At 67.7% G+C, this 114,570-nt stretch carries 101 protein-coding genes and 1 tRNA gene (1 of these 102 only partly in view); 35 read left to right on the forward strand and 67 right to left on the reverse strand.

The window, feature by feature from the left end; genetic code table 11:
- On the reverse strand, window positions 1-213 hold a 213-nt coding region (locus AHIS1636_RS02170), incomplete at its 3' end, for an ATP-binding cassette domain-containing protein (RefSeq protein WP_264794182.1).
- Window positions 214-375: 162 nt separating this feature from the next.
- Between AHIS1636_RS02170 and AHIS1636_RS02175 the strand changes: the two genes are divergently transcribed.
- Genes AHIS1636_RS02175 through ypfJ form a run of 4 tightly spaced genes read left to right on the forward strand, consistent with a single transcriptional unit; the run spans window position 376 to window position 3,345 of the window.
- The gene (locus AHIS1636_RS02175; RefSeq protein WP_264794183.1) at window positions 376-1,071 is read left to right on the forward strand and encodes a biotin transporter BioY; all 696 of its coding nucleotides are present in this window, start codon (window positions 376-378) and stop codon (window positions 1,069-1,071) included.
- 2 nt (window positions 1,072-1,073) lie between these two features.
- Entirely contained in the window at window positions 1,074-1,784 is a 711-nt protein-coding gene (locus tag AHIS1636_RS02180) for an energy-coupling factor ABC transporter ATP-binding protein (protein WP_264794184.1), read from the forward strand.
- A complete protein-coding gene (locus tag AHIS1636_RS02185) occupies window positions 1,785-2,411 on the forward strand; it encodes an energy-coupling factor transporter transmembrane component T family protein (RefSeq protein ID WP_264794185.1) in 627 nt (208 codons plus the stop codon).
- 34 nt (window positions 2,412-2,445) lie between these two features.
- The gene (gene ypfJ, locus AHIS1636_RS02190) at window positions 2,446-3,345 is read left to right on the forward strand and encodes a KPN_02809 family neutral zinc metallopeptidase (RefSeq protein ID WP_264794186.1); all 900 of its coding nucleotides are present in this window, start codon (window positions 2,446-2,448) and stop codon (window positions 3,343-3,345) included.
- Here the strand turns inward: ypfJ and AHIS1636_RS02195 are convergent.
- The 7 genes from AHIS1636_RS02195 to AHIS1636_RS02225 form a co-directional block, all read right to left on the reverse strand.
- Entirely contained in the window at window positions 3,342-4,082 is a 741-nt protein-coding gene (locus tag AHIS1636_RS02195) for a Pr6Pr family membrane protein (RefSeq protein WP_264794187.1), read from the reverse strand. The two genes, ypfJ and AHIS1636_RS02195, sit on opposite strands and share 4 nt — an antisense overlap.
- Before the next feature lie 124 nt (window positions 4,083-4,206).
- Complete coding sequence (locus tag AHIS1636_RS02200) at window positions 4,207-4,536, reverse strand: metal-sulfur cluster assembly factor (RefSeq protein WP_262104433.1); 330 nt, start codon at window positions 4,534-4,536, stop codon at window positions 4,207-4,209.
- Window positions 4,537-4,538: 2 nt separating this feature from the next.
- Window positions 4,539-5,303, reverse strand: coding sequence for a Fe-S cluster assembly ATPase SufC (gene sufC, locus AHIS1636_RS02205; protein WP_264794188.1), 765 nt, complete (start codon window positions 5,301-5,303; stop codon window positions 4,539-4,541).
- 68 nt (window positions 5,304-5,371) lie between these two features.
- Window positions 5,372-5,731 (reverse strand): non-heme iron oxygenase ferredoxin subunit, encoded by a 360-nt coding sequence (locus AHIS1636_RS02210; protein WP_264794189.1) that lies wholly within the window; start codon window positions 5,729-5,731, stop codon window positions 5,372-5,374.
- Entirely contained in the window at window positions 5,731-7,014 is a 1,284-nt protein-coding gene (gene sufD, locus AHIS1636_RS02215) for a Fe-S cluster assembly protein SufD (RefSeq protein ID WP_264794190.1), read from the reverse strand. The genes AHIS1636_RS02210 and sufD overlap by 1 nt, the downstream gene beginning before the upstream one ends.
- The gene (gene sufB, locus AHIS1636_RS02220) at window positions 7,014-8,498 is read right to left on the reverse strand and encodes a Fe-S cluster assembly protein SufB (protein WP_264794191.1); all 1,485 of its coding nucleotides are present in this window, start codon (window positions 8,496-8,498) and stop codon (window positions 7,014-7,016) included. The genes sufD and sufB overlap by 1 nt, the downstream gene beginning before the upstream one ends.
- Complete coding sequence (locus AHIS1636_RS02225; RefSeq protein ID WP_264794192.1) at window positions 8,498-9,277, reverse strand: helix-turn-helix transcriptional regulator; 780 nt, start codon at window positions 9,275-9,277, stop codon at window positions 8,498-8,500. Before AHIS1636_RS02225 ends, sufB begins: the two co-directional genes overlap by 1 nt.
- 103 nt (window positions 9,278-9,380) lie before the next feature.
- Here AHIS1636_RS02225 and AHIS1636_RS02230 point away from each other — a divergent pair, with 103 nt between their 5' ends.
- The 3 genes from AHIS1636_RS02230 to AHIS1636_RS02240 are packed head-to-tail and all read left to right on the forward strand — an operon-like array spanning window position 9,381 to window position 12,041.
- Complete coding sequence (locus tag AHIS1636_RS02230; protein ID WP_264794193.1) at window positions 9,381-10,337, forward strand: ABC transporter ATP-binding protein; 957 nt, start codon at window positions 9,381-9,383, stop codon at window positions 10,335-10,337.
- Window positions 10,334-11,077 (forward strand): ABC transporter permease, encoded by a 744-nt coding sequence (locus AHIS1636_RS02235; RefSeq protein WP_264794194.1) that lies wholly within the window; start codon window positions 10,334-10,336, stop codon window positions 11,075-11,077. The genes AHIS1636_RS02230 and AHIS1636_RS02235 overlap by 4 nt, the downstream gene beginning before the upstream one ends.
- A 4-nt stretch (window positions 11,078-11,081) precedes the next feature.
- Window positions 11,082-12,041 (forward strand): COX15/CtaA family protein, encoded by a 960-nt coding sequence (locus AHIS1636_RS02240; RefSeq protein ID WP_264794195.1) that lies wholly within the window; start codon window positions 11,082-11,084, stop codon window positions 12,039-12,041.
- A gap of 52 nt (window positions 12,042-12,093) precedes the next feature.
- Here AHIS1636_RS02240 and AHIS1636_RS02245 read toward each other — a convergent pair whose 3' ends face one another.
- From AHIS1636_RS02245 to AHIS1636_RS02270, 6 genes are all read right to left on the reverse strand, one after another.
- Window positions 12,094-12,846 (reverse strand): SDR family oxidoreductase, encoded by a 753-nt coding sequence (locus tag AHIS1636_RS02245; RefSeq protein ID WP_264794196.1) that lies wholly within the window; start codon window positions 12,844-12,846, stop codon window positions 12,094-12,096.
- 19 nt (window positions 12,847-12,865) lie between these two features.
- Window positions 12,866-13,645: an SDR family NAD(P)-dependent oxidoreductase gene (locus tag AHIS1636_RS02250; protein ID WP_264794383.1), complete on the reverse strand. Its 780-nt coding sequence runs from the start codon at window positions 13,643-13,645 to the stop codon at window positions 12,866-12,868.
- A gap of 47 nt (window positions 13,646-13,692) precedes the next feature.
- Window positions 13,693-15,030 (reverse strand): MFS transporter, encoded by a 1,338-nt coding sequence (locus tag AHIS1636_RS02255; RefSeq protein ID WP_264794197.1) that lies wholly within the window; start codon window positions 15,028-15,030, stop codon window positions 13,693-13,695.
- 29 nt (window positions 15,031-15,059) lie between these two features.
- A complete protein-coding gene (locus AHIS1636_RS02260; protein ID WP_264794198.1) occupies window positions 15,060-15,947 on the reverse strand; it encodes a polysaccharide deacetylase family protein in 888 nt (295 codons plus the stop codon).
- A gap of 30 nt (window positions 15,948-15,977) precedes the next feature.
- Window positions 15,978-16,946, reverse strand: coding sequence for an asparaginase (locus tag AHIS1636_RS02265; protein ID WP_264794199.1), 969 nt, complete (start codon window positions 16,944-16,946; stop codon window positions 15,978-15,980).
- Window positions 16,947-17,121: 175 nt separating this feature from the next.
- The gene (locus AHIS1636_RS02270; RefSeq protein WP_264794200.1) at window positions 17,122-18,087 is read right to left on the reverse strand and encodes a heme o synthase; all 966 of its coding nucleotides are present in this window, start codon (window positions 18,085-18,087) and stop codon (window positions 17,122-17,124) included.
- Between the two features lie 291 nt (window positions 18,088-18,378).
- Here AHIS1636_RS02270 and tkt point away from each other — a divergent pair, with 291 nt between their 5' ends.
- From tkt to pgl, 6 genes are read left to right on the forward strand one after another with little or no spacing between them, the layout of a single operon-like run.
- The gene (gene tkt / locus AHIS1636_RS02275) at window positions 18,379-20,484 is read left to right on the forward strand and encodes a transketolase (protein WP_264794201.1); all 2,106 of its coding nucleotides are present in this window, start codon (window positions 18,379-18,381) and stop codon (window positions 20,482-20,484) included.
- Window positions 20,485-20,494: 10 nt separating this feature from the next.
- Window positions 20,495-21,610, forward strand: coding sequence for a transaldolase (gene tal / locus AHIS1636_RS02280; protein WP_264794202.1), 1,116 nt, complete (start codon window positions 20,495-20,497; stop codon window positions 21,608-21,610).
- 2 nt (window positions 21,611-21,612) lie between these two features.
- Window positions 21,613-23,235: a phosphoglucose isomerase-related protein gene (locus AHIS1636_RS02285; protein WP_264794203.1), complete on the forward strand. Its 1,623-nt coding sequence runs from the start codon at window positions 21,613-21,615 to the stop codon at window positions 23,233-23,235.
- Window positions 23,235-24,776 carry a glucose-6-phosphate dehydrogenase gene (zwf, locus tag AHIS1636_RS02290; protein WP_264794204.1) on the forward strand — a complete coding sequence of 514 codons (1,542 nt, stop codon included), beginning with the start codon at window positions 23,235-23,237 and terminating at the stop codon, window positions 24,774-24,776. The genes AHIS1636_RS02285 and zwf overlap by 1 nt, the downstream gene beginning before the upstream one ends.
- Window positions 24,773-25,714, forward strand: a complete 942-nt coding sequence (locus AHIS1636_RS02295; protein ID WP_264794205.1) for a glucose-6-phosphate dehydrogenase assembly protein OpcA — start codon at window positions 24,773-24,775, stop codon at window positions 25,712-25,714. The genes zwf and AHIS1636_RS02295 overlap by 4 nt, the downstream gene beginning before the upstream one ends.
- A complete protein-coding gene (gene pgl, locus AHIS1636_RS02300; RefSeq protein WP_264794206.1) occupies window positions 25,704-26,501 on the forward strand; it encodes a 6-phosphogluconolactonase in 798 nt (265 codons plus the stop codon). The genes AHIS1636_RS02295 and pgl overlap by 11 nt, the downstream gene beginning before the upstream one ends.
- A gap of 68 nt (window positions 26,502-26,569) precedes the next feature.
- Here pgl and AHIS1636_RS02305 read toward each other — a convergent pair whose 3' ends face one another.
- From AHIS1636_RS02305 to AHIS1636_RS02400, 20 genes are all read right to left on the reverse strand, one after another.
- Window positions 26,570-27,652: a LuxE/PaaK family acyltransferase gene (locus AHIS1636_RS02305; protein WP_264794207.1), complete on the reverse strand. Its 1,083-nt coding sequence runs from the start codon at window positions 27,650-27,652 to the stop codon at window positions 26,570-26,572.
- Window positions 27,653-27,737: 85 nt separating this feature from the next.
- Window positions 27,738-28,811, reverse strand: a complete 1,074-nt coding sequence (sbnB, locus tag AHIS1636_RS02310; protein WP_264794208.1) for a 2,3-diaminopropionate biosynthesis protein SbnB — start codon at window positions 28,809-28,811, stop codon at window positions 27,738-27,740.
- Complete coding sequence (locus AHIS1636_RS02315) at window positions 28,808-29,806, reverse strand: TauD/TfdA family dioxygenase (protein ID WP_264794209.1); 999 nt, start codon at window positions 29,804-29,806, stop codon at window positions 28,808-28,810. The genes sbnB and AHIS1636_RS02315 overlap by 4 nt, the downstream gene beginning before the upstream one ends.
- Complete coding sequence (locus tag AHIS1636_RS02320) at window positions 29,803-32,358, reverse strand: non-ribosomal peptide synthetase (protein ID WP_264794210.1); 2,556 nt, start codon at window positions 32,356-32,358, stop codon at window positions 29,803-29,805. The genes AHIS1636_RS02315 and AHIS1636_RS02320 overlap by 4 nt, the downstream gene beginning before the upstream one ends.
- A complete protein-coding gene (locus AHIS1636_RS02325) occupies window positions 32,355-35,474 on the reverse strand; it encodes a Pls/PosA family non-ribosomal peptide synthetase (protein WP_264794211.1) in 3,120 nt (1,039 codons plus the stop codon). The genes AHIS1636_RS02320 and AHIS1636_RS02325 overlap by 4 nt, the downstream gene beginning before the upstream one ends.
- Window positions 35,471-36,526: a 2,3-diaminopropionate biosynthesis protein SbnA gene (sbnA, locus tag AHIS1636_RS02330; RefSeq protein WP_264794212.1), complete on the reverse strand. Its 1,056-nt coding sequence runs from the start codon at window positions 36,524-36,526 to the stop codon at window positions 35,471-35,473. Before sbnA ends, AHIS1636_RS02325 begins: the two co-directional genes overlap by 4 nt.
- 389 nt (window positions 36,527-36,915) lie before the next feature.
- A complete protein-coding gene (locus AHIS1636_RS02335; protein ID WP_264794213.1) occupies window positions 36,916-37,284 on the reverse strand; it encodes an RNA polymerase-binding protein RbpA in 369 nt (122 codons plus the stop codon).
- An 88-nt stretch (window positions 37,285-37,372) separates the two neighbouring features.
- Window positions 37,373-37,624: a preprotein translocase subunit SecG gene (gene secG / locus AHIS1636_RS02340; RefSeq protein ID WP_262104404.1), complete on the reverse strand. Its 252-nt coding sequence runs from the start codon at window positions 37,622-37,624 to the stop codon at window positions 37,373-37,375.
- A 15-nt stretch (window positions 37,625-37,639) separates the two neighbouring features.
- The gene (tpiA, locus tag AHIS1636_RS02345) at window positions 37,640-38,455 is read right to left on the reverse strand and encodes a triose-phosphate isomerase (RefSeq protein WP_264794214.1); all 816 of its coding nucleotides are present in this window, start codon (window positions 38,453-38,455) and stop codon (window positions 37,640-37,642) included.
- Between the two features lie 88 nt (window positions 38,456-38,543).
- Complete coding sequence (locus AHIS1636_RS02350; RefSeq protein ID WP_264794215.1) at window positions 38,544-39,782, reverse strand: phosphoglycerate kinase; 1,239 nt, start codon at window positions 39,780-39,782, stop codon at window positions 38,544-38,546.
- 23 nt (window positions 39,783-39,805) lie between these two features.
- Window positions 39,806-40,816 carry a type I glyceraldehyde-3-phosphate dehydrogenase gene (gene gap, locus AHIS1636_RS02355; protein WP_264794216.1) on the reverse strand — a complete coding sequence of 337 codons (1,011 nt, stop codon included), beginning with the start codon at window positions 40,814-40,816 and terminating at the stop codon, window positions 39,806-39,808.
- A 184-nt stretch (window positions 40,817-41,000) separates the two neighbouring features.
- Complete coding sequence (locus AHIS1636_RS02360; RefSeq protein ID WP_264794217.1) at window positions 41,001-41,630, reverse strand: superoxide dismutase; 630 nt, start codon at window positions 41,628-41,630, stop codon at window positions 41,001-41,003.
- A gap of 145 nt (window positions 41,631-41,775) precedes the next feature.
- Window positions 41,776-42,756, reverse strand: a complete 981-nt coding sequence (gene whiA / locus AHIS1636_RS02365) for a DNA-binding protein WhiA (protein WP_262104399.1) — start codon at window positions 42,754-42,756, stop codon at window positions 41,776-41,778.
- Window positions 42,757-42,771: 15 nt separating this feature from the next.
- On the reverse strand, window positions 42,772-43,812 hold the full coding sequence (locus AHIS1636_RS02370; RefSeq protein ID WP_264794218.1) for a gluconeogenesis factor YvcK family protein: 1,041 nt from the start codon (window positions 43,810-43,812) through the stop codon (window positions 42,772-42,774).
- Window positions 43,812-44,711, reverse strand: a complete 900-nt coding sequence (rapZ, locus tag AHIS1636_RS02375; RefSeq protein ID WP_264794219.1) for an RNase adapter RapZ — start codon at window positions 44,709-44,711, stop codon at window positions 43,812-43,814. Before rapZ ends, AHIS1636_RS02370 begins: the two co-directional genes overlap by 1 nt.
- A gap of 85 nt (window positions 44,712-44,796) precedes the next feature.
- Window positions 44,797-46,863, reverse strand: a complete 2,067-nt coding sequence (gene uvrC, locus AHIS1636_RS02380) for an excinuclease ABC subunit UvrC (protein WP_264794220.1) — start codon at window positions 46,861-46,863, stop codon at window positions 44,797-44,799.
- Window positions 46,864-47,532: a lysophospholipid acyltransferase family protein gene (locus AHIS1636_RS02385; RefSeq protein ID WP_264794221.1), complete on the reverse strand. Its 669-nt coding sequence runs from the start codon at window positions 47,530-47,532 to the stop codon at window positions 46,864-46,866.
- Window positions 47,519-48,262, reverse strand: a complete 744-nt coding sequence (locus AHIS1636_RS02390) for an HAD hydrolase-like protein (protein WP_264794222.1) — start codon at window positions 48,260-48,262, stop codon at window positions 47,519-47,521. Before AHIS1636_RS02390 ends, AHIS1636_RS02385 begins: the two co-directional genes overlap by 14 nt.
- 33 nt (window positions 48,263-48,295) lie before the next feature.
- Window positions 48,296-51,193 (reverse strand): excinuclease ABC subunit UvrA, encoded by a 2,898-nt coding sequence (gene uvrA, locus AHIS1636_RS02395; RefSeq protein WP_264794223.1) that lies wholly within the window; start codon window positions 51,191-51,193, stop codon window positions 48,296-48,298.
- Between the two features lie 96 nt (window positions 51,194-51,289).
- Window positions 51,290-51,661, reverse strand: coding sequence for a GntR family transcriptional regulator (locus AHIS1636_RS02400; RefSeq protein ID WP_264794224.1), 372 nt, complete (start codon window positions 51,659-51,661; stop codon window positions 51,290-51,292).
- Between the two features lie 217 nt (window positions 51,662-51,878).
- On the opposite strand from AHIS1636_RS02400, the gene AHIS1636_RS02405 reads away from it, so the two are divergent.
- Window positions 51,879-52,517 carry an MBL fold metallo-hydrolase gene (locus AHIS1636_RS02405; RefSeq protein WP_264794225.1) on the forward strand — a complete coding sequence of 213 codons (639 nt, stop codon included), beginning with the start codon at window positions 51,879-51,881 and terminating at the stop codon, window positions 52,515-52,517.
- Between the two features lie 35 nt (window positions 52,518-52,552).
- On the opposite strand, the gene AHIS1636_RS02410 is transcribed toward AHIS1636_RS02405, so the two are convergent.
- Complete coding sequence (locus tag AHIS1636_RS02410; RefSeq protein WP_264794226.1) at window positions 52,553-53,329, reverse strand: trans-aconitate 2-methyltransferase; 777 nt, start codon at window positions 53,327-53,329, stop codon at window positions 52,553-52,555.
- Between the two features lie 110 nt (window positions 53,330-53,439).
- Here AHIS1636_RS02410 and AHIS1636_RS02415 point away from each other — a divergent pair, with 110 nt between their 5' ends.
- From AHIS1636_RS02415 to AHIS1636_RS02425, 3 genes are read left to right on the forward strand one after another with little or no spacing between them, the layout of a single operon-like run.
- A complete protein-coding gene (locus AHIS1636_RS02415; RefSeq protein ID WP_264794227.1) occupies window positions 53,440-55,980 on the forward strand; it encodes a DEAD/DEAH box helicase in 2,541 nt (846 codons plus the stop codon).
- 14 nt (window positions 55,981-55,994) lie between these two features.
- On the forward strand, window positions 55,995-56,492 hold the full coding sequence (locus AHIS1636_RS02420) for a GNAT family N-acetyltransferase (RefSeq protein ID WP_264794228.1): 498 nt from the start codon (window positions 55,995-55,997) through the stop codon (window positions 56,490-56,492).
- A complete protein-coding gene (locus AHIS1636_RS02425; RefSeq protein WP_264794229.1) occupies window positions 56,492-57,820 on the forward strand; it encodes an alpha/beta fold hydrolase in 1,329 nt (442 codons plus the stop codon). Before AHIS1636_RS02420 ends, AHIS1636_RS02425 begins: the two co-directional genes overlap by 1 nt.
- Window positions 57,821-57,964: 144 nt before the next feature.
- Here the strand turns inward: AHIS1636_RS02425 and AHIS1636_RS02430 are convergent, their stop codons facing one another.
- Together AHIS1636_RS02430 and uvrB are read right to left on the reverse strand one after the other, a co-directional pair.
- On the reverse strand, window positions 57,965-59,014 hold the full coding sequence (locus AHIS1636_RS02430) for a TerC family protein (RefSeq protein WP_264794230.1): 1,050 nt from the start codon (window positions 59,012-59,014) through the stop codon (window positions 57,965-57,967).
- Between the two features lie 196 nt (window positions 59,015-59,210).
- Complete coding sequence (gene uvrB / locus AHIS1636_RS02435) at window positions 59,211-61,337, reverse strand: excinuclease ABC subunit UvrB (RefSeq protein ID WP_264794231.1); 2,127 nt, start codon at window positions 61,335-61,337, stop codon at window positions 59,211-59,213.
- Between the two features lie 252 nt (window positions 61,338-61,589).
- Here uvrB and AHIS1636_RS02440 point away from each other — a divergent pair, with 252 nt between their 5' ends.
- Window positions 61,590-63,023 (forward strand): MFS transporter, encoded by a 1,434-nt coding sequence (locus AHIS1636_RS02440; protein ID WP_264794232.1) that lies wholly within the window; start codon window positions 61,590-61,592, stop codon window positions 63,021-63,023.
- A 32-nt stretch (window positions 63,024-63,055) separates the two neighbouring features.
- On the opposite strand, the gene coaE is transcribed toward AHIS1636_RS02440, so the two are convergent.
- Both coaE and AHIS1636_RS02450 read right to left on the reverse strand, forming a co-directional pair.
- Window positions 63,056-64,270: a dephospho-CoA kinase gene (gene coaE / locus AHIS1636_RS02445; protein ID WP_264794233.1), complete on the reverse strand. Its 1,215-nt coding sequence runs from the start codon at window positions 64,268-64,270 to the stop codon at window positions 63,056-63,058.
- A gap of 38 nt (window positions 64,271-64,308) precedes the next feature.
- Complete coding sequence (locus AHIS1636_RS02450; protein WP_264794234.1) at window positions 64,309-65,730, reverse strand: FAD-binding oxidoreductase; 1,422 nt, start codon at window positions 65,728-65,730, stop codon at window positions 64,309-64,311.
- A 211-nt stretch (window positions 65,731-65,941) separates the two neighbouring features.
- Here AHIS1636_RS02450 and AHIS1636_RS02455 point away from each other — a divergent pair, with 211 nt between their 5' ends.
- Both AHIS1636_RS02455 and AHIS1636_RS02460 read left to right on the forward strand, forming a co-directional pair.
- On the forward strand, window positions 65,942-66,622 hold the full coding sequence (locus tag AHIS1636_RS02455; RefSeq protein WP_373875772.1) for an IMPACT family protein: 681 nt from the start codon (window positions 65,942-65,944) through the stop codon (window positions 66,620-66,622).
- Complete coding sequence (locus AHIS1636_RS02460) at window positions 66,615-67,742, forward strand: class I SAM-dependent methyltransferase (protein WP_264794236.1); 1,128 nt, start codon at window positions 66,615-66,617, stop codon at window positions 67,740-67,742. Before AHIS1636_RS02455 ends, AHIS1636_RS02460 begins: the two co-directional genes overlap by 8 nt.
- A gap of 158 nt (window positions 67,743-67,900) precedes the next feature.
- On the opposite strand, the gene rpsA is transcribed toward AHIS1636_RS02460, so the two are convergent.
- The 3 genes from rpsA to polA all read right to left on the reverse strand — a co-directional run bounded on the left by rpsA (window position 67,901) and on the right by polA (window position 73,801).
- Window positions 67,901-69,376 (reverse strand): 30S ribosomal protein S1, encoded by a 1,476-nt coding sequence (gene rpsA, locus AHIS1636_RS02465; RefSeq protein WP_264794237.1) that lies wholly within the window; start codon window positions 69,374-69,376, stop codon window positions 67,901-67,903.
- 277 nt (window positions 69,377-69,653) lie between these two features.
- Window positions 69,654-70,964, reverse strand: a complete 1,311-nt coding sequence (locus AHIS1636_RS02470) for a GNAT family N-acetyltransferase (RefSeq protein WP_264794238.1) — start codon at window positions 70,962-70,964, stop codon at window positions 69,654-69,656.
- Between the two features lie 86 nt (window positions 70,965-71,050).
- The gene (polA, locus tag AHIS1636_RS02475; RefSeq protein WP_373875769.1) at window positions 71,051-73,801 is read right to left on the reverse strand and encodes a DNA polymerase I; all 2,751 of its coding nucleotides are present in this window, start codon (window positions 73,799-73,801) and stop codon (window positions 71,051-71,053) included.
- Window positions 73,802-73,819: 18 nt separating this feature from the next.
- Between polA and AHIS1636_RS02480 the strand changes: the two genes are divergently transcribed.
- Window positions 73,820-74,305, forward strand: a complete 486-nt coding sequence (locus tag AHIS1636_RS02480; RefSeq protein WP_264794239.1) for a hotdog fold thioesterase — start codon at window positions 73,820-73,822, stop codon at window positions 74,303-74,305.
- A 131-nt stretch (window positions 74,306-74,436) separates the two neighbouring features.
- Here the strand turns inward: AHIS1636_RS02480 and AHIS1636_RS02485 are convergent, their stop codons facing one another.
- From AHIS1636_RS02485 to ligD, 4 genes are all read right to left on the reverse strand, one after another.
- Window positions 74,437-76,005 carry an HNH endonuclease signature motif containing protein gene (locus AHIS1636_RS02485; RefSeq protein WP_264794240.1) on the reverse strand — a complete coding sequence of 523 codons (1,569 nt, stop codon included), beginning with the start codon at window positions 76,003-76,005 and terminating at the stop codon, window positions 74,437-74,439.
- A 48-nt stretch (window positions 76,006-76,053) separates the two neighbouring features.
- Window positions 76,054-76,701 carry a hypothetical protein gene (locus AHIS1636_RS02490; RefSeq protein WP_264794241.1) on the reverse strand — a complete coding sequence of 216 codons (648 nt, stop codon included), beginning with the start codon at window positions 76,699-76,701 and terminating at the stop codon, window positions 76,054-76,056.
- Between the two features lie 238 nt (window positions 76,702-76,939).
- Window positions 76,940-77,485, reverse strand: coding sequence for a dihydrofolate reductase family protein (locus tag AHIS1636_RS02495; protein WP_264794242.1), 546 nt, complete (start codon window positions 77,483-77,485; stop codon window positions 76,940-76,942).
- Between the two features lies 1 nt (window position 77,486).
- Window positions 77,487-78,509 (reverse strand): non-homologous end-joining DNA ligase, encoded by a 1,023-nt coding sequence (gene ligD / locus AHIS1636_RS02500; RefSeq protein ID WP_264794243.1) that lies wholly within the window; start codon window positions 78,507-78,509, stop codon window positions 77,487-77,489.
- Between the two features lie 60 nt (window positions 78,510-78,569).
- On the opposite strand from ligD, the gene AHIS1636_RS02505 reads away from it, so the two are divergent.
- Together AHIS1636_RS02505 and AHIS1636_RS02510 are read left to right on the forward strand one after the other, a co-directional pair.
- On the forward strand, window positions 78,570-79,232 hold the full coding sequence (locus AHIS1636_RS02505; RefSeq protein WP_264794244.1) for an alpha/beta hydrolase family protein: 663 nt from the start codon (window positions 78,570-78,572) through the stop codon (window positions 79,230-79,232).
- An 84-nt stretch (window positions 79,233-79,316) separates the two neighbouring features.
- On the forward strand, window positions 79,317-79,769 hold the full coding sequence (locus AHIS1636_RS02510) for an SRPBCC family protein (protein WP_264794245.1): 453 nt from the start codon (window positions 79,317-79,319) through the stop codon (window positions 79,767-79,769).
- Between the two features lie 42 nt (window positions 79,770-79,811).
- Here the strand turns inward: AHIS1636_RS02510 and AHIS1636_RS02515 are convergent, their stop codons facing one another.
- Complete coding sequence (locus AHIS1636_RS02515) at window positions 79,812-81,986, reverse strand: elongation factor G-like protein EF-G2 (protein ID WP_264794246.1); 2,175 nt, start codon at window positions 81,984-81,986, stop codon at window positions 79,812-79,814.
- Between the two features lie 136 nt (window positions 81,987-82,122).
- A complete protein-coding gene (locus tag AHIS1636_RS20360; RefSeq protein WP_275116359.1) occupies window positions 82,123-82,446 on the reverse strand; it encodes a response regulator transcription factor in 324 nt (107 codons plus the stop codon).
- Window positions 82,447-82,527: 81 nt separating this feature from the next.
- Between AHIS1636_RS20360 and AHIS1636_RS02525 the strand changes: the two genes are divergently transcribed.
- Both AHIS1636_RS02525 and AHIS1636_RS02530 read left to right on the forward strand, forming a co-directional pair.
- Window positions 82,528-82,866 (forward strand): ArsR/SmtB family transcription factor, encoded by a 339-nt coding sequence (locus AHIS1636_RS02525; RefSeq protein WP_264794247.1) that lies wholly within the window; start codon window positions 82,528-82,530, stop codon window positions 82,864-82,866.
- Between the two features lie 12 nt (window positions 82,867-82,878).
- Window positions 82,879-83,391 (forward strand): SRPBCC family protein, encoded by a 513-nt coding sequence (locus tag AHIS1636_RS02530; RefSeq protein ID WP_264794248.1) that lies wholly within the window; start codon window positions 82,879-82,881, stop codon window positions 83,389-83,391.
- On the opposite strand, the gene AHIS1636_RS02535 is transcribed toward AHIS1636_RS02530, so the two are convergent.
- On the reverse strand, window positions 83,388-85,394 hold the full coding sequence (locus tag AHIS1636_RS02535) for a vWA domain-containing protein (protein ID WP_264794249.1): 2,007 nt from the start codon (window positions 85,392-85,394) through the stop codon (window positions 83,388-83,390). The two genes, AHIS1636_RS02530 and AHIS1636_RS02535, sit on opposite strands and share 4 nt — an antisense overlap.
- A 25-nt stretch (window positions 85,395-85,419) precedes the next feature.
- The gene (locus tag AHIS1636_RS02540; RefSeq protein ID WP_264794250.1) at window positions 85,420-86,808 is read right to left on the reverse strand and encodes a magnesium chelatase ATPase subunit I; all 1,389 of its coding nucleotides are present in this window, start codon (window positions 86,806-86,808) and stop codon (window positions 85,420-85,422) included.
- 91 nt (window positions 86,809-86,899) lie between these two features.
- Here AHIS1636_RS02540 and AHIS1636_RS02545 point away from each other — a divergent pair, with 91 nt between their 5' ends.
- From AHIS1636_RS02545 to AHIS1636_RS02555, 3 genes are all read left to right on the forward strand, one after another.
- Window positions 86,900-87,601 (forward strand): MSMEG_4193 family putative phosphomutase, encoded by a 702-nt coding sequence (locus AHIS1636_RS02545; RefSeq protein ID WP_264794251.1) that lies wholly within the window; start codon window positions 86,900-86,902, stop codon window positions 87,599-87,601.
- Window positions 87,583-88,284 carry an SCO1664 family protein gene (locus AHIS1636_RS02550; protein ID WP_264794252.1) on the forward strand — a complete coding sequence of 234 codons (702 nt, stop codon included), beginning with the start codon at window positions 87,583-87,585 and terminating at the stop codon, window positions 88,282-88,284. The genes AHIS1636_RS02545 and AHIS1636_RS02550 overlap by 19 nt, the downstream gene beginning before the upstream one ends.
- A gap of 166 nt (window positions 88,285-88,450) precedes the next feature.
- Entirely contained in the window at window positions 88,451-88,612 is a 162-nt protein-coding gene (locus tag AHIS1636_RS02555) for a hypothetical protein (protein ID WP_264794253.1), read from the forward strand.
- 62 nt (window positions 88,613-88,674) lie between these two features.
- Here AHIS1636_RS02555 and AHIS1636_RS02560 read toward each other — a convergent pair whose 3' ends face one another.
- A complete protein-coding gene (locus AHIS1636_RS02560; RefSeq protein WP_264794254.1) occupies window positions 88,675-89,787 on the reverse strand; it encodes a hypothetical protein in 1,113 nt (370 codons plus the stop codon).
- A gap of 150 nt (window positions 89,788-89,937) precedes the next feature.
- Between AHIS1636_RS02560 and AHIS1636_RS02565 the strand changes: the two genes are divergently transcribed.
- A complete protein-coding gene (locus AHIS1636_RS02565; protein WP_264794255.1) occupies window positions 89,938-90,852 on the forward strand; it encodes a serine hydrolase in 915 nt (304 codons plus the stop codon).
- A 77-nt stretch (window positions 90,853-90,929) separates the two neighbouring features.
- Here the strand turns inward: AHIS1636_RS02565 and AHIS1636_RS02570 are convergent, their stop codons facing one another.
- Window positions 90,930-91,292, reverse strand: coding sequence for a hypothetical protein (locus AHIS1636_RS02570; protein ID WP_264794256.1), 363 nt, complete (start codon window positions 91,290-91,292; stop codon window positions 90,930-90,932).
- Window positions 91,293-91,527: 235 nt separating this feature from the next.
- On the opposite strand from AHIS1636_RS02570, the gene AHIS1636_RS02575 reads away from it, so the two are divergent.
- The 3 genes from AHIS1636_RS02575 (at window position 91,528) to AHIS1636_RS02585 (ending at window position 93,796) form a co-directional block, all read left to right on the forward strand.
- On the forward strand, window positions 91,528-92,244 hold the full coding sequence (locus tag AHIS1636_RS02575; RefSeq protein ID WP_264794257.1) for an AfsR/SARP family transcriptional regulator: 717 nt from the start codon (window positions 91,528-91,530) through the stop codon (window positions 92,242-92,244).
- On the forward strand, window positions 92,241-93,209 hold the full coding sequence (locus tag AHIS1636_RS02580; RefSeq protein ID WP_264794258.1) for a ketopantoate reductase family protein: 969 nt from the start codon (window positions 92,241-92,243) through the stop codon (window positions 93,207-93,209). Before AHIS1636_RS02575 ends, AHIS1636_RS02580 begins: the two co-directional genes overlap by 4 nt.
- A 134-nt stretch (window positions 93,210-93,343) precedes the next feature.
- Complete coding sequence (locus AHIS1636_RS02585; protein WP_264794259.1) at window positions 93,344-93,796, forward strand: DUF4189 domain-containing protein; 453 nt, start codon at window positions 93,344-93,346, stop codon at window positions 93,794-93,796.
- A 109-nt stretch (window positions 93,797-93,905) separates the two neighbouring features.
- On the opposite strand, the gene AHIS1636_RS02590 is transcribed toward AHIS1636_RS02585, so the two are convergent.
- Window positions 93,906-94,262 carry a hypothetical protein gene (locus AHIS1636_RS02590; RefSeq protein WP_264794260.1) on the reverse strand — a complete coding sequence of 119 codons (357 nt, stop codon included), beginning with the start codon at window positions 94,260-94,262 and terminating at the stop codon, window positions 93,906-93,908.
- 451 nt (window positions 94,263-94,713) lie between these two features.
- Here AHIS1636_RS02590 and AHIS1636_RS02595 point away from each other — a divergent pair, with 451 nt between their 5' ends.
- Complete coding sequence (locus AHIS1636_RS02595) at window positions 94,714-96,150, forward strand: amino acid permease (protein WP_264794261.1); 1,437 nt, start codon at window positions 94,714-94,716, stop codon at window positions 96,148-96,150.
- 67 nt (window positions 96,151-96,217) lie between these two features.
- Here AHIS1636_RS02595 and AHIS1636_RS02600 read toward each other — a convergent pair.
- Window positions 96,218-96,299, reverse strand: a tRNA-Leu gene (locus AHIS1636_RS02600).
- Between the two features lie 162 nt (window positions 96,300-96,461).
- On the opposite strand from AHIS1636_RS02600, the gene AHIS1636_RS02605 reads away from it, so the two are divergent.
- Window positions 96,462-97,055, forward strand: coding sequence for an ANTAR domain-containing response regulator (locus tag AHIS1636_RS02605; RefSeq protein ID WP_262104352.1), 594 nt, complete (start codon window positions 96,462-96,464; stop codon window positions 97,053-97,055).
- A gap of 109 nt (window positions 97,056-97,164) precedes the next feature.
- Here AHIS1636_RS02605 and pyk read toward each other — a convergent pair whose 3' ends face one another.
- The 11 genes from pyk to hisI form a co-directional block, all read right to left on the reverse strand.
- The gene (gene pyk / locus AHIS1636_RS02610; RefSeq protein ID WP_264794262.1) at window positions 97,165-98,667 is read right to left on the reverse strand and encodes a pyruvate kinase; all 1,503 of its coding nucleotides are present in this window, start codon (window positions 98,665-98,667) and stop codon (window positions 97,165-97,167) included.
- A gap of 39 nt (window positions 98,668-98,706) precedes the next feature.
- Window positions 98,707-100,176 carry a glutamate synthase subunit beta gene (locus AHIS1636_RS02615; protein ID WP_264794263.1) on the reverse strand — a complete coding sequence of 490 codons (1,470 nt, stop codon included), beginning with the start codon at window positions 100,174-100,176 and terminating at the stop codon, window positions 98,707-98,709.
- Window positions 100,169-104,797 carry a glutamate synthase large subunit gene (gene gltB / locus AHIS1636_RS02620; protein ID WP_264794264.1) on the reverse strand — a complete coding sequence of 1,543 codons (4,629 nt, stop codon included), beginning with the start codon at window positions 104,795-104,797 and terminating at the stop codon, window positions 100,169-100,171. The genes AHIS1636_RS02615 and gltB overlap by 8 nt, the downstream gene beginning before the upstream one ends.
- A 280-nt stretch (window positions 104,798-105,077) precedes the next feature.
- Complete coding sequence (lgt, locus tag AHIS1636_RS02625) at window positions 105,078-106,196, reverse strand: prolipoprotein diacylglyceryl transferase (RefSeq protein WP_264794265.1); 1,119 nt, start codon at window positions 106,194-106,196, stop codon at window positions 105,078-105,080.
- A gap of 45 nt (window positions 106,197-106,241) precedes the next feature.
- Complete coding sequence (trpA, locus tag AHIS1636_RS02630) at window positions 106,242-107,042, reverse strand: tryptophan synthase subunit alpha (protein WP_264794266.1); 801 nt, start codon at window positions 107,040-107,042, stop codon at window positions 106,242-106,244.
- Entirely contained in the window at window positions 107,039-108,364 is a 1,326-nt protein-coding gene (trpB, locus tag AHIS1636_RS02635) for a tryptophan synthase subunit beta (RefSeq protein WP_264794267.1), read from the reverse strand. Before trpB ends, trpA begins: the two co-directional genes overlap by 4 nt.
- An 85-nt stretch (window positions 108,365-108,449) precedes the next feature.
- On the reverse strand, window positions 108,450-109,274 hold the full coding sequence (gene trpC, locus AHIS1636_RS02640) for an indole-3-glycerol phosphate synthase TrpC (RefSeq protein WP_264794268.1): 825 nt from the start codon (window positions 109,272-109,274) through the stop codon (window positions 108,450-108,452).
- 2 nt (window positions 109,275-109,276) lie between these two features.
- Window positions 109,277-109,558, reverse strand: a complete 282-nt coding sequence (locus tag AHIS1636_RS02645) for an HGxxPAAW family protein (protein ID WP_264794269.1) — start codon at window positions 109,556-109,558, stop codon at window positions 109,277-109,279.
- A gap of 99 nt (window positions 109,559-109,657) precedes the next feature.
- A complete protein-coding gene (locus tag AHIS1636_RS02650) occupies window positions 109,658-110,275 on the reverse strand; it encodes a Trp biosynthesis-associated membrane protein (RefSeq protein ID WP_264794270.1) in 618 nt (205 codons plus the stop codon).
- Window positions 110,272-111,843, reverse strand: coding sequence for an anthranilate synthase component I (locus AHIS1636_RS02655; RefSeq protein WP_264794271.1), 1,572 nt, complete (start codon window positions 111,841-111,843; stop codon window positions 110,272-110,274). Before AHIS1636_RS02655 ends, AHIS1636_RS02650 begins: the two co-directional genes overlap by 4 nt.
- Complete coding sequence (gene hisI / locus AHIS1636_RS02660; RefSeq protein WP_264794272.1) at window positions 111,843-112,277, reverse strand: phosphoribosyl-AMP cyclohydrolase; 435 nt, start codon at window positions 112,275-112,277, stop codon at window positions 111,843-111,845. The genes AHIS1636_RS02655 and hisI overlap by 1 nt, the downstream gene beginning before the upstream one ends.
- Window positions 112,278-112,388: 111 nt before the next feature.
- On the opposite strand from hisI, the gene AHIS1636_RS02665 reads away from it, so the two are divergent.
- On the forward strand, window positions 112,389-113,033 hold the full coding sequence (locus AHIS1636_RS02665) for a TIGR03085 family metal-binding protein (protein ID WP_264794273.1): 645 nt from the start codon (window positions 112,389-112,391) through the stop codon (window positions 113,031-113,033).
- A gap of 62 nt (window positions 113,034-113,095) precedes the next feature.
- Here AHIS1636_RS02665 and hisF read toward each other — a convergent pair whose 3' ends face one another.
- Both hisF and hisG read right to left on the reverse strand, forming a co-directional pair.
- Window positions 113,096-113,866 (reverse strand): imidazole glycerol phosphate synthase subunit HisF, encoded by a 771-nt coding sequence (gene hisF, locus AHIS1636_RS02670; protein WP_264794274.1) that lies wholly within the window; start codon window positions 113,864-113,866, stop codon window positions 113,096-113,098.
- A 14-nt stretch (window positions 113,867-113,880) separates the two neighbouring features.
- A protein-coding gene (hisG, locus tag AHIS1636_RS02675; RefSeq protein WP_264794275.1) for an ATP phosphoribosyltransferase crosses the window boundary here: on the reverse strand, window positions 113,881-114,570 show its 3' portion. The gene runs 156 nt beyond the window's last position; only the last 690 of its 846 coding nucleotides appear in the window; its start codon lies off the right edge, out of view; the stop codon is at window positions 113,881-113,883.

Genomic DNA, 114,570 nt, shown 5'->3' on the forward strand with positions numbered 1-114,570 from the left:
CGGATCCTGCGGCAGGTAGCCGACTTCGCCGTTGCGGGTCACCTGGCCGGCGGCCGGAATGCCCTCGCCCGCCAGCACCCTCGTCAGGGTGGTCTTGCCGGCACCGTTGCGGCCGACCAGCCCGATCTTGTCCCCCTTGTCCACCCGGAAGGACACCGCCTCCATGAGCAAACGCGCTCCGGCTCGCAGCTCAAGTTCGCTGACGGTAATCACAGATGGGACCTCTCGATGGGGATGGGGGCCGGAATGGGCCCCATCCATTCTACGGGCCCCCTGGTCTTAGTCGGAAACCTACAAGACCCCGCGGGCCTGCAGGGGCTATTGTCTGTGTGAATCACCGGCCGTTTGTGCCGGATCGACAGAAGGAATCCCACCATGCCCGCTTCGGAAGACATCCGGCACTCCCCTTCGGCAGAGTCAGGACCGGCACGGCCCGGAACGGCGGCGCCGGATCCGGTGTCCATCCCGGCACCGCCCGCCGTCGGCAAGGGTCGCCGCTCCTGGACCGGCACCGACCTCGCGCTGATCGCCGTTTTCGCCGCCCTCACGGCCGCCTCGGTCGCCGTACCGCCCATCCCGGCCGGCAATATCCTCGGCGTGCCGATCACCCTGCAGACCATGATCGTGGCCCTGGCGGGCCTGGTCCTGGGCGCCTCGCGTGCCGCGGCGGCCGTCGGACTGTACGTCCTGCTCGGCCTGGTCGGGCTGCCCATCTTCGCCGGCTTCCAGGGCGGACTCGGCGTGCTGGCAGCGGGCTCGGCCGGCTACCTGCTGTCCTTCCCCTTCACCGCGGCCCTGGTCGGTTTCCTCGCCGGCATCATCCTCCGTCGAAGCTCCAAGGTTGGCACCGTGACCACGGTGCTGCTCTTCCTGGCCGCAACCGCCGGCACGCTGCTGACCCATGCCATGGGCGTGGCCGGCATGATGCTCAACGGCCAGCTGGCGCTGCCGGCGGCGCTCGTAGCCGACCTTCCCTTCATCCCCGGCGACCTCGCCAAGAACGCCGTGGCGGCCGCGATCGCCCTGAGCCTGCACAAGGCCTTCCCCGACCTGCTGCGCCGGAAGCGTTGAGCATGATCCGGTTCCGGAGCGTGCGGGTGCTGGGCGACAGGGCGGGCGAGACGCCGGCCGCGCCCATCCTGAGCGTGCCAGAACTGGAGCTGACGGAGGACCGGATCAGCGTGATCGGGGCCAACGGCTCCGGAAAGTCGACGCTGCTGAAGCTCATCAACGGGCTCGTGGTCCCGGACGAAGGAGCCGTGGACGTGGACGGCCTCGGCACCGCCTCGGACGGGGCCGCCGTCCGGCGCCGGGTGGCCTTCGTTTTCACGGACCCGCTGTCCCAGCTGGTCATGCCGACCCCGCTGGAAGACGCCGAGTTGTCCCTGCGCCGGAAGTACCGCAAACGGACCGAGCGGCGCGCTGCCGCCTTGTCGCTGCTCGAGGACTTCGGGCTTGCGCACTTGGCGGACCAGAGCATCTACCAGCTCTCCGGTGGAGAACGCCAGCTCGCGGCGTTGGCCAGCGTGCTCGCCGTCGACCCCGCTGTGCTCGTGCTGGATGAGCCCTCCACGCTGCTGGACCTGCGCAACACAATGCTGCTGCGCCGCCGGCTCGCCGCGCTGCCACAGCAGCTGGTCACCGCAACCCATGACCTGGAGCTTGCACAGGACAGCGTCCGCACCCTGGTGGTGGACCAAGGCCGGATCGTGTACGACGGCGAGCCGGCGGCCGCCGTGTCCTTCTACCGTGAGCTGAGCGCCCACGTCGCGGGGAGCGGCTGAATGCGCGGCCACGCCCATTTGGTCAGCGCCTACGTACCCGGCAGCAGCTGGCTCCACCGGGCACCGCTCGCGCTGAAGTTCGGACTCCTCGTGGCCGCAGGGGTGGCCGTGCTGGCCCTCCCCGGACCGAGGCCGCGCGCCGTGGTGCTTGCCGCCGTCGTTATGGTCCACCTGGCGGCGGGCCTGCCCGCCCGCCGGCTGGTGGCGCCGCTGCGCAGCATGTGGCTGTTCCTGCTGGTGGTGCTCGGGTACCGCTGGTGGGTTGACTCGCTCCCCGCAGCGCTGGGCGTCGCGGCCGGGCTCCTCGCGTGCATCTACGCCGCCAACCTGTTGACGTCCACCACGGAGGTCCAGCGGCTGCTGGACGGCCTGGTCGCGGCGGTCACGCCGCTGCGGCGTTTCGGTGCGGACCCCGAGCGCTTCGCGCTGACCATCGGGCTGATGCTGCGCAGCATCCCGTTCCTGCTCGGCTCCCTGCACGATGTCCGGGACGCGGCGCGGGCCCGGGGCCTCGGGACGTCGCCGCGGGCCATCGTGCAGCCGGTCCTGATCGGCGCCGTGGCGTACGCCCGGCAGACCGGCGACGCCCTGGCCGCGCGTGGGCTCGGCGAAAAGGCCATGGACTGACCCGCCGGACGGGACCGGACGCTATTGTTAGCGCATGAGTTTCAATCAGGGCTCGCGGCTTGACACGTCCCAGGTTTCGGACCGGCGCGGCGGCATGGGCGGGAAGATTGCCATCGGCGGCGGAGGGCTGATCCTGCTGATTGCCAGCCTGCTCGGCGTCCCGCCCGAGCTGCTGCAGAGCCTCACCGGCGCCGCCCCGACGTCGGAGCAGGTGGCCACCGACGGCCAGGAACTCAGGCAGGAATGCGAGACCGGGGCCGATGCGAATGCGCGGCGCGATTGCCGGGTTGTCGCCACGGTCAACAGCCTCAACCGCTATTGGGGCGAGGCGCTCCCCCGCTACAACCTGCAGTATCCGGTTCCCGCTGCCGTGCTGTTCGACGGACAGGTCAGCACCGGCTGCGGCAGCGCCACCAGCGCCGTCGGACCGTTCTACTGTCCGCGGGATTCCACCGCCTACTTCGATGTCGGCTTCTTCGACCAGCTCACGGACCAGCTCGGCGCCGCCGAGGGACCGCTGGCCGAGGAATACGTTGTGGCCCACGAGTTCGGGCACCACATCCAGAACCTGACCGGGGTTCTGGACTACTCGCAGCAGGACCCGCAGGGCCAGGGCTCCGGGGCCGTCCGCGTGGAGCTGCAGGCAGACTGCTACGCGGGAGTCTGGGCGGGCAACGCCACCGAGCAGATGGATCCGGCTACGGGCGAGCCGTTCATGCAGCCCCTGACCAGCCAGGACCTGAGCGACGCGCTCTCCGCGGCCTCTGCCGTCGGCGATGACCGGATCCAGTCGGCCAGCAGCGGGCAGGTCAACCCGCACACCTGGACCCACGGCTCCAGCGAGCAGCGCCAGGCATGGTTCTCGCAGGGCTACGAAAGCCGGGATCCGGGCGCCTGCGACACCTTCAACGCCGCCAATCTGGACCGGCCCTAGAGGTTGCGGTCCTCCACCTCTGCCCGCGCCTCATCGCCGAAGCCGGGCAGGTAGCCATCCGGCTCGCGGCCCATCGCGAGGTCGAGCGCCAGGAAGACGAATCCCGCGCCGAGCCAGAGCAGCAGGACCAGCACGCTGTTGACCAGGACCGGACCGATGCCTGCCAGGCCTACGTCGAGCAGCGGGTAGGGATACCAGGACGTGGCCGCGCCGCGGATCAGCGTACCGAGGAGCCATGCGGCGGGATACACGAGGGACCAGAGGACCCGCAGCGGCGTGATCCTGGGCCGCGGCCCGAAGATCAGCCAGCCGACAATGACCATGATGGGCACCGCGTAGTGCAGGAGCCGGTCCGCGAAGACCGCCGTGGGGTTCAGGGCGGCAAAGGCCGGCACGCCGCGGAAGGGCGTGAACTGGAGCAGGAGCAGCAGCGATGTCCCGGCCAGCGTGATAACGCGGACCGCGCGCCAGACGGGTCCCCCGGCGCGGGCGGGCTCCATGAGGAGGCTGAGCGAGACGATGAAGACGAGGGCGTTGAGGTGGAGGCTGGCCGACGCGAGGAAGTTCCACCAGGTGTGGGCCGGGGCCACCGCCTGCGCCGGCGATTCCCCGGTGGCCATGATCTGCAGGACCAGCCCGAGGACCGCCATCAGGGCCGTTGCGCCGTGGAACAGGCGCGCCGCGGTTTCCTCGTTGTAACGTCCGGCGGCCGGGCCGGCAAGGGTTGGTTCTGCCATGCCTCGATGCTAGCGCCAATTACGACGGCGGCGGGCGGCACGGGCGGTTAAAGCAGTGGTTGCCGGCCCCTGGCCGGGACCGGCAACCACAGCAGCCGCACAGGGCAGCTGGATGTTAGGGCAGCTAGATGTTGAAACCGAGGGCACGCATCTGGTCGCGGCCGTCGTCCGTGATTTTCTCCGGACCCCACGGCGGCATCCAGACCCAGTTCAGGCGCCATTCGTCGACGACGCCGTCAAGCGCCTTGCCGGTCTGCTCTTCGATGACGTCCGTCAGCGGGCAGGCCGCGGTGGTGAGCGTCATGTCGATCAGCAGCGCGCCATCCTCGGCGTACTTGAGGCCGTACAGAAGCCCGAGGTCAACGACATTGACGCCGAGTTCGGGGTCGATGACGTCCTTCAGGGCCTCTTCGACGTCCTCCAGCGAGGTGCGGGAAGCGTTGGTTTCGGTCATGATCAGGCCTTTGCAGCGGTAGGCAGGAAGCGGTCGTAGCCTTCCTCTTCCAGCCGGTCCGCGAGTTCGGGGCCGCCCTCTTCGGCGATCTTGCCGTCGACGAAGACGTGCACAAAGTCGGGCTTGATGTAGCGCAGGATCCGCGTGTAGTGGGTGATGAGCAGGGTGCCCAGGCCGCCGGCCTCGTGGACCCGGTTGTGGCCTTCGGAGACGACCTTGAGGGCGTCGACGTCGAGGCCGGAGTCGGTTTCGTCCATGATGGCGAACTTCGGCTTGAAGAGCTCGAGCTGCAGGATCTCGACGCGCTTCTTCTCGCCGCCGGAGAAGCCCTCGTTGACGTTGCGCTGGGCGAAGTCCGCGTCGATGCGCAGCTGGCTCATCGCTTCCTTGACGTCCTTGGTCCAGGTGCGCAGCTTCGGAGCCTCGCCGTCCAGGGCGGTCTTGGCGGTGCGCAGGAAGTTGGTCATCGTCACGCCGGGGACCTCGACCGGGTACTGCATGGCGAGGAAGAGGCCGGCACGGGCGCGCTCGTCCACGCTCATCTCCAGGACGTCCTCGCCGTCCAGGGTGATGGAGCCGGAGTCCACGGTGTAGCGGGGGTGGCCTGCGATGGTGGAAGCCAGCGTGGACTTGCCGGAGCCGTTCGGGCCCATGATCGCGTGGATCTCGCCGGTGTTGATGGTGAGGGAAACGCCCTTGAGGATTTCCTTCTTGCCCTGCTCAGTCTCGATGCTGACGTGGAGGTCCTTGATGTCCAGAGTCGACATATTCTCTGCTTTCTCCTGTGCGGTCGCCGTTATCGCCAGACGGCCGCTTCGTGAAGTTGTTGAAATTCTTAGTGCAAGTCCGGAGCGCCGGCTCCGTTGATGACGGTCGCGACGTCGACGTACACGTCGTCGCCGTCGACCGTCAGCGCAAACACCGGGACGGGGTCATACGCCGGCAGGCTCAGGGGCTGGCCGCTGCGCAGGTCGAACTGGGAACCGTGGCCCCAGCATTCGATCGTGCAGTCCTCGACGTCGCCTTCCGAGAGCGAGTAGTCCTCGTGCGAGCACGTGTCCCCCAGCGCATGGAGTTCGCCGTCGGAATCGCGCACGACCGCCACCGGATAATCGTCGATCAGGATGCGCAGCGCCTGCTTGACCTGCACTTCGGAAGCCTTGCAGACGAGCTTTCCCCGCGGTGTTTCCGCCATCAGAGGTTCCCTGCCGCCAGTTCCCGCTCGACGGCCTCGGTCAGCCGCTCCTCCAGCTCCGGAACCCGGATCTGCTGGATGATTTCGTTGAGGAAGCCGCGGACCACCAGGCGGCGGGCTTCATCCTCGGGGATGCCGCGGGCCATCAGGTAGAACAGGTGCTCGTCGTCGAACCGTCCGGTGGTGCTGGCATGGCCGGCACCCTCGATCAGGCCGGTCTCGATCTCCAGGTTCGGCACGGAGTCGGCGCGTGCGCCGTCCGTCAGGACCAGGTTGCGGTTGGCCTCGTAGCTGTCGGTGCCCTCGGCCTCCTTGCGGATCAGGACGTCGCCCACCCAGACGGTGTGCGCGGCCTCGCCCTGCAGCGCGCCCTTGTACAGCACGCGCGACTTGCAGTTCGGCACCGCGTGGTCGACGAACAGCCGCTGCTCCAGGTGCTGCCCAGCGTCGGCGAAGTAGAGGCCGAAGAGCTCGACGTCGCCGCCCGGCTGGCTGAACCGCGCCGACGGAGTCACGCGGACCAGGTCGCCGCCGAGGCTGACGGCCACGTGCTTGAACTTCGCATCGCGGCCGATCTTGGCCTGCTGCGACGAGGCGTGCACGGCGTCGTCGTTCCATTCCTGGACGGAGACCACGGTGAGCTCGGCGCCGTCGCGGACGTCGATCTCGACGTTCTGCGACACCGTTGTGGTGCCCTTGTGGTCGAGGACGACGACGGCCTTGGAGAAGCGCTCGGCGACGATCACCAGGTGCTGGGCCGAAGCCTCGGTGCCCGTGCCTTCAATCGCGACGACGACGCCGGTCTCCAGTTCCGTTTCGGCCGGAATGGTCAGCACGGTGGCCTCGGTGAAGGCCTCCCAGGCTGCCGCGGACACCCGGTCCTCGGGAATGCCGGCGCTGCCGATGCGGGCGTCGCTGCGGTCCACGGTCTCCACCTTCACGGCGGACGGGGCTTCACTGCCTTCCGGACCGGTGACGGTCACGGTCGGGGCGGCACCCGTGAGTGCCTCCGTGTGCAGGCCGCGGAGGCGCTTCAGCGGGGTGAACCGCCAATCCTCCTCGCGCCCGGTCAGCTGCGGGAAATCGGCCAGCTGGTAGGAGGTGCGGCGTCCGGCGCGGGAGCTGTCCGGAACGCCGACGCCGCCGCCGTGGCTGTGGCCCTTGGTGCTGGCACCGGCGAGCGGCCCCTGGCCGGCGTTGACCGGCGAGAGGTCCTCGCCTTCCTCGGAGAACCCGTCGATGGCCGGAGCACCGATGCGTGCTTTCTCAGTGGTCTCAGTCATTAACCTACGGATCCTTCCATCTGCAGTTCGATCAGGCGGTTGAGCTCGAGTGCGTATTCCATCGGCAGCTCGCGGGCGATGGGTTCGACGAACCCGCGCACGATCATGGCCATGGCCTCGTCCTCGGGCATGCCGCGGGACATCAGGTAGAAGAGCTGCTCTTCGCTGACGCGGGAAACCGTCGCCTCATGCCCCATGGTCACGTCGTCCTGCCGGACGTCGATGTAGGGGTAGGTGTCGGAGCGCGAGATCGTGTCCACCAGCAGGGCGTCGCACACCACGCTGTTCTTGGAGTTCTTCGCGTTCTCCCGGACCTGGACGAGGCCGCGGTACGCAGCCCGCCCGCCGCCGCGCGCCACCGACTTGGAAACGATGGAGCTGGAGGTGTTCGGGGCGATGTGGACCATCTTGGACCCGGTGTCCTGGTGCTGGCCTGCGCCTGCGAACGCGATGGAAAGGGTCTCGCCCTTGGCGTGCTCGCCGGTCAGGTACACGGCCGGGTACTTCATGGTGACCTTGGAGCCGATGTTGCCGTCGACCCACTCCATGGTCGCGCCTTCATGGGCGACGGCGCGCTTGGTCACCAGGTTGTAGACGTTGTTCGACCAGTTCTGGATCGTCGTGTAGCGGACGCGGGCGCCCTTCTTCACGACGATTTCGACGACGGCCGAGTGCAGCGAGTCCGAGGTGTAGATCGGCGCGGTGCAGCCTTCGATGTAATGGACGTACGAATCCTCGTCCGCGATGATGAGCGTGCGCTCGAACTGGCCCATGTTCTCCGTGTTGATGCGGAAGTAGGCCTGCAGCGGGATCTCGACGTGGACGCCCTTCGGGACGTACACGAAGGAGCCGCCGGACCACACGGCAGTGTTCAGGGAGGCGAACTTGTTGTCGCCCACCGGGATCACGGAGCCGAAGTATTCCTCGAAGATCTCCGGGTGTTCCTTGAGTGCGGTGTCGGTGTCCAGGAAGATGACGCCCTGGGCTTCCAGGTCCTCGCGGATCTGGTGGTAGACCACCTCTGACTCGTACTGGGCGGCGACGCCGGAAACGAGGCGGCTCCGCTCGGCCTCGGGGATGCCGAGCTTCTCGTAGGTGTTCCGGATGTCCTCGGGCAGGTCCTCCCACGAGGCGGCCTGCTTCTCCGTCGAGCGGACGAAGTACTTGATGTTGTCGAAGTCGATCCCGGAGAGGTCCGCACCCCACGTCGGCATGGGCTTGCGGTCGAAGTACTTCAGGCCCTTGAGGCGGAGATCCAGCATCCATTCCGGCTCGTTCTTCTTAGCCGAAATATCCCGGACGACTTCCTCGTTCAGGCCGCGGCGCGCGTTGGCGCCCGCATCGTTCTTATCCGCCCAACCGAACGCGTAGTTCCCGATGCCATGCAGCTCGGGGTTCTTCTCAAGGATCTCGGAAATGGTGGTGTCGGAGACATCGGTGTTGCCGACGGCATCCTTCACGCCCTGATCCACTTGGTCCGTCATTACGGCCTCTCCTGCAGATTGATGGATACTCTTCTGGTGCCTGGCGCCGGCTCGGAATTCCGAACCGCAGACCTTGTTCGCCCCACGGGAATGTGGGTCGTACAGACGTGGCCCCCGCTCGAGAGGGTGGACAGGCGGCGCACATCCACTCCGAGCAGTCGGGCAAAAACTTCGGTTTCGCTGTCGCAGAAAGCGGGGAACTCCGCCGCGAGCTGCTGGATCGGGCAGTGCCCCTGGCACAGCTGCACTGCCAGCATGGTGCTGTGCGGCGACTTCTGGCCAACCACGGTGGTCGAGCCGACGAAGCCGTCTTCGCTCAAGGCCTTGGCCAGCGCCTCGGCCTTCGCCTCGATCTCCGGCCCTGCCGCCTCGACGACGGGGCGGTAGCGTTGTTCCATGTCGGCGTAGCGCCGCCGGGCGAAGGCCGCCACGGCTTCCTCGCCGGCCGCCTCGGACAGCGCGTTGAGGGCGTCGCGGGCGATCACCAGGTAGTCATCGCCGAGCTTCGACTGGCCCTGCCGGCTGAGCACATAGCGGCGGGCGGGACGCCCTGCCCCGGTGGCCGAGTTGGTGACCAGCTTGATCTCGATCAGGCCGGCGCGTGAGAGCGCATCCAGGTGCCGCCGGACCGCCGCGGGCGTGAAGCCCAGGATCTCGCCCAGCTCAGCGGCGCTGACCGGGCCGTGCTCCAAAACGGCGTGCAGGACCTTGTCCCGCGTGCGCTCCTCGGTTTCCGCCGCCTGGGCGCGCGAAGAGGGAGGGTTGGTCATGGAATACACAACACAATCATGACTTAATCTCTTCCCGCCCTCCAGTAAGGCGCCCCTTAGCGCGGGCCGGAAAGGCCGCGGCGGGTGCCTCTACGTCGCGTAGAATGTTCTGGTGCCTCATTCCGATCCCTGCCTCGACATCCAGGGGCTCGTCAAAGATCTTGGGCCGGTCGCGGCGCTGGACGGCAAGATGGTCCGCGTAATCGACGGCGTGCACCTGCGCGCCTTCCCGGGCCAGGTTACCGCGCTGCTCGGTGCCAACGGGGCCGGCAAGACGACCACGCTCGAGTGTGCCCAGGGCCTGACCCGGCCCAACGGCGGCAGCGTCCGGCTCCTCGGCAAGGATCCTTTCGAAGCCGGAGCCGGCCTGCGCAGCCGCGTCGGAGTCATGCTGCAGGAAGGCGGCCTGCCCCAGGCCATCCGGCCCGTTCCGCTGCTGCGCCACGTGGCCGGCATGTACAGCAGGCCGCGCAGCGTCGACGACCTCGTCGAGCGGCTGGGCATCCACCACTTCTCCAACACCCCGATCCGCCGCCTCTCCGGCGGCCAAAAACAGCGGGTCGCCCTCGCCGCGGCGCTGGTCGGAGACCCCGAAGTCCTGTTCCTGGACGAGCCCAGCGCCGGCCTCGACCCGCAGTCCCGCGCAGTGGTCTTCGACCTGATCCAGGAGCTGCGTGCCGAGGGACTGGGCATCATCCTCACCACGCACCTTATGGACGACGCGCAGCGCCTGGCGGACTACGTCTTCATTATCGACGCCGGCAAGACAGTCGCCCACGGAACCGTCGCGGAACTGACGAAGGCCACGGACGAAAGCGCCGGCGTCGAACGCCTCCTGACGTTCGACGCCCGCCCCGGGCTGGACCTGGCCGAACTGCGGGCCCTGCCCCTCGAAGTGCACGAGGCCGTGCCCGGACGCTACACCGTGACCGGGGCACTGGCGCCGGAGCATCTGGTGCGGCTGGCGCAGTTCTGGGCCGCGCACGGCGTGATGCCGGCGGCGATCCACATGGCGCCGCGTTCACTGGAAGACGTCTTCCTCGACATTTCCGGAAAGGAGCTGCGGTGAACGCCCCCGCCCCGCTGCTGCGCCGTGTCCTGCTGCAGGGCCGCTACGAGACGGTGGCCATGCTGCGCAACGGCGAACAGCTGCTCATCGCGGTGATCCTGCCGCTGATGGCGCTGGTCGGCCTCTCCATCACACCCCTGCTCGACGAGTTCACCGACAGCCGGATCGACATGGCGGCGCCGGGCGTGCTGGCCCTGTGCGCCGTGTCTACCGGGCTCACCGGCCAGGGCATCGCCACCGGCTTCGACCGCCGCTACGGCGTCCTGCGCTTCCTGTCCACCACTCCCCTCGGCCAAAGCGGGCTGATCCTCGGCAAGGTCATCGCGGTCCTCACGGTGCTGGCCATCCAGACCGTGGTGATCTCCACCGTGGCGCTGCTGCTGGGCTGGCACCCGGCGCCGGCCGGCATCGCCCCCGCGCTCGTGCAGCTGGTGCTCGGCGCCGGCGCATTCACCTCCCTCGGCCTGCTGATTGCGGGCACGGTGCGGCCCGAAGCGACACTTGCCATCACCAACCTGCTGTGGGTGCTGCTGGCGGCCGCCGGCGGCATCCTGTTCCCGATCGCCAGCTGGCCGGACGTGTACGAGCCGGCGGCCCACCTGCTGCCTTCCACCGCCCTGGGCGACGCGCTGCGCAGCGCGCTCATGCAGGCCGAATTCAACCTCACCGCCTCAATTGTTCTGCTGGTTTGGACCGTCGTGGCCAGCCTGGCAGCCATCCGCTGGTTCAAATGGAGCTGACACTATGACCGGAACACCACACGCCCAGCGACGGGAGACCGGCGGACTGCCGCAGCGGCTTCCGCTGGAACCCAACAAGACCGTCCGGTCCCTGGCCGTGGCGTCGCTGGTCTCGGAAATCCTCATCGTGGTGACGGGCGGCGCCGTCCGGCTGACCTCCTCCGGCCTCGGCTGCCCGACCTGGCCCAAGTGCACCCCTGAGTCCCTGCATGCCACCGCGGAAATGGGCATCCACGGCGCCATCGAATTCGGCAACCGGCTGCTGACCTTCGTGCTAGTGGCAATCGCCTTCGCGATGCTGGTCTCGGTCTGGCGGATGGCAAAGCAGCGGAAGGACCTCTTCCGGCTGTCCATCGCGCTCCTGGCCGGCATTCCCGCGCAGGCCGTGATCGGCGGGATCACCGTCTGGACGCACCTGAACCCGTGGGTCGTCGGATGCCATTTCGTCGTCTCGATGTCCATGGTCACCCTGGCCACCCTGCTGGTCCACCGCGCGTGGCTGGACAACGAGCGCGCCTCCACCGTGGTGCAGCGGTTCACGACGTCGACCGTGCGCCAATTGCTGTGGGCCCTCGCCGTCCTGAGCGGGCTGGCGATCCTCCTCGGCGTCATGGTGACCGGATCCGGCCCCCATGCCGGGGACGCGATGGCCCCGCGCAACAATCTCCATCCGGACCTGATCACCCGCGTCCACGTCCTGCCCGTGTACCTGCTCGTCGCCACCACCGTGGTGCTGCTGGTGATGGCCTACCGCAACCCCCGCTTCGTCCCGCTGCGCCGCCCGCTGCTGCTTTTCGCCGCCGTGGTCGCGCTGCAGGCTGTCATCGGCTACTGGCAGCACTTCACCGGCCTCCCCATCCTGCTGGTGGGTCTGCACATGCTCGGGGCGTCGCTGCTCGCCGCCGCCTGCGCCCACGTCGTCTACGTAGGCGTCACCCGGCAGCCGGCGGCCCTCCGGCACTAACGAAACCGCCCGCCCCGCAGCGTCGCCCGGCGGCGGAGAGGTGCCGGCGGGGCTACGGCATCACGTCACCGCTGTTAGGCCCCAGGGTCTGCCCGGTGTACAGATCTCCACCGGGCGAAGACGCCAGCAGCAGGGCGGTGGGCGCCACCTCGCGTGCCTGTCCGAAGCGGCCGATGGGCAGCTCTGCCTGCTTGGACGCCTTCCACTCTTCAGAGAGTCCGTCGATCAGCGGAGTAAAGATCGGCCCCGGCGCTATCGCATTGACCAGGATCTTGTGCGCAGCCAGCTCCAGTGCCATGGCCTTGGTCATGCCGATCACTCCGGCTTTGGCAGCCACGTAGTGCGTCAAACCGACCCCGCCCTTGAGCCCCAGCTGGGACGCGATGTTGATGATCCTTCCGCCGCCGCGCTCCACCATGTGCGGCGCAGCCCAGCGCGCAGCAAGGAACACGCCCTTCAGGTCCACGGCGAGGGTCCTGTCGAACGTCGCTTCGCTCATTTCCAGCAGCGGCGTTTCGTCGAGGATGCCGGCGGCGCTGACCAGGATGTCGATGCCGCCGAACCGGTCGGCGACATCGTCCATCGCGTTCCTCACGGCCTCGCCGTCGGTGACGTCCACAGTGAGGGCCGCGGTACGGCCGGCGAAGGCACCGGCTTCCTCCGCGACCGCCGAGGCGTTCCGTTCGTCCCGGTCGAGCACCGCGACATCGGCGCCCTCCTGGGCGAAGAGCAGCGCGATGGCTGCACCGATTCCGCTGCCTCCGCCGGTAATGGCCGCGACCTTGCCTTCGAGCTGTCGTCCCATCGCAAGTCCTTTTCGAAATTCAGCTTGGCCAGCGGACGGTCAGTCCGCCGTCGACCGTGAGCTGCTGTCCGGTGACGTAGGCAGAGTCGTCGCTGGTCAGGAAGCGGATCGCGCGGGCGGCTTCGTCGACGTTGCCCACGCGGCCCCAGGGGATGATGTTGCCGGCGGCGTCGAGGCCGGCCCGCCCCAGCGAATTGACCGGATCCAGGGATTGCGGGCTCTCGATGAGGCCCGGGATGATGGCGTTGACCCGGATCCGCCGCGGTGCCAGCTCCACCGCCAGCGAACGGCACAGGCCGAGCAGCCCGGCCTTCGCCGCGGCGTAGTGGCTGTGCTCTTCCCAGCCATAGACGCCGCCGGCGATCGACGAGGTGGCCACCATCGCCCCGCCGCGGTCCATCCGCGCGCTGCAGGAGCGGAAGACGCGCAGTACGCCCGAGAGGTCGACGGACATCATGTCGTCCCAGGCCTGATCGGTCATCTCGGCCAGGGCCGCGCGGCGCAGGATACCGGCGGCGGCTACCGAGATGTCTAACCGCTCGAACTCATCGAGCGCGGCCTGCGCGAGGTGCTCCGTGTCCTCGAAACGGCGCACGTCCATGGGAACGGCCAGGCACTGGCCTCCGGCTTCCTCCACGGCGCGAACGGTATCGGTTGCGTCGTGGGGATCCGAAGGCAGGTATCCGATCACGCTGTGGGCACCGGCACGGGCGTAAGCTACGGCCAGTGCCCGGCCGATTCCGCTGCCGCCGCCGGAGATGACAGCGACCTTGCCCTCCAGTCCGTCGTCGCGGTCCAGGCGGCCGGCCCGCCCTTTGCCGTGGTCGCGGTTGGCGCCGCCGGAGGTCATGCGATCACCGTCGTCTTCTGATGGGCGTCGTGGATGGTGCGTGTCCCGGCCATGCACAGTGCGGAGATGAACAGCCCGCCCGTCCCGGTGATGATTGCCGCCCAGCCCGTCCCGACGCCCGCGGCGAGCAGGATGCTGAGCAGGCCGGAGCCGGCGATGCCGCCGACGGGTGCCATCACGTGGGCCACGTTGGTGCCCATGCCGCGCACGTGGGCGGGGAAGGACTCGCCCATGTAGAACAGGAGCGCCGCATAGGGGCCGGTGAGGAAGAAGAGCGTCAGCGCGTACAGGGGGATGATGACTGCCGGGATGCCCGGGCCCAGCAGCATGACCAGGCTGACGATGCCGCCCGCAAGCCAGCCGAGGACGACCGTGCGTTTCCGGGTGATTTTGTCCCCGAGCCAGCCGTGGAAGACGTAGCCAACGAACCCCACGGCATTGGCCAGGACCAGGATAACCAGCGCGTTGTCGAAGGAGACTCCCTTGGCGTCGACCAGGATGGTGGTGCCGAGGACCGAGAAGACCATGATGGAGATCCAGTTGAAGAACCAGGAGAGGGCCAGCAGGGTGGTGTGGCGGCGCAGCTGCGGGGTGAAGACATCCTTGACACCGGTGGCATGGTGCGCGGCCTCCTCGAGGTCGTGTTCGGCGGCGAGCCGGTGGGCGCCTTCGACGTCGCCGCCGGCGCGCCGGCGTTTGACTTCCTGCATGGCGGCGAAGGTGGGTGATTCCGGCAGCCGGAGGGCCAGCGCCACCACGACCAGGGACAGGACGGCGGCCACCACGAAGGTCCAGCGCCAGCCGATGAGCGGGAGCAGCAGGGCCGAAAGGCCTGCCGAAATCAGCGCGCCGACCGGCCAGCCGCCCTGTACGAGGGAGTACATCAGGCCGCGGCTCTTGGCCTCTTTGTAAATCTCGTTCAAATAGACCGCGTTGACGACTTCCTCTGACATTGAGAAACCGGTGAAGGAACGGATGATGACGAGGCTTACGGCCCCGACCGCAAGTCCGGTCAGGCCGGAAGCCAGTGCCCCGCCGAGCATGAGGACTATGAGGGCTTTCTTGCGGCCCATCCGGTCGAGAATCGTGCCCACGAGCAGGGAGACGATGAAGACGCCGATCGTGGCGAAGGTGTTGATCGCAGTGGATTGGGCGGTTGTCCAGCCGAAATCCTCGGCGATGACGGGCAGCAGGGTGCCGAAGAGCGTGTAGTCATAGACCGACGCCACCCAGGCAATGAAGCAGACAATCGAGACGTGGGTGATCGTCTTCTTGGTGATCTTGACGTTCCACGGCTCAACGGAGCGGCCGTGGGGGAGATTTGGCGTTGACATGGCTGTTGCTTTCGTTGGCGCCAGGACCTTCACGTGTCCTGGCGGGGGTGGCGCGCCGCGAAGTCCCGGGCGAGGTCTTCCATGACGGCGAACTCGACGCCGTCGTGCTGCTGGATGTGGTCGAACAGCCGTTCAAGCATGAGCAGGTTCTGCGGCTTGCCGGACACATCGGGATGGATAGTGATGGGAAAGACGGCGTAGTCCATCTCGCGGTGGACCCAGTCGAACTGGTCCTTCCAAAGCTGCTCGATGTCCCGGGGGCTGACGAAGCCGTGGCTGTTGGGACTGGACTTGATGAACATCATCGGCGGCAGGTCGTCGAGGTACCACGAGGCCGGGATCTCGATGAGGTCGGTCTCCCGGCCCCGGACCAGCGGCTTCATCCACTCCCGGGCGGACTCGGCGCCGTAGTCGATCTTGGTCCAGCTGTCGCCGACCCGCACGTAGTAGGGGGTGAAGTCGTCGTGCATGAGGGAATGGTCGTAGAGGAACCCGCGCTCAAGCAGGATCTCGTTGGTCACCGGAGAAAACTCCCACCAGGGAGCCACGTAGCCTACCGGCTTGCGTCCGGACCGCTGCTCGATGAGGCTAGTGCAGTAGTCAAGGACTTCGGTCTCCTGCTTCCTTGTCATTGCGATGGGGTTTTCGTGGCTGTACCCGTGCACCCCGATTTCGTGGCCGGCGGCCACGACGGCGTCGAACTGCTCCGGAAAGGATTCGACCGAGTGGCCCGGCCAGAACCAGGTCACCGGCATCTCCCTGCGCTGGGCGAGCTGAAGCAGGCGGGGCACGCCGACCTCACCGGCGAACAGGCCGCGGGAGATGTCCCCCGGGGAGTCCTCTCCGCCGTACGAGCCGAGCCAGCCGCCGACGGCGTCGACGTCGATGCCGACCGAGACGTAGATCTTCTTGGACATTGGTGTCTCCTCTACTGGCGGTGGATTTACTTAGAGGTAGGCGTCGAAGACTCCGGGGAATTCTTCCGGCGGCGTGCCTTGGGAGAGAAGGACGGCGGCGAGGATCCGTGCCTGGAAAGGGTTGAGGTCCAGTGAAGGGACGGCACCTGCCGCAACCAAATCGATGCCGCCGCCGTTGCCGTAGGTGGGGACCACCGGCCCCCATGTCGCCCGGGTGCTGAGCACGACAATGCAGCCGCGGTCTGTCGCCTGCTTGACAGCTTCGGCGAACCCCGGTCCCGCGTTGCCGACTCCGGTACCGGCCAGAACCACGGCGTGGCTCCCGAGCTGCACGGCGTGGTCCAGCAGGGCCGGTGTCGCGCCCGGGTATGCGGTGACGATTTCCACCCGGGTGTCATCAAACGCGGCAGTAAGCGGTGGCAGGGCCGGGCACCGGCGGGGCATCGCCGTGACCACGAGCCTTCCGCCTGCCATGTGGGCTACCTCGGTGCCGCCGCCGAACGGACTGTCCGCGGTGGTGTGGACCTTGCGGGCGCCGCGGGCGGAACGGACGGTTCCATTGAAACTGATGAGCGCTCCGGCCCCCCGCAAGTGCTCGTCGGCCGCCGCCCTCACCGCTTCCGCGACGTTGCGCGGGCCGTCCGTGTCCGGACTGTCTGCGGTGCGCTGCGCACCCGTGACGACAACGGGCTTCGCGGACGCGTGCAGCAGGTCGAGCAGGAAGGTCGTTTCCTCAAGAGTGTCGGTACCGTGGGTGACCACCACGCCATCGGTACCTGGGTCGGAAACGGCCTGCTCGACAGCCTCGGCTATCCTTCGCAGGTCGGCCAGGTCCAGCCTGTAGCTGCCTGTGGTCAGGACATCGCGTGCGCTAACCGTGACATCGCGGTGAGGGGCGGGAACCAGGGCCGACGACGTATCGGTAGCGACAGCTCCCCCTGAGCCGTGGCTGCGCGAGGCAATAGTGCCGCCGGTGCCCAACAGCTGGATGCGGGCCACCGTACGCCTCCTTTACGAGAGGGGCAGGTTCCTGGGCGCAGGCCGCCTCGGCATGCAGGCGGCACCGGTTCCCAAATATGACGCACATCATACCAAGAAAAGTAAGTGAGCTTCCTATTGCAGGCTGGAAACCGTTTCCGCCGCCGGCGCGAGGGGCCGGGACGGGGCCTTTCGGCTAGAAGCCGGCAAAGACCGGGCCGCCTACGAACGGGTCGACAGCCAGCGCGAGGAAGAGCACCGTCAGGTAGCTGATGGAGCCGTGGAAGACGCGCATGGCGCTCCTGTTGGTCTCCGCCGGGGTCTCGGTGCCGCGCTTGGCGAGGTTGTACAGCCGGTGGGACTCGTACACGAAATACCCGCCGCTGAGCAGGGCGGCGATGGTGTAGATCCAGCCCGCCCCGCCGACGGGCGCGAGCAGCAGGGAGCAGGCCAGCGTCGCCCAGGCGTAGAGGACCACCTGGACCGAGACCTGCCGCGCGCTGGCGATGGCCCCGAGCATCGGCACGTTGGCGGCGTTGTAGTCGTCGCTGTACTTCATCGACAGCGGCCAGTAATGCGGCGGCGTCCAGAGGAAGATCACCATGAACAGGATGATCGCCGGCCACGCGACGGTCTCGGTGACGGCCGCCCAGGCGATCAGCACCGGGAAACAGCCCGCGGCACCGCCCCACACGATGTTCTGCGCGGTGCGGCGCTTGAGGATCAGCGTGTAGATGACGACGTAGAAGAAGATGGCGCCCACGCCCAGCATGCCGGCGAGCGGGTTCGCCCCGAACCAGAGGATCAGGATGGACAGGATCCCCAGTGCCCAGGAAAAGACCAGCGCCTCGCGGGGCGTAACCTCGCCCGTGACCAGGGGCCGGTTTTCCGTCCGGTGCATGAGCTTGTCCATGTCCCGGTCGATGTAGCAGTTGAAGGACCCGGCCGACCCGGCCGCGAGGGCGCCGCCGATCATGGTGGCTGCAATGAGGCCAAGGCTCGGGAACCCGCCGGCAGCGAAGATCATGGTGGGCAGCGTGGTGACCAGCAGGAGTTCCATCACGCGCGGTTTGGTGAGCGCTACGTAGGCCTTGACTTTACGTCCGAAGCCGGTCTTGACGGGTGCGTCAGCTACCTGTTCCGGAGCGCTCAGGATCTTCAAGGAAAAACCACACAGTTCTGCTGGGATGAACGGGACTCAGTGCGGCCCTTGCCGGGCCTAGCACCGGCCCGGGCCCGTGAGGGCGCACCGGAGCCAAGGTGCCCCTCCATCATATCCTCTATGACCTGTAGAAATCTCCCCGAAGATGTGTGTCCCACTATTACCGGTCGCAGGCCTCCGCATCCTGCTTGCAGCGGGCCGCAAGGCGCTAAGGTGGACTTGTGCCTGCCGAGAGGCAGTTTCGGGGCCATTTAGCGCCTGTCAGACTCACGACGAGAGAGGGACCCCCCAGTGCCACATTCGGAAGAACTGTCCTGGACCGATCTGGACCAGCGCGCGGTGGACACGGTGCGTGTCCTGGCCGCCGACGCCGTCGAAAAGGTCGGGAACGGACATCCCGGCACGGCCATGAGCCTGGCGCCTGCCGCCTATCTCCTCTTCCAGAAGCTGATGCGCCATGACCCGTCGGATCCCCAGTGGGTCGGCCGCGACCGCTTCATCCTCTCCCCCGGCCATACGTCGCTGACCCTCTACATCCAGCTGTTCCTGTCGGGCTACGGGCTGGAGATCGAGGACCTTCGCCGGTTGCGCACGTGGGATTCCCTGACTCCCGGGCACCCGGAATACGGCCACACGCCCGGCGTCGAAATCACCACCGGTCCGCTGGGACAGGGTCTTGCCTCCGCCGTCGGTTTCGCCTACGCGCAGCGCCGCACCCGCGGCCTGTACGACCCGGAGGCCGAAGCGGGCGAGAGCCCGTTCGACCACACCATCTGGGTCATCGCGTCCGACGGCGACCTGCAGGAGGGCGTAACCGCCGAGGCCTCTTCGCTGGCCGGGCACCAGGAGCTGGGCAACCTGGTGGTGCTGTACGACGAGAACCACATCTCGATCGAAGACGACACTGACATCTCGTTCACCGAGGACGTCCTGCGGCGCTACGAGGCCTACGGCTGGCACACCCAGCGCGTGGACTGGACCCGCACGGGCGAGTACAAAGAGGATGTCGAGGAGCTGTTCAACGCGCTGAAGGCTGCCAAGGCGGAAACGTCGCGTCCGTCCATCATTTCGCTGCGGACCATCATCGGATGGCCCGCGCCGAAGAAGCAGAACACCGGCAAGATCCACGGTTCCGCGCTCGGCGCCGAAGAGGTGGCCGGCGTCAAGGAGGTCCTGGGGTTCGACCCGGAGCAGCGCTTCCATGTGGACGCGGACGTGCTGGAGCACGCCCGGCAGGTGGCCGCCCGCGGCAAGGAAGCCCGGGCCGAATGGGAGAATTCCTATGCCCGGTGGCGCGAATCCAACCCGGACGCCGCAGCGCTGCTGGACCGGGTCGAAAAGTTCGAACTGCCGCAGGACTGGGCGGAGTCGCTCCCTGTGTTCGGCACGGAGAAGGATGTCTCGACCCGGGCCGCGTCCGGAAAGGTCCTCAACGCCATCGGACCGGTGCTTCCGGAGCTGTGGGGCGGATCGGCGGACCTGGCCGAGTCCAACAACACCACGATCGAAAGCGCCCCCTCGTTCATTCCGGAGTCGAGGCAGACTGACGCCTGGTCCGGCAACCCCTACGGCCGAGTCCTGCACTTCGGCATCCGCGAGCACGCCGCCGCCGCAATCGTCAACGGCATTGTGCTCAGCTCGAAGACCCGCGCCTTCTCCGGCACGTTCCTGATCTTCAGCGACTACCAGCGGCCGGCCATCCGCCTCGGCGCCCTGATGGGCGTTCCGTCGATCTATGTCTGGACGCACGATTCGATCGGCCTCGGCGAGGACGGTCCGACCCACCAGCCGGTCGAGCAGCTGGCGAGCCTTCGCGCCATCCCGGGCCTCGACGTCGTCCGCCCCGCAGACGCCAACGAGGTGGCTGAGGCCTGGAAGGTGATGCTCGAGAACCACAAGAATCCTGCCGGCATCGTCCTGACGCGCCAGAACCTGCCGGTGTTCGACCGCGGCGACGGCGGTTTCGCCTCGGCGGACAATGTGGCGCGGGGCGCCTACGTCCTGGCCGAGGCCGAGAAGGACGGCCAGGCCGTCCAGCCGGACGTCATCCTGCTCGCAACGGGCTCCGAGGTGCAGCTCGCGGTGGAGGCCCGGGAAACACTGCAGGGCGAGGGAATCGCCGCCCGCGTCGTCTCGGTGCCGTGCCTCGAGTGGTTCGACCGACAGGATGCCGAGTACCGCGAATCCGTCCTGCCCCCGGCCGTCCGCGCCCGTGTCTCGGTCGAGGCCGGGGTAGCCCAGAGCTGGCACCGCCTCGTCGGCGACGCCGGCCGCTGCGTCAGCCTGGAGCATTTCGGTGCCTCGGCCGACTACAAGACGCTGTTCCGTGAGTTCGGAATCACGGCGGAGGCCGTCACCGCGGCCGCCCGTGATTCCATTGCCCAGGCAACTTCCTAAGGAGCCCCGCATGTCCAACAAGAACACCCAGGCCCTGTCCGACGCCGGAGTCTCGATCTGGCTTGACGACCTCTCCCGCGAGCTGATCACCACCGGCGAGCTCCGGAACCTGATCGCCGAGAAGAACGTCGTGGGCGTGACGACGAACCCGTCCATCTTCGCCGCCGCGCTCAAGAACGGTGAGTCCTACGCCGCGCAGGTCGCCGAGCTGGCCGAGGAACAGGTCGACGTCGACGCCGCGGTCTTCGCGATCACCACCGACGATGTCTCCGAGGCCTGCGACATCTTCTCGGGCCTCGCCAAGCAGACCGGCGGAGTGGACGGACGCGTGTCCATCGAAGTCGATCCCCGGCTGGCGAGGGATACCGCCGGAACCATCGACGAGGCGCGCAAGCTGCACGCCAAGGTCAACCGGAGCAACGTGTTCATCAAGATCCCGGCGACGGTGGAGGGGCTGGAAGCCATCACCACGACCCTGGCCGCGGGGATCAGCGTCAACGTCACGTTGATCTTCTCGCTTGAACGCTACCGCGAGGTCATCAACGCCTTCATGCTCGGGCTCGAGCAGGCCAAGGAGAACGGCCACAAGCTGGCCCACATCCACTCGGTCGCCTCCTTCTTCGTTTCCCGCGTGGACACGGAAATCGACAAGCGCCTGGAAGCCAACGGCAGCGACGAGGCCAAGGCCCTGATGGGCAAATCCGGCATCGCCAACGCGCGGCTCGCCTACCAGGTCTACGAAGAGCTCTTCTCCAGTGAGCGCTGGCAGCTGCTGGCTGAAGCCGGCGCCCGCCCGCAGCGGCCGCTGTGGGCGTCCACCGGCGTGAAGAACCCGGCCTACCCGGACACCATGTACGTCACGGAGCTGGTGGCCGAGGGAATCGTGAACACCATGCCGGACAAGACGCTCGAGGCCGTCGTCGACCACGGCGAGGTCAAGGGCAACACCATCGCGGGCACTTACGAGGAAGCGAACCGCGTGCTGGACGCCGTGGATGCGCAAGGCATCTCGTACAAGGAAGTCGTGGACCTCCTCGAAGAAGAAGGACTCGAGAAGTTCGTGGCCAGCTGGTCCGAGCTCCTCCAGACCGTCCGGACCGCGCTGGACGAGGCGGGGCAGGAGTAACCGTGGGGGCATTGTCGATCCAGGCCTCCGGCGCTGCCCGCGCGGCCATTGAGCAGCACGTTCCCGTCCTGGTGGAAGACAAGGTCGCCTCGCGGCTGGCCGCCAAGGACCACACACTCTGGGGCCGCGAGGCCGAGCAGGAAGCGGAAATCCGGCTTGGCTGGGTCGACGCCGCAGGGGTTTCGCGGCCGCTGGTCGACGAGATCCTGCGGCTGCGGGACGAACTGCGCGCCGAAGGTGTCAGCCGTATCGTCCTCGCCGGCATGGGCGGCTCGTCGCTCGCGCCGGAGGTCATCAGCAACACCGCCGGCGTGGAACTGACCGTGCTGGACAGTACGGACCCGCAGCAGGTGCGCGCCGCGCTGGCCGAGCGGCTGGCCGAAACAGCCCTGGTCGTCTCCTCCAAGTCCGGCTCGACCGTCGAGACGGACTCGCAGCGGCGCATTTTCGAGCAGGCCTTCACCGAGGCAGGACTCGATGCGGCGTCACGGATCATCGTCGTCACGGACCCTGGCTCGCCCATGGACGCCAGCGCCCGCGAGGCCGGGTACCGGGCGGTCTTCAACGCGGACCCGAACGTCGGCGGCCGGTACTCCGCGCTGACGGCCTTCGGCCTGGTGCCCACCGGGCTGGCCGGGGTGGACATCGAGACGCTGCTGGACGACGCCGAGGAAGCGGCCGAGATCCTGGCCGATGACGATCCGGACAACATCGCGCTGGCGCTCGGCGCCGTCCTCGGCGGAACCGATCCCCTGCGGGACAAGATCGTCCTGCTGGATGAGGCCTCCGGCATCGTCGGATTCGCGGACTGGGCGGAGCAGCTGATCGCCGAGTCCACCGGCAAGCTGGGCACGGGAGTGCTGCCCGTGGTCGTCGGCGAGTCCGCCCCGGAGGCCTCCTTCGACGCCCCGGACGTGCTGGTCATCCGCCTGGTTTCCGCCGAGGCCGAGGTGGACCTGGGCGGGAATGAGGCGGCCGTATCAGGAACGCTCGGCAGCCAGTTGCTGCTGTGGGAAGCGGCGACGGCGGTGGCCGGACGCCTGCTCGGCATCAATCCCTTCGACCAGCCGGACGTCGAGGCGGCCAAGAAGGCCGCCCGGGGGCTGCTGGACGCCCAGCCGAAGACTCCGGCACCGCTGGCCGTCGACCACGCGGTCGAGATCCGCGCGAACGGTGATTGGCTCGGCGGGGCCGAAACGGTGGAGGGTGCCGTCCGCGCCCTGCTGGCCACCCTGGACGCCAACGGCTACGTGAGCGTGCAGGCGTACCTGGACCGCTTCGGCCAGGCCGAACTGGAGAACCTGCGCCCCGAACTCGCAACTGCAGCCCGGCGGCCTGTCACCTTCGGCTGGGGACCCCGCTTCCTGCATTCGACCGGGCAGTTCCACAAGGGCGGGCCCGCCGTCGGTGTTTACCTGCAGATCACGGCGGACGCGGCCGAGGACCTCGCGATCCCCGAACGTCCGTTTACCTTCGGCGAACTGATCGCGGCACAGGCCGCCGGCGATGCGCAGGTCCTGGCCGACCACGGCCGGCCGGTGCTCCGCCTGCACCTGCGGGACCGCGAGGCCGGAACGGCACAGTTGCTGCAGGCGGTTTCGGCGCTCTCCGGCGGAAAGCGCTGATGGTCAATTCGGCAAACAACCGGCGCAACCCCCTGCGCGACCCCCGCGACCGGCGGCTGAACCGGATCGCGGGGCCGTCGTCGCTGGTGCTTTTCGGCGTTACCGGCGACCTCGCGCGCAAGAAGCTCATGCCGGCGGTGTACGACCTGGCCAACCGGGGCCTGCTCCCCCCGAGCTTCGCCCTGGTGGGATTCGGCCGCCGCGCCTGGAGCGACGAGGAATTCGCGGACCAGGTCCGGACCGCCGTCGAGCAGTACGCCCGGACACCGTTCCAGGCCGATGTCTGGGAACAACTGAGCGCCGGCATGCGGTTCGTCCAGGGTGAATTCGGCGACGACGAGGCCTTCGCACGGCTGAAGCAGGTCGTGGGCGAGCTCGACCAGACCCGCGGCACGCGCGGAAACCATGCGTTCTACCTGTCGATCCCGCCGAAGGATTTCGAGCAGGTCTGCGAGAAGCTCTCCGCCCACGGCCTGGCCCAGGGCGAAGCCGGCACTTGGCGGCGCGTCGTGATCGAAAAGCCCTTCGGGCATGACCTGCAGTCCGCGCGGGAACTCAACAGCATCGTCGAGTCGGTTTTCCCGGCGGACTCAGTGTTCCGGATCGACCACTATCTGGGCAAGGAGACGGTCCAGAACATCCTGGCACTGCGCTTCGCCAACCAGATGTTCGAACCGCTCTGGAACGCCAACTACGTCGACCATGTGCAGATCACCATGGCCGAGGACATCGGCATCGGCGGCCGGGCGGGGTATTACGACGGCGTGGGGGCCGCCCGCGACGTCATCCAGAACCATTTGCTCCAGCTGCTCGCGCTGACCGCCATGGAGGAGCCGATCTCCTTCAACGCGGAGGATCTGCGCGCCGAGAAGGAGAAGGTCCTGGCCGCGGTCAGGCTGCCCGACGACCTTTCGACGCACTCGGCCCGCGGCCAGTACACCGGCGGGTGGCAGGGCGGCGAGAAGGTCAAGGGCTATCTGGAGGAGGAGGGCTTCAACCCTGAGTCCACCACCGAGACCTTCGCCGCGCTGCGCCTGGACATCCACACCCGGCGCTGGGCCGGCGTCCCGTTCTACCTGCGGGCCGGCAAGCGCCTCGGCCGGCGGGTGACCGAAATCGCCGTCGTGCTTAAACGCGCTCCAAACCTGCTCTTCCGGGACCACAAGGACGAGGACTTCGGCCAGAATGCCGTGGTTATCCGCGTCCAGCCGGACGAGGGCGCGACCATCCGCTTCGGCTCCAAGGTGCCGGGCACCCAGATGGAGGTCCGCGACGTTTCGATGGACTTCGGCTACGGCCACGCCTTCACCGAGTCCAGCCCCGAAGCCTACGAGCGGCTGATCCTCGATGTGCTGCTGGGCGAGCCGCCGCTGTTCCCCCGCCACGAGGAAGTCGAGCTGTCCTGGAAGATCCTCGATCCGTTCGAGGAATACTGGACGCGCAGCGGCGACAAGCCCGAGCCCTACGCCCCGGGCAGCTGGGGCCCGGCGTCGGCAGATGCCCTGCTCGCCCGCGACGGACGTTCCTGGAGAAGGCCTTGATAGTCGATTTGCTGGACACCACCACTTCCAAGGTCTCGAAGGAGATCGTTTCGATGCGGGAGCAGGGCGGCGTGGTCACCCTGGGCCGGGTGCTGACGCTCGTGGTCCTCACCACGGCCGGCAACGAGGAAGTGGCAATTCAGGCGGCCAACACCGCCAGCCGCGAGCACCCCTGCCGCATCCTCGTGCTCGTGGACGCGGGCGCGGAGGAACCAACGAAGCTGGACGCGCAGATCCGGGTCGGCGGGGACGCCGGCGCCTCCGAGGTCGTGGTGCTCTACGGCTATGGCGAACTCGCGGGCGAAAGCGACTCCCTCGTCTCCGCGCTGCTGCTGCCGGACGCGCCCATCGTGGCCTGGTGGCCGCACGGCATGCCGGAGAACGCCTCGGCCACGTCGATCGGCCGCATCGCCCACCGACGGATTACCGACTCCGCCCACGAGCCGAAGCCAAAGCTCGCGCTCGAACAGCTGCGCCGGACCTACGCCGCGGGGGACACGGACCTGGCCTGGACGCGGCTGACCAACTGGCGCATCCAGCTGGCCGCGGTGCTCGACCAGGTCGAATACTCCCCCGTGACCTCCGTCGCCGTGGAGGGTGCCTCCGACTCCCCCAGCACCGTCCTGCTGGCCGCCTGGCTCACGCTGGCGCTCGATGCTCCCGTCACCATCGTCGAGGAGGCCGCGGGCACCGGAATCCGCGGCGTCCGGATCACCCGGGTGGACGGCGACATCCGGATCCTTCGGCCGGGCTTGAGCGTGGCCGAACTGATCCAGCCGAACCAGCCGGTCCAGCGCATCACCCTTCCGCGGCGTTCCATCGAGGAGTGCCTGGCCGAAGAACTGCGCCGCCTGGACCCGGACGAGGTTTTCGGCGAAGTACTGACCGAAGGATTGCCCCGCACCAACCTAAGGAGCGTACGCCGCAGTGAACGTTGAACCGGTCCTGCACATCCACCCAGACGCCGAGATCCTGGCCTCGGCCGTAGCCAGGCGGCTGATCGCGCGCCTGGCCCTGGCCCAGAACCAGCACGGCGAGGCCTCAGTCGTCCTGACGGGCGGATCGCTGGGCATCAACACCTTGCGGGCCATGGCCACGGATGCCTCACGCACCGAGGTGGACTGGCAACGGGTGGACTTCTGGTGGGGCGACGAGCGCTTCGTGGCCAAGGACAGCCCGGACCGCAACGAACTGCAGGCCCGGCAGGCCCTCCTCGACTCGCTGGACATTGACGAGGACCGCGTGCACGCATTCGGCTCCACCGATGATTTCGGAAGCCCGCACGAAGCGGCGGAGGCTTACGCCCAGGAACTGCGCCGGGCTGCGGGCCGGGACGCTGACGACGGCGGGGACGGCCTTCCGCTGCCGCGTTTCGACGTGCTGTTGCTGGGTGTGGGTCCGGACGGACACATCGCTTCGCTCTTCCCCGACATGGCCGGGATCCGGGAGCTGGACCGAGCGGCCATCGGCGTCGAGGACTCCCCCAAGCCTCCGCCGCAGCGGGTAAGCCTGACGCTCCCCGTGATCAACTCCGCCGAGGAGGTCTGGCTCGTCGTGGCCGGCGAGGACAAGGCCTGCGCGACAGGCCTCGCGCTGGCCGGCGCCAACGACGTGCAGGTCCCCGCGGCGGGAGCCCGCGGTCGGCAGGAGACACTTTGGCTGGTCGACCAGGCCGCCGCTGCCCGGCTGCCGGACGCTCTGCTAGCAACGGCCGAAACCTACTAACGCTGCGCCGCCTCCGGCCCGCAGGACACCGGGGAGGCCCGGCCCGACGGACCGGGCCTCCCCCGTGTTCAGGCCTGCACCAGTGCTGGCGAGCCCAGGTAGCGCTCGATGCTGACGGGGCAGTTGCCAAGCCCGCTGCCCGGCCCCCGGCGGCGGAAATTGATGACCTGGCCGGTCCGTCCGCATCCGCAGGTACCGGTTTCGACCTCGCCCACGTCGTCGGTGAGCAGGAACCCCGGGTAGCTGGTGCTGAGGGCGTCCAGTACGGCGATGGCGCCGGTGGCCCCCGGAGGGAGCTCCGTACCGATCTGTCCAGGGTCCCGAATGGAGATATAGCTCCACGGCGGAACGTGCTTGCGATGAAGCTGGCATTCGACCGCGAGCATGTTCGACTCGATCATCCCGTACATGTCGCGCACGTTCCCCGGGCGCACGCCGAGCAGGTCACGGCACCGTTCCCGGAAACCTTCGGCAGGGATGGCCTCGGCATTGTGCCGCTTCCAGCCGCCGAGGGTGATGATCATGCTGTACGGGTCCAGCCGGATATTGATCTTCTCCTGCTCGAGGAACCGGAGGAGCCGGTAAATGAGGAACGGCGGACCGATGATGTGCCGCGTCATGTGGCCCTTCCACCGGCGCAGGTGCTCCAGTGCCTCCCGGGCGTCGAACGCCTGGTCGGCAACGAGGTACGCGTGGTGGTCGAAGACACTGTTCAGGATGTTGAGGTCCTTGAGCAGGCCCATCTCCGAGGCTTCGGCGTCCGTCGGGTTCAAGAAGAGCCCCGCTCCCCCGGACAGGTTGAAGAACTCCCGGTAGGTCCCGATCAACCCGACCAATGCCCTGGTCACCGTCTCGCTGTTTCGTCTGGCGACGGATGGGACACCGCGGGTTCCGCTGGAGCGGGTCTCGGTCTCGACGTCGGCCAGGGAACAGGTCAGCAGCACTTGGGCGTCGGGACGCTTGAACATCCCGACCGGCAGCAGTGGCAGGTCTTTCAGGTCGTTGATGTCGTTGATTGCGGCCGGATCGAATCCCAACGCGTCACATTGGGCACGGTAGAACCCGTTTCCGGCCTGGTGGTAGATCGCGGCGTCCCGCAGGACGCCGGTGACCGACTTTGCCCAGTCATCAAGGGACTGGGCGTTTGCCATGGACACATTCCCCAGCATCTGCGCTAACGAGAGCATTGTGCCCCTCCTCAATAGGTGTGAATCGATGAACGTGGTTGGGTCCGGATCAGCCGTACCGCCGCAGTTCGGAGAAGAAGTCTTCGACCACCCGGAGCTGGCCGCTGCCGGCAAGTTCGTCGTACACGTACTTGCCGACCGCCAGGTCCAGCACGCCCAGGCCGAACGGGGAGAACACCACCGGGCGGTCGTCCGCCAGGGATACCCTGCCGGCCATGACATCGGCCAAGGTCCCGTCCACGAAGTTCCGGTTGCCGACCATCTGTTCAACGAGATGTGCGGACGTTCCGGCCTTCAGGCAGTGGTCGACGTCGTCCAGGATGTTGATCGACCCCATCAGGATCTCCGGCGCCAGGTCCCGCAGGGATACGTGCAGCACCAGCGGGTTGTGCGCGAACCAGGCCGGATCGTGCACGTGCGGCTGGCCGGCCACCGTGGCGAACACGACGAGGTCGCTGCTCCTGATCAGCTGCTCGGCGTTGTCGTACACGGTCACGGTGGCCGGCGTGCCGCTGCGATCGAGGTAGCCCTTGTATCCCTGGGCACTCTCGCCCGAGAGGTCGTGCACCCCGATTTCGTCGAAGGACCAGCCGGTCGCGTCAAGGAAGGTGTGGATGTAGCGGGCGATCAAGCCCGTCCCGAAGAACCCGATACGCTGCGGGCGTCCTCGTCCCCGCCCCCGGCTGAGCCAGTCCGCGGCCGCGGCGGCCGACGCCGCCGTCCTGGAGGCGCTGATGATGGAGCTCTCCATGCAGGCGAAGGGGTACCCTGTCGCCCGGTCGTTGAGGATCAGTACGGCCGAGGCACGGGGTATGCCCGACGCGACGTTGTCCGGGAAGCTGGAGACCCATTTGATGCCATCGACACCGACGTCCCCTCCGACAGAGGCGGGCAGCGCAATGATGCGCGCCGAAGGCCGGTCCGGGAAGCGTAGGAAGTAGGACGGGGGGTTCACCGAATCGCCGGCCGCGTGGGTGCGGTAGGTCTGCTCGACCAGCTCGACGACCTGCTTCTCCCGGCCCTTCAGCACCTCCTGCACCTGGGCTCCGGAAATGACCGCGAACGGCGGAACAGCCTTCGGCTCCGACGCGGAAGCGGCCGGGGAAATAGCGTAGTCAGTCATCGGGCACCATCCTTGGTAACGAGATCAAATACATTGCGCGGCTCGGCCATGCCGACCAGCACTTCCCGAGGGCCTTCGTAGGCCTCCCGGCTGTGGGCCATGCGCACGTTGTCGACGAGCATGAGGTCCCCGGTCTCCCAAGGGGTCCGCAGGGTGTGTCGCTCATAGACGTCGTTCAAGAGCGCCACGATGTCTTCACCGATCGGCTCGCCGTTGCCGAAGCGTGTGTTGAACGGCAGTCCGTCGGGACCGTAGACATCAACCAGGTACTCGCGCACCTCGGGCGCGATAGTCCATTCGTTCAGGAACGCGACCTGGTTGAACCAGCAGCGCTCACCCGTCACCGGGTGCCGGACGATGGCGGGGCGGCGTTGCCGGGTCCGCAGTTCTCCATCCGGCTGCCACTCGAACTCGATCGCGTGGGCGCGGCAGTATTCCTCGACGGCGGCGCGGTCGGCGACCCCGAACGCCTCCTCATAGGTCGCCCCGATGTCCTCGTTGTAGCTGCGTGCGAGCAGCCACCCCTCGTTTTCGAAACGCTGGACGAGCTCCGCTGGCAGGGCATCCAGCACTGCGCGGGCATCCGCCACGCCGGTCACTCCTCCGGTGGTGGGCGCCTGCAGGCAGGCGAAGAGCATCAGACCGGGGAACTCGAGCGCGTAGCTGAGCTCGTGGTGCATGCACATGGGCTGGTTGGCGGGCCACTTGAGTGACGAGTAGACGCCGTCGAGATAGGGCTGCCTGGCGGCGAACGCCTCCCGGTCCGGCATCAGGCCGCCCGGGACCAGCAGGCGGTAGACCTCCGCCACTTCGGCGGGGTCGCGGAGGCCGAGCCCGCGGACCAGGACCGCGCCATGCTCAGCTACCGCCATCCGCAGGGCCTCGCTGTTCTGTTCTGCCCACCGGGCGGGGTCATGGCCGTTCTCGACATTGAGCATCGGCGGCCGGCCGGCATGGCGTTCCACGTCCAGGGTCCTGGTTGATGGCGATGTCATGAGAGGTCCTCTCGTTTCACGGGTTGCGGGTTTGAGTGGTCAAGGGATGGTACGGGCGGGTTGGCCGCGGCCGTGACGGAGGCGGCGTCGAGCAATTCCGCCAGGTCGGCCAGGACCGGCGTCTGCATGACGTCCTTGATCGACACAGCGCGCTTTAGCCGGACGGCAAGCTTCACGGCAGACAAGGAGGTTCCGCCGAGTGCGAAGAACGAGTCCTGCCTGCCGATTCGGCCCTGCGCTATGCCGAGGACCGAGGCCCACGCTTCGGCGAGCCGCTGCTCGGTCGCCGAGAGCTCTTCCGTTGCTTCGGTGGCCTCCGGGACGACCTCCTGCGCGACTCTGCTCAGGGCCTTCCGGTCGATCTTTCCGTTGCCGGTCAGGGGCATGCTCTCCTGCCATCTGTAGGACGAGGGGACCATGTAGGCCGGAACCCGCGCGGCCACCTGCTGGCGGATTTCGTCGGCCTCAAGCGGCCGGTTGCCGGAATAGAACGCCACGAGGAACTTGGACTGCCCGGCAGCCTCGCCGACGACGACGGCGCCATCCCGGACGCCAGGAACCTGCAAGAGTGCGTTTTCGATGTCGCCGATCTCGATGCGGAACCCGGAGATCTTGACCTGGCTGTCCCTGCGGCCCAGGTACTCCAGTTTGCCCTCCGGCGACCAGCGCCCGTAGTCGCCCGCCCGGTAGAGCCGCGCGCCTTCCACAAAGGGGTCACTGGAGTACGCCAGGGCAGTGCGCTCCGGATCGTTGATGTAGCCGCGGCCGACACAGACCCCGGAGAATGCGATCTCGCCCGGTGCGCCAAGTGGCACGATCCGCTCCCGTTCGTCGAGGATGTAGATCCGGACGTTCGGGATCGGCGGCCCCAGCGGCACATAGTCGCCCGCCGGCGCCGAGCTCATCACTTCATGGTTCGTATCGTCCGAGGTCTCCGTCAGCCCATAGGCGTTGACCAGCTTGACGTCGGGCATCGCGGCGAACCAGCGGCGGATGAGCTCCGGTTTCAGGGCCTCCCCCGTTGCCGAGACGCACCGCAGGCGGGGCAGGGCGCGGGGTTTGCTGTCCAGGTAAGCCACCACCGCATCCAGGTACGACGGGACGACTTGGAAGACCGCGACTCCGCCCCCTTCGATCGTGTCGACGAACCGCTCGACGTCGAGGATCCGGTCCTGCCCGACGATGTCCGTGCTGCCGCCGACCAGCAGGGCCGAGACCAGTTGCCACAGGGAGATGTCGAAGCACTGGGGGGCGATCTGGGCGACGACGTCGCCGGGGCCGATCCCCAGGTCCTCGATCTTGGCGTACAGGTGGTTGACCATTCCCTCGTGCTCGCACATCGCGCCTTTCGGTTCGCCCGTGGAGCCTGAGGTGAAGTACACATACGCCAGTTGGTCCGGACGCACCTCAATGCCAAGGTCGTCGTTGGAGTGCCCCTCGGTCTCGATGTCTTCGAAAAGGAGCTTCGTCGCCGTCGGCAATCCTGCCAGCGCCCCGTCCAGCGACTTCGTGCTGCCTCCCTCGCTCAGCACCATGCGGCATCCGGCCCGGGTGAGCGTCCTAGCGATCCGCTCGGAGGGGAAATGCGGTTCGATCGGCAGGTAGGCGCCTCCGGCTTTGAAGATTCCAATGACCGCGGCCATCCACTCGAGGTCCCGCTCGGCGACAACCGCCACGATGTCCTCGGCCTGTAGTCCGCGGGACAGCAGGCCACGGGCGATCCGATTGGCACGGCCGTTCAGCTCCGCATAGGTCCACTGCCGCGTGTCCTGCACGGCGGCGATGCGCCCGGGATGCTGCCGCACCTGCTCCTCGAACAGCTCGTGGAACCGTAGCTCGGGCCGGGCCCGCACGGGGCCGGCCAGCTGCTCAAGCTGGAGGCGCCGCTCCTCGGGACCGACGAGCTCCGCCTCGGCGGGCTCCGCCTCGGGATCGGCGACCAGATGGCGGAGTGCTGCCAGATGGTATCCGGCGATCCGCAGGGCGGCGCCGGAGTCGAGTACCTCCCGTCGGTACCGCAGGCGGAGCACCTCGCCCCCGTCGATCTGCCGGAGGAAGACGCCGAGGACAATGTCCTCCGGCAGATCGACGTCGTCGTCCTCAAGGGTGTCGAATAGGACCTCGTACCCACGGGATGCCGCCTGGGAAGCCTGTCCGGCTCCGGCGTGTGCGGATCCCTCCAGGGCGTGCGCCGCGCCCACCAGGGCCCGCCAGGACTGCTGGTCCAGATCGAGGTTGCATTCCCACGTCCCGGTCGCATCCCGGCAACCGGTGGTGACCCCGCTCTCGCCCGACAGCGCCTGGAGAACCCTCGCGTGGGCGGCCAGCCAGATTGCGCCGGGCGTTACGTCCAGGACCTGGGCCAATGGCCGCACGGCTGCCTCCAGGTCCGCAGGGACCGCCACCTCGACCTGCCCTTGGCCGGCTTCGGCGTCCCGCGTCCATCTGGGAACCACCATCGGCGCCGCCGCAGGGCGGTCGTTCCTCTCGGTGGCCTGCTGGAACGAGGCCTCGTCGGCGGTTCGGCAGGTGAGCGCTGAGGTGATGGTCATGAGTGAGCCCCTTCCATAGCGGCAGTGGATGTGGTGGCGATACGCGCCTCTACGGCCGGGTTGCCGCCCCAGAGGGATCCCCGGGTGAGGGTTTCACCCTTCATTACGAAGGAGTCGGCGGCGACGACGGCGCCGTCTTCGATCGTCACCCCGTAGTGGACCAGGGCGCCGACGCCGAGCGTGACGTCGTCCCCGATGACGTCGTAGTCGGACTTGAACATCCCGTCCTCCTGCGAATGGGACTGGACCAGGGTGCCGCTGTTGAGCGTGCAGCGGGAGCCGATCGTCACCAGCGTCCGCTCCGGGATGAAGCACCCGTCGTCGAACACCCGGGATCCCATCCGCACGCCCAGCAGGCGCCACAGCAGCGGCTTGAACGGGGTTCCGTTGAGGAGCAACATGTACCGGCTCTGGGCCTGCAGCTTCCAGTACCGCTCGTGCCACCAGAAGTAGGGGCGGTAGATGGAGCAGAGCTGGGGCTTCAGCCGCACGGACCCCAGCATCAGGCGCTGCGTGCCGATGGGGGCCAGTATTCCGACAAAGAGCATGACGGCGAAGGCTCCGCTGAGGGCCAGGAAACCGAACTGGTCGGACAGGTCGAGGCCAACAAACGACACCAGTACCGCAAGCGACGCGATGAGCCAGCGGACCAGCATCAACAGGGCCATCGAACGCAGGTTGTGCCGGTTCTTGGCCGCGAGGTCCCGGCGGAATGCGGCCGGGTCCGCCTGTTGCGCGGGGAGGGCGTCCCGCAGGACGGTGCGCGGGATCTCGAACGGCGGTGAACCGAGAAGGCCCACGTCCTGCCGGACCGGGCCGTCGATGGGCACCATGACCTTTGTGGCGAGCAGGCAGTTGTCCCCGGTCTTTGCGCCGGCCGGGTAGAGCACGAAGTTGCCCAGGAAGCTGTGCGCGCCGACCGCCGCCCGGCTCATCTTGAACGACGTCGCTGTGTGTTCGGTGTTCATGAAGGACACGCCGTCGGCGATCATGCTGCCGGTGCCGATCTCCGAGAGGTAAGGGTTGTCGTGCTTGAACAAAGTGCCCAGGTTCGATCCGGTCTGCTGGATCTTGCCCTGCTTGTAGCCGAGCGCCGCGGCGTAATCCACGACATACGAGCTGTCGCCGAACAACGCGGGCAAAAAGCGGTTGTTGGTCATCCTCGCCACCGCCCGCTCGGCGGCGTAACGGAGCCCGAACATCGGGTACACCGTGTCCGGCTTCAGGGCGAGCTGGAGCACCCGCGGCACGGTAGCGACCAGCAGCAGCGCCACGATCGTCCCGCCGAAGACGCCCAGGCCGGCGTAGAAAAGGGCATCGCCGTAGAAAATCCAGCTGGTGAACGCCAGGGCCTGGCGTTCCAGGAGCGCGGCCACATTGGGATCCGCCAGGACAAACAGGATGACAGCCTGTCCCACCAGGATGCGGCCCAGTCCTAGCGTGGCAATCAGCTGGGTGGTGGCGAACAATGCCCGGCGCCAGGGACGGTAGGGGGTCCGTTCGACCCTGCTGTAGTCCACGTCCGTACGCCTGCCCGGCGAACCGTGCCAGTGCTCGCCCGCGGGAACGGTCTGGCCGGTGTACAGGGTGGACCGGTGGCCCAGCTGCGAGCCGTCCCCCATGGCCGTGTTGATGTCCAGTACGCTGCCCTCGCTGACGGTGACGTCGCGGCCCAGTGTCACGGCGCCAATCTGGATGACCCCACCGTGGGCGCGGTAGCCGTTGGCGTACACGTCCTTGCGGATGACCGTCCCTTCCCCGATGGTCAGCAGGTCGGCGGCGACCGGCAGCCGGGTGGTCAGGATGGTCACGTTGCGGCCGACCTTGGCACCCATGGCCCGCAAGTAGAAAGTCATGACTGGGGAACCTGCCATCAGCGCGAGCGGCGAGGTGCGCATCAGGGTCTTGACCAGCCAGAACCGGAAGTAGGCCAGGCTCCAGATGCGGATCTCCTGGGGCCGGAACCGCCCGACGATGACCCACTTGGCCGCCAGCGGAAGGATGCATAGGGCCACGAACGCCGCTGCTGCATAGGCCGTCGACCGCAGGTAGATCTCCAGGAAGCTCAGGCCGTGGTCCATCCATTGGTGGTTGCCCGGCCCCGACTCCGGGAACACCCACTGGTACCACACGACCGTCAGCAGGCCGCCTGCCACGCAGTAACCAAGGTAGACGAGGGCCTGCAAAGCGCCGCACACGAAGTACTCCCACGTGCGCGCGTCCATCGGCGCAGGCGTCTCCGGCACTGACGCCACGAGCGGTGACGGCTCCGCCGGCTTCTCCTGTTGGGCCGGTGCCAAGGCAGTAGCAAGGGCGGCGATATTCGGATTGGCGTAAACGTCCTTCATGGATACCGAGGGCAGGTCCGCATCCTTGCGTACCCGGGCGCAGAACCGGGCCATCACTAGTGAATCCGCGCCCAGGTCCTTGAAGAAGTCGCTGTCCGCCGACACCTGCTCCATGCCGAGCACACCGGACAGCACCTCGGTCAGCCGCGCTTGCAGCTGTTCAGCCGCCGGCGCCGCTTCGGAAGGTGCCAGGGCCGCGGCCAGCGCCGAGATCGAAGGGCTCTGGTAGATGTCCTTCATGGATACCGACGGCAGGTCCGCATCCTTGCGTACCCGGGCGCAGAACCGGGCCATCACCAGCGAATCCGCGCCCAGGTCCTTGAAGAAGTCGCTGTCCGCCGACACCTGCTCCATGCCGAGCACACCGGACAGCACCTCGGCCAGCCGCGCTTGCAGCTGTTCAGCCGCCGACGCCGGGGCCGCCTCCGTTGGTGCCAGGGCGGCGGCCAGGGCCGAGATCGAGGGATTCTGGTAGATATCTTTGATCGACACGGCAGGCAGGTCCGGCTGTTTGCGGACCCGGGCGCAGAACTGCGCCATGACCAGCGAATCCGCGCCCAGCTCGTAGAAGAAGTTGGCGTCCAGCGGGACGTCGTCCTTCTTGACCACCGCGGCGAGGAGGGCCGCCAGCTGCCGCTCCAGCGACATATTCGAGGTGTCTGCGCCGGTGGCCGGAGCGGCAGGTCGAGCGTCCCCGTGGGGAATCGCCGGAGTTGCGGGGTTCGAAATAGCTGGTGACGTCGCCATTGTGTCGACGGACTTGTTCACTGCGAGATGCTCCTTAGTGCATCGGATTCAGTCATCGGGGCGGCCGCCGGGAGTTGCGGAGCCGGCACCGGTTCAGACTGCAGGCCCGGGACTGCCGCAGAGGCGGCGGCGTCGGCACCGAAATGGTCCAGTACCCAGTCGGGCTGGTAGATCGTGTCCAGGTACGGGCGACCCATATCGGGAGAGATGGTCACCGCGGTGACGTTGCGGGCCCGGTGGGCTTCAAGCCATGTCATGGCGCCGTGGACCACGGTTCCGGTGGAGCCTCCGAGGAGGTACCCGGCCGCGGCAAGCCGATGGCAGGCGCGTACCGTGTCCACCTCTTCGACGAACACCACGTCGTCGATCAGGGACTCGTCGAGTTGGGGCGGCCGGACGCTCATGCCGAGCCCGGGGATCAGGCGGGTAGCCGGGGGCTGTCCGAATGACACGGATCCGACGGCGTCGACCGCGACGATCCGGACGTCAGGGCGGTGCTCCCGGAAGTACCGCGCGCAACCCATCAGTGTGCCCGTTGTTCCGGCTCCGACGAACAATACGTCTAAGTCCGGAAACTCGTCGGCGATCTCGGGGGCGGTCCAGCGGTAGTGCGCTCCCCAGTTCCCGGGGTTCGAGTACTGGTTGAGCCACACGTACCGATCGTCGTTCGCGCACAGCTCCCGCACGTGGTTGAGCCTTGCCCCCAGGAATCCGTCAACAGGATCCGGCTCGGTGACCAGGTCGACCTGGGCCCCGAGCGCTTCCATGAGCTGCGCGGTAGCGGGGTTGCAACGCGGATCGACCACGCAAACGAAGTGGTATCCCTTGCTGGCAGCGATCATGCTGAGCGCGACGCCGAGGTTCCCTGAGGAAGACTCGATCAGCACGGATCCTGGACCGATGAGGCCTGCCCGCTCAGCTTGCTCGACCATCTCCCTGGCCGGCTTGAGCTTGACTGAGCCGGCGAAGTTGAACCCTTCGATCTTCAGATAGAGGCGTCGGCCCAGCACCCCTTCCAGGTCGACGAATAGGCTCTGCTCGTTGAACAGGTGCGGATCCGTGATAATCGGCATGATCTCCCTCGTTCTCCTGCCATGAGCTTGGTCACAAGGGTCGCCAGGGAATGGCGGGTCAGATCAGTGAGCATCGCTTCTTCTCCCCAAGAACCCCAATGAAGCTGCAAGTTTGTAATGCCTTTACAGTCCAACTCCGGCCCCGTTATCGCGCCGTTATTGGGCCGTTATTGGTTGCCTTGGCCGAAAACCGCTCCCACGCTGGCCGTGTGGCCAACGAGCGGACTGCGGTGGGGGCCGGAGCGACGCCGTAAAGGCAGGATTCGGCACGAGCTGCCGCAAAAGGGGAGGCGCCGGCCAGGCCGGGCGGGCGGGCACTGAATGGCACCGGAATAGAAGACGCCGGACAGCACGCAGCCGTCACTACAGGCGCAGAGGGAGAAACTAGATTAGGAGCGCCGCCGGTGCAGCCGGTCCAGGGCATCCTGCAGGACGCGCTCGGCCTCCTCCGGGGTGCGCCGCTCCTTCGCGTATTCCAGGTGGCTCTTGAACGGCTCATCCCCCGGCCGCTCGGCGGTCGCGCCCTGTTCACGGCAGGCGGTGCGTCCGCAGCGCGGACAGTCCCAGGTCTTGGGGATTTCCGTCTCGGCCAGCTCGGCGAAAACGGGAGTCGTCTCATGACCCTGGGGACACCAGTAGGTCACCGGGACTTTGCGGACGATTTCGACGGTACGGCCGGTGTCGGCCTGCCAACCTGCCAGGCCGGCTCCTGTAGCCGAACCGGCGCGCACGGCTCTGAGCCCGTAGGAAGATTCCATAACGTTCATCTCCGGGTAGCACGGTGTCGTACTGCGATCTGTGGCACAAGTCTACGACCGGCCCGGAGTGAACGGGACTAAGAATTCCTTATGCTTCGGCGCTGAAGCGCATGATCAGCCCGAGGGCGACGATGACCGTGCCCCAAACCAGGCCGAGCACCACGGTGAACCTGTTCAGGTTCCGCTCGGCCACACCGGAAGAACCGAGTGACGTGGTCATGCCGCCCCCGAACATGTCCGACATACCGCCGCCGCGGCCTTTGTGCAGCAGAATCAGCAGCGTCAGGAGGAGGCTGGTGATTCCCAGCACGATTTGCAGGGTGATCTTCAGAGCGTCCACAGTGGCCTTTCCCGGTTAGTCCGTCACCAGGTGGTGCTCGAACCTGACAATGTTAGCAAATTCGGCAACATCGAGACTGGCGCCGCCAACCAGCACGCCGTCGACGTCGCGCTCCTTGAGGATCGCCGCTGCGTTCGCTGCCTTGACCGATCCCCCGTAAAGCAGCCGCACCCCCGCGGCCACAGCGTCGTCGTACAGATCCGCGATTTCGGCGCGGATGGCCGCGCACATTTCCTGTGCGTCCGCAGGGCCAGCGACCTCACCGGTGCCGATCGCCCAGACCGGCTCGTAGGCGACCACGAGCCGGGCCGCGTCCTCGGCCGGCAGCCCGGCGAGGTCGGCCCGCAGCTGCCCGAGAGTATGTGCCACGTGGTTGCCGGCCTGCCGCACAGCCAGCCCCTCCCCGACGCAGAGGACCGGGATCAGGGAATGCCGGAAGGCGGCCTTGACCTTGGCGTTGAGCGTCTCGTCGGACTCCCCGTGGATGGTCCGGCGTTCGGAATGGCCCACCAGCACGTAGCTGCAGCCGAGCCGGGAGAGGAACTGCCCGGAGATGTCGCCGGTGTAGGCGCCCGCATCGAACTCGGAGAGATCCTGGCCGCCGTAGGCGACCTCGAGGTCGTCGCCGCGGACCAGGGTCTGGACGCTCCGCAGGTCGGTGAAGGGCGGGAACACCGCCACCTCGACCCGCTTGAAGTCGTGCCGGGCGTCGCTCAGGGTCCAGGCGAGCTTCTGGAGCAGCGTGATGGACTGGACATGGTCCATGTTCATCTTCCAGTTGCCGGCAATCAGCGGCGTGCGGTCGAACTTGCCGTTGGTCGAGGTAGTCACTGACTCTCCAGTCGTCTAACGTCCGCCCCGCCCGTTTCCGGGCGGGGCGGACTTTGCTTCAGATCCGTACGGTGCTGCGCGTTTGCGTTTAGCGGCCCAGTGCAGTCAGGCCGGGCAGGGACTTGCCTTCGAGGTACTCGAGGCTCGCCCCGCCGCCGGTCGAGATGTGCCCGAAGGCATCGTCGTCGAAACCGAGGCTGCGGACCGCGGCCGCCGAGTCCCCGCCGCCCACCACGGTGAAGCCATCGGTGCCGGTCAGGGCCTTGGCCACGGTGCGGGTGCCGTTGGCGAATGCCGGGAACTCGAACACGCCCATCGGGCCGTTCCAGAAGACGGTGTTGGCGGAATGGATCCGCTGTGCAAAGGCTTCGGCCGATTCCGGGCCGATGTCCAGCCCGATGCCCGCCGGGCCGAAGCTGGAGGACTCGATGTCGCCGGCCGGCACCGTCTCGTGCGCGGCGTCGGCGGCGAATTTCTCGGCCACGACGATATCCGTCGGCAGCACGAAGTCGCACCCGTTCTCTTTGGCCTTGGCCAGGTAGCCGCGGACGGTATCGAGCTGGTCTTCCTCGAGCAGGCTGGAGGCCACCTTGTGGCCTTGGGCCGCCAGGAAAGTGAAGACCATGCCGCCGCCGACGAGGATGGCGTCCGCACGGCGCAGCAGGTTCTCGATCACGGCGAGCTTGTCCGACACCTTGGACCCGCCGAGCACCACGACATAGGGGCGCTGCGGGGCCTCGGTCAGCCGGTCCAGCACCTCCACCTCGGTCCGGACCAGATCGCCCTGGTAGGACGGCAGCAGGCTCGCGATGTCGAAGACGCTGGCATGCTTGCGGTGCACCGCGCCGAAGGCGTCATCCACGTATGCGCCCTCTCCGCCCGTCAGTGCGGCCAGCTCGGACGCGAACTCCTGCCGCTCGGCGTCGGCCTTGCTGGTCTCCCGCGGGTCGAAACGCAGGTTCTGCAGCACCAGCACTTCGCCGTCCTGCAGCTCCGAGGCACGCAGGCGCGCGCTCTCGCCCACGGTGTCCTCGGCGAACCGCACGGTGAACGGCGCCAGTTCCTTCAACCGTTCGACGGCGGGGCGCAGGGAGTACTTCTCCTGCGGTTCGCCCTTGGGCCGGCCCAGGTGAGCCATGACGATGACCCGCGCGCCGGCGGAAGCCAGCTTGCCGAGGACCGGAAGCGAGGCCCGGATCCGTCCGTCATCGGAAACCCGCAGGGAGGATTCCTCCCCTTCCAGCGGGACGTTCAGGTCCGAGCGGACCAGCACGGTGCGTCCGCGGACGCCTTCGGCCAGCAGTTCATCAAGAGCGCGTGCAGTCATACCTACCCTTAGCAGTGCGTCGGTCAGCTCATCTTGGAGGCGACCAGTTCGGCCAGATCCACCAGGCGGTTGGAATAGCCCCACTCGTTGTCGTACCACGCAACGACTTTCACCTGGTTACCAATAACCTTAGTCAGTCCGGAGTCGAAGATCGAAGATGCCGGATCTGTGACGATATCCGACGACACAAGCGGATCTTCCGAGTAGGTCAGGATCCCCGCGAGCCGTTCGTCGGCGGCGGCCATCTTGTAGGCGGCGTTGACTTCATCCACCGTGACCTCGCGCGACAGCTGCGCCGTGAGGTCGGTGGCGGAGCCCGTCGGCACCGGCACGCGGATGGCGTAGCCGTCCAGCTTGCCCTTTAGGTCCGGCAGCACCAGTCCGATCGCCTTGGCCGCGCCGGTGGAGGTTGGCACGACGTTGATCGCGGCGGCCCGGGCGCGGCGGAGGTCCCGGTGCGGGCCATCCTGGAGGTTCTGGTCCGCCGTGTAAGCGTGGATGGTGGTCATGAGGGCGCGCTCGATGCCGAAGTTCTCGTGCAGCACCATCGCCAGCGGGGCCAGGCAGTTCGTGGTGCAGGAGGCATTGGAGATGATGTTGTGGGCCTGCGGATCGTAGTCCCGGTCGTTCACGCCCATGACCACGGTCAGATCGACGTCGGTACCTGGCGCGGAAATCAGGACCTTTGCGGCGCCCGCGTCGAGGTGCTTCCGGGCGTCCCCCGCCTTGGTGAAGAACCCGGTGCTCTCGATGACGATGCCGACGTCGAGGTCCTTCCAGGGAAGCTGCGCCGGATCCCGCTCGGCCAGCACCCTGACGGTCCTGCCCCCGACCAGGAGCCCGTCGTCTTTGACCTCCACGCTTTCGGAAATGCGGCCCATGACACTGTCGTACTTCAGGAGGTGGGCGAGCGTCTTGGCGTCCGCCAAGTCGTTGATCGCGACGATCTCGAGGTCGGGCCCCTGGGCCAGGGCCGCGCGGAAGAAGTTGCGTCCGATACGTCCGAATCCGTTGATTGCTACACGAGTTGTCACAGTTCCATCCCCTTCAAGTTGGGCGCCGGTTCCTGTTACTGCTGGTCAATCATCGCCGGACTGTGGCCCGCCCGGCGTTCTACGGTAATGCTGCTTTTACCTCATTGTGTCTGTGTTGCCCGGGATGCGGAAGGCATGCCGTCGTGCCCGGCACGGGTATGCCTTCCGCATCCGCAAGGATCCGCTACTTGCCGGGAATGACCAGGGCCGCAGCACCGGAACGGGCGGCTTCGAAGCGCTTGGCAACGTCGGCCCAGTTCACGATGTTCCAGAAGGCCTTCACATAGTCGGCCTTGACGTTCTGGTAGTCGAGGTAGAACGCGTGCTCCCACATATCCAGCTGAAGCAGCGGGGTGGTCGCGACGGGGACGCCGTTCTGCTGGTCGTACATCTGCTCGATGACCAGGTTGCCGCCGATCGGCTCGTAGGCCAGGATGGCCCAGCCGGAGCCCTGGATGGTGGTCGCCGCACCGGTGAAGTGGCCGCGGAAGCTGTCGAACGAGCCGAAGAACTCATCGATCGCCGCAGCCAGTTCGCCCTCGGGCTTGTCGCCGCCTTCCGGGGAAAGGTTGTTCCAGAAGATGGAGTGGTTGATGTGGCCGCCCAGGTTGAACTGCAGGTCCTTGGACAGCTTTGCGGCCGCGGCGGCGTCGCCCTTGTCGCGTGCTTCAGCCATCTTCTCGAGCGCGGTGTTGGCTCCGGCCACGTAAGCGGCGTGGTGCTTGCTGTGGTGCAGCTCCATGATGCGGGCGGAGATGTGCGGCTCCAGCGCGGCGTAGTCGTAGTTGAGCTCGGGCAGTTCGTACTTGCTCACGAATATCCTCCGTAACTTTGGGCCGCCCTCAGGCGGCCATGATCGGATTGATCATCCGACCGGCAGTGCCGGCCGGAAACTTATCCTTGGCCCACGGGGCACGAACCGGGCATCGGCCCGGACATCCCCATCCTATGCATAGGCCCTACTCGTCCAACATCTCCGCGGTCACATTCGCCTCCGTGCCGGGAATGCCGAGTTCGACGGCGCGCTTGTCCGCCATGGCCAGCAGGCGCCGGATGCGGCCCGCGATGGCGTCCTTGGTCATCGGCGGATCCGCCAGGCGGCCCAGTTCGTCCAGGCTCGCCTGCTTGTGGGCCACCCGCAGGCCGCCGGCGTAGCGCAGGTGCTCGGGCACATCCTCGCCGAGGATCTCCAGCGCGCGCTCGACGCGGGCCCCGGCGGCCACGGCTGCCTGGGCGGAGCGGCGCAGGTTCGCATCATCGAAGTTGGCGAGGCGGTTGGCGGTGGCGCGCACCTCCTTGCGCATCCGGCGCTCCTCCCACACCATCAGCGCATCGTGGGCGCCCATGCGCGTCAGCAGGGCGGCGATCGTATCGCCGTCCCGAATGACGACGCGGTCCACGCCGCGCACTTCGCGGGCCTTGGCCGAGATACCCAGCCGGCGGGCAGCCCCGACGAGGGCCAGCGCCGCCTCCGGACCCGGGCAGGTCACTTCCAGTGCGGACGAACGGCCCGGCTCGGTCAGCGAACCATGCGCGAGGAAGGCGCCGCGCCAGACCGCTTCGGCATCCGCAGTGGAACCATTAACCACGACCGAAGGGAGCCCGCGCACCGGCCGGCCGCGGGCGTCGAGCAGGCCGGTCTGCCGCGCGAGCGACTCGCCGTCCTTGACCACCCGCACCACATAGCGGTTGCCGCGGCGCAGTCCACCGCCGGAGACCACGATGATGTCGCTGCTGTGCCCGTAGACTTCGGCGATCGCCGTGCGGAGGCGGCGTGCGGTCGCAGCCAGGTCCACCTCGGCCTCGATCACGATCCGCCCGGAGATTATGTGCAGGCCTCCGGCGAAGCGGAGGGTCGCCGAAACCTCTGCCTTGCGCACTTGGGACTTCTTGATGTCCAGGCGGGAAAGTTCATCTTTGACCGCTGCAGTCAGCGCCATGCATCTTGTCCTTACTCATTCATGCTCCCCGGCGAAAATGTCGTGATAGGCCGTCGCAAGCCTCAGCGGATCATGCACCGCGCGCCGGCCGGGGGTTCCCACTCTACCGAACACCACGGAGGCGCCGAGACGGCCGGCAGCTGATTCGAACTCCGCGCGGTCGCCGACTGCGAACGGATCGGCGAGCACCGCGTCGAACTTCATCCCGGGGGCGTAGCGGTGCAGCGCGGCCAGATGGTCCGCGGCAGTCATGCCGGACGTCTCCTTGGTATCGGTGGCCAGGTTCATGGTCAGGATCCGGCGCGCAGGCGCCGCGCACAGGGCGTCGCGAAGCTGCGGCAGCATCAGATGCGGCAGGACGGAGGTGTACCAGGAGCCCGGGCCCAGGATGATCCAGTCCGCTAGTTCGATAGCGTTTAGGGCCTCTGCACAGGCCGGCGCGTCGTCCGGAATCAGACGAACGTCGTTGACCCGGGCGTTCCGGCCGGCGGCCGCCAGTTTGGACTGGCCGGAGATCGTGACGCTGCGCAGCCGGCCCTCCGCGTCTTCGGTCAGCACGTCTCCCTCGATGGTCAGCGGAACTGTCGCCATCGGCAGGACCTGGCCGCGGGCCCCGAGCAGTGCGCCGGCCCACTGCAGCCCGGCCACCGGATCACCGAGGAGTTCCCAGAGGGTGACGATGAGCAGGTTGCCCAGTGCATGGTTGTCCAGGCTGCCGTCCACGGTGTCGAGCGACTTGAAGCGGTGCTGCATCACGTCGCGCCAGGTCTGGCCCCACTCGGTGTCGTCGCACAGCGACGCCAGTGCCATTCGCAGGTCTCCGGGCGGGAGGACGCCCAGTTCCCGGCGCAGGCGCCCGGAGGACCCGCCGTCGTCCGCCACCGTGACGATGGCGGTGAGTTCCGTGGTGAGCAGGCGCAGCGCGGCGAGCGAGGCGGAAAGACCGTGGCCTCCGCCCAAGGCGACGACGGACGGCGGATTCGGGCCCCGCGAACCGCCGGGCCGGTCCGGCTGGGCCACCGGAATGCGCGGCAGCGGCCCTGTCAGCAACGCCACTATTCGCGCCCCAGGTCCCGGTGCTGGACCGCAACCTTGACGCGTGGAAGCTGGGCGAGCCGCTTGGCGAGTTCCTCGGCCACGGCCACCGAACGGTGCTTGCCGCCGGTGCAGCCGACGGCGATGGTGGCGTAGTGCTTGTTCTCCTGCCGGTAGCCCTCGAGCACCGGTTCCAAGGCGTAGACGAACCGCTTGATGAACTCTTCCGCCCCGGACTCGACCAGCACGAAGTCGCTCACCTGCTTTTCCAGGCCCGTGTGCGGCCGGAGCGCGGGCACCCAGTGGGGGTTGGGGATGAAGCGTGCGTCCGCGACGAAGTTGGCGTCCACGGGCAGGCCGTACTTGAAGCCGAAGCTCATCACATTCAGCCGCAGCACGATGGGGCCGGAGTCCGAGAACAGCTCTGTGACGTTGGTGGCGAGCGTGTGGACGTTCATGTCCGTCGTGTCGATGACCAGGTCCGCGGCGTCCTTGAGCCCGGCCAGCAGTTCCCGCTCGGCCGTGATGCCGTCCGAGATCCGGCCGTCGCCCTGCAGCGGGTGGGGCCGCCGGCCCTGTTCGAAGCGGCGCACCAGGACGTTGTCGCCGGCGTCGAGGAAAAGCACGCGGAAGTTAATGGCGCTGGCCCGCAGGCCGTTGAGGGCTTCCCTGATGTCGCGGTGCAGGTTCTTGCTCCGCACGTCGACGACGACGGCGAGCCGGGTCAGCGAGTCCGGCATCCGCGAGACCAGCTCGGCGAGCGTCCCCAGCATCTGCGGCGGCAGGTTGTCCACGACGTACCAGCCGTGGTCCTCCAGCGCGTGCGCCGCGGTGGTGCGGCCGGCCCCGGACATGCCCGTGACCACCAGCAGTTCGGATTCTTCCGGTTTCACCGGCGTGAGATCCTCTTCCTCCGACATTAAGCCCGTCCTGTTCCTTGTTTCCCGCCGTGCGGTAGGCCGCCACGAGACGGCCCGTGATCGCGGCGGACGTTTCTAAGCCTAACTAAGAATCAACGATCTCGCCGGTCGCCATGTTGAGGACCGGGGCCTGCGGTTCCGCGGCGGCGTTGGGGGCCAGATGGCGCTTGATGGACGCCGCCAGCGCGGGCCCTACGCCGGGAACCAGGAGCAGTTCCTCGACGCTGGCCGCCTTGAGCTTCCGGGCGGAGCCGAAGTGCTTCAGCAGCGCCTTGCGCTTGGCCGGCCCGAGGCCGGGCACCCCGTCCAGGATGGACTCGGTCATGGACTTGCCGCGCTTCTGGCGGTGGTAGCTGATGGCGAATCGGTGCGCTTCGTCGCGGATGCGCTGCAGGAGGTAGAGGCCGTGGGATGCCCGCGGCAGGATCACCGGAAAGTCGTCGTCGGGCAGCCATACTTCCTCGAGCCGCTTGGCGAGGCCGACGACGAAGACATCGGTGATGCCCAGGTCGGCCAGGGCACGCGATGCCGCGGCGACCTGGGGCGGGCCGCCGTCGACTACGACCAGGTTGGGCGGGTAGGCGAACTTGGTCCGCGGCGCTTCGGTCGTGGTGTCGGCCAGCGGCTCGGCAGGCACGGCCGGTTCCGCGTTCCCGGCAGTGTCGGCAGCTTGCGCCGTCGCGGCGGGCGCCGCGGGCCCTGCCGTCCCGGGCCCCGCGCCAGGCTCCGTGCCGCCGGCCGGCTGCGCGGTTTTGTCGGCCAGGTAGTGCCGGAAGCGGCGGCTGATCACGTCGTACATGGCGGACGTGTCGTCGCGGGCCGCCTCACCGGTGATGGAAAAGCGGCGGTAGTCCGCCTTCTTGGGCAGCCCGTCCTCGACCACCACCATGGACGCGACCACGTTGGTGCCCTGGACATGCGAAATGTCGTAGCACTCGATCCGCAGCAGCGCGACGGGGAGGTCCAGTGCTTCCTGCAGTTCCTGCAGCGCGGCGGACCGGGTAGTGATGTCGCCGGCGCGGCGGCTCTTGTGCAGCGCGAGGGCTTGTTCGGCATTCTGCCGCACGGTGTCGAGGAGGGCCGCCTTGTCGCCGCGCTTCGGGACACGCAGTTCGACCTTGCGCCCGCGGAGGCCGCGGAGCCACTGCTCCAGTTCCTCCCGGTTGTCGGGTTCCACCGGGACCAGCACCTGGGGCGGAATGCGGTCCGGATCCTCGCCGTCGCCATAGACCTGCTGGAGGAGGTGCTCGGCCAGGTCGGCGCGCGTGGCATCCTCGACCTTCTCGACGACCCAGCCGCGCTGGCCGCGGATGCGGCCGCCGCGGACATGGAAAACCTGGACCGCCGCCTCGAGCTCGTCTTCGGCCAGCGCGAAGATGTCCGCGTCCGTATCCTCGCTCAGCACGACCGCGTTGCGCTCGAAGACTCGCTTCAAGGCGGCAATATCGTCCCGGTACCGGGCGGCCGCCTCGTAGTCGAGTTCCGCGACGGCTGCCGCCATCTTCTTGTCCAGGGCCCTGATGAAGCGGTCCGCCTCCCCGCCCATGAACGCGCAGAACTCCCCCGCCAACGCCTTGTGGTCCTCGGGCGAGATCCGGCCGACGCACGGTGCCGAACACTTGTCGATGTAGCCGAGCAGGCACGGCCGCCCCGTGCGCTGGGCGCGGTTGAAGACGCCGACGCTGCAGGTCCGGACCGGGAAGACGCGGAGCAGGGTGTCCACCGTTTCGCGGATGGCTTTCGCCGGATAGAACGGGCCGAAGTACTTGGTTCCCTTGCGCTTGTCACCGCGCATGACCTGGACCCGGGGGAACTTCTCCGACATCGTGACAGCCAGGTAGGGATAGGACTTGTCGTCCCGGAACATGATGTTGAAGCGCGGCGCGTACTCCTTGATCCAGGTGTACTCCAGCTGGATCGCCTCAAGTTCGCTGCCGACGACCGTCCACTCGACGGAAGCAGCCGTGTGGACCATCGCCCGGGTTCGCGGCATCAGCGAGTCGGGATTGGCGAAATAGCTGTTGAGCCGGGAGCGCAGGTTCTTGGCCTTGCCCACGTAGATGACACGCTTGTGCTCATCCCGGAACCGGTAGACCCCGGGGTTGGTGGGGATTTCCCCCGGCCGCGGCCGGTAGGACGAGGGCAGCGCCATCTAGCCGGCCTGCCTCGACTGGTTGTAGGTGCCGGCCCGCTGCTGTCCCGTCAGGTCAGCGATGGCGTCCATGATTTTGTCGGTGGCCGCGCGGCGGGCCGGCAGCGAGTGGTCGGGGCCGGTCTTCTCGAAGTACAGCGGTGCTCCGACCCTCAAAGTGAAATGCTGGGGCTTGATCATGTTCCTGTCCGCCGGCTGGAGCCGCTCCGTGCCGATCAGTCCGACAGGCACGACAGGCGCACCGGTGGTCAGTGCGAGCCAGCCCACTCCCGTCCTTCCACGGTACAACAATCCGTTGCGGGAACGCGTGCCCTCCGGGTAGATACCGAAGGCCTGGTCCCGCTCGAGGATCTCCAGCGCCGTCTGCAGCGCGGCTACACCGGCTGCCTGTTCGCCGCGCTCCACCGGGATGGACCCCACGCTATTGAAGAACCACCGCATGACCGCGCCCTTCGGTCCGCGGGCGGTGAAATACTCCGACTTCGCGAAGAAGGCCACCTTGCGCGGCATCAGCGCCTGGACGATGACGCTGTCAAGGAAAGACAGATGGTTGGGTGCGACGATGACGGGTCCGCTGCGCGGAAAGTTTTCGAGGCCTTCGACGGTTGGCCGGCAGGAGGCGCGGATGCCTGTCCGGAAGACAAAGCGCGTGCCTTCAAAGAGTTCCATGTCCGGCGTTTTCCTCCGCTATGTCCATGCTGCCGTTGTCGTTGCCGTCTTCCCCGCCCGGCGCCTGCAGACGCACCCGCAGTTCGGGGACGGACGCCGCCACCGTCGTTGCCCCGGCGGCAGCGAGTTCGCCGTTGGCGGCGAATCCCCAACCCACCCCGATTGCGTCAATGCCGTGGTGGACCGCCGCCTCGATATCGTAGTGCCGGTCCCCGATCATCAGCGCGCGGCCGAACCGGTCCGCGTAATGTTCCAGCGCCTCGGCCAGGATCGGGATTTTCCCTGAGTCCGGCCCTCCGGCGCCCTCCACGTCGTCGAGCGCGGCACCGTGGATGCTGCCGAAGTAGCCGGCCAGCCCCTGGACCTTGAGGAGTTCGACGGCGATCGGCGTCGGCTTCTGCGTCACCACCGCGAGCAGGGCACCCCGGGCCTTCAGTTCTTCAAGCAGGGGCACGATGCCCGGATACACGTGGCTGGCCGCCATGCCCGCCGCCCGGTAGTCCGCCCGGTAGAGCCGGATGACTTCGGGAACCTCGGCTTCGGGCACCCCGGCGAGGAACCGCAGCGACTCTCCCAGCGGAGGGCCGACCATGGCGTCGAGCACGTGCTGCTCCGGAACGGGCAGCCCGCGGGCCCTTAGTGCCCGGCTGATGCCGCCGGTGATGGCTCCGGCCGGGTCCACGAGGGTCCCGTCCAGATCAAACAGAACCAAGTCCGGCAAAGAAGTCACTTAGGCATTTTTCCATACCCCGGAGGGGCTTCGTTACTGCAGGATCTCGGCCAGGAACCGGCCCGTGTGGCTGCCGTCTGCCCCGGCGATCTGTTCGGGCGTGCCGGTGGCGATGATCTGGCCGCCGCCGGAGCCTCCGTCCGGGCCGAGGTCCAGGACCCAGTCGGCGCTCTTGATCACGTCCAGGTTGTGTTCGATCGTGATCACGGTGTTGCCCTTCTCCACCAGCGACTGCAGGACGCCCAGCAGCTTGCGGATGTCCTCGAAGTGCAGGCCGGTCGTCGGTTCGTCCAGCACGTAGATGCTGCGCCCGTTGCTGCGCTTCTGCAGTTCGCTGGCGAGCTTCACGCGCTGCGCCTCGCCGCCCGAGAGCGTCGTCGCGGGCTGGCCGAGGCGGACGTAGCCGAGGCCGACGTCCACCAGGGTGTTCAGGTGCCGGGCGATCGGCGTGAAGGCGGCGAAGAACTCCGCGGCCTCCTCGATCGGCATGTCCAGCACGTCCGCGATGGACTTGCCCTTGTAGTGGACCTCGAGGGTCTCCCGGTTGTAGCGGGCGCCGTGGCAGACCTCGCACGGCACGTAGACATCCGGCAGGAAGTTCATTTCGATCTTCAGCGTTCCGTCGCCGGCACATGCCTCGCAGCGGCCGCCCTTCGTGTTGAACGAGAACCGGCCCGGCTGGTAGCCGCGGACCTTGGATTCGTTGGTCTCGGCGAACAGCTTGCGGATGTGGTCGAAGACGCCGGTGTAGGTCGCCGGGTTGGACCGCGGAGTACGGCCGATCGGGCTCTGGTCCACGTGGATGACCTTGTCCAAGTGCTCCAGGCCTTCAACCCTCGTATGGCGCCCGGCGACCTGCTTGGCGTTGTTGAGCTTGTTCGCCAGCACCTTGTACAGGATGTCGTTGACCAGCGTCGACTTTCCGGAACCGCTGACGCCGGTGACCGCAGTCAGCACGCCCAGCGGGAACTGCGCGTCGATGCCGCGCAGGTTGTTCTCCCACGCGCCAACGACCTTGAGCTGGCGCTTCCGGTCGATCTTGCGGCGCTTGGCCGGAACCTCGATGCTCCTGCGGCCGGCCAGGTAGTCGCCGGTGATGGACTTCTCGTTGTCGAGCAGTTCCTTCAGCGAACCCGAATGCACTACCTCGCCGCCGTGCTCGCCGGCACCTGGTCCGACGTCGACGATCCAGTCCGCCTCATGGATGGTGTCTTCGTCGTGCTCGACGACGATCAGCGTGTTGCCCAGGTCCCGCAGCCGGGTCAGGGTTTCGATCAGCCGGCGGTTGTCGCGCTGGTGCAGGCCGATGGATGGCTCGTCCAGGACGTAGAGCACGCCGACCAGGCCCGAGCCGATCTGTGTCGCGAGCCGGATGCGCTGCGCCTCCCCGCCCGACAGCGTTGCGGCCGGGCGCTCGAGGTTCAGGTACTCCAGGCCCACGTCCAGCAGGAACTGAAGGCGGGCGCGGATCTCGATCAGCACCTGGTGGCCGATCTGCGCCTCCCGGTCCGTCAGTTCCAGCGAATCCAGGAAGGACAGGCACTCGCGCAGCGGAAGCCCCGAGACCTCGGCGATCGACTTGCCGCCGATCAGTACCGACAGCGACGCCGGATTCAGCCTCGCGCCCTTGCACTCCGGGCAAGGGATGTCCCGCATGTACTGCTCGTAGCGGTCCCGTGCGTTATCCGACTCGGTTTCCAGGTGCTTGCGGTGGATGTACTGCACGGCGCCTTCGAAGCCCGTGCTGTACTTGCGTTCCCGGCCAAAGCGGTTCCGGTACTGGACCACGACCTTGTAGTCCTTGCCATGGAGTACCGCCTTGCGCACCTCCTTGGGCAGCTTCCGGAACGGGTCGTCCATGCTGAAACCGAGTTCGTGCGACAGCCCCTCGAGGAGGCGGTTCCAGTATTCGCTGGTCGCCTTGCCCAGCGACCACGGTGCGATGGCACCCTCGGCCAGGCTCAGATCAGGATCGGGCACCACCAGTTCCTCGTCCACCTCGAGCCGGCTGCCGATGCCGGTGCAGACCGGGCAGGCGCCGAACGGGTTGTTGAACGAGAAAGACCGCGGTTCGATTTCGTCGATGGCCAGCGGGTGTTCGTTGGGGCATGCCAGCTTCTCGGAGAAGGACCGCGTCCGCTGCGGATCCTCGGCGTCCAGGTCGACGAAATCCACCAGCACGCGGCCTTCCGCCAGGCCCAGCGCGGTTTCGATGGAGTCGGTCAGGCGCTGGTGGATCCCTTCCTTCACGACCAGGCGGTCCACCACCACCTCGATGGTGTGCTTGAACTGCTTGCCCAGCTTGGGCGGGTCCGACAACTGGATGAGGTCGCCGTCGACCCGGGCCCGCGAGTAGCCTTTGGCGGAAAGCTCCTTGAACAGGTCGACGAACTCGCCCTTGCGTCCCCGCACCACGGGGGCGAGGATCTGGAACCGCGTGCCGTCCTCAAGCTCCTGCAGCTGGTCGACGATCTGCTGCGGCGTCTGCCGCGCGACCGGCTCGTGGCACACCGGGCAGTACGGCCGGCCGACACGGGCCCAGAGCAGGCGGAGGTAGTCGTAGATCTCGGTGATGGTGCCGACGGTGGACCGGGGGTTCCGGCTGGTGGACTTCTGGTCGATGGACACCGCGGGCGAGAGACCCTCGATGAAGTCCACGTCCGGCTTGTCCACCTGGCCCAGGAACATACGTGCATACGAGGAAAGCGACTCGACGTAGCGGCGCTGGCCCTCGGCGAAGATGGTGTCGAACGCCAGCGAGGACTTCCCGGAACCCGAGAGGCCGGTGAAGACAATCATCGCGTCGCGGGGCAGGTCAAGGTCCACATTGCGCAGGTTGTGCTCGCGCGCTCCCTTGACGATCAGTCTGGAAAGGTCCCCGCCCGCGGGTCGCGCGAGGCCGGATTCAGTTGATTCAGTCGCTTTTAGCACAGCTTCCACTCTAATCGAAAATGCGTTCGAAAACGTAACCAGGGGTTCCGGAGGCCCGGAGCTGCGGACGGGACCCGTCCGCTGTGATCCGGCGGATCAGCCCTCGAGCGCGGCCTTCACCGCGGCCAGTGCGGTTCGGGTCTCCACGCCCTGGGACCTGGCGACGGCGGCGAAGCGGGCCGCGGCCTCCGCCAGCAGCCGGGCGGTCTCGTCCCCGCCGGCACTGACCACGGTGCCCGCGCGCCCGGCGGTCTTGACCCGCCCGGCGGTCTCGAGTTCCCGGTAGGCCCGCGCTACCGTGTGCGGCACGATGCCCAGATGGTCCGCCAGCCGGCGCACCGGCGGCAGCTTGGTGCCCACCGCAAGCTCACCGTCGTCCGCCGCTTCGATGATGCGCAGGCGCAGTTGTTCGTAGAGCGCAACGGAGCTTTCCTTGTCGAGCCGCCAGTCGAATTGGTCGGCCTCCATCCGCTGTCCACCCTTCCGCGCGCCCGATACACAACCCATTGAATCTATGCCGGGGCCGCGCCGCCGGGCAAGGCGTTTCACTCTCGGCGCACCCCGTGATTCCGGACGCACCCGCCCCTCCAAGGCTCCTCCCGGAGGCGGCGGCCGGGCGGACCCGAGGGCACGGGTCGCGGCCTGCTCTTCCGCGGTGCCCGGGCCACGTGCTTAGACTGGCCCCATGTGGGATCTTCGGGACATCACCATCCGTTCAGCGTCCGTCAGCGAGATGGACAACAACGTCTACCTGCTCACGTCGAAGCAGACCGGCGCCCAGGTGCTCATCGACGCCGCCGACGATCTGCCCGCGATCCGCCGGCTGTTCGCCGACGGCGCCGCGGACACTGCGGCGGAGGCAAAGGTCGCGCTCGTCGTGACGACGCACAGCCACTGGGACCATGTCCGCGCCCTCGCGGAAACCGTCGAGGCCACGGGCGCCCGCAGCGCGGCCGGAGCCGAGGACGTACCGGACATCGACGTGCCCGTCGACCTGGCGCTCAACCACGGCGACCCCGTCGAGGTCGACGGGATAACGCTCGAGGCCATCAAGCTGCGCGGCCACACGCCCGGCTCGGTTGCCCTGCTGTACCGCGACCCGGACGGCCCGGCGCACCTCTTCAGCGGCGATTCCCTGTTCCCCGGCGGCGTCGGGAACACGCAGAAGGATCCCGCCCGCTTCACGTCGCTGATGAACGACGTCGAGGAGCGCGTTTTCGGGTACCTCCCGGACGACACGGTCGTGCACCCGGGGCATGGGAAGGGCACCACGCTCGGCGCGGAACGCCCGCACCTGCCCGAGTGGCGCGAGCGAGGCTGGTAGCCCGGTCCGGCCGCAGCCGCTTCCCGGCAGTCCGCTCAGCGCTTCCGCGCCACGCAGAAGATGCGCCGGAAGGGGTAGACCGTCCCGTGCGTTCCCTGCGGATAGGCGGCCCGCAGTTCGGCAGCATACTCGGCCTCGAACTCGGCCGCCTCCTGCCCTGCAAGAGCCGCGAGGACGGGGCGCAGGCCCGTGCCGCGTACCCAGTCCAGCACCGGGTCCTCCCCCTGCAATAGGTGCAGGTACGTCGTTTCCCAGGCATCGCCGTCGTACCCGGCATCCTGCAGGAGCCCCAGATACTCGGCCGGCTCCCCTACCGCGTCCTCGTGGCGCAGCACGCCGTCCAGCCGCTGCTTCCAGCGGCCGGACGCCGCGAGGTCCCGCATCAGCACATGCGACGGCGCGCCGAAGTTCCCCGGAACCTGGAAGCCGATCCACGCACCGGGTTCCAGCTGCTGCGCCCATTGCCGCAGCAGGGTGCGGTGCTGCGGCACCCACTGGAAGGCGGCGTTGGAGACGAGCACGTCCAGGCCGGCAGGCGGCATCCAGTCGCCGATGTCTCCGATGCGGAAGCCGAGGTTGGGCAGGACGTTCCGGGCCCGGGCGGTCCGGACCATCTCCGCGGAGGAGTCCACGCCGGTCACCTGGGCGGCGGGCCAGCGCCGGGCCAGAGAGCCGGTCAGCTCGCCGTTGCCGCAGCCGAGGTCCACGACCAGCCGCGGGTCCGGATGGAGGATCCTCGCCGTCAGGTCGAAGAACGGGCGGCTCCGCTCGTCCGTATATTCGGCGTACTTGGCCGGATCCCACGTGAACATGGACGAGTTCCTCCGTCTGTCGGGTCTGCCGGGTCTGCCGGGGCCTGTTGGCGTGCCGGGGCATGCAAGGCCAGCGTAGTACCGCGGAAGGCCGATAGGCTGGTAGGGCGATGAACCTACTTGACCAGCTGAGCGCAGCCGACACTTCCACCCCGGACGACATCTACACCGCTTTCGTGGAGTGGACGGAGCACCGCGGGATGTCGCTCTATCCGGCGCAGGACGAGGCCGTCATGGAGCTGGTGACGGGCAACAACGTCATCCTGGCCACGCCCACCGGCTCGGGCAAGTCGATGGTGGCGATTGCGGCGCATTTCCACGCGATGGCCGGCGGGACGCGCAGCTACTACACGGCCCCGATCAAGGCGCTGGTCTCGGAGAAGTTCTTCGCTCTGTGCGACATCTTCGGGCCGGACAACGTCGGCATGGTCACGGGCGACTCGTCGGTCAACCCGGACGCCCCGGTGATCTGCTGCACGGCCGAGATCCTCGCCAACATCGCCCTGCGCGAGGGCGCCGCGGCGGACCTGGGCACCGTGATCATGGACGAGTTCCACTTCTATTCGGACCCGCAGCGCGGCTGGGCCTGGCAGGTGCCGCTGCTCGAGCTGCCGCAGGCCCAGTTCCTGCTGATGTCCGCCACGCTGGGCGACGTGACACGCTTCGAGCGCGGGCTGACGGAGCTCACCGGCCGGCCCTCCACCACGGTCAGCTCGGCGGAACGGCCGATCCCGCTGCACTACTACTATGTGCAGACGCCGGTGCAGGAGTCCCTCGAGGAGCTGCTCAGCACCCGCCAGGTGCCGGTCTACGTGGTCCACTTCAGCCAGCTCGAGGCCATCGAACGGGCGCAGAACCTGATGAGCATCAACGTCTGCACCCGCGAAGAGAAGGACCGGATCGCGGAGCTGATCGGCGGCTTCCGCTTCGCGCCGGGCTTCGGGAAGACGCTGAACCGCCTGATCCGGCACGGCATCGGGGTGCACCACGCGGGCATGCTCCCCAAGTACCGGCGCCTCGTGGAGCAGCTGGCGCAGGCAGGCCTGCTGAAAGTCATCTGCGGCACCGACACCCTGGGGGTGGGCATCAACGTCCCGATCCGCACGGTCCTCATGACGGCCCTGAGCAAGTACGACGGCGTCCGAACCAGGCTGCTCAACGCCCGGGAATTCCATCAGATCGCCGGCCGCGCGGGCCGCGCCGGCTACGATACGGCGGGCACCGTCGTCGTCCAGGCCCCGGAACACGTCGTGGAAAACGCCAAGGCGATGGCCAAGGCGGTGGCCAAGTTCGGCGACGACCAGAAAAAACTGCGCCAGGTAGTGAAGAAGAAGCCGCCGGCCGGTTTCGTCACCTGGGGCGAGTCCACGTACAACAAGCTGGTGGAGAGCGATCCCGAACCGCTGTCTTCGAGTTTCACCGTCACGCACGCCATGCTGCTGAACCTGCTGGAACGGCCCGGTGATCCGTTTGCCGCCGCCAAGCGGCTGCTGACCGAAAACCATGAGACCCGCGCCGCCCAGCTCAAGCTGATCAAGCGGGCGCTCGGCATCTACCGGGAACTCGTCGCCTCCGGCCTGGTGGAACGGCTGGACGAGCCCGATGCCTCCGGCCGCCGGGTCCGCCTCAAGGTCCACCTGCAGCCGAACTTCGCGCTCAACCAGCCGCTGTCCCCCTTCGCGGTGGCGAGCCTGGAGCTGCTCGACCCCGAAAGCGGCTCATACGCCCTGGACGTCGTGTCCGCCATCGAGGCCATCCTCGAGCAGCCGCGCCAGGTGCTCTCCGCCCAGGAGAAGAAGGCCCGCGGCGAGGCCGTGGCGGCGATGAAGGCCGAGGGCATCGAGTACGAGCAGCGGATGGCGTTGCTGGACGAGGTCACCTATCCGCAGCCGCTGGGCGAGCTGCTCCAGCAGTCCTTCGACGTCTACCGCAAGGGCGCGCCCTGGCTGGGCGACTTCGAGCTGGCGCCCAAGTCCGTCATCCGGGACATGTACGAGCGCGCGATGAACTTCAGCGAGTACGTCCAGTTCTATGGCCTCGCGCGTTCCGAAGGCATCCTGCTGCGCTACCTCACCGACGGCTACAAGGCCCTCCGGCAGACGGTGCCGACGGAAGCCCTGCGCGAGGACCTCGAAGACATCATCGCCTGGCTCGGCGAACTGGTCCGGCAGGTGGATTCCAGCCTCCTGGACGAGTGGGAGGAACTCGCCGCCGGCGTTTCCGCGGCCGACCTCGCGGCGGAGCACGCCCACCAGTCGGTCCTCACGGAGGCCCCGCCGAAGCTCACGGACAACGTCCGGGCCTTCCGTGTCATGGTCCGCAACGAGCTGTTCCGCCGCGTCGAGCTGTTCGAGGCCGAAAACGAAGAGGCCCTCGGGGAACTGGACGCCGACGCGGGCTGGGATGCGGACCGCTGGGCGGACGCCATGGACGCGTACTTCGACGCCCACGACGACCTGGGCGTCGGGCCGGACGCGCGCGGCCCGCAGTACCTGTCCATCGAAACGGGACCGACCGAGTGGAAAGTCCGCCAGATCTTCGACGACCCGGCCGGCGACCACGACTGGGGCATCAGCGCGGTCGTCGACCTCGCCGCCTCGGACGAGCTGGGGTCCGCCGCGGTCCGGATTACCGCCGTCGGCCAGCTGTGAATAGGATGCCAGTCATGAGCCGAATCCGCCCCGCCGCAGAAGCAGATGTCCCCGTCATCCTGGAACTGATCCGGGAGCTCGCCGTCTATGAAAAGGAGCCGGACGCCGTCAAGACCACCGAAGCGCAGCTCCGCGACGCCCTGTTCGGCGCCAGCCCCGCCGTCTTCGCACATGTGGCCGAGGACGACGGCGGCATCCAGGGTTTCGCCCTGTGGTTTCGGAACTTCTCCACCTGGGAAGGCGTGCACGGCCTCTACCTGGAGGACCTCTACGTGCGGCCGGAGGCGCGCGGGACGGGCTACGGCAAGGCGCTGCTGCAGACGCTGGCGCGCCACGCCGTCGACAACGGCTACGCCCGGGTGGAATGGTCCGTGCTGAACTGGAACGAACCCTCAATCGGCTTCTACCGCAGCCTCGGTGCCCGCCCGCAGGACGAATGGTCGACCTTCCGCCTCACCGGCCAGGCGCTGCAGGACTTCGGCGCGGCCAGCCCGGCCGGAGTGCGGGCCTAATGCACGACGGCGCCGGGCACCGGATCGGTGCGGAGCACCGCATGCGCGGGGTGCGGACCGTGGAGCACTTCTTCACCGTGCCGCTCGTCCACGCCGACCCGTCCCGCGGAACGATTGAGGTGTTTGCACGCGAATACACCTCGCCGGAGCACGACTCCGTCCGGGACCTGCCGTGGCTGCTGTTCCTGCAGGGCGGACCCGGGGGCCGCGGCAACCGCGTCACCTCGCTGAGCGGCTGGATGAAGGAGGCGGCCCGGCACTTCCGCATCCTGATGCTGGACCAGCGCGGGACGGGACTCTCCTCCCCCGTGAACCGCCAGACTCTGCCGGCCCGCGGCGACGCCACGGCGCAGGCGGAGTACCTGACGCACTTCCGGGCCGATTCCATTGTGGCGGACGCCGAGCTGATCCGCCGGGCCCTGGGCAGCGGTCCGTGGACGGTGTTCGGCCAGAGCTACGGCGGCTTCTGCACGCTCAGCTACCTGTCCTTCGCGCCCGAGGGACTCCGCGAGGCACTGCTCACGGGCGGGCTCGCCCCGCTGGCCGGACACCCGGACCGCGTCTACAAGGCCACGTTCCAGCGGGTCGAGGCGCGCAATGCGGAGTACTTCGAACGCTATCCGCAGGACCGCGCCGTGGTGAACCGCATTGCCCGGCACCTGGCGGACGTGCCGGAACACCTGCCCACCGGCGAACGCCTCAGCGTCCGGCGCTTCCAGATGGCCGGCTCGTTCCTCGGCGGCAACACCCGCTTCGACGCGCTCCACTACCTCCTCGAGGACGCCTTCACCGCCACGCCCGAGGGCCCCAGGCTGTCCGACGGCTTCCTGGAGCAACTGGGCCAGCTGGCCGGCCGGGCCTCGAACCCGCTCTACGCGCTCATGCACGAATCCATCTACGCCCAGCACGAGGCCAGCGACTGGTCGGCCTGGCGGGTGCTGGAGAGCTACCCGCAGTTCCTGCCGGAGGCCGGGGACCTGCTGCTGACCGGGGAGATGGTCTACCCCTGGTACTTCGAGGAGGACCCGGCCTTGGTTCCGCTCCGCGCCACCGCCGGCCTGCTGGCCGCCAAGCAGGATTGGCCGGCCCTCTACGACCTGGACCGGCTCGCCGCAAACCGTGTTCCCGCGGCTGCCGCGGTGTACCGCGACGACATCTACGTGGACCGCGACCTCTCGCTGGAGACGGCGGCCCGGGTGGCTAACCTGCAGGTCTGGGAGACGGCGGACTTCCACCATGACGGGATTTCCGACGACGGCGAGGCCATCTTCCGCCGACTCCTCGCCATGGTGCGCAACGGCTCGGGGGCCTCCAGACAGCCTGCCTAGCCGGGCCGGGGCCATCGTTAAAACACTGCGGCGCTGAAGGGGCGGCAGGTAATCCTGCCGCCCCTTCAGCGCCGCGTCGCTTTCCGGGGAATCCGCGGCGAGGCTAAGCCGCCACGGATTCCAGCCGAAGGAATGCCATACTGGCTACCGCTCGTCGATGCGTGCCTTCTCCTCCGGGTGCCGGCTGGCCTCGATGTCCGCAGCGAGCTCTGCGTCGATCTTGGCCTGCTTGGCGGCCGGGCTGAGCAGGCTGGCCACCGTGGCGACGACCAGGGTGCCGATGATCACGCCGAGCGACAGCCCGGTCGAGATGTCCGGGATCCACTCGACGTGCTGGCCGCCGTTGATGAACGGCAGCTCGTTCTCGTGCAGGGCGTGGAAGATCAGCTTTACGCCGATGAAGGCGAGGATCACGGAGAGGCCGTGCTTCAGGTAGACCAGGCGGTCCATCAGGCCGCCGAGCAGGAAGTAGAGCTGGCGCAGGCCCATCAGCGCGAAAATGTTCGCGGTGAAGACAATGAACGCGCTCTGCGTCAGGCCGAAGATCGCCGGAATCGAGTCCACCGCGAAGAGCAGGTCCGTCATGCCGATCGTGATGAAGACCATGACCATGGGCGTGAACATGCGCTTGCCGTTCACCGTGGTCCGCAGCTTGTTGCCGTCGAAGTTCTCGCTGACCGGCAGCTTCTTGGTCAGCTTCTGGACCAGGCCGCTCTCCTGCTCCTCGTCCTCGCCGGAGTCGGTGGCCTGCTTCCAGGCGGTCCAGAGCAGGAAGGCGCCGAAGATGTAGAAGACCCAGCTGAAGTGGGTGATGACGGTGGCGCCCAGCAGAATGAAGATGCCGCGAAGGACCAGCGCGATGATGATGCCGAACATCAGCACTTCCTGCTGGTACTTCCTCGGCACCGAGAACCTGGCCATGATGATGATGAAGACGAACAGGTTGTCCACGCTGAGGCTGTACTCGGTGATCCAGCCTGCCACGAACTCCTGGCCGTAGTCAGGGCCGGCCTGCCAGAACAGCATCCCGGCAAAGATCAGCGCCAGGGCCACATAGAAGCCGACCCAGAGGCCGGCTTCCTTCATGGACGGCTCGTGCGGCCGCTTGACCACATAGAGCAGGTCGAACAAAAGGATAGCGCCCAAGACCACGAATGAGGTGATCTCGAAGGGCAGGGATAATTGGTCCGACACGGAACCTTGCCTTTCACAGGTGATGCCGCGCGGTGTCGCCGCGCGGGGGTACGGGTGTTCGCCGCAAGTCTCTCCGCCCCCGGTTTCCGGTCAGGCCACTGCGCCCGGCAGGGCCTCGATGCCCCGCGTGTTGACGTCCGCAGTGTTCGGGATACTCCCCTACGCTCGGACAAGTGTACAGCACGCTCTGCCGGCCTCAGGCATGGCCGGCAGAGCGCATCTGCCGCAGTTCCTTCTTCAGCTCTCCTACTTCGTCCCGGATCCGCGCCGCGAGTTCGAATTGCAGTTCGGCGGCCGCGGCGTGCATCTGCTCCGTCATCTGCTCGATCATGCCGGCCAGGTCCTCGGCGGGCGCTGCCGCCAGGCCGTCCTGGCGCACCTTCGCGCTGGCAGCACCGGCAGTGCCTGCCTTGTCCTTCGGTTTGGCGGCGGAGTAGCCGCGCTTGCCCTTGCCGTAGTCGAAGTCGCCCAGCAGCGCGTTCGTGTCCGCGTCCTCGCGGGCCAGCTGGTCCGTGATGTCCGCAATGCGCTTGCGCAGCGGCGTCGGATCGACGCCGTGCTCCTTGTTGTACGCCAGCTGGATGGCCCGGCGCCGGTTGGTCTCTTCGATGGCGTGCTCCATCGAGTCGGTGATCCGGTCTGCGTACATATGCACCTGGCCCGACACGTTACGCGCGGCGCGGCCGATGGTCTGGATGAGCGAGGTGCTGCTGCGCAGGAAGCCTTCCTTGTCAGCGTCGAGGATGCTGACCAGCGAGACCTCCGGAAGGTCCAGCCCCTCGCGCAGCAGGTTGATGCCCACCAGCACATCGAAGGTGCCCAGCCGCAGTTCCCGCAGCAGCTCCACGCGCCGGAGGGTGTCGACGTCGGAATGCAGGTACTGCACCTTGACGCCATGCTCCAGCAGGTAGTCGGTGAGGTCCTCCGCCATCCGCTTGGTCAGCGTCGTCACCAGGACGCGCTCGTCCCGCTCCACCCGCAGGTTGATCTCGCCCAGCAGGTCGTCGATCTGGCCCTTGGTCGGCTTGACGATCACCTCCGGATCGACAAGCCCGGTAGGCCGGATGATCTGCTGGACGTAGCCGTCCGACTTGCCCAGCTCGTACTTGCCCGGCGTCGCGGACAGGTAGATGGTCTGCCCTATCCGTTCAAGGAACTCGTCCCACTTCAGCGGCCGGTTGTCCATCGCCGAGGGCAGCCGGAAACCGTGCTCCACCAGCGTCCGCTTGCGCGACATGTCTCCCTCGTACATGGCGCCGATCTGCGGCACCGTCACGTGGGATTCGTCGATGACCAGCAGGAAGTCGTCCGGGAAATAGTCCAGCAGGCAGTGCGGGGCGGTCCCCGGACCGCGCCCGTCGATGTGCCGCGAGTAGTTCTCGATGCCGTTGCAGAAGCCCATCTGCTGCATCATTTCCAGGTCGTAGGTGGTGCGCATCCGCAGCCGCTGGGCCTCGACAAGCTTGTTCTGCGACTCGAGGGTCTCCAGCCGCTCCTGCAGCTCATCCTCGATGGCCTTGACCGCCCGGCTCATCCGCTCCGGCCCGGCCACGTAGTGCGAGGCCGGGAAGATGTACATCTCGTTCTCTTCGCGCAGCACCTCGCCCGTCACCGGGTGCAGCGTGTGGATCGCCTCGATCTCGTCCCCGAAGAACTCGATCCGCAGCGCCAGTTCCTCGTACATCGGGATGATTTCCACCGTGTCGCCGCGGACCCGGAACGTCCCGCGGTGGAAGTCCACGTCGTTGCGGACGTACTGCATCGCCACAAAACGGCGGAGCAGCTCGTCCCGGTTGACTTCCTCGCCGCGGCGCAGCGTCACCATTCCGGCGACGTACTCTTCCGGGGTACCCAGGCCGTAGATGCAGGAGACCGTGGCAACAACGACGACGTCCCGCCGGGTCAGCAGCGCATTCGTCGCCGAGTGCCGCAAGCGTTCCACTTCCTCGTTGACGGACGAGTCCTTCTCGATGAAGGTGTCCGTCTGCGGCACATAGGCCTCCGGCTGGTAGTAGTCGTAGTACGAGACGAAGTACTCCACGGCGTTGTTGGGCAGGAGTTCGCGGAACTCGTTCGCCAGCTGGGCGGCCAGCGTCTTGTTCTGCACCATCACCAGTGTCGGGCGCTGCACCTTTTCGATCAGCCACGCCGCCGTCGCGCTCTTGCCGGTACCGGTGGCGCCCAGCAGGACGACGTCCTTCTCTCCCGCCTGGATGCGTTCCGCGAGCTCCTTGATGGCGGTCGGCTGGTCGCCGGCCGGCTGGTATTCGCTGATCACTTCGAACGGGGCAACGACGCGTTTGATGTCCTGGGCAAGGCTCATGGTGTTAACGGTAGACCCGAATGCGGCCAGCGCGGGTCCGTGATTGCTAGGGGCTGAACTGCCGGAGCCGAAGTCGGGGTCGCGTAGCTTCACCCGCGCCCGCGCGAAGCCTAAGCAAACTGATCAATCGGCACAAATCGCGGCGATTTGCTTGGTTCATGCCGCTGACAAGCGGATACTGTGACCTAAACGCCGCATCGAACCGAAAAGAAGGTGGCGCCCGCGGGGGCCGTACACCTGGATGGAGAGAAAATGCCAAGCGACCAATACTCACCGGAGGACAACGCCGGCCGGCGGATCCCGGACGGCCCGGCAGGAGGAACCGGCAGGGAGCCCGAGCCGCGGTATGCCGCTCCCACTATGGACACGCTCGAAGGCCGGCGGACCATCCGCAAGGCGATCGGTGCATCCGCCATGGGAAATGCGACCGAGTGGTTCGACTACGGCATCTACGCCGTGGCCGTCACCTACATCACGGCGAACTTCTTCCCCACCGAGGGCGGCGTGGCCTTCGCGCTGGCAACATTCGCCATCTCCTTCCTGGTCCGCCCGCTCGGCGGACTCGTCTGGGGCCCGCTGGGCGACCGCATCGGGCGCAAGTCCATCCTCGCGCTGACCATCATCCTGATGGCGGGCGCGACGTTCGCCATCGGCCTGCTGCCCACCTACGACATGATCGGCATCTGGGCGCCGATCCTGCTCATCATCCTGCGCATGGTGCAGGGTTTCTCCACCGGCGGCGAGTACGGCGGAGCCGCCACGTTCATGGCAGAGTATTCGCCGGACAAGAAGCGCGGGTTCTTTGGCAGCTTCCTGGAGTTCGGGACGCTGTTCGGCTTTGTGCTCGGCACCGCGCTGGTACTCTTCTTCCAGATCATCCTCGGCCAGGAAGCCATGACCGAATGGGGCTGGCGGCTGCCGTTCCTGGTAGCCGGCCCGATGGGCGTGATCGGCCTCTACCTGCGGACCAAGCTCGAGGACACTCCCGTGTTCCGGGACCTGGAGGACCACCATCAGGAGGAATCCAGCGCCAAGACCGAGTTGAAGGACCTGGTCGTCAAGTACTGGAAGCCTCTGCTGACCATGGGCGGCCTGGTCATCGCCCTGAACGTCACCAACTACACGTTGCTCAGCTACATGCCGACCTATCTGCAGACCGAGATCAACCTCTCGGCAAACAGCGCGCTCACGCTGACGCTGCTGGGACAGCTGGCCATGATGGTCGTGATCCCCTTCGCCGGACGGATCTCGGACAAGGTCGGCCGGAAGCCCATGTGGTGGGCCTCGCTGGGCGGCCTGTTCGTTGCCGCCATCCCGATGTACCTGCTGATGCGGATCAACTTCGGCGCGGCGCTGATCGGCTTCGCCGTGCTGGGCCTGCTGTACGTGCTGCAGCTGGCCACGATCTCCGCGACGTTCCCGGCCATGTTCCCCACCCAGGTCCGTTACGCCGGCTTCGCCATCACCTACAACGTGGCGACGGCGCTCTTCGGCGGCACCGCCCCGCTGGTGAACGAGCTCCTCATCGAGTCGACGGGCGATACTTTGGTCCCCGCCTACTACATGATGGTCGCCTGCGTCGTGGGCGCTATTGCGCTCAAGTTCGTCCCGGAGACCGCGGGCTGCTCGATCCGCGGCACGGAGATTCCAAGCATCGAGCGGGACCGCGCCGAAGCCGGACGCTGACGCGCGCACGCCGCACCCGGACCAAGTCCGGCTTAGAAGGCGGCGGCCTCCTCGGGCCGCCAACCGGAGCCGCGGATCCATTCCTGGAGCCGCGGCTCCGCCGTGTCCGTGAACCACTCGTCCTTGTCCTTGGCGTAGCGGCCGATCGACCGGTCCCCCGCATGCAGTTCGGCCAGCCGCCGCTTCTCCGCCAGGTACTCGGCCGCCACCGGAGCCTCGGCCCGCAGCCAGTCCCGGAAGCCCAGGGCGTAACACCAGCCGGGCGACCCCTGCACCCGGACGTGGACGTTGGCCGCACGGCCCGGGTCGGCGTTGCAGTGCATCCGCTTCTCCCACGCCGCAGGATCCGGGCAGGACGGCTTCGGTGAATCCCGCCACTGGCCCGGCCAGCGCGGGAATCCGGCCGCGGCGAGGTTTGCGGCTATCCCATCCGCATCCGCCAGGGTCGCCACGGACACCTGCAGGTCGATGACGTCCTTGGCCGGCAGGCCCGGGACGGACGTGGAGCCGACGTGGGCCACGCCCAGGACGCGGCTGTCCGCAGCCGCGATCCTCGCGGCCAGCCGGCGGGCCTGGTGCCGCCACTGCGGGTCCGGATCGACCAGCTGCGGACCCCCGTCGCGGGGTGCCGCCCGTTCCGCCTGCAGGTTCTCCGCAAAGGGCACGAGCCGCTCGTCCCACAGCCGGTCCACCGCGGCGAGCAGGTCGCCGGCGCTCGACACGTTGTCCAGCACGACGTCCGCGGCCGCCCGCCGCTGCTCCGCGGTCGCCTGGGCCGCTATGCGGGACCGCGCGTCCTCGGGCGTCATGCCGCGCAGGTCCACCATGCGGCGGACCCGGGTCTCCTCCGGCGCGTCCACGACGAGCACGAGGTGGAAACCGGCCCCCTGCCCGGTCTCCACCAGGAGCGGGATGTCCTGGACGACGATGGACCCGGGCCCGGCCTCCGCCACCAGCTGCGCCGAACGGGCCCGCACCAGCGGATGCACAATCGCATTGAGCTGCTCCCGCTTGGCCTGGTCTCCGAAGACAATGGCGCCCAGCGCCGCACGGTCCAGCCCGCCGTCGTCGTTAATCACCTGGGGGCCGAAGGCCGCGGCTATGGCGGCAAGGCCGTCGGTCCCCGGCTCCACCACTTCGCGGGCCAGGACGTCCGCATCCACCAGGACCGCCCCGCGCTCGCTCAGCCGCCGCGCCACCAGCGATTTCCCGGCCGCGATCCCGCCCGTCAGTCCAACCTTCAGCATGCCGCCAGCTTAGCGGCATGCCGAAGGCCAGCCGCGCATCAGTCAGCCGCTGGCGGGATGTTCTGGTTGATATGGAAGACGTTGTCCGGATCGTACTGTGCCTTCACCCGGGCCAGCCGTTCGAAGTTCTCTAGGTAGGACGCCCTGACCCGTTCCGGGCCTTCGTCCATGATGAAGTTGATGTACGCTCCGCCGGCCGACGTTGGATGCAGCTCCTCCCAGTAGACCTTTGCCCAGTCCGAGATCAGTTGGGCGTTGGCGGGATCGGGGTCGATGCCGCCGATGACGCCGGCCCATCCGCCGCCGCGGTAGGCAAAGGCCGTATCGCCCGTGGGCACCTCTTGCGCCGCGCCGCTGATCGGATACATGTGCATGGTTGACAACTCGGTCGGGATGGCTTCCCCGTACTTCCGGTGGATCTCGATCGCCTCGTCCGACAGCTCAGTGACGAAGTCGGCCTTCCAGTACCACTGCAGGCCCGCAGGCACCAGGGGGTCGAACAGCGACTGCAGGGCCGTGAACGGCATGTTCTGCAGGCCAACGAGCAGGGGGTTCCCGAACCCGCGGACCGGCGCCAGAACCCGCTCGGCGTCGGCGTGCGGCCCGGTGTAGGACCAGATGATCATGCACACCCTGCGGTCATGGATCTCCTCCGGGAACAGCGGAATGGACGGGACCCGCGCGATGCCGATCCAGCCGTTGAGTTCCCTCGGTTGGGCCGGCAGGAATTCCCGGTACCAGCGCATCACGTCGCCGATATCGGCGATGTCGTAAAAGACCGGCCCGGCGATGACGATTCCATTTTCACCGACGTCATGGCAGCGGAAGCGGAACGAGGTCACCACGCCGAAATTGCCGCCGCCGCCCCGCAGCGCCCAGAACAGGTCGGGATGGTGTTCTGTGTCTGCGGTGACCAGCGAGCCGTCCGCCAGCACCACATCGGCGCTGAGCAGGTTGTCAACGGTCAGGCCGTAGCGCCGAGTCAGGTGGCCGACGCCGCCGCCGAGGGCGAGTCCGCCGACGCCGGTCGAGGCGACCGTGCCCGCCGGCGCCGCCATGCCGAATGGCACGGTCGCATGGTCGACGTCCTTCCAGAGGCAGCCGCCGTCGACCCTGACCACATGGTTGGCCGGATCGACAGTGGTGCCGCGCATCAGCGACAGGTCGATGACCAGCGCGCCGTCCCACACGCCGAGGCCACCCGCATTGTGACCGCCTCCGCGAACGGCAACTTCCAGCGAGTGCTGGCGCGCGAAGCGCACGCACGCGACGACATCCGCCGCGTCGGCGCAGCGCACAATGACCGCAGGATGCCGGTCGATCATGCCGTTGTAGACCGCCCGGGCTTCGTCATAGGCAGGGTCCGCGGGCTTGATCGCGTAGCCGCGCAGCTGGGCCTCGAGGTCCTCGTACGGATTCGCGAGGCCGGTAACAGTCGAGTCGACTGGGGTCGTAGACATAATGGTTCCTCCTGAGTCCGGCCTCGCCAAACACAGGAGCACCCGGCCGCCCCCGCCGCATACCAGGACAGTCCGCAATGCCGATCGGATGGTTCGCTGCGCACGGCGCGGCACGGCGTTTGCTCTGTCCCCCAACCGCAATTTTCCCACCCGCGGCGGTGGCAGGCAACGGCCGTACGCGCGCCGCGGCAGGCCCGCGTACTAGGCTGGTCTGGTGCAACCAGCCCCGCCCTCGACCGCCAGCTATACCACCATCGACGGCGAACACCGGCATGAGGTGGAGATCAAGCGCTCCCGTTTCATCACCGTCCTCCGGCGGGTCGAAACGGAAGAGGCCGCCCGCGAACTCGTCGCCGGCCTGCGCAAGGAATTCCATGACGCGCGGCACCACTGCAGCGCCTTCATCCTTGGTCCGGACCGCAGGGTGCAGCGTTCCAACGACGACGGCGAACCGTCCGGAACGGCGGGAATTCCCATGCTGGAGGCACTGGCAAAACGCGAGACGGCGCCCGGGGTGACGGACCTCAGCGACGTCGCGGCCGTCGTCGTCCGCTATTTCGGCGGGATCCTGCTGGGTGCCGGCGGGCTGGTGCGGGCCTACTCGGATTCCGTGTCGCAGGCCCTCTCGGGCGCGCGGCTGATCCGACGCGAGCACCTGCAGCTGTTCTCGGTTCCGGCCGGACACGCTGCCGCGGGACGGCTCGAGAACGAGTTGCGCGGCGCCGGGGTGCAAGTCCTGGGCACGGACTATCTGTCCAACGAGGCACGCATCCAGGTCGCCCTGCCGGACTCGCCGGAAACCGTCGCCGGATTCCGCGAACGGCTGGCGGCGCTGACCGGCGGCGGCCCCGGACCTGTACCCAGCGGCAGCCGGTGGGTGGACCGTGGCTGACCTCGATCTCGCCGCCCTGCGGCGCTGGCCCGATGTCGAGGCGGAGAATCTCTACGCCTACGACGCGGCAGACCGGCTCCTCCTGGCCACGGCGGAGCCGCTGCTGGCCGGACTGGACGGCGCGAGGGTCGCTGTCGTCAATGACCACTACGGTGCGCTGACCCTGTCCCTCGCCGCCCGCGGGCTGGCCGGGATCCGGGTGCACCAGGACCCGTTGTCCGGCGAACTCGCCCTGGCGAACAATGCCGAGGCGCTGGGACTTGGCGGCTACCGGCAATACCCGCTGGGGCCGGAGATATTCGACGGCGTCCGCCTGGTCCTGCTGCAGCTGCCCCGTTCCCTGGACGCGCTCGAGGAAATCGCGGGCTGGATCGCGCGCTCGGCCGCGCCCGACGTCGTCGTCCTCGCCGCGGGCCGGGTCAAGCACATGACCAAGGCGATGAACCAGGTACTGGGGACCGCCTTCAGCCACGTGACGGCGGGCCTGGCGCGGCAAAAGGCCCGGGTCCTGACGGCAACCGGTCCCGCGCGCCCGGAATCCAGCCGGTTCCCGCTGGTGGAAAGCCACGACGTCGGACTGCCGGCACCCCTGCGCCTGGTCGCGTTCGGCGGGACCTTCGGCGGAGCGAAGCTGGATGTCGGAACCCGTTTCCTGCTCCCCCTGCTCGACGGCGCCCGCGACTGCCGCACGGCGGTGGACCTGGGCTGCGGCAACGGAACAATCGCGGCCTATCTGGCTCTGCGGCGACCGGAGCTGCGGGTCACCGCCACGGACCAGTCGGCCTCCGCGGTGTCGTCGACCAAGGCGACGGCCGAGGCCAACGGCGTCGCGGACCGGATCATGGTCCGCCGGGACGACGGGCTGTCCGGCCTCGCCGATGCCTCTGCCGAACTGATCGTGCTGAATCCGCCGTTCCATATCGGCAACGCCGTGCACGCCGGGATCGCCCTGAAATTGTTCGCCGATGCAGGCCGGGTCCTGGCCCCGGGCGGAGAGCTGTGGACGGTGTGGAACAGCCATCTCGGCTACCGGCCGGCCCTGCAGCGCCTCGTCGGGCCGACGCGCCAGGTCGCGCGAAACCCCAAGTTCACCGTCACCGTCAGCGTCCGCGAAGGCTGAGCACCGCCGGCAAGCCCCTGCCGGCCGCCGCCGTGGTAGTCATGGTCGTGGTGGCTGCCGCCGTCGTCGCTGTTGGTGTTGTGGTTTAAAGCCAAACAGGACCCCCGCCCGAAGGCAGGGGTCCCGCATGCATCTTCAGCGCCTGGCGGCGCCTGGGATTAGTGGCCGGTCAGCTTCTCGCGCAGAGCGGCGAGGGCCTCGTCCGAAGCCAGGGTGCCGCCGCTGCTGGGCTCGGTCGACGCAGCGTCCGAGGAGTAGCTGGTCGGAGCCGCTTCGCCGCCCTCGGAGGATGCCTGGGCATCTTCCTGCAGGTGGCGGGCAACCTGCTTCTTGTGGGCTTCCCAGCGGGCTTGGGCGTCAGCGTACTGCTGCTCCCAAGCGGCGCGCTGGTTCTCGTAGCCCTCGAGCCATTCGTTGGACTCGGGGTCGAAGCCCTCGGGGTACTTGTAGTTGCCCTCTTCGTCGTACTCGGCAGCCATGCCGTACAGCGCCGGGTCGAACTCGGTGCCTTCCGGATCGACGCCCTCGTTGGCCTGCTTGAGGGACAGCGAGATGCGGCGGCGCTCCAGGTCGATGTCGATGACCTTGACGAACAGCTCGTCGCCCACGGAGACGACCTGCTCGGCCAGCTCGACGTGGCGGACGGCCAGCTCGGAGATGTGGACCAGGCCTTCGATGCCGTCCTCGACGCGGACGAACGCACCGAACGGAACCAGCTTGGTGACCTTGCCCGGGACAACCTGGCCCAGCGCGTGCGTGCGGGCGAAGGTCTGCCACGGATCTTCCTGGGTGGCCTTCAGCGACAGGGAGACACGCTCGCGGTCCAGGTCCACCTCGAGGACCTCGACGGTGACTTCCTGGCCGACCTCGACAACCTCGGACGGGTGGTCGATGTGCTTCCAGGACAGCTCGGAGACGTGCACCAGGCCGTCGACGCCGCCCAGGTCCACGAAGGCACCGAAGTTGACGATCGAGGAGACAACGCCCGGACGGACCTGTCCCTTCTCCAGCTTGTTGAGGAAGGTCGAGCGGACCTCGGACTGGGTCTGCTCGAGCCAGGCGCGGCGGGACAGCACAACGTTGTTGCGGTTCTTGTCCAGCTCGATGATCTTGGCTTCGATCTGCTGGCCGATGTACGGAGCCAGGTCGCGCACGCGGCGCATCTCGACCAGGGAGGCGGGCAGGAAGCCGCGCAGGCCGATGTCGAGGATAAGACCACCCTTGACGACCTCGATGACGGTACCGGTGACGACGCCGTCCTCTTCCTTGACCTTCTCGATGTCGCCCCAGGCGCGCTCGTACTGTGCGCGCTTCTTGGACAGGATGAGGCGGCCTTCCTTGTCCTCCTTGGTCAGGACGAGGGCTTCGACCTCGTCGCCAACGGAGACGACGTCGCCGGGATCAACGTCGTGCTTGATGGAAAGCTCGCGGGAGGGGATGACACCTTCGGTCTTGTAACCGATGTCGAGCAGGACTTCGTCGCGGTCAACCTTGACGACAGTACCTTCGACGAGATCGCCGTCGTTGAAGTACTTGATGGTCGCGTCGACAGCAGCGAGAAAGTCTTCAGCGGTACCGATGTCGTTGACTGCGACCTGAGGGGTACCGGGCTTCTCGGTGGAGGTGATGGTCATGTAGTAGGGGCTCCGATGTGGATAGTTTTCTTGGTTCCGCACAGCTTGACTCTGCTCTGGACCCAGCACAAAATGGCTGCAGCCTTCCAACATTGCTGACTGTCCGGAAGCGGACATTGTGGTATGACGCAGGATGAAGCTTCTGCGTACGCATTACGCGCCCAACCAGTCTAGCCGCAACGGCCAAGTCGGGTCAAAGCGGATGCCGTGCGTCCCGGCCTTTTTCCAACCCGCCTTTCCCACCCGCGGTCCGGGTTGTCCGCGACTGGTCCTGCGCCTAGAAGTGCGTGATGCAGTAGGGCGCCGAGGCCAGCGCGAACAGCCTGTCCAGACGCCCGACGGCGGCGTCGTCGCCTTCCAGCCGACCCGCGCCGGCCAGGGTCCGTCCCCGGGCTCCCCCGAGATAGAGCGAGCCAAGGACGTCGACGTCAAGGGTGAGGTCCACCGCGGCCGAGGCATCCAGCCGCTCCACGCGTGCCTGCCCGCCGGCAGCGTCCAGCCGGAACCGTCCCACGGCCAAGCCGAGCGGATCCCGGACCGCGAACGCCAGCGAGCCGTCCTGCTCGAAACGACGCGCTTCCAGAGCTGCCACAGGGTCGAGTATCCGGAGCCAGAGCGCGTCTTCCTCCGCGGTGACGCGGTAGCTGCGGGGGTCGGACAGCGCCCAGGGCAGCGGATCGTCGGCCGGGGCCGCGGACCACACGATCCGCTGGACCAGGTCGATGGAGCCGAGGTACCGCCAGAGTTCGCGGTAGCTCGCCTCCGACGCCGCCACCAGGTCGACGACCTTCATGGTGTGCGGCTCGGAATGCCAGCCGGCGAACTTGTAGGCGACGTAGCCGCCGGGCTCGCCGTCCGGACGGAAGTGCACGGCCACCCGAAGGTCCGGATTCGGTTCGGGCTTCTCCGACTGCCAGCGCCCCGATGCCACCTGGGCATACGAAAACTGGCGGTCCAGCGAACCGGTGGTCCGTCCATGGAAGCCGGCGAAGATTCGCGGGGCCAGCTCCAGCATCGACGCGGGATCGACCAGCTCCATGGTGCCGAAGGGAGCCGCCCGCAGCGCGAAGCGTTCGCGGACATCGACCTCGACGCGACGGGTGAACGCCGCGGCCCCGAAGCCAAAGCGGCCATAAATGGTTGCTTCCGACGCCGTCAGCGCCGCGACGGCGAAGCCCCTGCCGGCCGCCTGCTCGAGGTCCGTGGTGATCATGGTCCGCAGCAGGCCGCGGCGGCGGTGGGTGGGCCGGACCGTGACCGCCGTGATCTGGTGGGTCGGGACAAGCCGCCCGCCTCCGACGTTCATCGTGTTGGCCAAGGACCCGTAGGTGGCCACCGGGATGTCCGGACCCCAGGCACCCGGCCGGGCGCCGTCGTCGTACGCTCCCCATAGCACGCGCCGGTCGGCCTGGTAGGCGGCGACGTAGGCCCCCACGTGCCCTGGCTGTGGCGCCCCGTCATGGAATCCGGCCCGGACCGCCTCGAACCAGCCCATGGTCCGGGCATCGGGCCGTCCGTCCTCGAGGCCGGCCGGGAACTGTTCGATCCTGATGGTGCCGGCCCGGGTGTCTGCTGCGCTGGTGTCCACGACAGCCGAGCCTAATGCGCGGCGGCCGCTCCCGCCAGAGGAGCGGCCGCCGCGGCCGGAGCCGGTGTCCGGACCCGGGGCCTGGGTCAGTGGCCGGCTTCGTGCCAGTTCCGGCCGACGCCGACGGAGACATCCAGCGGCACCGAAAGTTCGGCGGCGGCGCCCATCTGCTCGCGCACGAGCCGCTCCAGGGCGTCGCGTTCACCGGGAGCGACCTCGAACACGAGTTCGTCGTGGACCTGGAGCAGCATCCGCGACTTCAGGTCCTGCGCCTTGAGTTCGTCGTCCACGCCGAGCATGGCCTTCTTGATGATGTCCGCGGCCGACCCCTGGATCGGGGCATTCAGTGCGGCCCGCTCTGACATCTCGCGCAGCTGGCGGTTGGTGCTGGTCAGGTCCGGCAGGTACCGGCGGCGGCCCTCGATGGTGGACGTGTAGCCGTCCTTGCGCGCCTGCTCGACCACGCCGCGCAGGTAGTCGCGCACGGCGCCGAACCGGGCGAAATAGTCCTTCATCAGGGTCCGTGCTTCATCGACCGGGATGTTCAGCTGCTTGGACAGACCGAATGAACTCAGCCCGTAGACGAGCCCGTAGGACATGGCCTTGACCTTCGCCCGCATCTCGCTGGTGACGTCCTCTGGTGCCACGCCGAAGATGTGGGCGCCCACGAACCGGTGCAGGTCCTCCCCCTCGCGGAACGCGCTGATGAGCCCCTCGTCGCCGGACAGGTGGGCCATGATGCGCATTTCGATCTGCGAGTAGTCGGCGGTGAGCAGCGACTCGTACCCCTCGCCGACGATGAAGACCTCGCGGATCCGCCGGCCCGCCTCGGAACGGACCGGGATGTTCTGCAGGTTCGGGTTGTTCGACGAAAGCCGTCCGGTGGCCGCCACCGTCTGGGCGTAGGTCGTGTGGATCCGGCCGTCCTCGCCCACGGTCTTGCGGAGACCCTCCACCGTCTGCCGCAGCTTCGAAGAGTCCCGGTAGGCCAGCAGCTGGACCAGGAAGGGGTGCTGGGTCTTGGTGATCAGGTCGTTGAGGGCGTCCGCATCCGTCGAGTAACCCGTCTTGATCTTCTTGGTCTTCGGCAGTTCCAGTTCATCGAACAGGACCGCCTGGAGCTGCTTCGGCGAACCGAGGTTGATCTCCTTGCCGATGATGCGGAAGGCCTCCGAACTGGCCGCATCGATCGTGACCGTGAAGTCGTCCAGCAGCCGGTCGAGCTGGTCGGTCGCCACCGCAATGCCGTGGAGCTCCATCTTGGCCAGCACCAGGGACAGCGGAAGGTCCAGGCCGCCGAGCAGCTGGTTTGCACCGCGCTCCACGAGCTGTCCCGCGAAGTGCTCGCTGAGCTGGAGTGCGGCAAAAGCCTTGGCGACGGCCGGAGCGGCCGGGTCCTCGCCGAGGTCCAGCTGCTGCTGCCCGTTGCCCGAGCTTCCCGCCGCCGCCACCGAAAGCTTCAGGTGGTACTGGGCCAGGTCCGCCAGCTCGTAATTGCGGCGGTCCGGCTGGATTAGGTAGGCGGAGATGGCGGTGTCATCGACCACGCCCAACAGTTCGAATCCGCGGTGGAACAGCAGCTTGTACGCGTACTTGAAGTCGTGGACCACCTTGGGTGCATCCAGGTCCTGCAGCCAATCCGCCAGCCGCTTTTCGGCGTCCGCGTCCAGGCCCTCAAAGGCGACGTAGGCGGCCGACGAGGGCGAGACCAGTGCCAGCGCGACGGCGTCTTCCCCGCCGGTGGTTGCTTCTGCCACCACCTGGACCGCGACCGGCAGCTGGTTCGTGCCGTCCAGCCACGCGTCGAGTTGCTCTGCCGATGCCAGCACTTCGTGCCGCGGCGCGTGGACCTCGGTGTCCTCCACCTGCTCGTCGACGGCGAACAGTTCGAACAGCCGCTTGCGCAGCGTGGTGAACTCCAAGGCGTCGAAGAGCTCCTCGACTGCATCCCGATCCGGGTGCTCCAGCGTCATCGCGGACAGGTTCACCGGCAGATCCAGGTCGCGGAGCAGGTGGTTCAGCCGCCGGTTGCGCTTGACCTGCTCGATATTCTCGCGCAGCGAATTGCCGACCTTGCCGCCGATCGAGTCGACGTTCTCGAGGATCCCGTCCAGGCCGCCGTACTGGTTGATCCACTTGGCGGCGGTCTTGGGACCGACGCCGGGTACGCCGGGGAGATTGTCCGCGGTCTCGCCCACCAGCGCGGCCAGGTCCGAGTAGCGGTTCGGCGGAACGAAGTACTTCGCTTCCACGGCGGCGGCGTTCATCGGCGGGATCTCGCTGACACCCTTCTTGGGATAGAGCACGGTGACCTTGTCCGTGATGAGCTGGAAGGCATCCCGGTCACCCGAGACCACCAGCACGTCCCAGCCGGCAGCCTCGGCCTGCTCGCTGAGGGTGGCAATAATGTCGTCGGCCTCGTAGCCGTCCATCGAGATCGTGGGGATGCGCATGGCCTCCATGACCTTGATGATCAAATCAACCTGGCCGTGGAACTCCTCCGGCGTCTTGTTCCGGCCGGCCTTGTACTCGCTGTACTCGGTTTCGCGGAAGGTCGGCGTATCCAGGTCGAAGGCCACGGCGACGTGCGTCGGCGACTGCTCGCGGATCATCGCCAGGAGCATGGACGTGAAACCGTACACGGCATTGGTATGCTGCCCGGTGCTCGTGGAGAACTTGTCCGCCGGCAGCGCATAGAACGCCCGGAATGCCATCGAATGCCCATCCACGACCAGGAGGCGGCGCGGCCCCTCCGGCTCAGCCATTGTCTGGCTGTCGGATACGGCTGCAAGAGGCTCGACGGTGGCAACGGATTCCGGTTTGTTTGTTTCACTCACAGGTGCCAGCCTAGTCGCATGACCGAGAATCTCACTCCGGCTGCGGAGCCGGCCGCCAACGCGGAGAACCGCATGCAGGAGCTCGTCGACGCCGGAGTTCCGGAGCATTTGCGCCCTTGGCTACGGGAAATGGGTGTCGGTGCGCTGGTCGTGAAGATGGGCATCAAGTTCGTCGAGATGTCAGCCGAGCGAATCGTTGCCACCATGCCCGTGCTCGGAAACACACAGGTGGCAGGCATCCTGCACGGCGGAGCCCACGTCGTCCTGGCCGAAACCCTCGGTTCCTTCGCCGCGTCGATCCATGCCGGCGCCAACCGCCATGCCGTCGGGATCGAGGTCGGAGCCACCCACCACCGGTCCGTAGCCTCCGGACTGGTCACTGGTACCGCCACGGCGCTTCAACTGGGCCGTACATTGGCCGTCCATGAAGTGGTTATGACAGACGAGCAAGGACGTCGGCTTTCCACGGCCCGCATCACCAATCTAATTCGGGACAACGCGTAACCAGCTAGCAACTGAAATGCGGCCAGGCAGGAGATCGCCGCGGCGAGCACTGTGACCGCATCCGGCGCCCCTCGTCGCAGAGGCGGTCCCCCCGGACGCAATGGGCGATCCCATAGTCGCAGGGGCGGGCGTTAGAAGGGCGGTGGTTCGTCGGGGCTGCTGTTGTGGTGGTGCCCGGCGTCGTGTGGCGTGCCCGCGTCGGTTTGCTCTGGCGGGATTGGCGCGCTGGAGGGCGGCGGGAGGGCCGCGGGCTGCGCCTGTGCTGGTTTCGATGGTCCGGCTGGTCCGGCGGGTTCGGTGTGGTCGGATTGTTGGTGCTTGCGTTGGTAGTAGGCCCGGAGTTTGGTGTTGATGGTGTGGATTTCGTGGCGTTCCAGGATGCTGGAGAGTTCTTCGGGCGGGGTCTGGACGAGGGGTTCGGGCCTGGTCGGGTAGCCGATTCCTGCCGGGGAGGTCCAGTCGAATTCGCCCGGGGTGGGTTGTTGAAGGTTCCAGTCGGTTTCGGTTTTGAGCCGGTGGTGGCGTTTGCATTCGGGGCCGAGGTTGGCGGTGCTGGTGGATCCGCCCTCGGCCCAGCCGATGGTGTGGTCGAGTTCGCAGTGCTCGCTGGAGCGGGAGCAGCCGTAGAACGTGCATTTGTTGTAGAGCAGGCGCAGGTAGCGGCGTTGCGCGGCGGTGGGGCGGTACTGTTTGCGGTCCATGGCCAGGACCGCGCCGGTGACCGGGTCGGTCAGGACGCGGGTGAAGGAGGGGGCGTTCGCGGCCAGCCGGGCGGCGGCCTCGATGGGGATCGGCCCGTAGCCGTCAAGGTGGGCCGGTTCCCGGCCGAGGCCAAGCAGGGTCAGGGCGGGGATGGTCAGCGCGACGGTGGGCACGATCCCGTATCCGGTACCCGGGGGCAGCCCGCCGTCCAGGGCGGGATGTTCCCGTAGATCCCCGGGCCCCGCCGCCGGGTCATTCCCAGCCGGATCAAAGGCCCCGGAAGTGCCTCCGGCACCGATGGCAGCTTCGGTAGCACCTGGGCCCCCTGCGCCGGCCGTGGCGCCGGCGTCGGAAGCGCCCGCGGCCTCGGTACCGGGGGCGGGCGCTACCGCTGGCGGGGGCTGGGGTTTGGGGGTGCTGCTGAGCAGGAGATGGGTGAGCGCGTCGGCGCGCAGTTGGGTCAGGGTGCGGGGTTCTTCGGGGCCTTGGACCGAGAGCGCGATGGCCTGGACGTGGTTGAACGCGGCGACGGCGGTTTCCGCGGGCAGGTAGGCGGAGAGCCAGGCCATTCCGTCGTAGTCGGGTTTGAGTTCAATGTGACGGTCGGCTGCTTTTTTCGCGCGGCGGGCGGTGATGGTTTCGGGGTGCCGCTTTTCGCGGAGGGTTTTCGCGCGCCGGCCCAGGCTGCCGGTGGAGCATAGCGGGGCGAGGTCGAGGAGTTCGCGTTCGAACCCGCGCCGGGCCCCGGGCGGCAGCGAGGTGGTTTCGTCGGTGATGATGGCGGCCTGCACGCCGGTCAGGTTGCCTTGTTCGAGGGTTTCGAGGGTCGCGGGGCATTCACCGGCGATGGTCCGGGCGTAGTTGATGCGGATTGCGGCGGTCTTTTCCGGGATCTGTAGAGCGGCGGCAGCTTCGGCGACTGCCGCGGCTTCGGCTAAGTGTTCATCCGGTGTGCCTGGTCCGAGCGGCGGCGGCCAGCCGTGGGGCTGTTCGTTCACGGCCTCGCGGACCAGGGCGTTGAGCAGGCGCAGGATGTGGGCCTCGAGTCAAGCGGAAGCCCGGCGGGCGGCGATGAGTTCGTGCGCGGCTTCCTGGTAGAGCATGCGGGACGGCTCGCGGGAGCCCAGCAGGGGCAGCAGGTCTCCGACCTGCCCGGAGCGGGCCGGCAGGACCGGTTCCCAGGCCGGGGGCGTGAACGCGCCGCGGCCGGCGGCCCACGGGTCTTCTTCCGGCGGGGCGTAATGGCCGGTGAGCACGTAGAGCGGGATCGGGGTATCCGGGGCGTCCAGCGGGATGCCCTCGGCGTCCACAGCCTCGCCCTCCTCCCAGGAGTGTTCCTCCCACGGCGGGCGGCAGGAGAGCGGATCCGCCGGCCGCGGACCAACACCCGGGACACCGGCCGGGCCGGCCGAACCTTCCGGGGCTGAGGTGTCCGAAGCACCGCAATCAGACGGGGCGTCGAAGGGACCGGGACCGGCCCCCTCGGCCGCGCAGCCGGGTGCAGGCTGATCGGCGGCAGGATCGCCGCGGGGCGTGGCAGGAACAGGCGGGTTGGGCGTGGCAGGACCTGGCGGGTTGGGCGTGGCCGCAGCGGCGTCAGGGGAACTCTCCGGGCAGGTTCGCCGGTCGCCGGAGCCGCCTGGGGGCTCCGGTCGTTCCGCGTCCTGCGGCGGTTCCGCTGACGTGTTCGCCATCACACTATTCTAGTCGAAGAGATATTCTATATCCAGGGCGGTGGATAACGGCCGCAGCTGGCCAGCGTCGGTGTAGGACAGGTCGAGGGCCGGCCCCGGACTGCTAGGATCCCCGCGACCGGCCGAGGGCTGGTTAGGATCCGCCCAGCGTGGCGAGCCTGATGGCCAGGGCGCGGCAGCGGAAAGTCGGGAGCCGGGGCTGCCTGGCGAAGCGGCAGCCAAAAGCCAGCGGCCGGGGCTACTTGGCGAGGTTGTAGCGGTTCTCCACCATGCCGGAGCCCAAGGTGCGGGAACCGGCTAAGTCGGCGGGCGCCGTCGTCGTTGTGACGGGCAGAAGGCGCTTGCCGCGGCCGAGGACCACCGGCACGTAGGTGACGATGAGTTCGTCGAGCAGGCCGGCGTCGAGGTACTGTGCGGCCAGTTCGCCGCCGCCGATCACCCAAACATCGCGGTCGCCGGCGTCGGCCACCACATTTGGATGGAACACCGTGATGTCTCCGCGGACGAAGGTGATGTCCGCGCCCGGGATGCCCGGTAGTTCGTGGTGCGTAAAGACCCAGGTTGGCGTACTGCCGTATTCCCAGGCGCCCTCTCCCCCGTTGTCCAGGAGGAACTTGTAGGTTTCCGACCCCATGACCAGGGCGCCGATGCCGGCAATGAACTCTTCGTAGGATTCCTTCACGCCTTCGGCATCGTTGAACTGGAAGAGCCACTCCAGTTTGTCGTCCTCGTCGGCGATGAATCCGTCGAGCGAGCTCGCGACGTAGTAGACGGTCCTGGCCATGTCACTCCTTCTTCCTGGCGCGGCTCGGCTGCACGCGCGGCGGTTCGCCCGGCATCTTGGGATAGTCCGGCGGGAAGGGCAGCTCGCCCAGGCCGGCGGCGCAGTCCCGCTCCCACCAGCCCAGCAGTTCGTCAACGCTGCCGGGGCTGCTGTGCATCCTGGCCCAGGGATCCCCGGTTTCCTGCAAGCGGCCCGGCACGGTGGCGATGGTGAAATCCGAGGGCTTGATGTGTTCCAGTTCCTCCCAGGTGACAGGGCAGGAGACCGTGGCCTTGGGAAGCGCGCGCGGACTGTAGGCGCCGGCGATGGTGCGGTCCCGATTGGCCTGGTTGAAGTCCACGAAGACCTTGCTGCCCCGTTCCTCTTTCCACCAGGCCGTCGTGACCTTGTCCGGCATCCGGCGCTCCAGTTCCCGCGCCGCAGCGATAACGGCGTGCCGCACATCCAGGAACTCGTGGGTGGGCTTGATCGGCGCGTACACATGCAGGCCGCGGTTGCCGGACGTCTTGATGAACGCCTCCAGTCCGGCCTCGGCCAGCACCTTGCGCAGTTCCAGCGCCGCCGGCACGGCGTCGTCGAAGTCGGTGCCGGGCTGCGGGTCCAGGTCGATGCGCAGCTGGTCCGGGTTGTCCGTGTTGGCGGTGCGCGAGGGCCACGGGTGGAAGACGATGGTGTTCATCTGGACGGCCCAGACCGCCGCGGCCGGCTCGTCCAGGACCAGCTGCGGATGCGAGCGCGCGCTCGGATAGATCACCGGGACGGCGCGCACGAACTCGGGGGCGCCCTTGGGCGGGTTCTTCGAGAAGAACTGCTCGCCGTCGATATTCTCCTTGAACCGCTGGAGCGCAACCGGCCGGTCCCCGTTGGCCGCGATGAAGGCCTCTCCCACTTCGGCGATGTAGCGCGCCAGATCCAGCTTGGTCAGCCCCAGCTCGGGCCACATCACGCGCGACGGGCTGGAGATCCGCATTTCCCGCTCGCCGTGGGGTCCGTCCACCTTCAGGATCGTCTGCTCGCTGGCCATGGGACCACCATAGAGGCATGTCGACGTCCCTGACGAGGGCCAACGCGGCATCATGGGTACATGCCAGACAAACAGCCACTGCAGCTTGCCGTGGGCGACGCCACGGTTTCCGCCGCCTATGCGCGGCCCGACAACGCGTCCGCCACCCTCGTGGTCGCCCATGGGGCGGGAGCAGGGATGGAGCATCCCTTCCTGCGCGGCTTTACTGACGCCATGAACGACGACGGCGTGGCCACCTTGCGGTTCAACTTCCCCTACCGGGAGGCGGGCCGGAAGTTCCCGGACCGGCCGCCCGCAGCGATCAGCACCTGGCGGGCAGCGATGGCCGCCGCGGCCGAAAGGTCGGGCGGCGAACCCCTGTGGGCCTGCGGGAAGTCCTTCGGTGGACGGATGGCCTCCATGGCCGTCGCCGACGGAATGCAGGCCGCGGGGCTGGTGTACCTCGGCTATCCTCTGCATCCGCCCGGCAAGCCGGAGAAGCTCCGGGACGAGCACCTCTACGGACTGACGCTGCCGATGCTCTTCCTGCAGGGGACCAAGGATACCTTCGCGACTCCGGAACTGTTGGAGGCGGTTGTAGCGAAGATCGGCCCCGCGGCAACGATCCAATGGGTCGAAGGCGGCGGGCATTCCTTCGAAGTCGCCGGCCGGAAGCGGGACGCTTACGACATCGGGGCTTTCGTCGCCGCTCCCGTGGCCGCATTCCTGCGAGCGCAGCACTGATTCCGGCCCTGCCGAAGCGTCCGTGCCGGGCTTACGATGGGCTTGCGGGCCGGTGGTCCCGCTTCCCGGCGGTTGGAGCAGGTCATGGACGAGCAACAGGGCAGCCTGGTGCTGGAGCTGGAGCTCGCCGTGGCGGCCCCGCGCGGGCAGGTCTTCCGCCTGCTGACGGACCCCGATGTGCTGGTGAAATGGTGGGGGCCCGAAGGATTCACGACGCCGGAAGCGAGTCTTGATCCCCGGCCGGGCGGAAGCTACCGGCTGACCATGCAGCCGCCGGACGGGGAAGCATTCCACCTCGCCGGAGAATTCGTGGACGTCGACCCGCCGCGGCACCTTGAGTACACCTTCCGCTGGGAGGAACCCGTGCCGGACGACCGGGAGACGGTCGTGTCCCTGTCCCTCGAGCCCGTGGACGGCGGGACCCAGGTTGTCCTCACCCAGCGCGGCTTTGCCACAGAAGAGCGGCTGGAGCTGCACCGGAACGGGTGGACTGAGTCCTTCAGGAAGCTGGCCGCGGTGCTCCGGGCCGCGACTTAGCAGGGGCATCCGGCACCCCGGCGGCTGGGTACCGGCGCTGTCTCACCGGTGCGCCATCTCGCTCGATGCACCCGTGGGCACCGGATCGTGCCGCAGATAGGCACGGCGGAACCTTCCCGTGCCCCCGGTCAGCGACCGGAGATCGATGGCATACCGCAGCAGTTCCTGTTCGGGGACTTCGGCACTGATCTCCGCTCCCTCCCCTTCGGCCGAGTCGGTTCCGGTCAGCCTGCCGCGGCGGGCGGACAAGTCGCTCATCACCGCCCCTACATATTCGTCAGGCACGGTGATGGTCACTGCGGAGACCGGTTCCAGCAACTGTATGCGCGCTGCCGCCGCAGCTTCGCGCAGGGCCAGCGCGCCGGCCGACTGGAAGGCGGCGTCCGAGGAGTCGACGCTGTGCGTTTTGCCGCCCACCAGCGTCACGCGGATATCGACGACGGGGAACCCGGCGGCCACGCCCTTGTCCATCTGCGCCCGGACCCCCTTCTCCACGGAGGTGATGAACGGACCCGGGATCACTCCCCCAACGATCTTGTCCACGAATTCGAAACCGGCACCGCGCTCGAGCGGCTCGACCTCGATGTCGCAGATGGCGAACTGGCCGTGCCCTCCGGACTGCTTCACATACCGCCCGTGGCCGGTGGCCGGCGCCGCGAACGTCTCCCGCAAGGGGGTGACGACGTCGACCGTCCGCACGTTCACCCCTTGGCCCCGCAGCCGGTCGAGCACCACCTCGGCGTGGGATTCGCCCATGCACCACAGGATCAACTGGTGCGTCTCCGCGTTGCGCTCCACCCGCAGCGTCGGGTCCCCGGCGGCGACCTTGGCCAAGCTCTTGGCCAGCGCGGCCTCGTCATTGCGCGTGGCGGCCTCGACGGCCACCGGCATGAGCGGTTCGGGCATCTCCCACGGCTGGATCAGCAGGGGCTCGTCCTTGGCGGAGACCGTGTCCCCGGTTTCCGCGCTGCCGATCTTCGTCAGCGCGCAGATGTCTCCGGCGATGCAGTAGGACGCCGCCCGGAGCGTCGAGCCGAGCGGAGCATGCAGGTGCGTGACCCGCTCGTCGCTGTCGTGGTCCGGGTGGCCGCGGTCCGCGAGGCCGTGTCCCGAGATGTGGACCAGCGAGTCGTCGCGCAGTGTCCCCGAGAACACGCGCACCAGGCAGACCCGGCCCAGGAACGGGTCGGTGCTCGTCCGCACCACCTCGCCGGCCAGCGGACCCTCGGGGTCGCAACTCAGCTGGTTGGCCCGCGACCCGTAGAGGCCCGCCACGGTCGGCAGCCGGCGCTCCAACGGGGACGGGAAGGCGCGTTTGAGCATGTCCAGCAGTTCGGGAACGCCCACGCCCGTCTCGGCCGAGGTCGCCAGCACCGGATAGAACGAGCCGCGCGCCACGGCGGTCTCCAGGTCCTGGAACAGCACGTCCAGGCCGATCTCCTCGCCGCCGAGGTAGCGGTCCATGAGGGATTCGTCCTCGCTCTCCGCGATGATCCCCTCGATCAGCGCCCCCCGGGCTTCCTCCGCGGCCGCCAGTTCCGCAGGCTCCGCCGGCCGGACTGCGGGCCGGCGCTCCCCCGCACTGTAGTCCGACACCGTCCCGGAGAGCAGCCCGTGCAGCCCGGTGACCTGAGTGCCGCTGCTGAGCGGCAGGTAGAGCGGCTGCACCGTGTCGCCGAAGGCCTGCCGGCACCGCGCCAGCGCCGCCTCGAAGCTGGCCCGTGGGTGGTCCAGTTTGCTGATCGCTACCGCCCGCGGCATCCCCACGCTTTCGCACTCACCCCAGAGCGCAGTGGTCGCCGCATCGATGTCGTCGACGGCGGACACCACGAACAGGGCGGCATCGGCGGCCCTGAGTCCCGCACGGAGTTCGCCCGTGAAGTCCGAATAGCCCGGCGTATCGAGGAGGTTGACCTTGACGTCGTCGTACATAAAAGGCAGGACGGACAGCACCACCGACCGCTGCTGGTGGATCTCCGAGGGATCCGAGTCGCTCAGCGTCGTGCCGTCCGCAATCGAGCCCATCCGGTTGGTGGCTCCCGCCGCAGCGAGCATGGCCTCCGCAAGCATCGTCTTCCCCGCGCCGGAGTGGCCTACCAGCACGACGTTGCGGATCCGGTCCGGGCCCTCCGGCGGCGAAGCCGAGGCTTCCCCCCGCCGCGGATCGGTGCCCCGTCCGGAGCCCTTGGCCGTGCCGTTGGTGGATTTCCCCGACATGAGCGCCTCCTGGCGTCGTAGACATCATCGTCCCTGCACTCGCCCGTGCTGTTAAGAGATTCGACACCATGAAGGGGTCCAGCGGCAAGGCCTCCTCAGCGCGGACCGGAACCCCGCTCGGGTCCGTGGAGCAGCGTCAGGGCCAGCCGGGGGCAGAGAACGACGGCGTCTTCCGCCGCTGCGAGGTCGCCCGCAGCACGGGTACCGTCGCGGTGTTCCGGCGCAGCAGCGCCCGCAGGCGGGCCAGCAGCTCGTCGATGTCGAAGGGCTTGGCCAGGTAGTCTTCTGCCCCGCGGTGCAGGAGGAGGGCGTCGAACGGCTGGGACAGGCCCAGATGCAGGGCGCGCTGGCCGTCCTTCGCGACGACGACCTCGTAGCCTTCGCCCCGCAGGAGTTCTTCCAGCATCAGCGCCAGCCGGGCGTCGTCTTCCACCACCAGGATGCGCGTCTGCTCACTCACTCCTGAAGTAGGTGCGGAACCGCCCCGGCTTCACAATCCGGCCCTTGCCGAACCCGGCAAACGGGTCTAACCTACAACCAAATGGTTGTAGATCAGCTCAGCGACGCAGAACTCGACGGTTTGTTCCAGGCACTGTCGGACGGGACCCGGCGCGACATCATCGCCCGCGTCCTCGGCAGCGACGGCGGGTACTCCGTCTCCGGCCTGGCGGCCCACTACGCCATGAGTTTCGCCGCGGTACAGAAGCACGTGGCGGTCCTGGAACGCGCGCTGCTCATTACCAAGGAGAAACGCGGACGGGAGCAGATCGTGCGGGCCCATCCCGAAGGGCTGGGCAAGGCCCGCCGGCTGCTCGATGAATACGAAGGGATCTGGCGGCAGCGCGTCCGGCGGATCGAGGAGATTCTCACCGAGGGATAGGAAGGCAACGCCATGACCGTTATCGAAGCACGCAAGGACACCACGGCCCTGAACTTCACCATCGTGGCCGAATTCGAGGCCGGCATTAAACGCGTCTGGCAGATCTGGGCGGATCCGCGGCAGCTCGAACGGTGGTGGGGTCCGCCGACCTGGCCTGCCACGTTCGAGGACCACGAATTCCAGCCGGGCGGCAAGGCCAGCTACTACATGACCGGTCCGGAGGGCGGGAAGGCCCGCGGCTGGTGGCGGTTCACGGCCATCGACGCGCCGCACCGGCTGGAGTTCGACGACGGTTTCGCCGACGAGAACGGGGACCCGGTCGCGGAGATGGGAACGACCCACGCCGTCGTGACGCTGGAGGACGTGGGCGGACGCACACGGATGACCACCGTCTCCAGCTTCGAATCCGCCGAACAGCTCCGGAAGATGCTCGACATGGGCATGGAGGAGGGCATGAAGGAAGCCATGGGCCAGATCGACAGCGTACTCGCCTCGCCCGGGGACGGCCGGCGCCAGGAGGACTAACGCCAGGAGGACCAGTCGTCGTCGTACGGTTCGCGCAGATGCGCGCGGAGGTACTCCCCGACCACCGCGGCCCCGAGGTCCCCCGGATCGGGTGCGACGACCCGGCCGTCGATCCGGCGGGCCATGCGCTGGACAAACCGTTCAAGCCCGGGATCATCGCCGAGCCGGAAGAACGTGGCCTGCGTTCCGGCGCGCCCCAGGCGGTCCAGTTCGGCAACAGTGAGGCGGATGGTCTCCGGGTCTGGCGGCCAGGAGAACCAGGACTCACCGTCGGGAAGCAGGTGGGCGGTCGGTTCGCCGTCGGTCACTACGAGCAGGACCGGCTGCATCGACGGGTGCCGGCGGAAGAACCGGCCGGCCAGGAGCAGGCCGTGGTGCAGGTTGGTCCCCTGCTCCCGCAGGGCGGGAAGCGCAGTCAGTTCGCCGATGTCCATCGTCTGCGCATAGCGCCCGAACGTGATCAGCTGCAGCCGGTCCCCGCGGAACCGGGTCGAGACGAGGTGGTGCAAGGCGAGCGCGGTGCGCTTCATTGGCACCCACCGGCCCTCGGCGGCCATCGAGAAAGAGACATCCGCAAGCAGGACGACGGCGGCCTGGGTGCGGGCTTCGGTCTCCGTCACCTCGATATCGCCCGGCCCCAGGCGCAGTCCGCGGGCCGGGTCCCCGCCGTCGGCCGCCGTCCGGCGGATGGCGTTCGCCAGGGTGCGGGTGACGTCCCACGGTTCGGCGTCCCCGAACTCCCACTCGCGGCTGGAGCCCGTCTGCTCCCCGGCGGCACCGGCCACCCGCGTATCCCGGCCGCCCTGGCGGCCGGAGAGCTGCTTGGCGGTGTCGCGCAGGAGTGCCTTCCCGAGGCGCCGCATGGCCTGCGGGGACAGGCGGAGGTCGCCGTCGGCCCCGCGGCGCAGGTAGCCTCCGTCCTGCATGGCCCGTTCGATGTCGGCGAGGGTCCGGGCCGATACGGCCGCATCCTGCCCGAGCTGGCGGGCGAGCGCGTCGAGGTCCAGGTCGTCGAGGTTCGAGCCGCTGTAGGACTGGGAGAGCTGCTCGGACAGCGCGTCGAGTTCGGCAATGTCCTGGAGTACGCCGGTGCCGTCGCCCAGCCCGAGTCCCTCCTGGCCATCGAAGCGCTCGGAGCCCGCCCAGTCCTCTCCCGGGCGCAGGGCGCGCAGGCTCGAGTCGAGCTGGTCGAGCTGGGCCATGAGCTCCGGCGAGCCGAAGGCCTGGGCGGACAGCCGCATCAGCTCCTCGCGCTGTTCCGGCGACATGGACTGCAGCAGCCGCTGGGCGGCGGCGGCGCGCTGGGCGAGGGCATCGATCAGTTCCTCGACGGACTGCGGATTCTCCGGAAAGAAGTCGCCGTGCCGCGCCATGAACTCCTGGAAATCCCCGTCGGTGTCCTCGCCGCGCCGGTGTTTGTCGAGCAGTTCGTTGAGGTCGCGCAGCATCTCGGCCACGGCCGCACGGTCGGCGTCGCCGGCGTTCTCGAGCGCCTGCTTCATGCCGGCGAACCGCTGGTCGAGGATCTCCCGGCCCAGCAGGTCCTTGATCCGGTCGTAGGCCTCCCGGGCACTGCTCGACTGCCAGTCGTAGGAGGCGAGTTCGTTGACCGCCGCCGCGGTGGACGGCGGCAGGTTCTGCAGCTGCATCTCCCGGAAGGCGCGGTCCGTGTCGTCCATCCCAGCGTCCCGCGCCAGCTGCTTGCGCTCCTCCAGCACCGCGGTGTCAAGCAGCTTGCGGACCTCGTTGAGGGTTCCATCCAGCCGGTGCCTGCTCAGCAGTTCGTTGCGCCGCTGCTGCACCCGGCCGGCGAGGTCGTCGAGTCCCGAGCGGTTCCGCCCGCCGCGCCGCAGGAACTCCTGCAGCGCGTGCCGCGGCGTGTAGCCGGCCATGACGTCCTCGGCGATCGCGTCGAGCGCCTCCCCGAGATCGACCGGGGGCGCGAGCGGATCGGGTCCTCCCGCGTACCGGCCGTACCGGGAGGTCCGTTTGTGGGCACCCATGATGCTGCCTCCCTACTGCCTGTTCCTAGCCGTAGATGGTCTCCTCGTCGTCGGACTCCTTGGAGATCCGCCGGGCGAGGAAAAGACCCTCCAGGGCAAGTTCGACGGCGGCGGCGCGCTGTCCGTCGGTCTGCGCGCCGACGCGGGCGCTGACTTTGTCGTAAAGGTTGGAGGCATCGAGCGGGGGCAGGTTGGCGAGGAACTCCCGTGCGGTGACCTGTTCGCCCGTCGTTACCGTGGTGTGCCCGTCCAGCGCCGCCACGAGCGGAGCGAAATCGATGCCGCGGTAGTGCTCGCGGACGGCTTCGGCCGTAGCAGTGCGCAGGAGATGCTCGAGGATGGCGTCCTCGCGTCCTTCCTCCCCCGGTTCGAATTCGATCTTGCCGGTGAGGACGTCGACGGCGCTGCCCAGGTCGACAATGCGGGCGACCGCCTCGTCCTCCCCACGCACGGTGGCCCGGCGCAGTGCCGCCGCGGCCACCGTCTCGGCACCGGCAATGGCGAACCGCGCGGAGACGCCGGAGCCCTGGTTGATGGCCGGAGACTGGCGCAGCGCACGGGTGTACCGCGCCAGGATCTCGAGGATGACCGGAGGGACGTCCGCCACCAAGCGCCCCTCCTGCTCGATGACGGCCACCTCGTCGTCCAGCTCGATGGGGTAATGCGTGCGGATCTCGGCGCCGAAGCGGTCCTTGAGGGGCGTGATGATCCGGCCGCGGTTGGTGTAGTCCTCGGGGTTGGCGGACGCGACGACGAGAACGTCGAGCGGCAGGCGCAGGACGTACCCGCGGATCTGGATGTCGCGCTCCTCCATCACATTGAGCATCGCCACCTGGATGCGCTCCGCGAGGTCCGGCAGTTCGTTGATGCCGATGATGCCCCGGTTGGAGCGCGGAACGAGGCCGTAGTGGATGGTCTCGGGGTCCCCCAGCCGGCGGCCCTCGGCCACGCGCATCGGGTCGACGTCGCCGATGAGGTCGGCGACGGAGGTGTCGGGGGTCGCCAGCTTTTCGACGTACCGCTCGGACCGGTGCCGCCACCCCACGCGCAGCCGGTCCCCCTCGGCGAGCGCCCGGGCCCGGGACTGTTCGGTGATCGGCTCGTACGGGTGTTCGTTCAGCTCCGACCCTTCGATGACCGGCGACCACTCGTCGAGCAGCCCGACCAATGTCCGGAGCAGGCGCGTCTTGCCCTGTCCGCGCTCGCCGAGCAGTACCACGTCGTGGCCGGCGATCAAGGCGCGCTCAAGCTGGGGAAGGACGGTCCGGCTGAAACCGAACATGCCCGGCCACGGATCGCGGCCCTCGGCGAGCGCGGCGAGCAGGTTGTCGCGGATTTCGTGGCGCAGGTCCTTCTGGACGTGGCCGGCGGCGCGCAGCTCGCCGAGGGTGAAAATATCGGGGCGCTCAGTCACACCTCCACGGTAGTCCCCGAACCCGCGCTGGATCGAGGGGCCGGCCCATTGCCGGCCGCGCGCGAAGGCGGCGAACGCTACTCTGGACTTGATGACTGAAGCAGCACCTCCCTCCACACCCGCACCCGCGGCACCACCGAGCACCCTGCTCCTCCTGGTACGCCATGGGGAGACGCCGACCACGGGTACGGTGCTGCCCGGGCGTGCCCCCGGCCTGCACCTGTCCGAACGCGGCCGCGACCAGGCTGAACGGATCGCGGAACGGCTGGCGGGACTCAAGGTCGACGGCATCTACTCCTCGCCGCTGGAACGCACAGTAGAGACGGCAGCTCCCGCGGCAGCCGGCACGGGGCTTGAGGTAAGCCGCGAACCTGGCCTCATTGAGTGCGACTTCGGCCAGTGGACGGGCGCCGCGCTCGCCGACCTGACGGACCTGCCGGAATGGCAGACCGTGCAGCATGCGCCTTCGGTCTTCCGCTTCCCCGACGGAGAGAGCTTCGCCGGGATGCAGGCGCGGATGGTCGACACGCTCGAGGCGCTGCGCACCGCCCACGCGGGCGGCGTCGTCGTCTGCTTCTCCCACGCGGATCCGATCAAGGCCGCCGTCGCCCATGCCCTCGGCGCGCACCTGGACCTCTTCCAGCGGATCGCCATCAGCCCGGGCTCGGTGTCCGCAATTACGTACACGGACGGCCAGCCGCCTGCCGTGCTCACGGTGAACTCCACGGCGGGACCGCTGGCAGGGCTGAGGCAGCCGGCGACAGGGCGCGGAAGATGCCCGGCCGTGAACTGACGCTGCTCGCCGAGGGCCGGATCGAACTGCTCGGACGGATCCTGCACAGCAGCAACGCCACCTTCCTGGCCGAAATCTCCTGCGGGGACGACACGGCCTGGGCTGTCTACAAGCCGGAAGCCGGGGAACGGCCGCTCTCCGATTTCGAGCCCGGCCTGTACCGGCGGGAACGCGCCGCCTACCTGCTCAGCGAGCACCTGCACTGGGGAATCGTGCCGGCGACGGTAATCCGCGAGGACTCCCCGCTCGGTGTCGGGTCGCTGCAGTGGTTCATCGAAAACGACCTGCACGAGCACTATTTCACCCTTTACGCGGAGTCGCCCGAAACGCACCAGGTCCTTTCGCAGATCGCTTTGTTCGACTGCATCGCCAACAACACCGACCGCAAGAGCGGGCACGTACTTCGCGGGCAGGACGGGCATGTCTGGGGCATCGACCACGGGCTGTGCTTCTCGGCGGACTTCAAGCTGCGCACGGTGATCTGGGACTTTGCGGGCGAACCCATCCCCTTGGCGCTGCTCGAGGATATCGCGCCGCTGGCGGAGGCCGTGCCCGGCGACGTCGCGGACCTCCTGGACGAGGAAGAGACCGCCGCCCTCAAGCGCCGTGTGCAGCGGCTGCTGCGCGAGGGAACGCTCCCGGTCGACCGCACCGGCATGCGCTTCCCCTGGCCGCTCGTGTAGGCGGCGGGCTGGTCCACGTCGCGGGCATCCGCACCGGGTGCGCGAAAGTTGTCGGTTTCCGGCCTTGCGCCCCTTCGCGGCCGGGTTCCTACTGGTGGAAGGAGCCCTAACAAGCCGTTGGCGGCCCCGGGGGTTCCTTTCGGAAAGAAGTGGAGAAGGAAGGGAAATGAACAAGTCCCTGTCCGTCGCCATCTACGACACCAAGGAAAACCTCGCCGCCGCCAAAGAGGCCGCCGGCAGGCTCCGCAGCGAGGCCAGCAGTTCCCTGACCCTGGAGATCGTCGACGTCGAAGAATACGAGGTCGTCACGAGCGCACGCAACGATTGAGCGCGTCTACTACCCCAAGGAAAGCCCGCCGGTTCCCCCCTTAGCGGCACAGACGCACCGGTTCAGCCGGCTTGGCTCTGCACGCGCGCCTTGACCCGGGCCGAGGTGCGCATGGCGTCCGTGTTGCGGATCAGGACCAGGAGCCAGCAGAAGATGAGCACGAAAGCGACGAGTTCAACCGCGGTCAACGTGTAGTAGCCGGTGAAGTAGAACACTGCCAGGACGAGGATCACCGCGACAAACACGTACCCAAGAACCAGGAAAGTCTGCGGCAGGGCGGGGACTAGCCAGCGAAGCCCCGCGACCAAGGCAAAGAAGGCCAATGCCATGCCGCTGGCCGCAAGGGTGTGCAGGATGAGGAACTCGTCCACCGGGAGGATGCCGACGCAGGCGAGGAGGATGCCAATCAGGGCGAGGCCCGCCCTGACCCGGCGTCTTCCTCGCTGTTCCCGGCGTGTCCGGGCAGGTATGGCCGACGTAGCGCAGTGGGCGATCGTCGTCACGACGACGCCGGCGATGATGAGGGTGAGGTTGAAGGCCCGGGCCGAGACGTCGCCGGTGACGCCGAGCATGCTCATGTTCTCCTGCCACCACAGCGGGTTGCTGGCGGTGAGCATGCTCGTGAAGATTCCCGCCACAAGGAAGACCACGAGGACGAGCGACAGGGACATCGGGGTGAGGTGCACCGCCGATAGGAAAACCGCGTAACTCGTCACGGCGACCGCGACGCCCGCCAGAAGTGCCGCGGAAAGGCTGTAGACCACGGCACCTTGGAAGCTGTCGCTGACGACGTTGGCGATCGCGCTCCACCCGAGCAACGCAATGAGCGCGTAAGCCAGGGCCACTGCGGCGATGTCGTACCAGCCGAGCCGCTCGCTCGGCCGTCCGGATGGCCATGCACCGGACCTCGACGGATCGCGGGCCCGCACCGACGTGACCGCCGCGATGAAGACGATGACGGCGGTGATGGCGCCTGCCAGCGCGACGAATTGTCCGATGGAACCGCGACCGGAAATCGGGACGTACTGCCCGCTGAACACAACGACGGCGACGAGCGCCGCAACGACGAACACCGCTCCCGAGAGAATGACCGCCGCGGACTCGACGGGCGCCGCGCTTCGATCGAGGTGGCGGCGTATCCGTCCGAACGGTAGCCGCGACCGCCTGGGCGTCATGAGTGCCCCCTGAATGGACGATGTCGGGAGCTTATCCGAGGGCGCAGACTTTGTCATCGGATAAGCCGACGGCAGTGGTGAACCGGGCTTACCATGGGCGCATAGGGGTTGCTGCTCTTGAGGATGCCCGCCATGGCCCGATGGATCGCCGTGGCACGTTTTACGTGCGCGCTGGCACTGGTGCCGGCTGTTTCGTCCTGCGGAGCCGCGCCCGGATCCAGCCAAGCGGACGCGCCGGGACCGATCCAAGCGGAAGCCATCCCCCATCCTGACGTCACTGTAGCGGCGGAACCACCAATAGAAGCACCCATAGCGGATTGGACTGCCCTGGACTCCGCCGTCCAGGACTACGCAGCCACGCTGCCCGTGAATTTCTCCGCCGCGGTATTCGACGAACTGACCGGCGAGTCCTGGACTTTCAAACCCCGGACCGAATATTTCGAAGCAAGCCTGGTCAAGGTCCCCATGCTGTTGACCCTCTTCCGCGAAGTTACCGCCCAAGGCCGGGAACTGTCCGCGGATGAGGACTATCTGGCCACCCGGATGATCCGGTACAGCGACAATGAGGCGGCACGCTGGATGTACAGCCATATTGGCGGAGCCTCGGCATTGGCCGCGACGTATGAGCTCATCGGTGTATCCCGGACAATTCCCGGCGAACGATGGGGTGTGACCGCCACCAACGTCGAAGACCAGCTGAGAATCATGAGGACGGTGGCCGAGGGCGCCGACTGGCTGAGGGAAGGGTTACGGCTGTACCTGCTGGGATTGATGGAATCCGTCGATCCCAGCCAGGCCTGGGGTGCCTCGGCCGGCGCAGCGGCCGACGGCGCCGAGGTCGCCCTGAAAAACGGCTGGCTTCCTGACGACGACCTGCTGTGGAACGTCCATACCGCGGGAGTGATCAATGCCGGCAATGCCCGGTATGACATCGCGGTTCTCTCCTCGGGACATGAGACGTTCGCCGACGGCGTCGTTGTGGTCGAACAAGTCGCGAGACTCGTCTACGACTTTGAAAAGTCGGGCGCCAATGACGCCGCTGGTGCTAAGCCTGCCCATGAGTGAGGACCCTAAGCTATCCCGTCCCAGGCCATCCGAACAGAGGACGCAGGACACGCACCTCGGGGCGACGTATCAGGCCCTCAGAGTCCGACGTCGACGATGCCGATGAACCGGCTGCCGATCCCGTCGTATTCGCTCCGGATCATCCCCGGGGCCGGCGCAGGAACCTCATCCGGTCCGTGATCGTCGCAGTAAAGGAAGCTGAACTCGGGCCACCACTTCTTCGGCCTGGCGGTCTCGTAGTAGCCGCAAATGCTGCATTCCAGCCGCACCCAGACCGGCTTCCTGCCCGTGCGGTTGGCACGGGACTGAAGCAGCCATGCCGGCGGATTCTTCTCCAACGCCGCCAACTCGTCTTCCGACAACCGTGACGGTATGCCGTGGCGGCGGGCCATCTCCAGGGGAATATCAAGGAAGATCGCTGCTTCCCGTCGAGTAACCATGGTCCTCAACAATAAGGCATAGGCCTCCAGCGGTCCCGCTACAACCCCGGATGTACCCCGCTTTTGCATCCTGCGGCCGACGACCCGGCACCGCCGCCGCGGGCATTCTGGTTCCGATCCTGCACGGCACTTGTTGGAAGAGGGACTCGGAATGTTCGGTACGGACGAACCGGCTGCTGCGATATCTACGCTCGAAAGCCCGGAGATAGTGCCGTCCGCACCGTCTCCTGTGCCGGTGACCTCAGCGCGAGCCACGTGGACTCTGCAGTTGATCGGCGGCTGGCGTCTTGGGCGGGGATCGGTTGAATACGAGGTACCCAAGCGCCAGCAGCGGCTCATCGCCCTGCTTGCCGTGAACGGAACCACGCAGCGTTCGACGGCGGCCCGCCTGCTGTGGCCCGAGGGCAGCGATGCACAAGCCTCCAATTGCCTTCGAGGGACTATTTGCCAGGTGTCCCGGGCTTTGCCCGGCCTTCTCATCGCCGACGCCGGAAATATCGGGGTGGCTGACGACGTCGACTTGGACCTGCGCGCCATCCGGGGCCAGCTGGACGGTTCGGCGAACGTCGAGGGCTCGGCGGCTGCTGCCCGAATCCAGCTCCTGAGCCGCGGTGAGCTCCTGCCCGGCTGGTACGACGACTGGGTCCTCGAGGCGCAGGACGAGTGGCGGATCATGAGGGTGGATGCGCTGCAGCAGTTGGCCTCCCACCTCCTTGACCATGGGGATACCCACGGGGCGGTGGAGGCCGCGTCGTCGGTACTGGGCATCGATCCCCTGGACGAAGAGGCCCAGCAGCTCGTCCTGCGGGCCCACCTGGCCGAAGGCAACCGTGCCCTGGCCCTGCGCGGTTATGCGGATTTCAACTCCCGCTATCTCAGCGAGCTCGGCCTCCCGCCTTCCTTCAGTGCACGCGAGATATTCGGACGGTCGTTCGAAGGCGCGCAGCGATGAAGATCCTCATCGTCGGGGCCGGGGCAACCGGAGGGTACTTTGGGGCTTGCCTGGCTCGTGCCGGCCGGGACGTCACATTCCTCGTCAGGCCGGATAGGGCGGACCGGCTGCGGAACGGACTGCGGGTCTACGGCCCGGGCTATGACGAGACAGTGCCGGTCCGAACCATTACGGCATCCGGACTTGGGGACCGGTACGACTTGGTCCTGGTCATGACGAAGGCTTGGTCCCTGGGAGCCGCCGTCCGGGACATTGCGCCGGCCGTGGGCCCGGACACGACAATCCTGCCCCTGCTCAACGGTATGGTCCACTTGCCGCAGCTCAACGAACGCTTCGGTGCGGAGGCCGTCCTGGGCGGAATCGTCCGCGTTGTCTGCACAATGACCGCTGATGGCGCGATCTTCCAGATGAAGCCGCACGCTTCGATGACCTTCGGCACGCAGAACAGGCATCAGACCGAGCGGCTGCAGGCGATCGGCCGGGAACTAAAGGCGCCGGGATTCAGCAGTGTTGTCTCCGGCGACATCCTGGCTTCGATGTGGCACAAGTGGGCATTCATCACCGCCGGCGGAGTGATCACATGCCTGATGCGCGGCCCGATCGGGCACATCATGTCAGTCCCGTCCGGGAAGGAAGTCATCCTGGATGTCATCGAGGAGACGGAACGAGTGGCCGCCGCCGCCGGCTACCCGGTCCCAACCGGTGCCCATGCGGCGAGTCTCGAGATGTTCACCGAGCCGGGTTCGGTATTCACATCGTCCTTGTACCGGGACGTCGTGGCCGGAAAGCGGCACGAAGGCGAACACCTGCTCGGCGAGTACTCGGCCACCGCTGAACGCCTGCACGTCGACGTACCTCTCACGCGCCTCGCCCTGACCCAGCTGCGCGTGCATGACCAAGCCAGGACAGCGGCAGACAGGGCTGCGACGCACCCGCTTTCCTCGGAATGTCATCCTCCGGATTGATGCTGAAACCCAGTCCGGGGTTGGACGCCCGAGGGCCTGGAGCCATCCGAAACTAGGTGATGTCGGCAACGCAGGTCGACGCACATCGATTCCCCCGTCAAAACCACGTCCCATCGACCAGAAGGAGCACTTCCGTGAACACAACCGCCGGGCGCCGTCGCCCTCTGACAATGATTGCCGTCCTGCTCGCCGCCCTCTTCGCAGCGACGGGCCTCACTGCGTTGGCTTCGCCGGCCAACGCAGCCGAGACCGCGGCTCCCCAAGGCACCGACCGCTATCTGGCTATTGCGTTCTCCCCATCCACGCTGGGATGGTACGCGGTCTGGCGCTCGAACGGCGATCAGGCCTACAACGACAGTTTGGACCTCTGCAACTTGTACCAATCCGCCAGCACCTACGACTGTGTCCAGGCCGGTGTTGCGAAGAACCAGTACCTGGCCTTGGCGCTCTCCACGAAGAACGGGCCGTGGGGCTCGTGGGCGGCCACGACCGCGACCACCGCAGGCAAGAACGCACTGGCGTGGTGCAAGTACTACGGCGGCGGGAACGACTGCACGGTCGAGTTCAACGACAGCGCCAACTCTTAGTTGTAAGCCCGTTGCAGATTCCGATAGCAGATGGCTGCCGGTACTTCATGCCGGCAGCCATCTGCTGCGCCCGCTGCCGACCGTGTGCTGCTGGCCGCGGCTTCCTGGGCTAGCCGGGGAACTCCTGGTCCATGTAGGAGCGCGCAGCCCTCCTGACCTCCTCGAAACGGCCCTCACGGATCGCGGTGACCGGAGACTCTTCCTCCAGCAGCGGGTTCGAGCCAACGAACCATGCCCTGGCAGTGTCGGGATTTTCGGCCTGTGCCAGCAGGTTCCACTGCTCGAGGGCGCACCGGAGACGCTCCGCCTCGTCCGCGTCAGGCTCGGGGCCATCCTCCATCACCCAGTCGTCGGCGCTGAGCCGGACCCGGTTTCCCGTTAGCGCCGCCACCAGCGTCGGCCCCAATGAATCCGCCAGCTCGCGGACAACTTCAAGCATTCCCGGATCTACCGGCTTACCGTTCATCTACCGGCTCCTCTTCTCGTTTGCTCCTGGATACCACTCTAAGCCGCAGGTCCCGCCGCTGCCTGCGCACAACATGGCCCGACCACGATCTCCTTTGGTGCCGCCGGCGCCGCGACGCCGCCTGCAAGCCTCAACCCGGCAGGGGCCCTTGTCCCCTTTAAGGGCCGCGAAGGTCGCCGGTGCCGCGGACGCGTTGTGCAACGCAACAGGGAGAAAACGGCGCCGGCATCCAGGCTCCGTGGATCGGAATCCAAGATGCCGGCGCGGACTCAAAATTGCTTGACTCCATGCCGTTCTCCGCTCAATGTTGAGCCTATAAATGCGCCGTGCCGTGCCCGATGGCCAACAGTTAGCCACTCCTTTGCAGGGTCTCGGAGGCGAATGCCAATTTCGCAGAGGCCCGTGCACTCACTATCGGATCCGACCTTGTTCATCCAAGGAAGTGAGCCTCATGGCTTCCCACCGCGAACTCAAGAAGACCCTCAAGCCCCGGCATCTATCGATGATCGCCATCGCCGGCGTCATCGGGGCGGGTCTGTTCGTTGGCTCCGGCGCGGCGATCCAGCAGGCCGGCCCCGGCATCCTGCTCGCCTACATAGCCGCGGGCATCGTCGTCGTCCTCGTCATGCGCATGCTAGGCGAGATGGCCGCTGCCAACCCGGAGACCGGGTCGTTCTCCGCCTATGCGGACAAGGCCTTGGGCCGCTGGGCTGGCTTCAGCATCGGCTGGCTCTACGCCTGGTTCTGGATCATTGTGCTGGGCATCGAGGCAACCGCCGGTGCGGCGATCATGCACCGCTGGGTCCCCGGCGTCGACCAATGGATCTGGGCCCTGATACTGATGGTCCTGCTCACCCTCACGAACGTGTGGAGCGTGAAGTCCTACGGTGAGTTCGAGTTCTGGTTTGCCTCCATCAAGGTCACCGCCATTGTCCTCTTCCTCATCGCCGGGGTCATCGCGATCCTTGGCCTCATCCCGGGCGTCCCGGCCCCGGGCCTGACGAACCTCCTGGGCCACGGCGGATTGATGCCCAACGGCGCCAGCGCTGTCCTGGCCGGCATCCTCGTCGTGGTGTTCTCCTTCTTCGGGGCGGAGATCGCCACCATCGCCGCCGGCGAGTCCTCCGACCCTGTCACTGCCGTCCGCAAGGCCGTTAATTCCACGGTATGGCGGATCCTGATCTTCTATATCGGCTCCATCGCGGTCGTAGTGACCCTGCTGCCGTGGGACGACGCGTCTGTGGCCAAGAGTCCCTACGTCGCGGTAATCGAGAGCTTCGGCATCCCGGCCGCCGCGACGATCATGGATATCGTGGTGCTTACTTCGGTACTGTCCTGCCTGAACTCGGGCCTCTACACGGCGAGCCGCATGATCTTCTCCCTTTCGACCCGGGGCGACGCTCCGGACTCCTGGAGCCATGTCTCAAGGCGCGGAGTGCCGGTCAGTGCAGTCCTCGCGTCGACAATCGTGGGCTTTATTACGGTCGGGCTGAACTATCTCTGGCCGGACACCGTCTTCCTGTTCCTGGTGAACACTTCGGGTGCGATCGCCCTGTTCGTGTGGCTCGTCATCGCCTGCTCGCAGCTCATCCTGCGCCGCCACGCCGACGCCCTCGGCACCAAGCTCACGCTCCGGATGTGGCTGTTTCCGTATCTGACGTGGATCTCGATCATCGCCATCACGACCATGATCGTGGGAATGCTCTTCCTCGACAGCACGCGCGAGTCGCTGCTCCTCTCCGTCGGGCTCGCTGTCGTGGTCGTGGCGATTGGCCTGATCCGCTATCGGCGCCAGCTCAGCCCGGTCGGTCCGCACGAGCACAGCCGGGACGAAGACCTTGCTGAGGCCCTGGAAGAAGACGCCGAAGCCCATGGCCACGGTGCCTGAGCGGGCCGGCGACCGCGGCCCAAAGGAACCGAAGGAGGAGAAGGTTCCCTGACTTGGGAAATTACTGTGCCCGAGGTGGGACTCGAACCCACACACCTTTCGGCGCCGCATTTTGAGTGCGGTGCGTCTGCCAATTCCGCCACTCGGGCCCGGCCGCTGGGGCCGATGATCCCAGAAGCAAGCCTCCGGATCGATGTTTCGCGCGTGTGAATACTGTCATGCATCGCAGTGCGCGAATCTACTCTACATGCCGATAGGCTGTTTTCGTGAACCGCCACAGCGGGTTACCCGTACGTCGTCAAGGAGCACCAGTGTCCGAGCAAACTGAGACCACCCCCGCACGCCGAGTCGTCGTCGCCGAGGACGAAACGCTGATCCGCCTGGATATTGTCGAGATCCTTCGCGGCGAGGGGTACGACGTCGTCGCCGAGGCGGACAACGGCGAGAAGGCGGTCGAGCTCGCCACCGAACTGAAGCCGGACCTGGTGCTGATGGACGTCAAGATGCCCGTCATGGACGGCATCACCGCCGCTGAGCAGATTGTGAAAGCCCGGATCGCCCCTGTCGTGCTGCTGACGGCCTTCAGCCAGAAGGAGCTGGTGGAGCGGGCGCGCGACGCCGGCGCCATGGCCTACGTGGTCAAGCCGTTCACGCCGGCCGACCTGGTTCCGGCGATCGAGATTGCGCTGTCGCGCCACCAGGAGATCAAGGCGCTGGAGTCCGAGGTCAGCGACCTGCAGGAACAGTTTGCCACCCGCAAGCTGGTGGAACGCGCGAAGAGCCTGCTGATCACCAAGATGGGCCTGACCGAGCCGGAGGCTTTCCGCTGGATCCAGAAGACCTCGATGGACCGCCGCCTGAGCATGCGCGAGGTGGCCGACACGATCATCAACCAGGTCAACTAGCGGCCGGTTGGCTGATTAACAACGAAAGCGGGGCCGGTCCAAAGGACCGGCCCCGCTTCGTCTTACCAGTCGGCCTGCATGCCGGTCGGGCGGACCGGCATGGGGCGGATCAGCTGGTTGGCCAGGGACCGACCCGTTCGCGCCGGGCCGCGAGCTGGCTTTCCAGCTGCTCGCCGGCGTCGGCCAGGTCGCCGACACGATGGACCTTGAGCGAGTTGGTGGAGCCGGCCTTCCCGGGGGGCGAGCCGGCGGCGATGACCACCAGGTCGTCGATGTCCACCAGGCCCTTCTCGAACAGCACGCGGTCCACCTGCGCCGTCATCTTGTCGGTATGCTCGACGAAGTCCACGAGCAGCGGCTGGATGCCCCAGATCAGCGACATCACGTTCAGCGTGGCCTGGTCCGGCGTGAACGCGAAAATCGGCCGTCCCGGGCGCAGCCGCGAGAGCCGGCGCGCGGAGTCGCCGGACTGCGTAAAGGTGCAGATGTACTTGGCGTCCAGCTGGTTCGCGATCTCGACGGCGGCACGGGTGATCGCTCCTCCGCGGGTGCGCGGACGGCTGCCCAGCGGCGGTACCCGGTCCAGCCCATGCTGCTCGGTTGATTCGATGATCCGGGCCATGGTCTTGACGGTTTCCAGCGGGTAGGCGCCCACGCTGGTCTCGCCGGAGAGCATCACCGCGTCAGCTCCGTCCAGCACCGCGTTGGCGCAGTCCGAGGCCTCGGCACGGGTGGGCCGGGGGTTGTCGATCATCGATTCGAGCACCTGGGTGGCCACGATGACCGGCTTGGCCCAGCGGCGCGCCAGCTCTATGGCGTGCTTCTGCACCACCGGCACGTCTTCCAGGGGAAGCTCGACGCCGAGATCGCCTCGCGCGACCATGATCGCATCGAACGCGTCGATGATCTCCTCCAGCGCATCTACCGCCTGCGGCTTCTCGATCTTGGCGATGACGGGGGCCCGGCGGCCCTCCTCGTCCATGATCTCGTGCACCCGGCGCACATCTGCGGCGTTGCGGACGAAGGACAGCGCGACCATGTCCACGCCGGCACGGATGGCCCAGCGCAGGTCGTCCTCATCCTTGTCGCTCAGCGCCGGCACGTTGACGGCGACGCCGGGCAGGTTGATGCCCTTGTTATTGGAGACCGCGCCGGCCACGGTGACCTCGGTGACCACGTTCTCGTCGTCGACCTCCACGGCCCGCAGCGCGACCTTGCCGTCGTCGATCAGCAGCGGATCGCCGACGTTCACGTCCTGCGGCAGGCCCTTGAACGTGGTCGAGCAGATTTCCGCCGTGCCCTCGATGTCCCGGGTGGTGATGGTGAACCTGTCCCCCGCGGCCAGCTCGTGCGGGCCGTCGGCGAAGCGGCCGAGCCGGATCTTCGGCCCCTGGAGATCCGCGAAGATCCCCACGGGCTTGCCCAGCTCGGCCGCCGCGCGGCGAACGTTGTCGTACGTGCCCTGGTGCACGTCATGGTCGCCGTGGCTCATGTTCATGCGTGCAACATCCACACCGGCCTTCAGGACGGCAAGGGTGCTCTCGTAGCTGGCGATGGCTGGACCGAAGGTGGCAACGATTTTCGCTCGTCTCATAGTCCTTAGCCTAGCCATCTCCGGACGCTCTGCGGGCCACTTGAGCCGCAGGACACGTCACGGCTGCGGAAGGGCAGCAATCGCACGGTCGGTCGGAGCCACCGGCGACGGCAGCCGGGTCTTGCCCATCAGCCACTTGTCGACGGCCGCGGCGCACGCCCGGCCCTCCGCGATCGCCCACACGATGAGCGACTGGCCGCGGCCGGCGTCGCCCGCCACGAAGATGCCGTCCGTATCCGTCATGTAGTCGGCATCGCGTTCCACATTGCCGCGGGCGTCGAAGGAGGCGTTCACCTGCTCCGCAATGCCGGCAGGTTCGGGACCTGTGAAGCCCAGCGACAGGAAGACCAGGTCCGCCGGGATCTCCCGCTCGGTACCGGCCTTCGGCAGGCGCTTGCCGTCGACGAACTCGGTCTCCGCGACCTTGAGGGCGCGCAGCTTGCCGTTCTCATCGCCCACGTATTCGACGGTCGACGCCAGGTACGTGCGTTCGCCGCCCTCCTCGTGGGCGCTGGCCACCTCGAACAGGGTCGGGAACGTCGGCCACGGCTGGTGCGGCGCCCGCTCCAGCGGCGGCTGCTTGCCGATGGCCAGCGTCGTCACCGACGCGGCCTGCTGCCGGTGCGCGGTGCCAAGGCAGTCCGCTCCGGTGTCGCCGCCGCCGAGGATCACCACGTGCTTGCCGCGGGCGTCGATCTGGTTCGGCACGGTTTCGCCGGCTACCACGCGGTTCGCCTGCACCAGGTACTCCATGGCGTAGTGGACCCCGTCCAGCTCCCGCCCCGGCAGCGGCAGGTCGCGCGGCACGGTGGCGCCGGTCGCGATCACCACGGCATCGTAGCGGCGGCGCAGCTGTTCCCAGCTGACGTCCTTGCCGACCTCGATGCCGGTCCGGAACCGGGTGCCTTCCGCCTGCATCTGCTCGAGCCGGCGCTCCAGGACTTCCTTCTCCATTTTGAAGTCGGGAATTCCGTAGCGCAGCAGCCCGCCGACCTTGTCGTCCCGTTCGTAGACCGCAACCGTGTGGCCAGCGCGGGTCAGCTGCTGGGCAGCGGCAAGGCCCGCGGGGCCGGAACCGACGACGGCGATGGTCTGTCCCGTCAGCCGTTCCGGTGCCAGCGGGGTAATCCAGCCGCTGTCGAACGCCTCGTCCGCGATGGAAACCTCGATCTGCTTGATCGTCACCGCGGGCTGGTTGATGCCCAGCACGCAGGACGCCTCGCAGGGCGCCGGGCAGAGGCGGCCGGTGAATTCCGGGAAGTTGTTCGTGGCGTGCAGCCGCTCGCTGGCTTCGTGCGGCTTGCCGCGCCAGGTCAGGTCGTTCCACTCCGGAATCAGGTTGCCCAGCGGGCAGCCCTGGTGGCAGAACGGGATGCCGCAGTCCATGCAGCGGCCCGCCTGGCTCTTCAGGACGCCCTTTTCCTGCGCCTCGTAGACTTCCTTCCAGTCCATGATGCGGACCGGAACCGGACGCCGGGGCTGCGTCTGGCGTTCGCGTACTTTCATGAATCCGCGTGGGTCAGCCACCGGTTACCTCCAAAATTCGATGCCAGACAACGTCGCCGTCGGGGTCCAGGCCCTCGGCTTCGGCGGATGCCCGGGTTGCCAGCACTGCGGCGAAGTTGCGCGGCAGCACCTTGGTCATGCGTGCAATGGTTCCGTTCAGGTCCTGCAGGAGGCGCTCGGCCAGGTCGGACCCGGTTTCCTCCGCATGGCGCTTGAGCAGCCCGGCGACCGTCTCACGGTCCTCGGCGTCAAGGTCCTGCAGCAGCAGCTCCTTGTTCTCCAGGCTCTGCCGGTTCACGCGGGCCTCGTCCAGGTCGAGGACGTACGCCACGCCGCCGGACATGCCCGCGCCGAAGTTCCGGCCGGTGCGGCCCAGGATCAGCGCGAGGCCACCGGTCATGTACTCGCAGCCGTGGTCGCCGATACCCTCGACCACCGCCGTCGCGCCGGAATTGCGGACCAGGAAGCGTTCGCCCACCTGGCCGCGCAGGAACAGTTCGCCGCTGGTCGCGCCGTAGCCGATCACGTTGCCCGCGATGACGTTCCGCTCGGACTGGAAGACGTTCGACCGGTCGGGACGGACGATGATCCGGCCGCCGGAGAGGCCCTTGCCGACGTAGTCGTTCGAGTCGCCCAGCAGCCGCAGGGTGATGCCGGCGGGCAGGAACGCGCCCAGCGACTGCCCTGCCTGGCCGCTCAGGGTGACGTCGATCGTGTCGTCAGCGAGCGTGTCGATGCCGAACCGCTTGGTCACCTCGTGGCCCAGCATCGTGCCCACGGAACGGTCCGTGTTGACGACGTCCAGGCTGATCCGCACCGGCGCCCGGCTGCTCAGCGCCTCGGCGCTCATGGCGATGAGCCGGTTGTCGAAGTGCTTGTCCAGCTCGTGGTTCTGGCCGGTCATGTTGCGCAGCGGCGACTGCGCATCGAAACCGTAGCCGTTGAGGATCGGCGCCAGGTCCAGCCCGGAGGCCTTCCAGTGGTCGATCGCCTCGCGCGAATCGAGCAGCTCCGAGTGGCCGATCGCCTCATCCAGGCTGCGGAAGCCGAGTTCGGCGAGAATCTCGCGGACCTCTTCGGCGATGAACTCGAAGAAGTTCACCACGAACTCCGGCTTGCCCGTGAACCGCTTCCGCAGCTCCGGGTTCTGCGTCGCGACGCCGACCGGGCAGGTGTCCAGGTGGCAGACGCGCATCATGATGCAGCCGGAGACCACCAGCGGAGCCGTGGCGAAGCCGAATTCCTCGCCGCCCAGCAGCGCGGCGATCACGACGTCGCGGCCGGTCTTCAGCTGGCCGTCCACCTGCACCACCGTGCGGTCGCGCAGGCCGTTGAGCATCAGCGTCTGCTGCGCCTCGGCCAGGCCCAGCTCCCACGGAGCGCCGGCGTGCTTGAGCGAATTGAGCGGGCTCGCGCCGGTACCGCCGTCGTGTCCCGAGATGAGTACGACGTCGGCCTTCGCCTTGGTCACACCGGCCGCCACGGTGCCGATCCCGACTTCGGAGACCAGCTTCACGTGCACCCGCGCCTGCGGATTGGCCCGCTTGAGGTCGTAGATCAGCTGCGCCAGGTCCTCGATCGAGTAGATGTCGTGGTGCGGTGGCGGCGAGATCAGTCCCACGCCGGGGGTGGAGTGCCGCGTCCGGGCCACCCACGGGTAGACCTTCTGGCTCATCAGCTGGCCGCCTTCGCCGGGCTTGGCGCCCTGGGCCATCTTGATCTGGATGTCGTCCGCGTTGGTTAGGTACAGGCTGGTCACACCGAAACGGCCCGAGGCAACCTGCTTGATGGCGGAGCGGCGCTCGGGGTCGAGCAGCCGCTCGACGTCCTCGCCGCCCTCGCCCGTGTTGGACTTGGCGCCGAGGCGGTTCATCGCGATGGCCAGGGTCTCGTGCGCCTCCTGGGAGATCGAGCCGTAGCTCATCGCTCCGGTGGAGAAACGCTTGACGATGCTGGAGACCGGCTCGACTTCCTCGAGCGGCACCGCAGGACGGTCCCCCGTCTTGAATTTCAGCAGGCCGCGCAGGGTCATCAGGTCGCGGGACTGGTCGTCCACGCCCTTGGTGTAGGCCTTGAAGATGTCGTAGCGGCGTTCGCGGGTGGAATGCTGCAGCCGGAAGACGGTCTCCGGATTGAACAGGTGCGGCGGACCCTCGCGGCGCCACTGGTACTCGCCGCCGGTATCGAGTTCGCGGTGCGGTTCCTCGATGCCGTCGCTCGGGTAGGCCGCGGCATGCCGGGCAGCGGTTTCGGCCGCGATGACCTCGAGGCCGACGCCGCCGAGCTGGGACTGGGTGCCGGCAAAGTACTGGTCGACCAGGGCCTGGGACAGGCCGAGCGCCTCGAAGGTCTGGGCGCCGCAGTACGACGCGACGGTGGAGATGCCCATCTTCGACATGATCTTCAGGACGCCCTTGCCGAGGCCCTTGATCAGGTTGTACACGGCCTCCTGCTCCGTCACGCCCTGGATGTCGCCGCGGCGGACCAGGTCCTCGCAGCTTTCCATCGCCAAGTACGGGTTCACGGCGGACGCGCCGTAGCCGATCAGCACGGCCACGTGGTGGACCTCGCGGACGTCGCCGGCCTCGACCAGCAGCGAAATCTTGGTCCGGTTGGCGCTCTTGAGCAGGTGGTGGTGGACCGCGCTGGTGAGCAGCAGCGAGGGAATCGGGGCCCACTGCGCGTTCGAATCGCGGTCGGAGAGAATGATGAACTTCACGCCGCGGTTCACGGCGGCGGACACCTTCTCGCAGATTTCCTGCAGCCGGGCGCGCAGCTCGGCTTCGCCGCCGTCGGGCCGGTAGAGGCCGCGGACCTTCAGCGTCTCCTTGACGCCGTCCTCGGACTCCAGCGCGGCAATCTTCGCCAGTTCGTCGTTGTTGATGACCGGGAATTTCAGCGCCACCTGCTTGGCACGGACCTGGCCGTTGGCAAGCAGGTTGCCGTCCGGGCCGATGGAACCGCGCAGCGAGGTGACGAGCTCTTCGCGGATGGCGTCCAGCGGCGGGTTCGTGACCTGGGCGAAGGACTGCACGAAGTAGTCGAACAGCAGCCGGGGACGCTTGGACAGCACCGCGATCGGAGTGTCCGTGCCCATGGCGCCCAGCGGCTCGGCGCCGGTGCGGGCCATGGGACCGAGCAGGATGCGCAGCTCCTCCTGGGTGTACCCGAAGGTGCGCTGGCGGCGGTTGATCGAGGCCGGTGTGTGCACCACGTGCTCGCGCTCGGGCAGGTCCTCGAGGCGGATCATGTTTTCCTTCAGCCATTCCCCCCAGGGGTTGGCGGAGGCGATCTCGGCCTTGATCTCCTGGTCCTCGATCAGCCGGCCGGCTTCGGTGTCCACCAGGAACATCTTGCCGGGCGAGACGCGGCCCTTCTTGACGACGCGCGAGGGCTCGAGGTTGAGCACGCCGACCTCGGAGGCCAGCACGACCAGGCCGTCTTCGGTGACCCAGTACCGGGCCGGCCGGAGGCCGTTGCGGTCCAGGACGGCACCGACCAGCTGGCCGTCGGTGAAGGAGACGGCCGCGGGGCCGTCCCACGGCTCCATCAGCGCGGAGTGGTACTGGTAGAAGGCCCGGCGGGCCGGGTCCATCGAGGTGTGGTTCTCCCATGCCTCGGGGATCATCATCATGATCGCCTGCGTGATGGGCTTGCCGGAGAGCATGAGCAGCTCGGCGACCTCGTCGAAGGATGCGGAGTCCGAGGCACCCGGGGTGCAGATCGGGAACAGCTCCTCCGGGGTGTCGCCCAGGATCGGATTGCTCAACTGGGACTGGCGGGCGCGCATCCAGTTGCGATTGCCCTTGACCGTGTTGATCTCGCCGTTGTGGGCGATCGTGCGGAACGGCTGGGCCAGGGGCCAGGACGGGAAGGTGTTGGTGGAGAACCGGGAGTGGACGATGCCCAGCTTGGTCTTGAAGCGGGTGTCAGACAGATCGGGGTAGAACGGCTCCAGCTGGGCCGTGGTCAGCATGCCCTTGTAGACAATCGTCTTCGACGACAGCGACGGGAAGTAGACGCCGAACTTGTTCTGGGCACGCTTGCGGAGCCGGAAGACGCGCGCGTCGATAGTGGCTACGTCGGCTCCGGCATCGGAATCGAGGCCCAGGAAGACCTGGACGAAGTGCGGCATGCAGGCCCGGGCCATCGCGCCGACGAGTTCGGCCACGACAGGGACTTCGCGCCAGCCAAGGATCTTCAGGCCTTCATCGGCGGCCAGCGACTCGATCCCGGCCTGGGCAACCTCGGCCTCGGCCTCGTCGCTGGGCAGGAAGGCCGTGCCGACGGCGTACTCGCCGGGGGCCGGCAGCGTGAAGCCGGTGACCGCGCGGAAGAATTCGTCGGGAATCTGGGTGAGCAGGCCGGCGCCGTCTCCGGTGCCTTCGTCTGCGCCGACGGCGCCGCGGTGCTCCAGGTTCCGCAGGGCGGTCAGGGCCGCATCGACGATGTCGTGCCCCGGTTCGCCGCGGAGGGTGGCGATGACAGCGAGGCCGCAGGCGTCTTTTTCGTTGGCAGGATCGTAAAGTCCTGCGGCTTCGGGGTAGGCGGCGAATCGCTTGAACGGCGAAACTGCATCAGCAGCGGCGATCGGACCGCCTACTGTGCGTGGTGTACTGGATCCGTTGAACGGAGGAGTCATTTTGGTTTTCTCCTTCTCCTGTATGTGATCTCGAGAAGGGGACTCCTTTGGCCCCACAACACGGCGAGGCAACCATTCCACGCCGTACTTAAGTACTGGAATTGTATGGCCTGGCCCATGTCATGCAGCAGTGCTGGTGCATAACGATTTTTACCGGCCTGGGAAAGGACCGGGGGCGTCAGCCACATCCGGCGGTGGCCGTTCGGGTAACTGGGTTACCGCCGGAATCCACATCGACGTGGGTGGCACGATTCTGATAGTCCGGACGGTGGCCCGGGCGCTATTTCTCTTCGCCGTCTGCGGGCCCGGCCGTGCCGCTGGTGCCGGACGCAGATGAGCCTTCCGGCTCTTTCGAAGTACCAGTGACAGTATCACGATGTGAGGCCGGCGAAACATTTTTCCCGGGTTTTTTCGTCTTCGTTTCCGGCGCGTTAACCTCGGTCTGCTTCGGCGCACCGGCGTCGCCCTCGGTCTGGCTGGCCCCGTTCCCGGCCGCAGCGGGCCCCGCTTCAACGCTATTGTCCGCTTCCGGGGCATGCCCGGGCAGGTAGACGCTGTCGGATTCGACAGTGCGGGGCATGCGCGCCAGCACCCCGAATATTACGAGCGCGGCCACCAGCAGCAGCAACGATGTCCACACGTTCAGCCGCTGGGTCACGCCGAAGAGCGTAATCATCTCCGCATCGTCGATCCGCAGCATCTCGATCCAGACGCGGCCCAGGGTGTAGTAGGCGACGTAGAGCCAGAACAACATGCCTCGCCGGAACCGGAATTTCCGGTCGAGAACCAGCAGCAGGGCTACGCCGGCGAGGTTCCAGAGCGATTCGTACAGGAACGTCGGATGGAAAAGCGTGCCCGGTTCCGCCCCAGCGGGAAAGTTCGGGTTGTCCGCGTCAATTTGCAGGCCCCACGGCAGGTCCGTTGGGGCTCCGAAGAGCTCCTGGTTGAACCAGTTTCCCCAGCGTCCGATCGCCTGCGCGAGCAGCAGGCCCGGAGCGGCCGCATCCATGAAGGCGGTCAGTTTGACCCCGGCCCGCCGGCACCCGATCCACGCGCCGACGAGGCCCAGCGCCACGGCGCCCCAGATTCCGAGGCCACCCAGCCAAATCTGCGGGATCAGGGCCAGGTTCCCGTTCGGACCGAAGTAGGCGTCCGGCGACGAGAAGACGTGGTACAGCCGTCCGCCGATGATGCCGAACGGGATGGCCCAGATGGCGACATCCCACACCGTTCCTTCGGGGCCGCCGCGGGCCAACCACCGCCGGTTCGTCAGCCACAGGGCCGCGACGATCCCGGCCAGGATGCACAGCGCGTAGGCATGGATCGTGACCGGCCCGATCGTGAACCCGGCCCAGCCCGGGCTCGGAATGGACGCGGGGATCACAAGGGCGGAAGACATGGTTTGCACCGGGGCGGTCCTTAGGATCGGCGGAAGGAGCGAGGATCAGTTCTTGGGAGTGCCGCTGCGCAGTTCGGCGGCCAGTTTGGCGACACCGTCCACGCCGTCCTTGCCCAGCGCCGCAACAAGGGCGGTGCCAACAATGGCACCTTCGGCATAGGCGGCGATCTCCCTCACGTGCTCGGCCCGGGACACGCCCAGGCCGACGCAGACGCGTTCCGCACCTGCTGCATGGGCGGCCTCGACCACGCGGTGGGCCGCATCGCTGACGGATTCCCTCGCACCCGTGACACCCATGATCGAGACGGCGTAGACGAAGCCGCGGCTGGCCTTCACGGTCATGGCCATCCGTTCCGGCGACGACGACGGCGCGACCAGGAACACCCGGTCCAGCCCGTACTTGTCCGAAGCTTCGAACCATTCGGCCGCCTCGTCGGGGATCAGGTCCGGTGTGATGAGTCCTGCTCCCCCGGCTTCCGCCAAGCGCCGGCTGAACTCGTCCACGCCCATCCGCATGACGGGGTTCCAGTAGGTCATCACCAGCACGGCCGCATCGCAGCGGGCGGTGATGGCAGCGACGATGTCGAAGATCTGCGCTACATGGAAGCCGTTCGCCAGGGACTGGACCGTTGCCGCCTGGATGACCTGGCCGTCCATGACGGGATCCGAATAGGGCACCCCGATCTCGATGACGTCCGCCCCGTTCTCCGCCAGCGCGACGGCCGCATCGATGGTGGCCTGCGCATCCGGAAAGCCCGCCGGCAGGTAGCCGACCAGCGCCGCGCGGCCCGCCGCCCGGGCCCTGTCGATGGCTGCTGCGGATTTGCTCTGGATCTCAAAATTCACAGCTGTTCTCCTTCGGCGCCGATCTCTGCTTCCGGCCCCTTCTCGTCCAGCAGCCCGAACCATTCGGCTGCGGTGGCGACGTCCTTGTCCCCGCGGCCGGAGAGGTTGACGATGATGATGACGTCCTTCGGGTCGGCCTTGCCTTCGGTGAGCGACTTGCCCACCTTGAGCGCACCGGCCAGCGCGTGGGAGGACTCGATGGCCGGGATGATGCCCTCGGTCCGGCAGAGCAGGCGGAAGGCCTCCATGGCTTCGGAATCGGTGATCGGCTGGTACTTGGCCCGGCCGAGGTCTGCCAGGTAGGAGTGCTCGGGACCGACGCCCGGGTAGTCCAGCCCGGCCGAGATGGAGTGCGATTCAATCGTCTGGCCGTCTTCGTCCTGCATCAGGTACGAGCGTGCCCCGTGCAGCACGCCGGGGCGGCCGAGCGTGATGGTCGCGGCGTGGCGCCCGGTTTCGACGCCCTCGCCGCCTGCCTCGAACCCGTAGAGTTCCACCGAAGGGTCGTCAAGGAAGCCGTGGAAGATGCCGATCGCGTTGGAACCGCCGCCGATGCAGGCGCAGACCGCGTCCGGAAGCCGTCCGGTCTGGCTGATGATCTGTTCCCGCGCCTCTTCGCCGATGACTTCGTGGAAGTAGCGCACGAGTGCAGGGAAGGGATGGGCGCCCGCGGCGGTGCCCAGCAGGTAGTGGGTGCTCTGCACGTTCGCAACCCAGTCGCGCAGCGCCTCGTTGATGGCGTCCTTCAGCGTCTGCGACCCCGCCGTCACCGGAACGACGGTAGCTCCGAGGAGTTCCATCCGCGCGACATTGAGCGCCTGCCGGCGGGTGTCCTCCGCCCCCATATAGACGACGCACTCAAGCCCCAGGAGGGCCGCCGCCGTCGCGCTTGCCACACCGTGCTGTCCGGCGCCGGTCTCGGCAATGATGCGGGTCTTGCCCATCCGCTTGGCGAGCAGGGCCTGGCCAAGAACGTTGTTGATCTTGTGCGAACCGGTGTGGTTCAGGTCCTCGCGCTTGAGGAACACCCGCGCCCCGCCGGCGTGCTCGGAGAAGCGCTTGGCCTCGGTCAGCAGCGACGGGCGGCCCGAGTAGTTTCGGTTCAGCTCGGCGACCTGCGCGATGAATTCGGGGTCCGACTTGGCCTTCTCGAAGGTGTCCTCGAGTTCGTCCAGCGCAGCGATGAGCGATTCGGGCATCCAGCGGCCGCCGTACTTGCCGAAGTAGGGGCCCGCGGCGTGGCGGAGGCTCGCTCCCGCAAGGAAGGCGCCCGCCGTATCGCTGGCTGCGCCGCTCTCGGGCGTCTGTGGGCTCTGTGTCATGGCCGTCCTCATCTCATCTCTCTGAAGGCCGGCCGGGCAACGGAGTGCGGGCTCGGCCGGGCCATCCTCGTGCTGAAGCTGTCTGCTAGGCCGACCGGCGCTCGGCGATCGCAGCAGCGCCGGCGGCGGAGAATTCCGCGATCGCCTGCTCCGGCTGGTTGCCGATCACCAGTGCCTCGCCCACCAGCACGGCGTTGGCGCCGTGCGCTGCGTAGTGGGCTACGTCCTCCGCATTGCGGACGCCGGATTCGGCGACGATCACGGCCTCCGGCGGGATGCCGCCGGCCAGCGCGGCGAAGACCGAACGATCCACGTCCAGGGTCTTCAGGTTGCGCACATTGACGCCGATGATCCGGCTGCCGACCGCGACCGCACGCTGGATCTCTTCGGCCGTATGGGTCTCCACGAGCGCATTCATGCCCAGGCTGTGGGTGAGTTCCAGGAAGCTGCGGAGCTGTGCGTCGTCCAAGGCGGCGACGATGAGCAGGACCAGGTCGGCGCCGTGGGCACGGGCCTCCCAGATCTGGTATTCATCCACCGTGAAGTCCTTGCGCAGCAGCGGGATGTCGACGGCGGCGCGGACCGCGTCAAAGTCCTCGAGCGACCCGTTGAAGCGGCGCTGCTCGGTGAGCACGCTGATCACGGCCGCGCCGCCGCGCTCATAGCGGCTTGCCAGCCCGGCCGGATCCGCGATCGAGGCGAGGTCCCCCTTCGAGGGGCTCTTGCGCTTGACCTCCGAAATCACCCGCAGCCCGGTCCGCGGCTCCGCGTCGCCGCCCAGGGCGGCGTAGGCGTCGCGGGCGCGCGGCGCCGCTTCGGCGCGGGCCTTCAGTTCCTCCAGCGGAACCGAGGCCCGACGGGCTTCAAGATCCTCCCTGACACCGGCGATGATGTCGTCGAGAACCGTCACTACTAGTGACCGCTGCTCTGGAGCTTGGATCCGTCGACGCCGTAGCCGGCCTTCTTCATGATCCAGCCAACGATGAGGCCGATGACGACAATGCCGATGCCGCCGCCCCAGAAGACCAGGTTGGACGCCATAATGAAGCCCACGGCCGCGATGATGCAGCCCACGGTCATGATCAGGACGCAGGTCCAGGCCGCCGGGCTGTTGCCGTGGCCGATGACCTCGTCGTGGATGCTCGGAGCGGTTTCTGCAGTCTCCTGCTCGGTGGCGGTGGCGTGATGAGCCATGATACTAACTCCCTCGAAAACGATGCTGTTTCTTATTCTGCCATTGTTTGTGCGGGCTACCGGCCACTGTGACGGGGCCGCGCGCCGGAAACGGGCGGTTCAGTCCGTGGGGTCGGTGCCGCGGGTGAGCTGGTCCCAACTGTCGATTTCATCCACGGCGCCGCGGTCCGACGGCGAGCCGTCCGCCTGCCGCGGTCCGGTCGCCGCGGAGTACTTCCGGCTGGTGGTCCAGTGCCGGCCGGCCACGGCGAGCCAGACGGCGACGACGACCATCAGCAGCCCGCAGGCCAGGCCCAGGGCCGGAAAGACGGTAACGGTCACGACGGCGTCCTGGCCGACCTGTCCGGTGGCCTCACCGATCTTCGACGACGCAGCCGCGTACGGGTCGGCGAGCACCCTGGCGCAGGCGGCGGCGACTCCGGCGCCCGCGAGGCCAAGCAGCACCGCAGTGATAATGCGCGCGATCCGTCCGGCGATGGTCGCGGCCAGCGCGGCGGCCAGCCCCACCAAGGCCAGCGCGGTCACGGCGACCGCGGCCTCGCTGCCCGGGACGGCCAGGTCCGGCGTCTGCACGCTTCCTTCCGGGAGGCGGACGTTCAGCCAGGTCTGGGTGGTGGTGCCGAAGGCCGCCAGGGATGCGGCGATGGCGGCCAGCACCACGATCGCCTTCCGGCGCCACCAGGCCGCAGGACCCGGGGTGGGCTTCGCCGTGGTCATTTGCGCTCCCCGGTGACGATCCGTTCCGGGTCCGCCGCATGGAGCCGCGCCGCCAGCGTCACGGCGCGCAGCGGGGCCGCGGCCTTGTTCACCGTCTCCAGCGCCTCGGCGGCCAGCACGGAGTCCGCGACGATGCCGCCGCCCGACTGCACGTAGGCCCGGCCGTCGCGCAGCAGCGCGGAACGGATGGCGATCGCCATGTCCATGTCGCCGGCGAAGTCGAGGTAGCCGACGACTCCCCCGTAGACGCCGCGGCGGTGCGGTTCCAGCTCGTCCAGCAGCCGCAGGGCACGCGGCTTGGGCGCGCCGGAGAGCGTGCCGGCCGGGAAGGTCGCGGACAGCACGTCGTAGGCCGTCTTGTCCTTGGCGAGGCGTCCGACGACGGTGGAGACCAGGTGCATGATGTGGCTGAACTTCTCCACCTCCATGAACTGGCTGACGTCGACGGTGCCGGGATCGCAAACCTTGGAAATGTCATTGCGGGCCAGGTCCACCAGCATCAGGTGCTCGGCGCGTTCCTTCTGGTCCGCCAGCAGCTCCTCGGCCAGTTCGCGGTCCTGCTCCACGGTCTTGCCGCGCGGCCGGGAACCGGCGATCGGATGCGTGACAACCTCGTTCCCGGTAACCGTCACGAGCGCCTCGGGTGAAGAGCCGACGATCGAGTAGGCGTTGCCGTCGACGTCCTCAAGGCAGAACAGGTACATGTAGGGACTCGGATTGAGGTTGCGCAGCACCCGGTAGACGTCCAGGGGCGTGGCCCGGCATTCGGCTTCGAAGCGCCGCGAAATCACCACCTGGAACACCTCGCCGTCCACGATGGCCTCCTTGCCGCGCTCCACCGCGGCCAGGTACTTCTCCTCGGCCCAGCTGTGCCGGACGCCGGACATGATGTCCTCCGTGGTCAGGGCACTGTCCTCCAGGACGGAGACCTGCTGGGCCAGCGGTTCGTTCAGCTGTGCCAGCATCCCGCGCAGGCGTTCGACGGCGTCCTGCCAGGCTTCGTCCACCCGTTCGTCGCTGCCGTCGAAGTTGATCGCGTTGGCGATCAGCGTCACCGTGCCCTCGGCGTTGTCGTGCACCGCCAGGTCGGTCACCAGGCACATCGCCAGTTCCGGCAGGGGCAGGTCTTCTTCCGGCGGGCTGGTGAGCTTCTCCCAGTGGCGCACCGCTTCCCAGCCGACGAAGCCGACCAGGCCGGACGTCAGCGGCGGCAGGTCGTCGAAACGTTCGGTGCGCAGGGCCTCTACCGTCGCCCGCATCGCCTCGACCGGATTGCCGTCCAGCGGCACTCCGGCGGGCGGCTGCCCCAGCCAATGGGCCTGGCCGTCTTTGCTGGTCAGGACGGCGCGCGAGTGCGTCCCGATGAACGAGTAGCGGGACCACACGCCGCCCACCGCGGCCGATTCCAGCAGGAACGTGCCCGGCTGCCCGCCGCCCAGCTTGCGGTAAAGGGAGATCGGCGTCTGGTCGTCGGCCAGGACCTTCAGCGTCACGGGGACGACGCGCCGGTCGCGGGCCAGGGCCCGGAACTCCTCGAGGGTGGGGCTGACGACTCCAAGGTCCTGCATTAGTTGCTTTCTTTCGCTGTCGGATTCTCTTCTGCCGCGGGGCCGGCGACGGCTGCGATCCAGCGCCCGTCGAAGCAGGTGCGGGTGCCGGTGTGGCATGCGGCCCCCACCTGGTCCACCCGCACGAGGAGGGCATCGCCGTCGCAATCCAAGGCGACGGACTTCACCCACTGCACATGGCCGGAGGTGTCCCCCTTGCGCCAGTACTCCTGCCGGGAGCGGGAGTAGAAGGTGACCCGGCCGGTGCTGAGCGTGCGGCGGAGCGCCTCATCGTCCATCCAGCCGAGCATCAGGACCTCGTTCGTGTCGTGCTGCTGGATGATGGCGGCGACCAGTCCGGCTGCGTCGCGCTTCAGCAAGCGGGCGACGGCGGCCGGCAGCTGGTCTTCTTCGGTGCCGGCAGCGGACGGCACGGGATTCGATAGGGAGGACATCCCCTCAAGTCTAGTGGTTTGCCGGGGGCTGGTTTCGACGGCGTTAACATCGGCGGCACAAACGCTGCGGCCCAAGCCCAACACGACGGCTTCATGCTAGGTTCAGGACTGATGCATTTCGTTCAACCGTCCCGAGAAGTCCTGGCCGAGACGCTGCTAGCCGCCGGCCCGGACTCCCCCACGCTGTGCGCGGGCTGGCGGACGGCCGACCTCGCCGCACACCTGTACCTGCGCGAGCACCGCCTGCTGGCCCAGGTCGGCATGGCTTTCAAGCCGCTGTCCAAGGTATCGGATGAGGCGACCCGCAAGCTGGCAGACACGTCGCGCGGCGCGGCCGGGTACGCCAAACTGGTCCAATCCTTCCGTACCGGGCCTCCGCGGCTCTCGCCGCTGCGGCTGAAGCCGATCGACGAGGCCGCCAACCTGATCGAGTACTTCGTGCACACCGAAGACATTCGCCGCGCGCCCCACCGGTGGGCGCCGCGGGCGCTGGACGAGGCGTACTCCAACGCGCTCTGGGACGAGCTCATCAAGCGGGCGGCCATCCTCTACCGCGGCGTGGACCTGGGCATCATCCTGGTCCGGCCGGACGGACCCAGGCACGTGGCCAAGCGAGCGGCCGTGTCCGTGGCCATTACCGGGGAGCCGGGCGAGCTGCTGATGCACGCGCACGGACGGACCAAGAACGCGCTGGTCACCTTCGAAGGCCAGGCGGACGCTGTCGCGCTCCTGGAGAGCGCCGATATCGGGCTGTAGTCCCCGCCCGTCCACAGAGTCCCCGGCTCGGCGTTGTGCAGCGGCGCCGGCGGCAGGAGCGGTCAGCGGACCGGATAGCCCGCTTCGCGGATTGCCTTCTTGACCTGGGCGATCGCGTCGTCCGGACCGAAGTGGAACACCGAGGCCGCCAGTACCGCGTCCGCGCCCGCCGCCACGGCCGGCGGAAAATGCTCCGGCTTACCGGCACCCCCGGAGGCAATCAGCGGCACCTTCACGGCGGCACGGACCGCCCGGATCATCTCCAGGTCGAAGCCTTCCTTGGTGCCGTCCGCGTCAATCGAGTTCAGCAGGATTTCCCCGACTCCGCGGTCCGCCGCTTCCTGTGCCCACGCGATGGCATCGATGCCGGTGCCCTTGCGTCCGCCGTGCGTCGTGACCTCGAAACCGGAGGGAACGGAGCCGTCTGCGGTGCGCCGGGCGTCGAGGGAGAGCACCAGGACCTGGGAACCGAAGTGCCGGGCAATCTCGTCGATCACGTCGGGGCGCACCACGGCGGCGGTATTGATCGAGGCCTTGTCCGCCCCGTAGCGCAGCAGCTTGTCGACGTCGGCCACGCCGCGCACGCCGCCGCCGACCGTGAGCGGGATGAAGACTTCCTCAGCGGTGCGGGCGACGACGTCGAACGTCGTTTCCCGGTTGCCCGAGGAGGCGGTCACGTCAAGGAAAGTGAGCTCGTCCGCTCCGGCACGGTCGTACCGGTGGGCGAGTTCAACCGGATCGCCGGCGTCACGCAGGCCCTCGAAGTTGACCCCCTTGACCACGCGTCCGGCGTCGACGTCGAGGCAGGGAATGACACGGATGGCGACTGACATGCTGTCCTCTGGGTTCAGATACGGCAGGCGTGGATGGTGCTGACCAGGATGGCGCGGGCGCCCAGGTCGTAGAGCTCGTCCATCACCCGGTTGGTCTGGCTGCGGCGGACCATGGAGCGCACGGCCACCCAATCGGTGTCGCGCAGCGGGGAGACCGTGGGCGATTCGAGCCCCGGGGTCAGCGCGGCGGCCTGCTCGACCAGGTTCTTACGGATGTCGTAGTCCATCATCACGTACTCGCGGGCGACGATGACGCCCCGGAGCCGACGCATCAGGACGTCGAGGCCCGCGGGCGCCGCGTGGCCCTTCCGGCCGATGAGGACTGCCTCGGACTTCAGGATCGGATCGCCGAAGATCTCCATGCCGGCCGCCTTGAGGGTGTTGCCGGTCTCGACGACGTCGGCGATGGCGTCCGCGACACCGAGCCGGACCGAGGACTCCACCGCGCCGTCAAGCCGGACCACCTTGGCATCGATGCCCCGCTCCGCCAGGTAGTCGCGCAGGAGGCCGTCATAGCTGGTCGCCAGCCGCTTGCCTTCGAGCTGGTCGGCCCGGGAGAACTCGCCGACGGGCCCCGCGAACCGGAAGGTGGAGGAGCCGAAGCCCAGGGCCAGCAGCTCCTCGGCTTCGACCTGGGCGTCGAGGAACAGGTCGCGGCCGGTGATGCCGACGTCCAGGGTGCCCTTGCCCACATAGACGGCGAT

It is taken from the genome of Arthrobacter mangrovi, from assembly GCF_026011795.1.
Taxonomy (GTDB): Bacteria; Actinomycetota; Actinomycetes; order Actinomycetales; family Micrococcaceae; genus Crystallibacter; species Crystallibacter mangrovi.

Excerpts from the sequence above, each read along its gene's own strand:
- AHIS1636_RS02175 (WP_264794183.1), top strand. The coding sequence starts at position 376 with ATGCCCGCTTCGGAAGACATCCGGCACTCCCCTTCGGCAGAGTCAGGA.
- AHIS1636_RS02180 (WP_264794184.1), top strand. The coding sequence starts at position 1,074 with ATGATCCGGTTCCGGAGCGTGCGGGTGCTGGGCGACAGGGCGGGCGAG.
- AHIS1636_RS02185 (WP_264794185.1), top strand. The coding sequence starts at position 1,785 with ATGCGCGGCCACGCCCATTTGGTCAGCGCCTACGTACCCGGCAGCAGC.
- ypfJ (WP_264794186.1), top strand. The coding sequence starts at position 2,446 with ATGAGTTTCAATCAGGGCTCGCGGCTTGACACGTCCCAGGTTTCGGAC.
- AHIS1636_RS02195 (WP_264794187.1), bottom strand. The coding sequence starts at position 4,082 with ATGGCAGAACCAACCCTTGCCGGCCCGGCCGCCGGACGTTACAACGAG.
- AHIS1636_RS02200 (WP_262104433.1), bottom strand. The coding sequence starts at position 4,536 with ATGACCGAAACCAACGCTTCCCGCACCTCGCTGGAGGACGTCGAAGAG.
- sufC (WP_264794188.1), bottom strand. The coding sequence starts at position 5,303 with ATGTCGACTCTGGACATCAAGGACCTCCACGTCAGCATCGAGACTGAG.
- AHIS1636_RS02210 (WP_264794189.1), bottom strand. The coding sequence starts at position 5,731 with ATGGCGGAAACACCGCGGGGAAAGCTCGTCTGCAAGGCTTCCGAAGTG.
- sufD (WP_264794190.1), bottom strand. The coding sequence starts at position 7,014 with ATGACTGAGACCACTGAGAAAGCACGCATCGGTGCTCCGGCCATCGAC.
- sufB (WP_264794191.1), bottom strand. The coding sequence starts at position 8,498 with ATGACGGACCAAGTGGATCAGGGCGTGAAGGATGCCGTCGGCAACACC.
- AHIS1636_RS02240 (WP_264794195.1), top strand. The coding sequence starts at position 11,082 with ATGACCGGAACACCACACGCCCAGCGACGGGAGACCGGCGGACTGCCG.
- AHIS1636_RS02245 (WP_264794196.1), bottom strand. The coding sequence starts at position 12,846 with ATGGGACGACAGCTCGAAGGCAAGGTCGCGGCCATTACCGGCGGAGGC.
- AHIS1636_RS02255 (WP_264794197.1), bottom strand. The coding sequence starts at position 15,030 with ATGTCAACGCCAAATCTCCCCCACGGCCGCTCCGTTGAGCCGTGGAAC.
- AHIS1636_RS02260 (WP_264794198.1), bottom strand. The coding sequence starts at position 15,947 with ATGTCCAAGAAGATCTACGTCTCGGTCGGCATCGACGTCGACGCCGTC.
- tal (WP_264794202.1), top strand. The coding sequence starts at position 20,495 with ATGTCCAACAAGAACACCCAGGCCCTGTCCGACGCCGGAGTCTCGATC.
- zwf (WP_264794204.1), top strand. The coding sequence starts at position 23,235 with ATGGTCAATTCGGCAAACAACCGGCGCAACCCCCTGCGCGACCCCCGC.
- AHIS1636_RS02305 (WP_264794207.1), bottom strand. The coding sequence starts at position 27,652 with ATGGCAAACGCCCAGTCCCTTGATGACTGGGCAAAGTCGGTCACCGGC.
- sbnB (WP_264794208.1), bottom strand. The coding sequence starts at position 28,811 with ATGACTGACTACGCTATTTCCCCGGCCGCTTCCGCGTCGGAGCCGAAG.
- AHIS1636_RS02315 (WP_264794209.1), bottom strand. The coding sequence starts at position 29,806 with ATGACATCGCCATCAACCAGGACCCTGGACGTGGAACGCCATGCCGGC.
- AHIS1636_RS02320 (WP_264794210.1), bottom strand. The coding sequence starts at position 32,358 with ATGACCATCACCTCAGCGCTCACCTGCCGAACCGCCGACGAGGCCTCG.
- sbnA (WP_264794212.1), bottom strand. The coding sequence starts at position 36,526 with ATGCCGATTATCACGGATCCGCACCTGTTCAACGAGCAGAGCCTATTC.
- AHIS1636_RS02335 (WP_264794213.1), bottom strand. The coding sequence starts at position 37,284 with ATGGAATCTTCCTACGGGCTCAGAGCCGTGCGCGCCGGTTCGGCTACA.
- AHIS1636_RS02350 (WP_264794215.1), bottom strand. The coding sequence starts at position 39,782 with ATGACTGCACGCGCTCTTGATGAACTGCTGGCCGAAGGCGTCCGCGGA.
- whiA (WP_262104399.1), bottom strand. The coding sequence starts at position 42,756 with ATGGCGCTGACTGCAGCGGTCAAAGATGAACTTTCCCGCCTGGACATC.
- rapZ (WP_264794219.1), bottom strand. The coding sequence starts at position 44,711 with ATGTCGGAGGAAGAGGATCTCACGCCGGTGAAACCGGAAGAATCCGAA.
- uvrC (WP_264794220.1), bottom strand. The coding sequence starts at position 46,863 with ATGGCGCTGCCCTCGTCCTACCGGCCGCGGCCGGGGGAAATCCCCACC.
- AHIS1636_RS02385 (WP_264794221.1), bottom strand. The coding sequence starts at position 47,532 with ATGGAACTCTTTGAAGGCACGCGCTTTGTCTTCCGGACAGGCATCCGC.
- AHIS1636_RS02400 (WP_264794224.1), bottom strand. The coding sequence starts at position 51,661 with ATGGAGGCCGACCAATTCGACTGGCGGCTCGACAAGGAAAGCTCCGTT.
- AHIS1636_RS02405 (WP_264794225.1), top strand. The coding sequence starts at position 51,879 with ATGTGGGATCTTCGGGACATCACCATCCGTTCAGCGTCCGTCAGCGAG.
- AHIS1636_RS02410 (WP_264794226.1), bottom strand. The coding sequence starts at position 53,329 with ATGTTCACGTGGGATCCGGCCAAGTACGCCGAATATACGGACGAGCGG.
- AHIS1636_RS02415 (WP_264794227.1), top strand. The coding sequence starts at position 53,440 with ATGAACCTACTTGACCAGCTGAGCGCAGCCGACACTTCCACCCCGGAC.
- AHIS1636_RS02420 (WP_264794228.1), top strand. The coding sequence starts at position 55,995 with ATGAGCCGAATCCGCCCCGCCGCAGAAGCAGATGTCCCCGTCATCCTG.
- AHIS1636_RS02425 (WP_264794229.1), top strand. The coding sequence starts at position 56,492 with ATGCACGACGGCGCCGGGCACCGGATCGGTGCGGAGCACCGCATGCGC.
- uvrB (WP_264794231.1), bottom strand. The coding sequence starts at position 61,337 with ATGAGCCTTGCCCAGGACATCAAACGCGTCGTTGCCCCGTTCGAAGTG.
- AHIS1636_RS02440 (WP_264794232.1), top strand. The coding sequence starts at position 61,590 with ATGCCAAGCGACCAATACTCACCGGAGGACAACGCCGGCCGGCGGATC.
- coaE (WP_264794233.1), bottom strand. The coding sequence starts at position 64,270 with ATGCTGAAGGTTGGACTGACGGGCGGGATCGCGGCCGGGAAATCGCTG.
- AHIS1636_RS02450 (WP_264794234.1), bottom strand. The coding sequence starts at position 65,730 with ATGTCTACGACCCCAGTCGACTCGACTGTTACCGGCCTCGCGAATCCG.
- rpsA (WP_264794237.1), bottom strand. The coding sequence starts at position 69,376 with ATGACCATCACCTCCACCGAGAAGCCCGGTACCCCTCAGGTCGCAGTC.
- AHIS1636_RS02480 (WP_264794239.1), top strand. The coding sequence starts at position 73,820 with ATGACCGAGAATCTCACTCCGGCTGCGGAGCCGGCCGCCAACGCGGAG.
- AHIS1636_RS02490 (WP_264794241.1), bottom strand. The coding sequence starts at position 76,701 with ATGGCGAACACGTCAGCGGAACCGCCGCAGGACGCGGAACGACCGGAG.
- AHIS1636_RS02495 (WP_264794242.1), bottom strand. The coding sequence starts at position 77,485 with ATGGCCAGGACCGTCTACTACGTCGCGAGCTCGCTCGACGGATTCATC.
- ligD (WP_264794243.1), bottom strand. The coding sequence starts at position 78,509 with ATGGCCAGCGAGCAGACGATCCTGAAGGTGGACGGACCCCACGGCGAG.
- AHIS1636_RS02505 (WP_264794244.1), top strand. The coding sequence starts at position 78,570 with ATGCCAGACAAACAGCCACTGCAGCTTGCCGTGGGCGACGCCACGGTT.
- AHIS1636_RS02510 (WP_264794245.1), top strand. The coding sequence starts at position 79,317 with ATGGACGAGCAACAGGGCAGCCTGGTGCTGGAGCTGGAGCTCGCCGTG.
- AHIS1636_RS02515 (WP_264794246.1), bottom strand. The coding sequence starts at position 81,986 with ATGTCGGGGAAATCCACCAACGGCACGGCCAAGGGCTCCGGACGGGGC.
- AHIS1636_RS02525 (WP_264794247.1), top strand. The coding sequence starts at position 82,528 with ATGGTTGTAGATCAGCTCAGCGACGCAGAACTCGACGGTTTGTTCCAG.
- AHIS1636_RS02530 (WP_264794248.1), top strand. The coding sequence starts at position 82,879 with ATGACCGTTATCGAAGCACGCAAGGACACCACGGCCCTGAACTTCACC.
- AHIS1636_RS02535 (WP_264794249.1), bottom strand. The coding sequence starts at position 85,394 with ATGGGTGCCCACAAACGGACCTCCCGGTACGGCCGGTACGCGGGAGGA.
- AHIS1636_RS02545 (WP_264794251.1), top strand. The coding sequence starts at position 86,900 with ATGACTGAAGCAGCACCTCCCTCCACACCCGCACCCGCGGCACCACCG.
- AHIS1636_RS02550 (WP_264794252.1), top strand. The coding sequence starts at position 87,583 with ATGCCCGGCCGTGAACTGACGCTGCTCGCCGAGGGCCGGATCGAACTG.
- AHIS1636_RS02555 (WP_264794253.1), top strand. The coding sequence starts at position 88,451 with ATGAACAAGTCCCTGTCCGTCGCCATCTACGACACCAAGGAAAACCTC.
- AHIS1636_RS02560 (WP_264794254.1), bottom strand. The coding sequence starts at position 89,787 with ATGACGCCCAGGCGGTCGCGGCTACCGTTCGGACGGATACGCCGCCAC.
- AHIS1636_RS02570 (WP_264794256.1), bottom strand. The coding sequence starts at position 91,292 with ATGGTTACTCGACGGGAAGCAGCGATCTTCCTTGATATTCCCCTGGAG.
- AHIS1636_RS02580 (WP_264794258.1), top strand. The coding sequence starts at position 92,241 with ATGAAGATCCTCATCGTCGGGGCCGGGGCAACCGGAGGGTACTTTGGG.
- AHIS1636_RS02590 (WP_264794260.1), bottom strand. The coding sequence starts at position 94,262 with ATGAACGGTAAGCCGGTAGATCCGGGAATGCTTGAAGTTGTCCGCGAG.
- AHIS1636_RS02595 (WP_264794261.1), top strand. The coding sequence starts at position 94,714 with ATGGCTTCCCACCGCGAACTCAAGAAGACCCTCAAGCCCCGGCATCTA.
- pyk (WP_264794262.1), bottom strand. The coding sequence starts at position 98,667 with ATGGCTAGGCTAAGGACTATGAGACGAGCGAAAATCGTTGCCACCTTC.
- gltB (WP_264794264.1), bottom strand. The coding sequence starts at position 104,797 with ATGACTCCTCCGTTCAACGGATCCAGTACACCACGCACAGTAGGCGGT.
- lgt (WP_264794265.1), bottom strand. The coding sequence starts at position 106,196 with ATGTCTTCCGCCCTTGTGATCCCCGCGTCCATTCCGAGCCCGGGCTGG.
- trpB (WP_264794267.1), bottom strand. The coding sequence starts at position 108,364 with ATGACACAGAGCCCACAGACGCCCGAGAGCGGCGCAGCCAGCGATACG.
- AHIS1636_RS02645 (WP_264794269.1), bottom strand. The coding sequence starts at position 109,558 with ATGGCTCATCACGCCACCGCCACCGAGCAGGAGACTGCAGAAACCGCT.
- AHIS1636_RS02650 (WP_264794270.1), bottom strand. The coding sequence starts at position 110,275 with ATGACCACGGCGAAGCCCACCCCGGGTCCTGCGGCCTGGTGGCGCCGG.
- AHIS1636_RS02655 (WP_264794271.1), bottom strand. The coding sequence starts at position 111,843 with ATGCAGGACCTTGGAGTCGTCAGCCCCACCCTCGAGGAGTTCCGGGCC.
- hisI (WP_264794272.1), bottom strand. The coding sequence starts at position 112,277 with ATGTCCTCCCTATCGAATCCCGTGCCGTCCGCTGCCGGCACCGAAGAA.
- AHIS1636_RS02665 (WP_264794273.1), top strand. The coding sequence starts at position 112,389 with ATGCATTTCGTTCAACCGTCCCGAGAAGTCCTGGCCGAGACGCTGCTA.
- hisF (WP_264794274.1), bottom strand. The coding sequence starts at position 113,866 with ATGTCAGTCGCCATCCGTGTCATTCCCTGCCTCGACGTCGACGCCGGA.